Source organism: Collinsella sp. An271 (assembly GCF_002159695.1).
GTDB lineage: Bacteria > Actinomycetota > Coriobacteriia > Coriobacteriales > Coriobacteriaceae > Collinsella > Collinsella ihumii.
This window is the reverse complement of record NZ_NFJE01000003.1, coordinates 1-115,343: the sequence shown is the minus strand read 5'-3', so window position 1 is coordinate 115,343 and position 115,343 is coordinate 1. Positions and strand designations below refer to the sequence as shown.

The 115,343-nt window shown below is 64.5% G+C and carries 97 protein-coding genes, 1 tRNA gene and 1 pseudogene (1 of these 99 running past the window's edge); 44 read left to right on the top strand and 55 right to left on the bottom strand.

Features of this window, described 5'->3' with window-relative positions; genetic code table 11:
• The 5 genes from B5F74_RS03655 to B5F74_RS03635 all read right to left on the bottom strand — a co-directional run.
• Window positions 1–1,751, bottom strand: partial view of a PP2C family protein-serine/threonine phosphatase gene (locus tag B5F74_RS03655; protein ID WP_143753766.1) — the 5' portion only. The gene continues 157 nt to the left of window position 1, outside the view; only the first 1,751 of its 1,908 coding nucleotides appear in the window; it begins with the start codon at window positions 1,749–1,751; its stop codon lies off the left edge, out of view.
• Between the two features lie 406 nt (window positions 1,752–2,157).
• A complete protein-coding gene (gene recR, locus B5F74_RS03650; RefSeq protein WP_066828944.1) occupies window positions 2,158–2,754 on the bottom strand; it encodes a recombination mediator RecR in 597 nt (198 codons plus the stop codon).
• Between the two features lie 68 nt (window positions 2,755–2,822).
• On the bottom strand, window positions 2,823–3,143 hold the full coding sequence (locus tag B5F74_RS03645; protein WP_066828946.1) for a YbaB/EbfC family nucleoid-associated protein: 321 nt from the start codon (window positions 3,141–3,143) through the stop codon (window positions 2,823–2,825).
• A 338-nt stretch (window positions 3,144–3,481) separates the two neighbouring features.
• Window positions 3,482–6,001 carry a DNA polymerase III subunit gamma/tau gene (gene dnaX / locus B5F74_RS03640; protein ID WP_087200106.1) on the bottom strand — a complete coding sequence of 840 codons (2,520 nt, stop codon included), beginning with the start codon at window positions 5,999–6,001 and terminating at the stop codon, window positions 3,482–3,484.
• A gap of 410 nt (window positions 6,002–6,411) precedes the next feature.
• On the bottom strand, window positions 6,412–6,606 hold the full coding sequence (locus tag B5F74_RS03635) for a hypothetical protein (RefSeq protein ID WP_087200104.1): 195 nt from the start codon (window positions 6,604–6,606) through the stop codon (window positions 6,412–6,414).
• Between the two features lie 158 nt (window positions 6,607–6,764).
• Here B5F74_RS03635 and B5F74_RS03630 point away from each other — a divergent pair, with 158 nt between their 5' ends.
• The 6 genes from B5F74_RS03630 (at window position 6,765) to pknB (ending at window position 16,803) form a co-directional block, all read left to right on the top strand.
• Window positions 6,765–8,591, top strand: coding sequence for a serine/threonine-protein kinase (locus B5F74_RS03630; RefSeq protein WP_087200103.1), 1,827 nt, complete (start codon window positions 6,765–6,767; stop codon window positions 8,589–8,591).
• A 6-nt stretch (window positions 8,592–8,597) separates the two neighbouring features.
• A complete protein-coding gene (locus B5F74_RS03625; RefSeq protein WP_087200376.1) occupies window positions 8,598–9,572 on the top strand; it encodes a DUF3662 and FHA domain-containing protein in 975 nt (324 codons plus the stop codon).
• 6 nt (window positions 9,573–9,578) lie between these two features.
• Window positions 9,579–9,992, top strand: coding sequence for an FHA domain-containing protein (locus B5F74_RS03620; protein ID WP_066828962.1), 414 nt, complete (start codon window positions 9,579–9,581; stop codon window positions 9,990–9,992).
• Window positions 9,989–11,866: a Stp1/IreP family PP2C-type Ser/Thr phosphatase gene (locus B5F74_RS03615; protein ID WP_239283337.1), complete on the top strand. Its 1,878-nt coding sequence runs from the start codon at window positions 9,989–9,991 to the stop codon at window positions 11,864–11,866. Before B5F74_RS03620 ends, B5F74_RS03615 begins: the two co-directional genes overlap by 4 nt.
• Window positions 11,866–14,751 carry an FtsW/RodA/SpoVE family cell cycle protein gene (locus B5F74_RS03610; RefSeq protein WP_087200101.1) on the top strand — a complete coding sequence of 962 codons (2,886 nt, stop codon included), beginning with the start codon at window positions 11,866–11,868 and terminating at the stop codon, window positions 14,749–14,751. The genes B5F74_RS03615 and B5F74_RS03610 overlap by 1 nt, the downstream gene beginning before the upstream one ends.
• A gap of 66 nt (window positions 14,752–14,817) precedes the next feature.
• Window positions 14,818–16,803, top strand: a complete 1,986-nt coding sequence (gene pknB, locus B5F74_RS03605; RefSeq protein ID WP_087200099.1) for a Stk1 family PASTA domain-containing Ser/Thr kinase — start codon at window positions 14,818–14,820, stop codon at window positions 16,801–16,803.
• A 142-nt stretch (window positions 16,804–16,945) separates the two neighbouring features.
• On the opposite strand, the gene murB is transcribed toward pknB, so the two are convergent.
• Window positions 16,946–17,905: a UDP-N-acetylmuramate dehydrogenase gene (murB, locus tag B5F74_RS03600; protein ID WP_087200097.1), complete on the bottom strand. Its 960-nt coding sequence runs from the start codon at window positions 17,903–17,905 to the stop codon at window positions 16,946–16,948.
• 165 nt (window positions 17,906–18,070) lie between these two features.
• Between murB and B5F74_RS03595 the strand changes: the two genes are divergently transcribed.
• The 4 genes from B5F74_RS03595 to B5F74_RS03580 all read left to right on the top strand — a co-directional run bounded on the left by B5F74_RS03595 (window position 18,071) and on the right by B5F74_RS03580 (window position 22,856).
• Window positions 18,071–18,874 carry an energy-coupling factor transporter transmembrane component T gene (locus tag B5F74_RS03595; protein ID WP_087200372.1) on the top strand — a complete coding sequence of 268 codons (804 nt, stop codon included), beginning with the start codon at window positions 18,071–18,073 and terminating at the stop codon, window positions 18,872–18,874.
• Window positions 18,875–19,104: 230 nt separating this feature from the next.
• On the top strand, window positions 19,105–20,391 hold the full coding sequence (locus B5F74_RS03590) for a flagellar FliJ family protein (RefSeq protein ID WP_087200095.1): 1,287 nt from the start codon (window positions 19,105–19,107) through the stop codon (window positions 20,389–20,391).
• A 305-nt stretch (window positions 20,392–20,696) separates the two neighbouring features.
• Window positions 20,697–21,755 (top strand): UDP-glucose 4-epimerase GalE, encoded by a 1,059-nt coding sequence (galE, locus tag B5F74_RS03585; RefSeq protein WP_087200093.1) that lies wholly within the window; start codon window positions 20,697–20,699, stop codon window positions 21,753–21,755.
• An 87-nt stretch (window positions 21,756–21,842) separates the two neighbouring features.
• Window positions 21,843–22,856, top strand: a complete 1,014-nt coding sequence (locus tag B5F74_RS03580; RefSeq protein ID WP_087200091.1) for a polyprenyl synthetase family protein — start codon at window positions 21,843–21,845, stop codon at window positions 22,854–22,856.
• Between the two features lie 143 nt (window positions 22,857–22,999).
• Here B5F74_RS03580 and B5F74_RS12350 read toward each other — a convergent pair whose 3' ends face one another.
• The 3 genes from B5F74_RS12350 to B5F74_RS03570 all read right to left on the bottom strand — a co-directional run bounded on the left by B5F74_RS12350 (window position 23,000) and on the right by B5F74_RS03570 (window position 25,574).
• A complete protein-coding gene (locus B5F74_RS12350; RefSeq protein ID WP_158095686.1) occupies window positions 23,000–23,152 on the bottom strand; it encodes a hypothetical protein in 153 nt (50 codons plus the stop codon).
• A 92-nt stretch (window positions 23,153–23,244) separates the two neighbouring features.
• Window positions 23,245–24,849 carry a HAMP domain-containing sensor histidine kinase gene (locus B5F74_RS03575; RefSeq protein WP_087200089.1) on the bottom strand — a complete coding sequence of 535 codons (1,605 nt, stop codon included), beginning with the start codon at window positions 24,847–24,849 and terminating at the stop codon, window positions 23,245–23,247.
• The gene (locus tag B5F74_RS03570; RefSeq protein ID WP_087200087.1) at window positions 24,846–25,574 is read right to left on the bottom strand and encodes a response regulator transcription factor; all 729 of its coding nucleotides are present in this window, start codon (window positions 25,572–25,574) and stop codon (window positions 24,846–24,848) included. Before B5F74_RS03570 ends, B5F74_RS03575 begins: the two co-directional genes overlap by 4 nt.
• Before the next feature lie 423 nt (window positions 25,575–25,997).
• Here B5F74_RS03570 and B5F74_RS03565 point away from each other — a divergent pair, with 423 nt between their 5' ends.
• Window positions 25,998–26,903 (top strand): peptidoglycan-binding protein, encoded by a 906-nt coding sequence (locus tag B5F74_RS03565; RefSeq protein WP_204212426.1) that lies wholly within the window; start codon window positions 25,998–26,000, stop codon window positions 26,901–26,903.
• A gap of 51 nt (window positions 26,904–26,954) precedes the next feature.
• Window positions 26,955–27,028: transfer RNA gene (locus B5F74_RS03560), tRNA-Gln, on the top strand.
• A 322-nt stretch (window positions 27,029–27,350) separates the two neighbouring features.
• Here the strand turns inward: B5F74_RS03560 and B5F74_RS03555 are convergent.
• The 4 genes from B5F74_RS03555 to pyrE form a co-directional block, all read right to left on the bottom strand.
• Complete coding sequence (locus B5F74_RS03555; protein ID WP_143753765.1) at window positions 27,351–28,874, bottom strand: hypothetical protein; 1,524 nt, start codon at window positions 28,872–28,874, stop codon at window positions 27,351–27,353.
• A gap of 538 nt (window positions 28,875–29,412) precedes the next feature.
• Window positions 29,413–31,257 (bottom strand): carbon starvation CstA family protein, encoded by a 1,845-nt coding sequence (locus B5F74_RS03550; RefSeq protein ID WP_087200083.1) that lies wholly within the window; start codon window positions 31,255–31,257, stop codon window positions 29,413–29,415.
• Between the two features lie 588 nt (window positions 31,258–31,845).
• A complete protein-coding gene (locus tag B5F74_RS03545; RefSeq protein ID WP_143753764.1) occupies window positions 31,846–32,421 on the bottom strand; it encodes a hypothetical protein in 576 nt (191 codons plus the stop codon).
• A gap of 37 nt (window positions 32,422–32,458) precedes the next feature.
• Window positions 32,459–33,142, bottom strand: coding sequence for an orotate phosphoribosyltransferase (gene pyrE / locus B5F74_RS03540; RefSeq protein ID WP_087200367.1), 684 nt, complete (start codon window positions 33,140–33,142; stop codon window positions 32,459–32,461).
• 750 nt (window positions 33,143–33,892) lie between these two features.
• Between pyrE and ilvD the strand changes: the two genes are divergently transcribed.
• The gene (gene ilvD, locus B5F74_RS03535; protein WP_087200079.1) at window positions 33,893–35,536 is read left to right on the top strand and encodes a dihydroxy-acid dehydratase; all 1,644 of its coding nucleotides are present in this window, start codon (window positions 33,893–33,895) and stop codon (window positions 35,534–35,536) included.
• Between the two features lie 212 nt (window positions 35,537–35,748).
• Here ilvD and B5F74_RS03530 read toward each other — a convergent pair whose 3' ends face one another.
• The 12 genes from B5F74_RS03530 to B5F74_RS03475 all read right to left on the bottom strand — a co-directional run bounded on the left by B5F74_RS03530 (window position 35,749) and on the right by B5F74_RS03475 (window position 44,741).
• Window positions 35,749–36,021, bottom strand: a complete 273-nt coding sequence (locus B5F74_RS03530; RefSeq protein ID WP_066829014.1) for an HPr family phosphocarrier protein — start codon at window positions 36,019–36,021, stop codon at window positions 35,749–35,751.
• 109 nt (window positions 36,022–36,130) lie between these two features.
• Complete coding sequence (locus tag B5F74_RS03525; RefSeq protein ID WP_087200076.1) at window positions 36,131–37,219, bottom strand: iron-containing alcohol dehydrogenase family protein; 1,089 nt, start codon at window positions 37,217–37,219, stop codon at window positions 36,131–36,133.
• Window positions 37,220–37,310: 91 nt separating this feature from the next.
• The gene (gene eda / locus B5F74_RS03520; protein ID WP_187119098.1) at window positions 37,311–37,970 is read right to left on the bottom strand and encodes a bifunctional 4-hydroxy-2-oxoglutarate aldolase/2-dehydro-3-deoxy-phosphogluconate aldolase; all 660 of its coding nucleotides are present in this window, start codon (window positions 37,968–37,970) and stop codon (window positions 37,311–37,313) included.
• A gap of 72 nt (window positions 37,971–38,042) precedes the next feature.
• Window positions 38,043–39,212, bottom strand: a complete 1,170-nt coding sequence (locus tag B5F74_RS03515; protein ID WP_087200073.1) for a UxaA family hydrolase — start codon at window positions 39,210–39,212, stop codon at window positions 38,043–38,045.
• On the bottom strand, window positions 39,209–39,502 hold the full coding sequence (locus tag B5F74_RS03510) for a UxaA family hydrolase (RefSeq protein ID WP_087200071.1): 294 nt from the start codon (window positions 39,500–39,502) through the stop codon (window positions 39,209–39,211). The genes B5F74_RS03515 and B5F74_RS03510 overlap by 4 nt, the downstream gene beginning before the upstream one ends.
• 30 nt (window positions 39,503–39,532) lie before the next feature.
• Entirely contained in the window at window positions 39,533–40,108 is a 576-nt protein-coding gene (locus B5F74_RS03505) for a hypothetical protein (protein ID WP_087200069.1), read from the bottom strand.
• Window positions 40,109–40,135: 27 nt separating this feature from the next.
• Complete coding sequence (locus B5F74_RS03500; protein ID WP_087200067.1) at window positions 40,136–40,852, bottom strand: HAD family phosphatase; 717 nt, start codon at window positions 40,850–40,852, stop codon at window positions 40,136–40,138.
• Between the two features lie 105 nt (window positions 40,853–40,957).
• Window positions 40,958–41,950, bottom strand: coding sequence for an NAD(P)-dependent oxidoreductase (locus B5F74_RS03495; protein ID WP_087200066.1), 993 nt, complete (start codon window positions 41,948–41,950; stop codon window positions 40,958–40,960).
• Window positions 41,951–41,995: 45 nt separating this feature from the next.
• Window positions 41,996–42,490: a PTS sugar transporter subunit IIB gene (locus tag B5F74_RS03490; RefSeq protein ID WP_087200064.1), complete on the bottom strand. Its 495-nt coding sequence runs from the start codon at window positions 42,488–42,490 to the stop codon at window positions 41,996–41,998.
• A 78-nt stretch (window positions 42,491–42,568) separates the two neighbouring features.
• Window positions 42,569–42,976, bottom strand: coding sequence for a hypothetical protein (locus tag B5F74_RS03485; protein ID WP_087200062.1), 408 nt, complete (start codon window positions 42,974–42,976; stop codon window positions 42,569–42,571).
• 31 nt (window positions 42,977–43,007) lie between these two features.
• The gene (locus B5F74_RS03480) at window positions 43,008–43,934 is read right to left on the bottom strand and encodes a PTS system mannose/fructose/sorbose family transporter subunit IID (RefSeq protein WP_087200060.1); all 927 of its coding nucleotides are present in this window, start codon (window positions 43,932–43,934) and stop codon (window positions 43,008–43,010) included.
• Window positions 43,935–43,979: 45 nt separating this feature from the next.
• Entirely contained in the window at window positions 43,980–44,741 is a 762-nt protein-coding gene (locus B5F74_RS03475) for a PTS sugar transporter subunit IIC (RefSeq protein ID WP_087200058.1), read from the bottom strand.
• A gap of 547 nt (window positions 44,742–45,288) precedes the next feature.
• Between B5F74_RS03475 and B5F74_RS03470 the strand changes: the two genes are divergently transcribed.
• Complete coding sequence (locus B5F74_RS03470) at window positions 45,289–46,140, top strand: MurR/RpiR family transcriptional regulator (RefSeq protein ID WP_087200056.1); 852 nt, start codon at window positions 45,289–45,291, stop codon at window positions 46,138–46,140.
• A gap of 118 nt (window positions 46,141–46,258) precedes the next feature.
• On the opposite strand, the gene B5F74_RS03465 is transcribed toward B5F74_RS03470, so the two are convergent.
• The 9 genes from B5F74_RS03465 to B5F74_RS03425 all read right to left on the bottom strand — a co-directional run bounded on the left by B5F74_RS03465 (window position 46,259) and on the right by B5F74_RS03425 (window position 55,586).
• On the bottom strand, window positions 46,259–47,005 hold the full coding sequence (locus tag B5F74_RS03465; protein WP_066830240.1) for an amino acid ABC transporter ATP-binding protein: 747 nt from the start codon (window positions 47,003–47,005) through the stop codon (window positions 46,259–46,261).
• 106 nt (window positions 47,006–47,111) lie between these two features.
• The gene (locus tag B5F74_RS03460; RefSeq protein WP_087200054.1) at window positions 47,112–47,765 is read right to left on the bottom strand and encodes an amino acid ABC transporter permease; all 654 of its coding nucleotides are present in this window, start codon (window positions 47,763–47,765) and stop codon (window positions 47,112–47,114) included.
• Window positions 47,766–47,865: 100 nt separating this feature from the next.
• The gene (locus B5F74_RS03455; RefSeq protein ID WP_204212424.1) at window positions 47,866–48,723 is read right to left on the bottom strand and encodes a transporter substrate-binding domain-containing protein; all 858 of its coding nucleotides are present in this window, start codon (window positions 48,721–48,723) and stop codon (window positions 47,866–47,868) included.
• A gap of 137 nt (window positions 48,724–48,860) precedes the next feature.
• On the bottom strand, window positions 48,861–50,405 hold the full coding sequence (locus tag B5F74_RS03450; RefSeq protein ID WP_087200052.1) for an S-layer homology domain-containing protein: 1,545 nt from the start codon (window positions 50,403–50,405) through the stop codon (window positions 48,861–48,863).
• Window positions 50,406–50,554: 149 nt separating this feature from the next.
• Complete coding sequence (locus tag B5F74_RS03445; protein WP_204212422.1) at window positions 50,555–51,313, bottom strand: response regulator transcription factor; 759 nt, start codon at window positions 51,311–51,313, stop codon at window positions 50,555–50,557.
• Between the two features lie 59 nt (window positions 51,314–51,372).
• On the bottom strand, window positions 51,373–52,284 hold the full coding sequence (locus B5F74_RS03440) for a HAMP domain-containing sensor histidine kinase (protein ID WP_087200047.1): 912 nt from the start codon (window positions 52,282–52,284) through the stop codon (window positions 51,373–51,375).
• A 244-nt stretch (window positions 52,285–52,528) separates the two neighbouring features.
• Entirely contained in the window at window positions 52,529–53,338 is an 810-nt protein-coding gene (locus tag B5F74_RS03435) for an ABC transporter permease (RefSeq protein WP_087200045.1), read from the bottom strand.
• 58 nt (window positions 53,339–53,396) lie between these two features.
• Window positions 53,397–54,317: an ATP-binding cassette domain-containing protein gene (locus B5F74_RS03430; protein ID WP_087200043.1), complete on the bottom strand. Its 921-nt coding sequence runs from the start codon at window positions 54,315–54,317 to the stop codon at window positions 53,397–53,399.
• A 225-nt stretch (window positions 54,318–54,542) separates the two neighbouring features.
• The gene (locus B5F74_RS03425; protein WP_087200041.1) at window positions 54,543–55,586 is read right to left on the bottom strand and encodes a branched-chain amino acid aminotransferase; all 1,044 of its coding nucleotides are present in this window, start codon (window positions 55,584–55,586) and stop codon (window positions 54,543–54,545) included.
• Between the two features lie 544 nt (window positions 55,587–56,130).
• Here B5F74_RS03425 and cysE point away from each other — a divergent pair.
• The gene (cysE, locus tag B5F74_RS03420) at window positions 56,131–56,829 is read left to right on the top strand and encodes a serine O-acetyltransferase (RefSeq protein ID WP_087200039.1); all 699 of its coding nucleotides are present in this window, start codon (window positions 56,131–56,133) and stop codon (window positions 56,827–56,829) included.
• Between the two features lie 186 nt (window positions 56,830–57,015).
• Here the strand turns inward: cysE and B5F74_RS03415 are convergent, their stop codons facing one another.
• Window positions 57,016–57,603: a DedA family protein gene (locus tag B5F74_RS03415; RefSeq protein ID WP_239283336.1), complete on the bottom strand. Its 588-nt coding sequence runs from the start codon at window positions 57,601–57,603 to the stop codon at window positions 57,016–57,018.
• Between the two features lie 419 nt (window positions 57,604–58,022).
• Between B5F74_RS03415 and B5F74_RS03410 the strand changes: the two genes are divergently transcribed.
• From B5F74_RS03410 to B5F74_RS03395, 4 genes are all read left to right on the top strand, one after another.
• Window positions 58,023–58,970, top strand: coding sequence for a PHP domain-containing protein (locus B5F74_RS03410; protein ID WP_087200035.1), 948 nt, complete (start codon window positions 58,023–58,025; stop codon window positions 58,968–58,970).
• Between the two features lie 397 nt (window positions 58,971–59,367).
• Window positions 59,368–60,207, top strand: a complete 840-nt coding sequence (locus tag B5F74_RS03405) for an alpha/beta hydrolase-fold protein (protein WP_066829083.1) — start codon at window positions 59,368–59,370, stop codon at window positions 60,205–60,207.
• A gap of 91 nt (window positions 60,208–60,298) precedes the next feature.
• A complete protein-coding gene (locus B5F74_RS03400; protein WP_066829085.1) occupies window positions 60,299–61,186 on the top strand; it encodes an alpha/beta hydrolase-fold protein in 888 nt (295 codons plus the stop codon).
• A gap of 15 nt (window positions 61,187–61,201) precedes the next feature.
• The gene (locus tag B5F74_RS03395) at window positions 61,202–61,780 is read left to right on the top strand and encodes an NAD(P)H-dependent oxidoreductase (protein ID WP_087200033.1); all 579 of its coding nucleotides are present in this window, start codon (window positions 61,202–61,204) and stop codon (window positions 61,778–61,780) included.
• A gap of 82 nt (window positions 61,781–61,862) precedes the next feature.
• Here the strand turns inward: B5F74_RS03395 and B5F74_RS03390 are convergent, their stop codons facing one another.
• The 4 genes from B5F74_RS03390 to B5F74_RS03375 all read right to left on the bottom strand — a co-directional run bounded on the left by B5F74_RS03390 (window position 61,863) and on the right by B5F74_RS03375 (window position 66,464).
• Window positions 61,863–63,740 carry an ABC transporter ATP-binding protein gene (locus B5F74_RS03390; protein ID WP_087200031.1) on the bottom strand — a complete coding sequence of 626 codons (1,878 nt, stop codon included), beginning with the start codon at window positions 63,738–63,740 and terminating at the stop codon, window positions 61,863–61,865.
• Window positions 63,727–65,484 carry an ABC transporter ATP-binding protein gene (locus B5F74_RS03385; RefSeq protein ID WP_087200029.1) on the bottom strand — a complete coding sequence of 586 codons (1,758 nt, stop codon included), beginning with the start codon at window positions 65,482–65,484 and terminating at the stop codon, window positions 63,727–63,729. The genes B5F74_RS03390 and B5F74_RS03385 overlap by 14 nt, the downstream gene beginning before the upstream one ends.
• Complete coding sequence (locus B5F74_RS03380; protein WP_143753760.1) at window positions 65,481–65,981, bottom strand: MarR family winged helix-turn-helix transcriptional regulator; 501 nt, start codon at window positions 65,979–65,981, stop codon at window positions 65,481–65,483. Before B5F74_RS03380 ends, B5F74_RS03385 begins: the two co-directional genes overlap by 4 nt.
• A 177-nt stretch (window positions 65,982–66,158) precedes the next feature.
• The gene (locus tag B5F74_RS03375) at window positions 66,159–66,464 is read right to left on the bottom strand and encodes a CDP-alcohol phosphatidyltransferase (RefSeq protein WP_087200027.1); all 306 of its coding nucleotides are present in this window, start codon (window positions 66,462–66,464) and stop codon (window positions 66,159–66,161) included.
• Window positions 66,465–66,873: 409 nt separating this feature from the next.
• On the opposite strand from B5F74_RS03375, the gene B5F74_RS03370 reads away from it, so the two are divergent.
• The 4 genes from B5F74_RS03370 to B5F74_RS03355 are packed head-to-tail and all read left to right on the top strand — an operon-like array spanning window position 66,874 to window position 71,091.
• Window positions 66,874–68,598, top strand: a complete 1,725-nt coding sequence (locus B5F74_RS03370; protein WP_087200025.1) for an ABC transporter ATP-binding protein/permease — start codon at window positions 66,874–66,876, stop codon at window positions 68,596–68,598.
• A complete protein-coding gene (locus B5F74_RS03365) occupies window positions 68,595–70,244 on the top strand; it encodes an ABC transporter ATP-binding protein (RefSeq protein ID WP_239283335.1) in 1,650 nt (549 codons plus the stop codon). Before B5F74_RS03370 ends, B5F74_RS03365 begins: the two co-directional genes overlap by 4 nt.
• Before the next feature lie 55 nt (window positions 70,245–70,299).
• Window positions 70,300–70,713 (top strand): YbaN family protein, encoded by a 414-nt coding sequence (locus B5F74_RS03360; RefSeq protein ID WP_066829099.1) that lies wholly within the window; start codon window positions 70,300–70,302, stop codon window positions 70,711–70,713.
• A gap of 24 nt (window positions 70,714–70,737) precedes the next feature.
• Window positions 70,738–71,091, top strand: a complete 354-nt coding sequence (locus B5F74_RS03355; protein WP_066829101.1) for a nitrous oxide-stimulated promoter family protein — start codon at window positions 70,738–70,740, stop codon at window positions 71,089–71,091.
• A 43-nt stretch (window positions 71,092–71,134) separates the two neighbouring features.
• On the opposite strand, the gene B5F74_RS03350 is transcribed toward B5F74_RS03355, so the two are convergent.
• The gene (locus B5F74_RS03350) at window positions 71,135–72,163 is read right to left on the bottom strand and encodes a helix-turn-helix transcriptional regulator (RefSeq protein ID WP_087200023.1); all 1,029 of its coding nucleotides are present in this window, start codon (window positions 72,161–72,163) and stop codon (window positions 71,135–71,137) included.
• A gap of 470 nt (window positions 72,164–72,633) precedes the next feature.
• On the opposite strand from B5F74_RS03350, the gene B5F74_RS12505 reads away from it, so the two are divergent.
• Window positions 72,634–73,134 carry a type II toxin-antitoxin system RelB/DinJ family antitoxin gene (locus B5F74_RS12505; RefSeq protein WP_204212420.1) on the top strand — a complete coding sequence of 167 codons (501 nt, stop codon included), beginning with the start codon at window positions 72,634–72,636 and terminating at the stop codon, window positions 73,132–73,134.
• Window positions 73,121–73,555, top strand: coding sequence for a HepT-like ribonuclease domain-containing protein (locus tag B5F74_RS03335; protein ID WP_066829107.1), 435 nt, complete (start codon window positions 73,121–73,123; stop codon window positions 73,553–73,555). The genes B5F74_RS12505 and B5F74_RS03335 overlap by 14 nt, the downstream gene beginning before the upstream one ends.
• A 299-nt stretch (window positions 73,556–73,854) precedes the next feature.
• On the opposite strand, the gene B5F74_RS03330 is transcribed toward B5F74_RS03335, so the two are convergent.
• Complete coding sequence (locus B5F74_RS03330) at window positions 73,855–74,907, bottom strand: YeiH family protein (protein WP_087200021.1); 1,053 nt, start codon at window positions 74,905–74,907, stop codon at window positions 73,855–73,857.
• A 137-nt stretch (window positions 74,908–75,044) separates the two neighbouring features.
• On the opposite strand from B5F74_RS03330, the gene B5F74_RS03325 reads away from it, so the two are divergent.
• From B5F74_RS03325 to B5F74_RS03315, 3 genes are all read left to right on the top strand, one after another.
• Entirely contained in the window at window positions 75,045–75,938 is an 894-nt protein-coding gene (locus B5F74_RS03325) for a LysR family transcriptional regulator (RefSeq protein ID WP_087200019.1), read from the top strand.
• 97 nt (window positions 75,939–76,035) lie between these two features.
• Window positions 76,036–76,488, top strand: coding sequence for a C-GCAxxG-C-C family (seleno)protein (locus B5F74_RS03320; RefSeq protein WP_087200017.1), 453 nt, complete (start codon window positions 76,036–76,038; stop codon window positions 76,486–76,488).
• A gap of 119 nt (window positions 76,489–76,607) precedes the next feature.
• Window positions 76,608–78,086 (top strand): ATP-binding protein, encoded by a 1,479-nt coding sequence (locus tag B5F74_RS03315; protein ID WP_087200015.1) that lies wholly within the window; start codon window positions 76,608–76,610, stop codon window positions 78,084–78,086.
• Window positions 78,087–78,369: 283 nt separating this feature from the next.
• Here the strand turns inward: B5F74_RS03315 and B5F74_RS03310 are convergent, their stop codons facing one another.
• The 7 genes from B5F74_RS03310 to B5F74_RS03280 all read right to left on the bottom strand — a co-directional run bounded on the left by B5F74_RS03310 (window position 78,370) and on the right by B5F74_RS03280 (window position 87,259).
• Window positions 78,370–79,080 (bottom strand): L-ribulose-5-phosphate 4-epimerase, encoded by a 711-nt coding sequence (locus tag B5F74_RS03310; protein WP_066829120.1) that lies wholly within the window; start codon window positions 79,078–79,080, stop codon window positions 78,370–78,372.
• A gap of 114 nt (window positions 79,081–79,194) precedes the next feature.
• Window positions 79,195–80,802, bottom strand: a complete 1,608-nt coding sequence (locus B5F74_RS03305) for an FGGY-family carbohydrate kinase (protein ID WP_204212418.1) — start codon at window positions 80,800–80,802, stop codon at window positions 79,195–79,197.
• A gap of 93 nt (window positions 80,803–80,895) precedes the next feature.
• Window positions 80,896–82,392 (bottom strand): L-arabinose isomerase, encoded by a 1,497-nt coding sequence (gene araA, locus B5F74_RS03300; RefSeq protein ID WP_066829129.1) that lies wholly within the window; start codon window positions 82,390–82,392, stop codon window positions 80,896–80,898.
• Window positions 82,393–82,495: 103 nt separating this feature from the next.
• A complete protein-coding gene (locus B5F74_RS03295; RefSeq protein WP_087200013.1) occupies window positions 82,496–83,467 on the bottom strand; it encodes an ABC transporter permease in 972 nt (323 codons plus the stop codon).
• 13 nt (window positions 83,468–83,480) lie between these two features.
• Window positions 83,481–84,983 (bottom strand): sugar ABC transporter ATP-binding protein, encoded by a 1,503-nt coding sequence (locus tag B5F74_RS03290; RefSeq protein WP_087200012.1) that lies wholly within the window; start codon window positions 84,981–84,983, stop codon window positions 83,481–83,483.
• A gap of 16 nt (window positions 84,984–84,999) precedes the next feature.
• On the bottom strand, window positions 85,000–85,947 hold the full coding sequence (locus B5F74_RS03285; RefSeq protein ID WP_204212416.1) for an ABC transporter permease: 948 nt from the start codon (window positions 85,945–85,947) through the stop codon (window positions 85,000–85,002).
• Between the two features lie 100 nt (window positions 85,948–86,047).
• A complete protein-coding gene (locus B5F74_RS03280; RefSeq protein ID WP_087200010.1) occupies window positions 86,048–87,259 on the bottom strand; it encodes a substrate-binding domain-containing protein in 1,212 nt (403 codons plus the stop codon).
• Window positions 87,260–87,697: 438 nt separating this feature from the next.
• Here B5F74_RS03280 and B5F74_RS03275 point away from each other — a divergent pair, with 438 nt between their 5' ends.
• Window positions 87,698–88,714 carry a LacI family DNA-binding transcriptional regulator gene (locus B5F74_RS03275; protein WP_087200008.1) on the top strand — a complete coding sequence of 339 codons (1,017 nt, stop codon included), beginning with the start codon at window positions 87,698–87,700 and terminating at the stop codon, window positions 88,712–88,714.
• A 132-nt stretch (window positions 88,715–88,846) separates the two neighbouring features.
• On the opposite strand, the gene glmS is transcribed toward B5F74_RS03275, so the two are convergent.
• Window positions 88,847–90,694 (bottom strand): glutamine--fructose-6-phosphate transaminase (isomerizing), encoded by a 1,848-nt coding sequence (glmS, locus tag B5F74_RS03270; RefSeq protein ID WP_087200006.1) that lies wholly within the window; start codon window positions 90,692–90,694, stop codon window positions 88,847–88,849.
• A 269-nt stretch (window positions 90,695–90,963) separates the two neighbouring features.
• On the opposite strand from glmS, the gene B5F74_RS03265 reads away from it, so the two are divergent.
• Both B5F74_RS03265 and B5F74_RS03260 read left to right on the top strand, forming a co-directional pair.
• Entirely contained in the window at window positions 90,964–92,043 is a 1,080-nt protein-coding gene (locus B5F74_RS03265; protein ID WP_087200004.1) for a LacI family DNA-binding transcriptional regulator, read from the top strand.
• A 65-nt stretch (window positions 92,044–92,108) separates the two neighbouring features.
• A complete protein-coding gene (locus B5F74_RS03260) occupies window positions 92,109–92,909 on the top strand; it encodes an ATP-dependent sacrificial sulfur transferase LarE (RefSeq protein WP_087200002.1) in 801 nt (266 codons plus the stop codon).
• An 88-nt stretch (window positions 92,910–92,997) separates the two neighbouring features.
• On the opposite strand, the gene B5F74_RS03255 is transcribed toward B5F74_RS03260, so the two are convergent.
• Window positions 92,998–93,681: an ATP-binding protein gene (locus B5F74_RS03255; protein WP_158095685.1), complete on the bottom strand. Its 684-nt coding sequence runs from the start codon at window positions 93,679–93,681 to the stop codon at window positions 92,998–93,000.
• Between the two features lie 255 nt (window positions 93,682–93,936).
• Here B5F74_RS03255 and B5F74_RS03250 point away from each other — a divergent pair, with 255 nt between their 5' ends.
• From B5F74_RS03250 to B5F74_RS03235, 4 genes are all read left to right on the top strand, one after another.
• Window positions 93,937–94,854 carry a LytTR family DNA-binding domain-containing protein gene (locus B5F74_RS03250; protein ID WP_158095684.1) on the top strand — a complete coding sequence of 306 codons (918 nt, stop codon included), beginning with the start codon at window positions 93,937–93,939 and terminating at the stop codon, window positions 94,852–94,854.
• 371 nt (window positions 94,855–95,225) lie between these two features.
• The gene (locus B5F74_RS03245) at window positions 95,226–97,775 is read left to right on the top strand and encodes an S-layer homology domain-containing protein (RefSeq protein WP_158095683.1); all 2,550 of its coding nucleotides are present in this window, start codon (window positions 95,226–95,228) and stop codon (window positions 97,773–97,775) included.
• A 426-nt stretch (window positions 97,776–98,201) separates the two neighbouring features.
• Complete coding sequence (locus tag B5F74_RS03240; protein ID WP_087199996.1) at window positions 98,202–99,173, top strand: magnesium transporter CorA family protein; 972 nt, start codon at window positions 98,202–98,204, stop codon at window positions 99,171–99,173.
• Between the two features lie 127 nt (window positions 99,174–99,300).
• Window positions 99,301–100,374, top strand: coding sequence for an S-layer homology domain-containing protein (locus B5F74_RS03235; RefSeq protein WP_158095682.1), 1,074 nt, complete (start codon window positions 99,301–99,303; stop codon window positions 100,372–100,374).
• A gap of 24 nt (window positions 100,375–100,398) precedes the next feature.
• Here the strand turns inward: B5F74_RS03235 and B5F74_RS03230 are convergent, their stop codons facing one another.
• Window positions 100,399–101,475, bottom strand: a complete 1,077-nt coding sequence (locus B5F74_RS03230; protein ID WP_158095681.1) for a carbohydrate-binding domain-containing protein — start codon at window positions 101,473–101,475, stop codon at window positions 100,399–100,401.
• Window positions 101,476–101,523: 48 nt separating this feature from the next.
• Between B5F74_RS03230 and B5F74_RS03225 the strand changes: the two genes are divergently transcribed.
• The gene (locus tag B5F74_RS03225) at window positions 101,524–102,033 is read left to right on the top strand and encodes a gamma carbonic anhydrase family protein (protein ID WP_087199990.1); all 510 of its coding nucleotides are present in this window, start codon (window positions 101,524–101,526) and stop codon (window positions 102,031–102,033) included.
• A gap of 109 nt (window positions 102,034–102,142) precedes the next feature.
• On the opposite strand, the gene B5F74_RS03220 is transcribed toward B5F74_RS03225, so the two are convergent.
• Together B5F74_RS03220 and B5F74_RS03215 are read right to left on the bottom strand one after the other, a co-directional pair.
• The gene (locus tag B5F74_RS03220; RefSeq protein ID WP_204212414.1) at window positions 102,143–103,189 is read right to left on the bottom strand and encodes a DUF3089 domain-containing protein; all 1,047 of its coding nucleotides are present in this window, start codon (window positions 103,187–103,189) and stop codon (window positions 102,143–102,145) included.
• Between the two features lie 57 nt (window positions 103,190–103,246).
• Window positions 103,247–106,684: a DEAD/DEAH box helicase gene (locus B5F74_RS03215; protein WP_158095680.1), complete on the bottom strand. Its 3,438-nt coding sequence runs from the start codon at window positions 106,682–106,684 to the stop codon at window positions 103,247–103,249.
• Window positions 106,685–106,828: 144 nt separating this feature from the next.
• Here B5F74_RS03215 and B5F74_RS03210 point away from each other — a divergent pair, with 144 nt between their 5' ends.
• The 7 genes and pseudogenes from B5F74_RS03210 to B5F74_RS03180 all read left to right on the top strand — a co-directional run bounded on the left by B5F74_RS03210 (window position 106,829) and on the right by B5F74_RS03180 (window position 112,545).
• Entirely contained in the window at window positions 106,829–107,290 is a 462-nt protein-coding gene (locus B5F74_RS03210; protein ID WP_066830251.1) for an aminoacyl-tRNA hydrolase, read from the top strand.
• A 119-nt stretch (window positions 107,291–107,409) separates the two neighbouring features.
• Window positions 107,410–107,724: a DUF6442 family protein gene (locus B5F74_RS03205; RefSeq protein ID WP_087199986.1), complete on the top strand. Its 315-nt coding sequence runs from the start codon at window positions 107,410–107,412 to the stop codon at window positions 107,722–107,724.
• 7 nt (window positions 107,725–107,731) lie between these two features.
• Window positions 107,732–107,938 carry a helix-turn-helix transcriptional regulator gene (locus B5F74_RS03200; RefSeq protein WP_087199984.1) on the top strand — a complete coding sequence of 69 codons (207 nt, stop codon included), beginning with the start codon at window positions 107,732–107,734 and terminating at the stop codon, window positions 107,936–107,938.
• Window positions 107,939–108,249: 311 nt separating this feature from the next.
• Window positions 108,250–109,461, top strand: coding sequence for an ATP-binding protein (locus B5F74_RS03195; protein ID WP_087199982.1), 1,212 nt, complete (start codon window positions 108,250–108,252; stop codon window positions 109,459–109,461).
• A 585-nt stretch (window positions 109,462–110,046) separates the two neighbouring features.
• A complete protein-coding gene (locus B5F74_RS03190; protein WP_087199980.1) occupies window positions 110,047–110,883 on the top strand; it encodes a site-specific integrase in 837 nt (278 codons plus the stop codon).
• Window positions 110,874–111,062, top strand: a pseudogene (locus B5F74_RS12755) (tyrosine-type recombinase/integrase); the annotation flags it as partial. The gene B5F74_RS03190 and the pseudogene B5F74_RS12755, both read left to right, overlap by 10 nt.
• Window positions 111,063–111,723: 661 nt before the next feature.
• Window positions 111,724–112,545 (top strand): hypothetical protein, encoded by an 822-nt coding sequence (locus B5F74_RS03180; RefSeq protein WP_087199978.1) that lies wholly within the window; start codon window positions 111,724–111,726, stop codon window positions 112,543–112,545.
• A gap of 1,143 nt (window positions 112,546–113,688) precedes the next feature.
• Here B5F74_RS03180 and B5F74_RS03170 read toward each other — a convergent pair.
• Both B5F74_RS03170 and B5F74_RS03165 read right to left on the bottom strand, forming a co-directional pair.
• Window positions 113,689–113,949, bottom strand: a complete 261-nt coding sequence (locus B5F74_RS03170) for a hypothetical protein (protein ID WP_087199974.1) — start codon at window positions 113,947–113,949, stop codon at window positions 113,689–113,691.
• A gap of 45 nt (window positions 113,950–113,994) precedes the next feature.
• Window positions 113,995–114,174 carry a hypothetical protein gene (locus B5F74_RS03165; RefSeq protein WP_087199973.1) on the bottom strand — a complete coding sequence of 60 codons (180 nt, stop codon included), beginning with the start codon at window positions 114,172–114,174 and terminating at the stop codon, window positions 113,995–113,997.
• 178 nt (window positions 114,175–114,352) lie between these two features.
• Here B5F74_RS03165 and istA point away from each other — a divergent pair, with 178 nt between their 5' ends.
• Window positions 114,353–115,270, top strand: coding sequence for an IS21 family transposase (gene istA, locus B5F74_RS03160; protein ID WP_239283333.1), 918 nt, complete (start codon window positions 114,353–114,355; stop codon window positions 115,268–115,270).
• Window positions 115,271–115,343: the final 73 nt, after the last annotated feature.

The window sequence follows — 115,343 nt, the reverse complement described above, 5'->3', positions numbered from 1 at the left end:
TCCACAAGCTCGCAAGGCTGCTCGCGGCCGCAATCCGCAAGCAGGCGTTCCAGGCGCTCCTCGCCAAAGCAGGTGCCCTGCTCGTCCATGGCCTCGGTCACGCCGTCGGTGTAGAGCACCAACATGTCGCCCGGAGCCATGGTGCGCGAGAACTGGCGGTACGGCAGCCCGTCGAAGGCGCCGAGGACCATGCCCGAACGGTCGCGGATCCAGCAGACGCCGCCGTCCGCGGCGAGATACGCCGGCGGGTTGTGGCCGCCGCACGCGAAGGCGAGCTCGCGCGTGCCGAGGTCGAGCACGCACAGCCACACGGTGACGAACATGCCTTGCTCGTTGTCGTGGCACAAGTCCGCGTTCGCGCGGCTCATGGCCTCGGCGGGCTCCAGCCCCTCCATGAGGAGCTGCTTCAAGATCGCCTTGGCGCGCATCATGAACAGCGCGGCGGGCACGCCCTTGTCGGACACGTCGGCAATCACGACCGCCAGGTGCGCATCGTCGACCATGAAGAAATCGAAGAAGTCGCCGCCGACCTCCTTGGCAGGGCTCATGGACGCGGCGAGCGCGAATCCGCGACCTCCTGTGAACGGCGGAACGACCTCGGGCAGCGCGGAGGCCTGGATGCGCGAGGCGACCTCGAGCTCGGAGCGCACGCGCTCCCGCTCGCGCTCGAGGCCGGCGATGTTCTCGACATGCGCCTCGGTCTCATCGATCATCTCGGCGGTCCGGTCGGCAAGGATGCCCACCTCGTCGCGCGGCCAGGCCTCGGAGCGGATCGCCGTCGCGGTCGCCACGTCGTGGGTGAGCGCGTACTCGGTCATGAGCCGGGTCAGGCCGAGCAGCGGGTTCACGAGGGTGGAGCGGAACAGCACGAGCAGCGCCGCCAGGCAGACCACGTAGACCGCCACGGTGATGGCGAGCGTCGGCACCATCTGGGCCATGACCGCTTCGTTGAGGTCGCCCGCGGGGATGGATGCCACGCACAGCCACGACTTCGCGTGAACCGAGGAGATCGGTACATACATATAGTAGGTGGAGCCGTCCGGCGAGATATCGAGCGAGGTTATGGCCTTCCCGCTCTCGAATGCCTGCCAGAGCCCGGGATACTGGTCGCGCGGGCGCTCGAGGACATCGCCCAAAAACGGCTGGTCCCCCGCCTCGATGTTCTCGTCCCCCGATACGCCGGCCGCCACGCAGGTGACCGTCTGCCCGTCGTCGTTCGGCATGATGAAGGCGAAATCGGAAAGCTGGTAGGCTTCCTTCATGCGGCTCAGCATATCCTGCAGCGAGTAGAAATACTGCGCCACGAGATACCGGTTGTACTCGTCGAGCGCCGCGCTGGCCTGGGCATAGAGGCCCGCGGCCGCCTCCTCGCCCTGCGAGGCCCGCATCTGGTCGTACTGCTCGAACAGCCCGTTGTAGGTGCCCAGCACCTCGTCAAGTCGGGCGATGAACTCCTCGTAGTCCGTCTCGCGGTTGATGATGTCGCCCATCTCGACCCAGCTGTCGTAGTCCTCGCCGGCGTCATAGCCGTTCTGGGAGGCCGACGCGCCCGCGTAATCGGCGAGCTGGGCCAGGCGATTCGCCTGCGTGTCGAGGTAGGTCGTGCGGACACTCGTGTGGATGAAGATCGCCGACAGGGTCACGGCGATCAGGGCGAAGATGGCGAACGCGGCGATGAACCGGCGCGTCAGGCGTCCCGAGCGGGCGTCGCTTTTCTGGGTGCGGTCGAGCTCCTCGTCGCCTCGTGCCATGTCCTGCCACCCCTTCGAACCTGCGCCCGGCGGCGCACAGCATAACGACTGTATCTTAGCCGCCATCCGCTCAAAGAAGAACCGGTGAAGGGAGCGAGGGGAACGAATGCCCCCGTTTTGCGCATGGGTGTCCCGTGCGCATGCCGTTCGAGGGCGCCGGATGCCGAGTGGAGGCTGCACGGCGAAAAGTTGCCGAAAAATCGACGTTGTAGACGGCTCGATTCGGAACGCGCGGAACAACGCACCTGCGACGGAGCCGTTACCTGCGGAAACGCCGGCCCTGAAAGTGCCGTTTCATGCGGGTCCGGATTCCATCCACCTACAACGTCGATTTTTCGGCAAAACGCGCGCGTCGAGCCTCCACTGGGCCCCGCGCCCGGCGCGAAATGAATTGATCGGTGTTTCCCTAAAGAATGCGACGGGCCTCGATGGCGCGACCGAGGGTCAGCTCGTCGGCGTACTCGAGGTCGCCGCCCACGGGCAGGCCGCTCGCCAGACGGCTCACGGCGATATCCATCGGCTTGATGATGCGCGCCAGATAGCTCGCCGTCGTCTCGCCCTCGATGTTGGGGTTCGTGGCGATGATGACCTCCTGGATATCCTCGGACCCCAGGCGCGCGAGCAGCTCGCGGATATGCAGCTGCTCCGGACCGATCTTGTCGATAGGGCTGATCACGCCGCCCAGCACGTGGTACAGCCCACGGTAGCTGCCCGTCCGCTCGATCGCCGTGACATCGCGCGGCTCGGAGACCACGCAGATGCGGGTGCGGTCGCGCGATGAATCCTGGCAGATGGCGCACTCGTCGTCGGTCGCATAGTTGAAGCAGCGGCTGCAGAAATGAACCTGCGCCTTGACGGCAAGGATCGCGTCGGCAAGCCGACGCGCCTCCTCGGCGTCGGCCTCCAGAAGGTAATAGGCGATGCGCTGGGCAGACTTGGGACCGATGCCCGGAAGCCTTCCCAGCTCATCAAGGAGTATCTGCAAACTGCGATCAGCGCTCATGACCCACCCGATAGTCAATTCATACAAGCACGACGGAAACCCGAGTCCGTCGGCCCCGCATGCGATGCCTAGAACGGCATGCCCGGGATGTTGAGGCCGCCGGTGATGGCGCCCATCTGCTTGTTGGCGAGCTCCGTCACCTGACGGATGCCCTCGTTGACGGCCGCGACGATCATGTCCTGCAGCATCTCGACGTCCTCGGGATCGACCGCGTCGGGATCGATGGTGATGGACTCAAGCTGCATGCCGCCGTTCACCTTGACCTTGACCATACCGCCGCCCGCGCTGGCGTCGACGGTGGTCTGGGCGAGATTCTCCTGCGCGACGGCGAGCTGCTCCTGCATCTTGCGCGCCTGCTTCATCATCTGCTGCATGTTCATTCCGGCCATGTGAGCTCCTATCCTTACGTTATTGCGTGAGCGGCCCGATTGCCTCACGGCATCGTACCATGGCACGCGGTGCATGACAGCAAGACAGGGCAATCTTGGAGCTGAGGCAAAGGTATAAGCGTTGGCGGATGGAGCGGAAAATGGGGAAGGGGCTAGCGGCCACTAGCCCCCCAACCAAAAAAACTGCGCCGCCCGTAACCAGACTACGGGCTTTGCCGTTGAACGAAGCATACCCCATACGATCGCGGCCATGCCCCTTTTCTACAAGAAAATAAAGACCCCGCTCTCGTCTCACCATACGTCGTGACAATTGCCCCGTCTTGCCGTCGCGCGCCGCGTCACTTGTAGACGACGTTGCCGAAGATGCTGTTGAGCATGGCCTTGGCCTCTTCCTCCGACTGCGGGGTCTGGGCCTCCTCGGCACCTGCGGCGGGGGTGTTGGCACCCGTCCAGGGCAGGGCACCGGCAGGCGATGCAGGCGCAGGAGCGGCAGGGGCAGCCGGCGTGGGCGCCGATGGCGCGGCCGGAGCCGCCGCGGACACGGGCGGCATGTCGGCGGGCACGTCGAACGGCGGCACTTCTTCATCGTCATACGCCGCAATCATGGCGTCGTCGTAGGGCACCTGCTCCTCTTCCCACGCGCGACGATCGGCGTCGATATCCGGCTCGCGCACAATGGTGGGTCCGCTGACCTGATCGGGCTGCGGGGCGGGCGCCTCGGGCTGCGCGGCCTGGGGCCGTGGCGCGGCGGGGGCGGGCGAGGTGACGGGCGCGGCCTGGCGGGCCGCCGGCATCTCCGATACGGGCGCGGAACCGCCCTGCGGCTGCGGCTGCGGCTGCGGCTGCGGCTGCGACTGCGACTGCGACTGCGACTGCGACTGCGAGGGGGATGCTACCTCACGGGACTTTTCCTGGTGCGCAGCGGGTTGCGCCGCCGCGGGCTGCGCGGCGGGCTGAGCCGAGGCGCCCTCCATGACGTAGTCGACGGAACGTGCCCCGAAGACCTGCTGAACGATGGGCATGATCAAATCGTGCGAGTCGGCGCGGCCGAGCATCTTGATGGCAAAGCCCGACCCCTTGGGGAACCCGACAACCAAACGCGAACCGTCATCGGATTGGGCGCGCGCGGACTGAAGCAGCGCGCCGCGCGACGCCTGCGCCGCCGTGACACGTTTGACGACCTCGCTCCACTTGCGCTGCAGATCCCCCGGATCACCCGCAGCGACCGCGGGCGCGCTGGCGGAAACCGTCGGCTCACTGGGGGCAGCTTTGTCCGCCACCTCGCGCGTCGCGGGTGCGACGGCAGACGGCTTCTGGCCAGACGACGGCACCTCAGCCCGAGCGGCGGTCACCGCAGGCTCGGGACGCGAAGCCTCGGGCGCGTCGTGGGCGGGAGCCTCGTGCGCTGGGCGGGAAGCCGCCGGCGCAGGGGCGGGCGCCGATTGAGCCCGCGTCTCGCGAGCAGGAGCCGGCGGCTCCGCCTGGGCCCGCGGCGCCGGTGCGTCCCAGGGCACGTCGCCCGACGTCGACGGGATGGCGGCGCCGGGCGCGGCCTTGGGTCGCGGCGCCTGCGGGGCCCCAGCCCCGGCAGGCGCCGTCTGCTCCCGCTCCGCCGCGCGACGCTGCGCCGCCGATCCCGTCAGCGCCGCCACGCCCGCCGCCCCAACGGGCGCGCTCGGCACGCCGGCCGCAAGCTGGGCCTCGATGCGGTCGAGACGCTCCGCCAGCGCCTCGAGCGTCAGATCCGATTCGGGCCGCGCCAACCTGGTGCACGCGATCTCGAGCACCAGCCTCGCATCGGACGCGTTGCGCATCTCGATCGCCGCGTCGTCCAGCACGGTCAGCACGCGCGCCAGGCGGTCGGCGCTCTCAAAGAGGGAGGCCTCCTCCACCAGCGCGGCAACCTCGTCGGGCGTGCCGTCGAACAGCTCGGATCTGCCCCCGGCAACGCGCGCGGTATACACGTCGCGCATGTGCGCCACGGCGTCGCGGGTGAATTCGAGCAGGTCGTTGCCCTCGTCAACCTGGGCGCGAATCATGCCGAACAGCCCCACGACGTCACGGGCGGCGATACCGCGCGCGAACTGAGCGAGCACCGTGCCCGACACCTCGCCGAGCAGTGCGCGGGCATCGGCCACGCGCACCGCGCCGTCGCCGAACACCGAGAGCTGCTCGAGCGTCGACAGGGCGTCGCGCATGCCGCCGCGCGCGTGGCGCGCCACGATCTCGAGCGCCTCGTCGTCGGCGTCGAAGCCCTCCTGCTCGCAGATGTAGCGCAGGCGCCCGACGATATCCTCGTTTGAGATGCGGTGGAAATCGAAGCGCTGACAGCGCGACAGGATGGTTTCGAGAATCTTTTGCGGATCGGTCGTGCACAGGATGAAGACAACGTGGCTCGGGGGCTCCTCGAGCGTCTTGAGCAGCGCGTTGAACGCCGCCGCCGTGAGCATGTGGACCTCGTCGATGATGTAGACCTTGTACGCGCCGCGCACGGGCGCGAAGTTCACCGAGCTGATGATCTCCTCGCGCACGCTGTCCACGCCGGTGCGGGACGCCGCGTCGAGCTCGTAGACATCCGGATGGGTGCCCTCCGCGATCGCCTCGCATTCAGGGCACGTCCCGTCGGGCATGCACCCGCTCGCGCCCTCCGCGCGCGCCGCGTCCGCATGCTGGCACAGCAGCGCCTTGGCCAGGATGCGCGCCATGGTCGTCTTGCCCGTGCCGCGCGGCCCGCAGAACAGGTAGGCGTGCGACAGGCGCCCCTCGGTCACCGCGTGCTTCAGCGTGGACACGATATGTTGCTGTCCCACGACGCTTTCAAAGGTCAGCGGACGGTATTTTCTATAGAGCGACTCCATGGAACCTCTCTTTTCACGCGAAACGGTTGCACCCTATCATACCCGCTGGCGCGGACCGCCCGCCATCGCGCCGCCACGAATGCCCGACAATCGGCCCGCACCGACCGAATGGCCGCAAACCGTATATTTCCATCACGAAACTGCATAAAAAACCGTTTTGGGCAAAACCTACAGAGACGGTAGGCTGAGTTTGGTGCGATTTTTGAGGCCCATTTCCCCACCAGCGCTACACCCCTCAGCATTTCCGCAGGAAACAACTGGGCAAATGCCGAGGGGTGTAGCGCATGCGGGCAGAGGGCACCGAAAAATCGCACCAAACTCGATATACACGTTTTTTGGGGTGCTTGGGGACGGGTTGATTGGGGACGGGTTCATTTCAACCCATCGAGCTGCAACGCCGAAAAGACGACCTACAGCCCGCGCTCCTCAAGACGGCGCACGATGTCCTTGAGCGTGACGCGCGTCGCGAACAGCTGGCGATAGGTTGCGGTCTTCACCTTGCTCGCGCCCCGCAGCTCCTCCATTCGAGCCGACACGTCGGCGAGCTCGGAGCGGACATCGGCGGCAAAGGCGTCGTAGGCGTCCAGGCGCTCCGCATCGTTCATGGCAGGCCTCCCTCGGTATCGTGGCTTGCGATCTCTGTTTCCAACACAGCATCATTCCACAAGGCGCCCGGTGCGGAATGAATTAATCAGTGTTTCCCGAGGGGGCGTGGTACCATCTCCCCACAGGCACTAATCGCACCATAAACGCAGGACCGCACATGCCGCTTTTTCCTACACCGCGCGCAGCGCAACCGAACAGCATACCTGAGCCCGGAGCCACGGGCACCGGGCTTTTGCGCCGCTACCGTCCGCTCAGGACACGCGCGACCGGCGGCTTCGGCAGCGTGGAGATTTGCCTCGACACCCGCCTGCAGCGCCGCGTCGCCATCAAGCGCATCCCGCTGGCCTCGCAAGGCGTCCGTACGGCATCCGACAACGTCGCCGCCGCCCTCATGGAAGCGCGCACCGCGAGCATGCTGCCGCACCCCAACATCGTCTCGGTGATCGACTTCACGTACGACTCGGCATACGCCTACCTGGTCATGGAGTACGTCGACGGCATGAGCCTCGAGGAGTTCCTCGCCCAGGTCGACGGGCATTCCCTGACCTATGACGAGGCGGCCAACGTCGCCGACGCGCTGGTCCAGGCGCTCAGCTATGCCCACGAGAACCGCGTGCTCCATCTGGACATCAAGCCCGCCAACGTGCTGATCGACCGCAACGGCAATGTCAAGCTCGCCGATTTCGGCATGGCGACGCTCGCCACCGCCGCGGGGTTCGGCGGCGCGCGCGGCGGCACCATCGGCTACATGTCGCCCGAGCAGCTGCGCGGAGACGCCGTCGACGAGCGCACCGACATCTTCGCGCTCGCATCCGTGCTCTTCGAGGCCCTCTGCGGCTACGCGCCGTTTCGCGCCCAGACACCCGCCGAATCGGAGGAGCTGATCGACCAGGGCGTCACCCGTCCGAGCGAGCTTTTGCCCGACATTCCGCCCGCGTCGGAGGAGGCGCTGATGAGCGCCCTCTCCCCGGCGCCCCAGATGCGCATGGACAGCGTGGAGGAGTTCGGCGACCGCTTCTGCCGCGGGCTGGGGCACGCACGCGACGGGCGGCGCAGCTTCGCCGCCATCATCGCGCGGCTGACCTCCGACGAGCAGGACCCCGACGCCGAGTCCGACGAGCGCCCCGAGCGCACCTGGGAGCTCGATCCCAAAGAGGGCTACCTCGGAAGCCAGACCGCCCATGCGCGGCGCATCGCCGCGGGCGTGGTCGCCGGCGCGTCGGTGGCCGTCGTCAGCTGGAGCCTGCTTGGCACCGTGGGCCTGGTGGAAACGCTGCCGCGCCTGGCCTCGGCCGCGGCCATCGGCGTCGCGGCGGGCATCGCCCCGCAGCTGGGCTCGGCCCTCGTGTTCGCCGGATTCGTGGCGGCCGTTCTCGCCGGCACCCCGCTCGTGCCCGCCCTGCCCGTCGTCGCCATCGCCTGCGCGCTGGCCTGCGGCTGGTGGCTCGTATGGGGGCGCGAGAACCCCGGGCCGTCGGCGGCGCTCGTCTGCGGCGGGGCGCTCGTCTGCGCCACGGGAGACCCCCTGCTCGCCTGCCCTATCGCCATCGCCGCCTGCGGGTGCATGGCGTCAGGCGCCGCCGCGGCGTCGTCCGCGGCGCTCGGCATGGTGCTCGGCGCGCTCGTCGCCGCCCTTGGACAGGCCGGCGCGCTCGATATCGCGCAGGCGGCGAGCGCATGCGCGAATCCCCTGCTCATCGCCTCGACCGCGCTTGCGGCAGCCGGCTCTGCCATCATGGCGGCGCTCATGGGCCGCGCATGGTCACGCTACGACGAGGACGGCAGGAACGCCGGCTACATCGCCGCGTACGCCGTGCCCGCAGCTGTGTCGATTCTGCTGCTTTGTCTTGCAAACCGTATGGAAATTGGCGGCGCGACCGCGCTGGGCGCGGCAACCCTTGTGGGCGGCGGCGTCCTTTCCACTATAATCGCTTGCATCTATGTCTATCTATTCGGTTACCGCAAAGAACCGACCGGAGTGTGATTGTTCGTGAACTTCCTGAGCACCTTCGAGGACCATGTCGCCGGCATCTTCGGTGCCGCCCGCGCGCCGTTCTCCTTCAAGAAGCTCGCCCGCCAGGCGGCTCATGAGATGGAAGATCAGACGCTTGTGATCAACGGCGTCAACACGGCGCCCGCTCTTTATACCATCCTGATCGCCAACGAGGACGACCCCCTCATGGCTCCCTATTATCCGCAGCTCACCCGCGAGGTCAGCGACTTCGTCAAGGCGAGCGCCGAGAAAAAGGGCTATGCGTTCGTGGGCGAGCCGCTGGTCCGCTTCATGATCGACCCGTCGCTCAAAAGCGGCCGCTTCTCGGTGTTCGCCGAGAACGTCGACGCCCCCACCCTCGGCCGCCTCTATGAGGAGGAGCGCGCCTACCAGAAGGGCCTGTCGGGCCAGATGAACATCGTGAACCCGCGTCCGGCGCCCGCCCGCGAGTCGGCGCCGAGGCCGGCGGCCGTGCGCCCCGCGCAGGTGCCCTCGCCCTCCGGCATTCAGGACGTGGCGCCCGACCCGTTCGCCCCGAGCGTCCCCGATCCGGCTGCCGCCCCCATCCCCGTTCCCGCCACCATCTCGCGCGAGACCATGGCGAGCATGAACGCTGCCGCGGGCGGCGCGGCTGCGGTCGCGGCCTCCGGCATGGCGGGCGCCCGCGCGTCCCGTCCGCAGCCGGCGGCCCCCTTGGCCGAGCTCGTCGACGTGGTCACCGGCGAGGTCCTGCCCATCACCCGCCGCAGCTGCACCGTCGGCCGCGAGCGCGCCGCAGCCGACGTGGTCCTGCGCGACCCCAACGTGAGCCGCCGCCACGCCGAGCTGCTCTACACCGGATCCGACTGGTCCATCGAGGACCTCAACTCCACCAACGGCACCCTGGTCAACAACCGCCGCATCACCCGCTGCCCGCTGCGCAACGGCGACCTTTTGACCTTCGGCCTGACTACGTTCGAGTTCAGGGGCTGATGCACCATGATCGACATCATCCTGTTCGCAGGACGCATCGTTCTCGTCCTTCTTCTGTATATCTTCCTGTTCGCCGTCATGAAGACCGGCGTGGGCCTGGTGCGCGGCCAGCGCCGCGACTCCGCCATCTGGACCATCGACGTCGACAAGGGCCCGCGCGGCATCCGCGGCATCCACGTGGACATGCTGGGCCCCGTCATCGTCGGCCGCTCCCCCAGCTCGGATATCTGCATCAACGAGCCCTTCGTCTCCGCCTCCCATGCGCGCTTCTCGCTGCAGGGGCCGGCGCTGGTGATCGAGGACCTGAACTCCCTGAACGGCACGCTCGTGAACGGGCGCCCGCTCGCCGAGCCCGCCACGCTGCGCGAAGGCGACGAAGTGCAGATCGGTGACGTCGTCATGAAAGTGAACCGTCGATGACCGACGAGAAGCGCACCTTCTCACATACGCCCGACACCCCCTACAGCTCGGACGAGCCCTCCATATCGGCACTCGAGCCCCAGCCCGTCATGGACCTGGAGGCCGTCGAGACGCCGCTCGAGATCGTGGAGCCCGCCACACCCGCGCATGGCGGGGATGCCGGTGCCCCCGCCGCGCATTTTGCCGAGCCCGCCCACTTCGCCGAGCCCATGGCCGACGCGGCCGCGGACGCGTTCGAGCTGAGCGGAGCGCAGGCGGCCGACGAGGCCCCCGCGCATATCGGGGCGGCCCACTTCGCCGACGACGCCCCCGCCTCCAACGAGGTCGCTCCCGCCGCGGCGGACCCGCTGTTCAGCGACCTCACCGACCACGGGCCCGACATCGCACGCGAGGACTCCGCGATCGAGGTCGCGGGCGACTACCTGGGCGAGCAGGACACCGGGGAGCTTCCTCCCATCGACGCCATCGAGGCCGCCGTCGCCGCGGCCGAGCAGCGCTCGCCGGAAGACACCGCCGAGATCGACGTCGACGCGATCGAGGCGAAGCTCAAGGACCCGGGCACCACGCAGAGCTTCACGCCCCTTCCCGAGGAGCGCATCGCCACCGATTCCACCTACGACGCGGGCACGACCATGTCGCTTATGTGGGGCGCCCGCTCCGACGTGGGCTGCGTGCGCTCCCATAACGAGGATTCCTATCTCGTGGCCTCGCCGCTGTTCGCCGTATGCGACGGCATGGGCGGCCACGCGGCCGGCGAGGTGGCGAGCTCGCTTGCCGTCGAGACCATCGCCAACACCGCGCCCAAGACCGCCGACGCCGCGCAGCTCGCCGCCGCCGTCGAGGCCGCCAACGCGGCCATCATCCAGGCCGCCGCGAGCGGCATCGGCCGACCCGGCATGGGCTGCACCGCCACGGTCGCCTACATCGAGGGAAACACGATCGCCATCGCGCACGTGGGCGACTCGCGCGCCTACCTCGTGCACGACGGCGTGCTCACGCGCATCACGCGCGACCACTCCTATGTCGAGGAGCTCGTCGACGCCGGCGAGATCACCGCCGACGAGGCGCGCATCCATCCCAACCGCTCGGTCATCACCCGGGCGCTCGGCTCGGATCCGGCCATGTACGCCGACCACTTCCAGCTCAACATCGACGAAGGCGACCGCCTGATCCTGTGCTCCGACGGCCTGTCGAGCATGATCCCCGACAGCGAGATCGAAAACATCGCCGCCAAGTCCTCGACCGCGCAGATGTGCACCGACAACCTCGTCGACGCCGCGCTCGCCGCGGGCGGCGCGGACAACGTCTCGGTCGTCGTGGTCGACGTGGTGGACGACGGGCGCCTGAAGCAGGTCATCCGCACCCACCGCCGCAACGTGTTCATCGCCGTCGGCCTGCTCGTCACGGCGCTCGTGCTGTGCGCGGCCATCATGTTCTTCTCGATCTCCAATGCCATCTACCTCGGCGTCGACGGGGAGTACGTGGCGCTGTACCGCGGCATCCCCGCAAGCGTGCTGGGCATCGAGCTCAACCGCGTCGAGGAGAACACGACCATCAAGCTTTCCGACCTGCCCGAGGACACGCAGAACCGCCTGCGCGAGGGCATCTCCCAGCAGAGCTTCGACGAGGCGTGGGACACCCTGTCCGACTACCGTCGCCAAATCGAGGAGCAGCAGGCCCAGCAGCAGCAAAACGCCGAGGCCATCCGCGAGAGCGCGCAGGCCGCCGAAGCGGCGCAGGCGCAGCAGGACCAAACCGACGAAGCGGGCGAGGTACCGCAGCAAGACCAGCAGCAGCCCCAAGACGGCGGGCAGCTCGCTCCCCCCGCTGACGCCTTGACCCCCACCACCGAGAACCCAGAAGGAGGCGCATGATGGGCAGTCGCCGCAACACCGAGCTCTTCCTGCTCGTCGCTGCCGCATTCCCCGTGATCATGCTGTACGCGCTGTACGTGGTCACAACGGGCACCCAGCTCAGCTTCGAGACGCTTGCCGTACCGCTCGGCCTGTTCGCCGCCTTCGCGGCGGCGCATATCGCAACGCGCTTTTTGGCGCCGGGCGCCGACCCCGCTATCCTGCCGGTGGTCTTCGTGCTGTCGGGCATCGGCATCACGTTCGTCACGCGCCTGGCACCCGACCTGGCCATGAACCAGCTCATGATCCTGTTCGGCGCCATCGCGCTCATGGTGGTCACCCTGGCCGTGGTGCGCAACCTCGACATGGTCAAGCGCTACAAGTACACCTTCGGCATCATCGGCATCCTGCTGCTGATCCTGCCCATGTTCGTGGGCACCGAGGTCTACGGCTCCAAGCTGTGGGTCGACGTCCCCGGCATCGGCCGCTTCCAGCCCGGCGAGTTCGCCAAGATCTTCCTCGTGCTGTTCCTGGCGGGCTACCTGTCCGAGAACCGCGAGCTGCTCTCGATCTCCAACCACAGCTTTCTGGGCCTCAAGATCCCGCGCTTCCGCCTGCTGCTGCCGCTGTTCGTGGTCTGGGGCATCTGCCTGGCCATCGTCGCCTTCGAGACCGACTTGGGCAGCGCGCTTCTGTTCTACACCGTCTTCCTCATGATGCTGTACGTGGCCACCGGCCGCGTGTCGTACGTGATCATCGGCCTGCTGCTGCTCGCCGTGGGCGCGTTCGGCGCCTATCACGTGATGGCGCACGTCCAGACCCGTTTCCAGATCTGGATCGACCCGTTCGCCGACGCGCAGGGCGGCGGCTACCAGCTCGTGCAGTCGCTCTACTCGCTGGCCGACGGCGGTCTGACGGGCGTCGGCATCGGCCGCGGCATGGCCACGATCATCCCCGTCGTGGAGTCCGACTTCATCTTCTCCGCCATCGGCGAGGAGATGGGTCTGCTCGGAGGCTCCGCGGTCCTGCTGCTGTTCATGCTGTTCGCCGTGCGCGGCCTCACGGTCGCCGCGCGCGCGAAGTCCGATCTGGCCGCCTTCATCGCAAGCGGCCTGACCGCCTCCATCTCGTTCCAGGCGTTCCTCATCGTGGGCGGCGTCACCCGCCTGGTGCCGCTGACCGGCGTGACCCTGCCCTTCATGAGCCAGGGCGGCTCCTCGCTGCTCGCGAGCTTCATCATCGTCGCCATCCTCATGCGCGCCGGTGACGAGGCGACGGGTAGAAACGTCGAGCTCGCCGGCTCCGGCACGGGCGAGGGCGCCACCCCGGCCGCCGGCGCCGTCGGCGCGAGCCGTATCGGCACCCGCATCTTCGGCAGCACCGCGAACACCGCCGCGCCCGCCCATGCGCACCCCGGCTCCCGCGTGCGCCGCCGCGTGCTCGACACGCCCGAGTCCGGCGTGCTCGGCCGCGTCGCCCTCGCCAAGCGCCTGACCCGCGAGGTCGTGCTGTTCACGGGCCTGTTCGCCATCCTGATCGGCAACCTCACCTACATCCAGGTCTTCAAGGCCAAGGAATACCAGGACATGCCCGGCAACAACCACACCATCGCCAAGGGCGCCTACATCAAGCGCGGCTCGATCATCACGTCCGACGGCGTGACGCTCGCCGAGTCCCTGCAGCAGGAGGACGGCACCTACGCGCGCTCCTACCCCAATGGAAACATGGCCGCGCACACCGTGGGCTACTACTCCGACCAGTACGGCCTGACGGGCATCGAGGCCTCCCAGAACGAGACGCTCACCGGCTCGCAGGACTACTCGACATGGCAAAACGCCATCAACTCCCTCGCCGGCATCTCCCAGCCCGGCAACTCGGTGCAGCTGACCATCAACTCGCGCATCCAGGCAGCCGCCGAGCTCGCACTGGACGGCAAGACGGGCGCTATCGTGGTGCTCGACCCGCGCACCGGCGCCGTACTCGCCAAGGCGAGCGCCCCCACCTACGACAACGCCAACGTCGCCTCCATCCTCTCGGGCGAGACCGGCGACGACTCGTCCATGTTCGACCGCACCACCCAGGCGCTCTACACGCCCGGCTCCACCTTTAAGGTCATCACGCTGGCCGCCGCTCTCGACTCGGGCACCGCGACCCTGGACGACTACTACAACGCGCCGGCGACCATGCAGATCGGCAACGCCGACGTGGTCAACAACGGCAACTACGATCTGGGCACCATCAGCCTGGAGCGCGCGTTCGCCTACTCGTCCAACGTGGTCTTCGGCCAGGTCGCCAACGAGGTCGGTGCCGACCGCCTCGTGCAGTACGCACGGGCCTTCGGCTACGGCCAGTCGCTCGGCCAGGACTTCTCCACGGCCGAATCCATCATGCCCGACCCCTCTCAGATGACCGAGTGGGAGCTCGCATGGGCGGGCGCCGGCCAGCCGGTCGGCCAGGGCCACACCCCCGGCCCGCAGTCCACGGTCATGGAGAACGCCGTCATGGTCGCCGCCATCGCCAACAACGGCCTGGCCATGAACCCCTACGTGGTCGCGCAGACCCTGTCGCCCACGGGCACCGTGGTCAAGACCACGCAGCCCCGTTCGCTGGGCCAGGCCATCAGCGCCGAGACCGCCGCGCAGGTGAAGGAGGCCATGCTCGAGGTCGTCGACGAGGGCAGCGGCTCTGCCGCCGCGATCGCCGGCGTCCAGGTCGCGGGCAAGACCGGCACGGCCGAGGCGACGTCAGATCTGGTCAACACCGCGTTCGTGGGCTTCGCGCCCTACGACACGCCGACGGTTGCGATTTCGGTCATGATCGAGAACTACGACGGCGACACGAGCGAGTCCGCAGCCGCCATCGCAGGCCAGGTGCTTGCGGTCGCGCTCGCCGCCCAGGGCGCATAGCGATGCGCCATGTCAGATGTGGAATGCAGCAAACTATGATGCTTGACGTGTGTGAGGAGTAAAGAGATGGCGCAGCAACAGAACCTACTCGGAGGCAGATACCTCCTCAAGGACAAGGTGGGTGCCGGCGGCATGGCATCGGTCTACCGTGCGGTGGACCAGGTGCTCGACCGCACGGTGGCCGTCAAGATCATGCTGCCGCAGTACGCCAGCGACGCCACGTTCGCGGCGCGCTTCAAGCAGGAGGCGCAGGCGGCAGCGGGCCTTTCGAGCCCCTATATCGTAGGCGTCTACGACTGGGGCAAAGACGGCGACACCTATTACATCGTGATGGAGTACCTGCGCGGCACCGACCTCAAAAGCGGCATCCGCAGCCACGGCGCGCTCGACCCCAAGAAGGTCGCGCAGATCGGCAGCCAGATCTGCGGCGCGCTGTCCGTCGCCCACAAGCACGAGATCATCCACCGCGACATCAAGCCGCAAAACATCATGGTGCTGCCCGACGGCAACATCAAGGTGATGGATTTCGGCATCGCGCGCGCCAAGAACAGCCACCTCACGCAGGACAACAACGTGCTGGGCACCGCGCACTACGTCTCCCCCGAGCAGACGCGCGGCCAGGAGCTCGGCCCAACCTCCGACATCTATTCGCTCGGCGTGGTCATGTACGAATGCGCCACGGGCAAGGTCCCCTTCGACGGCGACGACGCCATCTCCGTCGCCCTTAAGCAGGTCAACGAGCTGCCCGTGCCGCCCTCGCAGGTCAACCCCAACGTCGACGGCGACCTTGAGCGCATCATCCTGCGCTGCATGGAGAAGGATCCCGCCAACCGTTTCCAGACCGCCGACGAGCTGCGCCGCGTGCTCAACAGCTACCTCGCCGGCCGCACGGTCGACGTGCCCGAGCCGACCCGCGTCATCGGCGCCGCCGGCGCCGGTGCCACCACGACCCGCGTGATGTCCGATTCGACGCAGGCCATGGCGCGCCCGGTCAACACCACGTCGCGCCCGGTGGGCGGCGCCGCCGCGGTCAACACGCAGGCGCGCCAGTTCGATACGAGCTCCTACAACACCAAGCCCGAGGGCTCGGGCAAGGGCAAGATCGTCGCCGCGGTCGTGGCCGTCGTCGCCGTGGTCGCCATCGCCATCTTCGCCGTCTCGGGCCTGTTCGCCCCGGCGGAGCAGGTCATCATCCCCGCAGTCGTGGGCATGGAGCAGGAGGTCGCCGAGGCGACGATCCGCCAGAACGGCTTCGAGGTGGGCGACGTGACGCCCGGCGCGAGCGACGAGTACCCCGAGGGCACCGTCATCGAGCAGCACCCCACCGCCGACGGCGTGCAGACGGCCGCCAAGGGCTCTGAGATTGACATCGTGGTCTCGAGCGGTCCCGAAAAGGCGGCGACCACGAAGGTGCCCGACCTGTCTAAGGCCGAGAACGAGGAGGATGCGCGCAACATGCTCATCGCCGCCGGCCTTGAGGCCGGCAACGTGACCCAGGAGGGCAGCGACACCGTGGACGAGGGCAAGGTCATCAGCCAGAGCCCCGATGCCAACGAGGAGGTGGAGGAGGGCTCCAAGGTTGACTTCGTAATCTCGCTCGGCCCCGACACCACGCCGGTTCCCGACCTGACGGGCATGACCGAAAGCGAGGCCCGTTCCGCGCTGACCGACGCCGGCTTCGGCATGAGCCGCGACGAGGCGTACAGCGACACCGTGGACAAGGGCTACGTGATCAGCTGGAACCCCAGCGGCAGCCAAGAGTCCGGCACCGAGATCACCGTCGTCATCTCGCTGGGTCCCGAGGAGTCCGAGCCCGAAACGCCCACGACGCCCAATACGCCCGACTCGCCAGAGACTCCGAGCACGGGCGAGGGCTCCAGCGACATCGACCTCACGGGCATGACCAAGGCGGAAGCGGAGCGGGCCATCGGCGCCGCCGGGCTCACGGCAAGCTTCTCCTATGCCGACGGCACGCAGGTGGGCGTCGATCCCGACCACGTGATCAGCTGGACGGTCAGCGGCAGCACGGTATCCGTGGTCGTCGCTTGGTAATCAAAGGCGCCGAGGCGAATCGCATCGCCTCGGCGCCTTTTCTTTATGAATGTGAAATTCCAGGGACTGTCCCTAAAATTTCATGCAGATGAAATTTTAGGGACAGTCCCTGGAATTTCACCGACCCCTCGAGGCAGGCAAACTAGAACTCGCCGACGCGCTTGACCTCGGGCTCGAGCTCCACGTTGAATTGGCGCTTGACCTCTTCTTGGATATATTCGATCAGGCCGCACACGTCGGACGCGGTGGCGTGGTCGGCGTTGACCACGAAGCCGCAGTGCTTCGACGACACCTCGGCACCGCCCACGCGCGCGCCCGCCAGACCGGCATCCATGATGAGCTTGCCGGCAAAATGGCCTTCGGGACGCTTGAACGTCGAGCCGGCGCTCGGCATCTCCAGCGGCTGCTTCTCCTCGCGACGCTTCTGGTAGCCGTCCATGTCGACACGAATCATGCGCTCGTTGCCCGGGGCGAGCGCGAACGTCGCGGACAGCACCACGAGCCCCTCGTCGTGGATGCGGCTCTTGCGATACCCCATGGCGAGATCGGCCACCGGATAGGTGCGCACCATGCCGCGGCCATGGGTGCCGTCGGCCAGCTGCGGTCCGGGCTCGTACACCTCGACCGACTCCAGGACGTCGGCGGTGCAGGCGTCGTAGGCGCCCGCGTTCATATGGCAGGCGCCGCCCACGGTCGCCGGGATGCCCCAGAGCGGCTCCAAGCCGGACAGCTCGGCGTCCGCGGCAGCAAGCGCCACATCGCGCAGGAGGGCGCCCGCCTCGGCGCGGACACGGGTGCCCTCGACCGAGATGGCCGCGTAGTTCTCGCGCAGCAGCACGACGGCACCGCGGATGCCCCGGTCGCCCACGAGCAGGTCGGACCCGTTGCCCACCACGGTGACCGGCACGCCCGCCAGCGCGCACGTGTCGAGCGCGCGCACGACGGCCTCGCGCGACGCGGGCGTCAGCAGCACGTCGGCGGGGCCGCCGATCTTGAAGGTGGTGTGCGCGCTCATGGGCTCGAACAGCACCACGTTGTCCTCGCCCACGGCCTCGCCGAGAACGCACAGGACCTCGTCGGTGATACGATCGTATTCATGCATAGTGAACCGCCTTGCTCTTGGTTTTGCTGAGATGACTATACCCGACCGATGCGCCGACACCGCCCGCGCACGGCAAAAGTACAAGCGCGACGCGAGCCTTTGCCACGGGTGCTGCCGCGTGTGACAATGGAGCGCGGAAGCGATCACGACAAGGGAGGCGAGCACGTGGCCCTCCATATAAGCCTTGGGCAGAGCACGCGCGACCGCACCGTCGTGCACGCGCTCGACCCGCGCCTGAAAGTCGTTGCAACCATTGGTTACATGGTAAGCTGCCTGTTCGTGTGCGATCTGCCCACGGCCCTCACGGCCACAGCGGCGCTCGGGCTTGCGGCCGCCGCCGCGCGCACGCCCCTCCGCCGTCTGGGCAGGCAGGCGCGCAACCTCGCCGTGTTCCTCGTCGTCACCTCGCTCATCAACCTGATCGCGACGCAGGCCGGGCCCGTGGTGCTCGAGGCGGGACCTCTGCAGATCCATCATGACGGCATCCGCCTTGCCGCGCTGTATGTCGTGCGCTTCCTGCTGTTGCTGCTCGGCGGGTCCCTGTTGCTCCAGACCACGACACCGCTTGCCATCACCGATGCGCTCGGGAGGCTGCTCTCCCCTCTGGCACGGCTCGGCGTGCCTGTCGACCATGCGATGGTCGTGCTCTCGGTGGCGCTGCAGTTCGTGCCCACGCTCTCCCGTGACGCCGAGACCATCGTCAAAGCGCAAAAGGCGCGCGGGGCCCAGCTGGAGAAAGCGGGCCTGTTGGGCTACGCGCGAGCCTGCATCCCCCTAGTCGTGCCGCTGTTCTCCGGGGCCCTTCGCCACGCCGAGTCGCTCGGCTGCGCCATGGACGCGCGCTGCTACACCGGATCCGGCCGCACGCACCTGCACGTCATGCGCCTGGACCCGCAAAAAGACGGCACCGCCTGCGCCCTCTGCCTGCTCTATGCCGCGGCCTTCCTGATCGCCCTCCTCATCCTCTAACCCCGCCGTGCAAATCGGGGACGTACCTTCCGCGTGCATGCTTGCACAAGCCTCCGTATCCACGGCGATCCAACAGAGACAAGGCGTCGGAATGGGTTGAAACGAACCCGTCCCCAAACAACCCATATTCGCGACGTCCCCAATTTGCACACAGATACCGGGCGGTCATGCGGTATCCTTGGACATACATTCGTTGCTCGACATATAAACACAGACTAACCGGAGCATGTATGTCACAACAGATCAGACGCAACCCTCAGCATCACGCTATCGATAGCCCGTTTTGCGATACCGCGGTCTCGCGCCGCGCCGCCATCCAGGCCGCTTTTGCAGCCGCCGGCGCCGCGGTCCTGTTCGGCCTGCCCCGCCTTGCCGGCGCAGAGCCCCAGGCGAGCCAGGAAACCACCGACAAGCTGAACAACGCGCAGGCCCAGCTCGAAGACGCGCAAGAGCAGCTCGATGAGATTTCGAGCCAGTTCGAGGACCTCTCCCGTCAGCTGGACGACACCCTCGGGCAGATCGAGACGCTCCAGGGGCAGATCGACACCACGCAGGCGAACATCGACCAGATCGAGCAGGATATCTCCGACACGCAGGACGATATCGACCTCAAGCAGGCGCAGCTCGATCGCAAGCAGGAGGTCCTCGCCACCCGCGTCACGTCGAGCTACAAGACCGGCAAGACGGGCATCCTGTCGCTGCTGCTGTCCTCCGACAGCTTTGACGAGCTCGTCTCCAAGCTGCACTACGTCGACAAGATCAACGCGAGCGATCAAGAGGCCATCGAGGAGATCCACGCCATCCAGGATGCGCTCGAGCAGCAGAAGGCCCTGCTTGAGCAGCAAAAGGAAGAGCTCGAGCAGCAGATGGCCGAGCTCGAGCAGCAGATGGCCGAGCTCGAGCAGCTGAAGTCGCAGCAGACCCAGCAGCTTGATGACATGAAGTCCAAAAAAGACGAGGTCCAGCAGCTGCTCGACAGCTTGAGCCAGGACGTCAAGGACCTGATCGCCCAGCGCGATGCCGAGATCCTCGCCGCCGCCCAGGCCGAAGAGGAGGCCCGCAGGGCTGCCGAGGAGGCGGCGAGGCAAGGCGCCACCTCCATCCCCGGCGACGGGCAGAGCGCCATCGCCGCCGGCACCGCCCAGCAGCGCGTGGTCGATTCCGCCTACAGCACGCCGAGTCCCGGCGCGGGCCTGTGCGCCGGCTGGGTGTCCATGGTGTTCGCTAACGCCGGTTTCGGCTCGGTTCCCGGCAACGCCGACGACCAATACGCCAACTGGTGCACGAGCTCCAGCAAGTCGAACCTCAAGGTGGGCATGATCATCGCCGTGCCCTCGCACCCCCACACCTCCGCGGGCCGCATCTACGGCCACGTGGGCGTCTACGTGGGAGACAACACCGTGCGCGACAACGTGGGCTACATCCGCAGCATCGATGTCGACCAGTGGATCTCTTATTACGGACCGACCTCCACGCCGCGCTGGGGCTGGGCGAACGGCATCAACCTCGAGGGGTAAGGGACAATCCCCACCGCAGTTTGTTGCCCGCCGGCCCGCGAGCCCTCTACCAGGGCACCCACCAACAGGGCCCAGATATCGTACCCAGAACTAAGGGTGAGACCCCGTTGAGAACGATCTCACCCGCACTTCTGGGTACCGTTGCCGGGTAATCCCCTCGGGCAGAATCGCGCACTCCCCCACCGGCACTTCCCACCAGCAAGACAGCTTTAGTTCGCGTACGGAAATACGGCGTCCAGGTCGCCTGCGCTATACTCAGGGCAGACACGTGCGCCCCAGCGCGGCGCGCCGAAAGGAGACATGCAATGTCGCAAACGCTCACCCCCCAAGATACCTGCGTGCTCGTGACCGGCGGTGCCGGCTTCATCGGCTCGCACACCGTCGTCGAGCTGCTTGAACGCGGCTACCAGGTCGTCGTGGTCGACGACCTTTCCAACTCGAGCCCGGTCGCCATCGACCGCATCAAGCAGATCGTGGGCGACGACGCAGCCGCCAACCTCACGTTCTACGAGGCCAATGTGCTCGACCGCGGCGCCCTCAACCGCATCTTCGACGCGCATCGCATCGACCGCGTCATCCACTTCGCCGGCTTCAAGGCTGTCGGCGAGTCGGTGCACAAGCCACTCGAGTACTATCACAACAACATCGGCAGCACGCTGACGCTGTGCGACGTCATGCGCGAGCACGGCTGCACGTCCATCATCTTCTCCAGCTCCTCGACCGTCTACGGCGACCCCGACAATCCGCCCGTGACCGAGAAGGACCCCAAGAAGCCCGCCACGAACCCGTACGGCTGGACCAAGTGGATGATCGAGCAGATGCTGATGGACCTGCACACGGCCGACCCTGCATGGAACGTCGTGCTGCTGCGCTACTTCAACCCCATCGGCGCGCATCCCAGCGGCCTGATCGGCGAGGATCCCAAGGGCATCCCCAACAACCTCGTGCCGTACGTGGCGCAGGTGGCCGTGGGCAAGCGCGAGTGCATCAACGTCTTCGGCGACGACTACCCCACCCCCGACGGCACCGGCGTGCGCGACTACATCCACGTGGTCGACCTCGCCCGCGGGCACGTGTCCGCGCTTGAGTGGATGAACGGCCGCTCCGAGGTCGGCATCTTCAACCTCGGCACCGGTACGGGCTCGAGCGTCCTCGACGTCATCCATGCGTTCGAGAAGGCGTGCGGCCACGAGCTGCCCTACAAGATCTGCCCGCGCCGCGATGGCGATATCGCCGCCAACTGGTGCGACGCCACGAAGGCCAAGGAGGAGATGGGCTGGGTCGCCGAGTACGATATCGACGACATGTGCCGCGATTCCTGGAACTGGCAGTCCCACAATCCCAACGGCTTTAACGCTGAGTAGCCGACCGAGCTGCCAGCACGCGTACAATGGACGGTGCCTCGCGAAAAGGCGGGGCGCCGTTTTTCTTGAGTACAGGGAGTGAGTGCGTTGCCGAGCCTCTTTACCGATTTTCTCAACCGTCACGTCGATGAGGTCAACGAGTACCTGCGAGCGTTTTTTGCCGACAAGACCGACAACGCCGACATCGAGGCGTATCTCTATGCGCCCCTGAGCGCGTTTTCGGATAACGCCGGCAAGCGGCATCGGCCGCTCATCTGCATGCTCGCCTGCGCCGCCGTCGGGGGAGATTTCCACCGGGCGCTGTCGGCGGCATCGGCCATCGAGCACTTCCAGTCCGCCGCGCTCATCCACGACGACATCGCCGACAACGGGCATCTGCGCCGCGGCAAGCCGTGCCTGCATATCACCGAGGGCGTCGGCATCGCCATCAACTGCGGCGACTACGCCCTCACCCTCGTCACCGATGCCATCCTGCGCGACGAGGGGCTCGATGACGCATGCAAGCTCGCCGTCCTGCGCGAGCTGATCGACATGATGCAGCGCACGGTGGAGGGACAGGCGCTCGACCTCGGCTGGGTGCGCGACGGGCGCTTTGACATCACGGTTGCAGACTACCTCGCCATGGCGACGCACAAGACCGCCTACTACAGCGGAGCGATTCCGCTGGCCTGTGGCGCGATCATCGGCGGCGGCACGACCGAGCAGATCGAGGCGCTGCGCTCGTTCGGCATGGACACGGGTCTGGCGTTTCAGATCCAAGACGACCTGCTCAACCTGATCGGCGAGAAGGAGTCCCGCAACAAGGATTTCCGCAGCGACATCACCGAGGGCAAGCGCACGCTCGTCGCCGTGCACGCGCTGCGCAGCTCCGGCCATCATGATGAGCTGGTCGACATCCTGACATCAGAAACCGAGAATCCCGCCCGCCTCGCGCGCGCCGTCGAGCTGTTTGAGGACGCGGGGTCCATCGACTATGCGCGCAACTACGCGCTTGAGCTCACCGCGCGCGCCAAGCGCACGCTCGAGGGCGTCGGACTCGATGCGCACGCCGCGGAGCTGCTCCTCGCCATGGCCGACTTCTTCGTCGAGCGCCTGAATTAGGAAGCGCATGCGCGCTGGGCGTTTCCGCTCCGTGTCGAGGCGGCGCCCAAGGCACGCAAGAACATCGAACATACAGGCAAACGAGCGGGCCCGATGCACAAACCGTGCATCGGGCCCGCTTGCAGCAAGGTATGGAAGTCACGTCAGCCGAACAGCACCGTATAGGCGATAAGCGCGCATGCGACGACAGTCGACAGAACGAGGGAGCCGAGTGCCCCGCGATCGTCTTTGAGCGGAACGATCGGCGCTTCGCTACCGTCCTCCAACACAAGAACCTCGCCGAGATGTTTCATCATGTGCACTCCCTCCTCTTTCCTTCTTCATCATACGAGCCAATTGAAAACGCCGTGTAAACGCTCGGATAAGTGTTTCTTGAAACCGCTTCGGATCATGCGGCCTTCCCCACGTCAAACGTCACGGTCACCACGCCGCCGCCCTCATCGGCGTTCGCGAGCTCGACCGTGCCGCCATGAAGCCGCGTGAGCGTCTGCACGATGTTCAGCCCAAGCCCGAAGTGCTCGGCATCCTTCGCCTCGCCGAAAAACGGCTCGCACCCGCGACGCAGGGCCTCGGGGCTGAACCCGTCGCCGTCGTCCGACACGCGCAGCGTGAGCAGGCCCCGCCCGTCATCGAGCCGCATGGTGAGCGCGACCCGGCCGCGCGCATGGACGCAGGCGTTGCTCAGCAGGTTGCCCAGCACCTCCTCGACCAGCGAACGGTCGACGCTGAGCTCTGCTTGCGGGGACACGCCCTGCATATCGACCCCGAATCCCAGCTCGGGGCGGGCGGCGGAAACGTAATCTTGGGCCTGCCGGCGCAATTCGGCGCCCCACGTGCCCGCCACGACCGGCGTGCGCTCCACGGTCCGGTCCTCGAGCTTCGCGATGCCGCTCATGGCCTGCGCATACGACTCCAGCCGCTCGACCTGTCCGCCCAGCGTCCGCAGTGTCTCCTCCTCGACGGCCTCCCCGCGCGCAGCCCTCATCTGCGCCATCTCGATCGTCCCCTTGAGGACGGTCACCGGCGTGCGCAGATCGTGCGCAAACGCGGCGTTGAGCCGCCGTCGCTCCTCGGCGGTGCGCCACAGCTCGCGCTGCGACTCCTCGAGCGAGACGCGCATCTTCTCGAACGCCGTACCCAGCTGCGAGAACTCGCGTCCCGGCACCTTTGGCGTCACAAAGTCCAGATCCTGATGGGCGACTCGACCGGCCACGTCGCAAAAGATCGCCAAGGGCACGCCGATCCTCCTGCGGTAGAACCGACGGAAGAACATGATGGAGAGCACGACGAGCATCACGAACGGCGTCAGCCCCGTGGCCACGCGCAACGCGAACATCAACGGCGTCTCGAGCATGGAGTCGTACTGGCTCACGTAGTATCCGACATTGGAGACGATAAAATCGGAGTTCGCCTGCTCCAAAGACAGGAACTCTCCGTCCACCGCCACGCGCTCCGCCCGCTCGCGCGCATCGTAATCGGCGAGATCGGCGGCGTCGATCGTGGTCGAGACGTATGGATGGCCGTTCGTCTCCAGATAGTCCTGCTCGGTATAGTTCCCGCCCCAGTCGAAGATCGTCAGCGACGGGTCGTCGCGCACCATCTCGAGCGTCGCGTACCCGATGGGCGCCCCGGTTTCGGCGTTGTACAGGCTCCCGCCGTAATAGTCGACCGGCTTCTGCTCGTAGGGCGTCTCACTTCGCAGCCCCAAGAACACGATGCGATCAGTCGTCGACAGGTCGATGGTGAATGCGGGCACAAGCTCGTCTTCCTGCGCGTCATATATATACGGGCCGCCTTCCACATCGACATGGCCCTCCCACGCTTTGCGCTGAAGCACATCATATGCCGACATAAACGTCGCCATCAGCAAGAGCGATGCCACGATGGATACCAGCACGCACGCTGCCGCATACAAAAAGAACGAACGCATGAGCGGCATGGTGTCCCACCATGCGCGCACCCGATCACCGAGCCCTGTGTGCCGCCTTCTCATTGCAGCCCCCAACGGTACCCGACGCCCCACACCGTCTCGATGGGGTCGTCCTCAAGCCCGGCCTCGGCGAATTTCTTGCGGATGCGACGGACATGCTCGCGCACGATCGACGCGTCGCCGTCCGCATTCCAACCCCAAACCTGCTCGTAGATGAAGGTGCGGTCATACACGCGACCGGGTTTCTTGCTGAGCAACGCCACGATGTCGAACTCGGTGCGCGTGAGGTCGAGGCGCTGCGCCTCCGCTCCGTCTCCGCGCGAAATCTGCACGCTGCGCTGAGCGTAATCGATCGACAGGTTTCCGCCGAACCACACGCGTGCCGACGGGTCCTCACGCCGCGATTCGCGCGCCAGATGGGCGCGCACGCGACTGCCGAGCACCTGCAGCGAGAACGGCTTGAGCACGTAATCATCGCCGCCCGCAGCGAACCCGTCAAGCTGGTCGGCGTCCTCCACGCGCGCCGTCAAGAAGATGATGGGACATGCGAGGCGCTCGCGGATGAGCTTGCATGTCGCAAACCCGTCCATGTCCGGCATGTTGACGTCCAGCAGGACGAGATCTATGGGAGACAGGGCTCCGCGAGCGGCGGCATCGACGGCAGACAGCGCGTCGCGCCCGTCCGAGGCGACGGTCGTTTTGTAGCCCTCCATGGAAAAATACTGGTCGAGCATCGCGGCGATCGCGCGTTCATCATCGACTATCAGCAGGTGCGCTCCCTCGGTCATGGCAACCTCCACTCATCGCGCCTGTTCTCTTCATCGTTCCCATCTCCATAATGGCAGGCCCCTGTCAAAAATATTCCTACATCGAAATGTGAATATCGAACCCGTCTGGGCAGCATAAAAGGAACGCAGGCAGACGCTCGCGACGCGCTCCGGGAGCACGCTGGCGGAGAAGACCACGTGTGGGCGCGGGCAAGGGGCACCATGGTGAGCCCTGTTCATCCCGAGTCGGTGCCCAGCGGAGGCTCACGTGTTGGAAAAATGGCCCCGTCCCAAAAGTACCAACTTTGTTGAGGGTGTCGCGGCCACAACGCCCTCTGCTGTATATGCCCGCATTACTTGTTAAACTGTTATACGCTACAGTCGATTGTTAACTCCCGCCGCGTCTACGCGGGCGGGACTCCCTATAGGTGGAAAGGGGTTCTCATGGAGCCGATTGTCAAAGGCATGCAGGGACCCGCAGTTGAGGATGTCCAGTCCAGGCTCGCCATCCTCGGTTTTGAGATTGACGCCAACGAGCGCGAGCAGAAGCTTTTCGGTGACAGCACTGCTCAGGCCGTCAGCACGTTCAGGAACGACAACGAGCTCACCTTGGGCGACGAGGTCGATATGGCATGCTGGTCGGCACTGGTCGACGCGTCGTATCGCCTTGGTGACCGCACGCTCTACCTGCGTCTTCCCAATTTCCATGGCGCCGACGTGCGCGCACTCCAGCAGGCTTTGAACGTCCTCGGCTTCGCCTGCGGCGTCGATGACGGCTATTTCGGCCCGCACACCGAAGCGGCCCTGCAGCAGTTCCAGGAAAACGTGGGGCTGTTCGCCGACGGCATGGCGTTCCAGGACACGTTCGCCTATATCGCGCGCCTGCGCCACGTATGGGAGGGCAAGCCGTCGGTCGTCGAGGCGGAGGAGCGCATCGGATTTGCCCGCGCCTCCGAGGTGCTCGAGCGCTACCACATCGCCGTTATCGGCGAGGACCCCATCGCCCGCGCCGTCGCTTCGCGCATGTGGAACATCGCTTCGGCGACCACCGAGACGAGCGGCATGGTCCTGTGCGACAGGTCCATTCCCGAGGGCATGGATCTGGTTCTCGAGCTTTCGAGCAGCGATCTTCCCGAAGATGCAGCGCCGCGCCCGACGATCGTGCTCGCGGAATGCTCGAACCTCACCCAGCGCCTGAGCACGGCGTTCGCCGCCGCAAAGAGCAAACCCGCGCTCATCCGCATCGAGCTGACGGGGATCACCGGATATGACGGCATGTTCACCTCGAGCGACGCCCAGACGCTTGCCGTCCGCCTCCTCGACGGCGTTTGCGCCGCGCTGAACGATTAGGTACACTAAGTGCTCTGAAGCCGATGCGGAACGCACCGCGCGGATTCGCATTGGGGCATCGTCCAGCGGCAGGACCCCGGTTTTTGGTGCCGGTTACGGGGGTTCGAATCCCTCTGCCCCAGCCATTGTATGTTAGCCCGGCCATCTCATGGTGGCCGGGCTTTTCCGTGCCCGTATCAGGGATTCGAGCCCGCAAGGGCACGAAGCTGAGCCAAAGCGCGCGAGCGCTTTGCCAGCGAAGCGCGCAAGGAGGCCGCCAGGCCTCCGCAGCGGAAGCGGGCGGAGGCAGCCGCACGCGGAATCCCTCCGCCCCAGCAAGAGAAAACAGCAGGTCAGACACGGTATGAGGTCTGGCCTGCTTTCTTTTGCACTCTCAGTCATGAAGCGGGTCATGAAATAGTCATGAAATCTTCTTGGATTTGGACCGATATGCAGGCCAGCTCTTTCTTAGCGGTCCAACAGCTTGTCGACGCCGCCGAGACTGCCGCGACGGAAGTCCTCGCTGGTGAGCACTTCTTGCGGGATGCGGATGTTGTCGCGCAACGCCCGCTTGAACGGAACGCGAAGAGACCAGGGAAGACCCTTCAAGATCTCAACCAGATTGCGCGGGATGTCCTGGTTTTTCGCCGCGCTCTCAGACGAGCTGCCACCCTGCACGTGCGCCTTGTGCGCTTCAAACATAGCTCGGTACACGCCGGCGTGCAGCCTGATCTCGATCACGTTCACCTCGCGGGCCTTCTCAACCAGGCGCGCACCCTCGCGGTCGACATCTCCCGCGTAGTACACGTAGTCAAAACCGTAGCCGATGTCGTGCAGGTAGTCGTCGAGCGCATGAGCCTGGCAGATATTGTGGCCGGCGCCGAAGATGACACCGCCGACCTTCTCCCCGAACAGCTTCGCGTTGCGCTTGGTCTTGAGCAGAGCCACGATCTCCTCATACGCATCGATGTTCTCGACCACGATGAACGGCTGGTTGGCGCCGATCGCGTAGAATCCCTGCAGCGGAGGCGTCTGGTTCGAAGAGATCCTCAGCGCACCGGGGTTGATGCCCTTGGCCGCCATGCGACGCATCAATCGGTCGCCGCGCTTGCCCTCGAGCGCCTTCTCGTCATCGAAGATCTGATAGGCGCGCTGGCGGCGCGTCACATACGGCAGCTGTTCCCCGTCGTGCTCGGCGATCCACGCGCGCAGCCGCTCGAAGTCGTCCTGCTGAGACGGCCGGCGGTCGCCGTTCTTACCCTGCTTCTCGACCGATTTCGGCGTCGCGGGAGCGCCTTGATCGCGACGCAGCAGCGAGGCCCCGATGGTGCGCCCGGCGCTCAGCAGACCGAGCACGCCGCGCTTCTCGGCAACAGGCTTCTCGCGCACTTCGACCGCGCGCGGCGCCTTCGGCCCCTCTTGCCTGCGCGCCTTCTTCTGCTTTTTCTTGCCCGCAGGGGCGGCGGCTTCCTTCTTCTTGGAATCGGATACCGTCGAGCCCTCCTGCGCGGCGCGGGCGCTCTTGGCCGGCTTCGCGCTCACCGTGCGCTCCTTCGCGGGCGTCGCGGCATCGGGGGCCTCGCTCTCGGACACGGCCACCGGCTCGACGGAGATAACCTCGACATCCGTCGTCTCCCCCGCCGCATCGGAAGGCCCTTCCGGCTCGCTATCGCGTGCCGCAGGCACCTCCATCTGCACCGGTTCCGGCAGCGTTATGCCCGCGACATCCAGGTCGATCGCATAGACCGTGGAGCCGTTTTGGCCCGAGATCTTGCGCAGAAGACCGCAGGTCACCAGGCTCTCGCGCACCTGTCCGAACTGGTCGCCCAGGTTAAGCGACTTCAGCAGCTGGTTGATAGCCCCGCGCTTGATCTTGAGCTCCTTGCGGCACAGCAGGGCATGCGCGAGCACCGCGCACGGGCGCGCCTCGAGCGGCACGGCACCCTCCAGCCACGACGCGAGCGCGTCGACGACTTCCGCATTGTCAGACATCAGCACGGGCTCCATAGACCGATTCCCTTCCTCACATGGCAACAGTCTTGTAGGCTAGCACAGCCATCGCGCCCCTGCCGCCCCTGCACCCAACAATCGCAAGCAGCCCAGATTCTGCTGGGCATCTCAAAAGCCCCTGCTAGGCCACCACGGATACGACGGCTGGTGCAAGCGCGCGCCGAAGGGGTGTCCCCTGTATGCAAGCATGCATGCGGAAGGTACGTCCCCGGCGTGCACTGCCGCGGACGCGCCCGGGCTGCTGCAGCGCCTTCCCGCAGAAAACGAAGTGACGGTTTCTGCGGGAACAACGATGACGTTTGCATAACGGCCAAAACGATATAGCCGTTTAACTCATGGTTCTGCATTACGCTCGAACCGATGCGCATATTTCGTCCGAACTTCCCGCAGAAACCGTCACTTTGTCAGACATGGGTTGAAATGAACCCGTCCCCAACCAACTCAAAAAAGCGCGCCCGCCGCATGATCGCAGCGGGCGCGCTTCGGTGCACCTCTATCCACATGGGCACGACGCGAGAACCTACGCCTGGGCGCGCGCTCCGTCGGCGGGCGCCTCCGTCGCCTCGGCGGCAACGTTGGCGCGGCCCATCTCGGTCCACTCGGGCTCCTCGTCAGGCAGCGAGCCGGCCTGCTTGCCGAACAGCTCCTTCAGGCAGTTGTACGCCACGATGACGCCGAGCACCATGAGCAGGATGGCGAACACCAGCTGCAGACCGGACGTCGCGATCACCGCGGTGCCGGAGGCGGCCAGTGCGTTGATGCAGCCGAGCGTGCTCTGCACCAGCGAGGTGAACGTGCAGACCAGCAGGAAGGCGACGGGCACATACAGCATCCAGCCGCGACGACCCGTGCACTTGCAGAAGACGGCGAGCGTGATCATCGTCATGCCGCCCAGCAGCTGGTTGGAGGCACCGAACAGCGGCCAGATGTTGGTGTAGCCGCCGAAGGCCAGCGCAAAGCCGAGCACGAGCGTGAGCACCGTGGCGACCCAGGTGTTGGTGACGACCTTGGCCGCACCGGTGAGCTCGGCCTGCTCGTCCTCGAGCGCATCGTTGCTCTTGGCGAAGAACTCCTGGAAGGAGAGGCGGCCGATGCGCGCGACGGCATCAACCGAGGTCAGCGCCAAGGCGGAGACGCACATGGTCATGAACACGGTCGCCAGCGTCTGGTCGACACCGAACGCGGTCATGCCGCGGGCGATGCCCTGCGAGAAGATGGAGAACGGGGTTGCCGCGACGCCGTTGTTGAGGGCGCCGGTGCCCGCGGTGTTCAGATCGGAGAACATGATGGCGGCAACGACGATGGCGAGCACGCCCACGAAGGACTCGACGACCATGGCGCCATAGCCGACCGGCAGCATGTCCTGCTCTTTCTCGATCTGCTTGGAAGAGGTGTTCGTGGAGACCAGGCTGTGGAAGCCGGACAGGGCGCCGCAGGCGACCGACACGAACAGCAGCGGGAAGATGAAGCTGCCCTTGTCAGCGAGCGCCGAGATGTCAGCGACCATCGGCGCGGTCATCGTGGCCTGGCCGTTCGCTCCGAGCACGAAGATGCCCACCACGGCACACACGATCATGACGATCATCATGATGCTCGTGAGGTAGTCGCGCGGCTGCTTGAGCGTCTGGATGGGCATGGCGGCCGCGAACAGCAGGTAGACGGCGATAACGGCGAACCAACCGAACTTGGACAGATAGACCGGGAACTGCATGCCGATCGCGAACATGGCGACGAACAGCACGACGGCCAGAGCGAGCTCGCGCACGCCGGAGAGCTGGAAGCGGCGGTTGAGCCAGCCGAACGCGATGGCGACGAAGGTGAACAGGATGGAGATCGTGCCCGCCGTGCCGCCGGCATACGACGCAGCGGTGTCGACGGCGCCGGAGGCGTCGAAGGTTGCCTGGAAGGTCCCGGCGACCATATCGACGAACGCGGCGATCACGATGATGGTGAACAGCCAGCTGAACAGCAGGAACAGGCGACGACCGGTCCGACCGATGTACTTCTCGATAAGCTGGGCGAGCGACTTGCCGTTGTTCTTGACGCTCGCGTAGAGGGCGCCGAAATCATGCACGGCGCCGAAGAAGATGCCACCGACCAAGACCCACAGCAGCACGGGAAGCCAGCCGAACATCATGGCCGCGATCGTGCCGGTCACCGGGCCCGCACCGCAGATCGAGCTGAACTGATGCGAGAACGCGGTGAAGCACGAGGCCGGCGAGAAGTTCTTGCCGTCCTCCATACGGCGAGCGGGCGTGATCGCGTCGCGATCGACACCCCATTTCGCCGCAAGCCACCTGCCGTATCCCAGGTAGCCCGCAGCCAGCACGACTGCTGCCACCACCACTACGACGATTCCGTTCATACCAAAGTCCTTTCCCCGAAGCCCATCGAAACCAAAAGGGGGCCGTCGAACCAGTCGACGGCCCCCTTGCCCCAAGACCGCCCGAATCACCGGGCCGGCCTGCAACGTACCAACCCGTATCAGATAATCTCGGAAATAATCGATAGCGTGGTGATGGTGCGCATATGTTCGATAGCCTTCTTACATCGTGTTGCAGACGGTTGCCGCCTGCATTCCCTAACGAAGCAAGGCCTAGTCTACGCTTTAGCAAACGAAAGTCAAATCACCTTGTTTGATGTTACGGCTTTGTTTCTCCTTGAGATCGGCCGCGCTCGGAAAGGCGCACGGCACTCGGAGTCGCCCCAAGTGGCTAAAAAGTTCTGTTCTGCTGTATCGAACGCCCGGGAAACGCGGCCGACGCCCTCCGCTGGCGTCAAAATCTCCCTTGCAGGGGTCGAATCGGGTTGCCCTGATCGTTAATCTGAGCAATGTAAACGGCCATAAAAGACAGAGCGGCCGAATCGGGCACCTTCACCCGATCCGGCCGACAGCAAAACAGAAAAATCTAGCCACATTCGCGAACATGGCCTGCAAAAGATCGAGAGCGCGCTATCCGAGCAGGGCGCCGGCCACCGCTGCGGTGACGCTGTCGTCTGCCGACCAGGTGCCCTCGTCGTCGGAGGAGCAATCCAGCTCGAGCTCCACGCTCTCGGGTGCATCCTCCCGCGCCGCCTGCATCAGGCACTCCCCCATCCAGGCAAGCGTCTCCTCGGGCGATATCGCGGTCTCTCCGGCATCGGCGGCGCGCTGGTTCAAAAGCTCCTGCGCGCGCGTCGCGACATCGGTCAGCGACTTGCAGGTCAGCTCGACCGTTGCCGTCGCGGTCTTGGCCTCGTCGTCGACCTCGACGGACGCGATCTCGTATTCCATTCCCTCGAGCAGCGCGTTCAGGAACCCCTGCGTATCGACGCCCAGGCCGGAAAGCGCGCCCGTCGACTCCAAGTTGGAGACCATGGTCTGGCGCGCCTGTGATTCCTCATCGAGCAGCATATCGAAATCGGACGCGAGCCCGTCACGCACGATCTGCTCGGGCGACGGACCGAACAGCCCACATCCTCCCAGCGCAAGCGCGCAGGCAAGCGCACCTATCCCCGCCGCGTGCGCGACGGGCCTGTTCATCCTCATGTGCATCCTCCGACGACCCCGTGTCACACCGTCTGCGCTACTCCTTGGCGCCGTACTGCTCGTAATAGGCGTCGATGGCCTGCTTGAGGGTATCGTCGATCACCACGCGGCCCGCGACCTCGCGGTTGTAGAGGTGCTCGACGACCTCGGCCATGGACACGATACTCGCCACGGGGAACCCGTACTTCTCCTGGATCTCGCGCTGCGCGGTGTGCACGCCGCCCTTGCCGACCTCCATGCGATTCAGGCTCACGATCAGGCCCTTGACCTCGACATCGGCCGCGGCCTTGAGCTTGGGATAGGTTTCGTCGATGGACTTGCCGGACGTGGTGACGTCCTCGACCATGATGACGCGGTCGCCATCCTTGAGCTCGTAGCCGAGCATGCCGCCCTTGTCCGCGCCGTGGTCCTTGACCTCCTTGCGGTCGGAGCAGTACTTGACCTCCTTGCCGTACAGCTCGTGCAGCGCGATCGAGGTGACTACCGACAGCGGGATGCCCTTGTAGGCCGGCCCGAAGACGACATCGAAATCGAGGCCGAAGTTGTCGTGGATGGCGCGCGCGTAGTACTCGCCGAGGCGCTTGAGCTGCTCACCGGTCACATAGGCGCCCGCGTTCATGAAAAACGGAGACTGGCGGCCGCTCTTCAACGTGAACTCACCGAACTTGAGCACGTCGGACTCCACCATAAACTCGATGAACTCTTGCTTGTAGGCCTCCATGGCAATCCTCCCGGACATCTGACGCCGCGCGACGGCGGACATGAACTTCATGCCCCATCATACCAGCGCCGCCGCAACCGTGCGCGATGTATGGGCTCCTCGCCTCGGGTACCGGCCCGCCGCTCTCGCGCTGCCGCGATGGGTTGAAACGAACCCGTCCCCAATCAACCCACAGGCAACCCATCTCCTGAAAAACGTGTATATCGAGTTTGGTGCGATTTTTCGGTGCCTTCTGCCCACATGCGCCGCACCCCTCGGCATTTGCCCAGTTGTTTCCTGTGGAAATGCTGAGGGGTGTAGCGGTGGTGGAGAGATGTGCCTCAAAAATCGCACCAAACTCAGCCTACTTTCTTTATAGGTTTTAACTAAAACGGATTTTTATGCAGTTTTGTGATGGGAATATACACTCTGCGCACTTCCAGGCGTGCCCATAGGCTTGTGCCCAACCGGCGGCGGCGGGCGTGTCGAACAAAGTTGCCCGCGTGCCCGAGCAGGAAAAAATTATTTCGCACCGCAGGGTGCCAACACGCTCCCGTAAGCGTCGTGTAAAGTCCAATCTCACCTGCCTTTAACAGCTGTTTTCCTTCTGGAAAAAAATTTTCTACGGCTAGCGAAAAATGCTTGCAAATCGCCGTGTTGTTACGCCACTATAGTGGTAGTACGCACCCCGTGGTGCGCATCCTTTTAACACATCGTCAGCAATGGCGGTACGGCTCCGAAGAGGGGAGCCACAAGGAAAGGAGAGATACCGTGACACGCGCAATCGACAAGCTCGAGCCCTTCCAGAGGGCGATCACCAAGGCGCATCTCGCCTCCACCGGTGTCGCCATCGATTCTCTGGAGAACCCCGACAAGCCGCTGATCGCGATCGCCAACAGCTGGAACGAGATGTGCCCCGGCCACGAGCCCCTGCGCCAGCTCGCATCCGAGGTCAAGAAGGGCATCCTCGAGGCGGGCGGCGAGCCCATCGAGTTCAACACCATCGCCATCTGCGACGGTATCGCCCAGGGCCACGCCGGTATGCACTACAGCCTTCCGCACCGCGAGATCATCGCTGACTCCTGCGAGGCCCAGATCCTCGGCCTGAACGTCTTCGACGGCGTCGTGTACATGGCCAGCTGCGACAAGATCGTCCCCGCCATGCTCATGGCCGCCGGCCGCATCAACCTGCCCGCAGCCCTCGTCTCCGCAGGCCCCTGCTGGGATGAGATCAAGCCGAGCGACTCCAAGGCCCTGCGCGCGTCCTTCCTGCGCGGCGAGGCCACCGAGCTCGACGTCATCGAGGGCACGCTCAAGTACTACACCGGCCCCGGCATCTGCCCGTTCCTGGGTACCGCCAACACCATGTGCTGCCTGGCCGAGGGCCTGGGCATGATGGTCCCGGGTGGCGCGCTGCAGCCCGCCCCCACCGCCATGCGCCGCTTCCTCGCCCGTCGCACCGGCGCCGCCGTCGTCGACCTGGTCCGCAAGGGCATCAAGCCGAGCGACATCATGACCGAGGCCGCGTTCCAGAACGCCGTGACCCTGCTCGCCTCCATCGGCGGCTCCCTGAACGCCCTGCTGCACCTACCCGCCATCGCCGCTGAGCTCGGCCTCGAGGTCACCTGGGCGCAGGTCGCCGAGACCACGAGCCGCGTGCCGCTGGTCACCAACATCACGCCCAACGGCGATCGCTCCTGCATCAACCTGTACAAGGCCGGCGGCATCCCCGCCGTCCTCAAGACGATCGAGAAGGATCTCGACCTGTCGGTCATGACCATCAACGGCAAGACCATGGGCGAGAACCTCGAAGGCGACATCGAGATCGACCGCTCCATCATCCGCACGCAGGACGACCCCGAGTCCGTCGCCAACGGCATCCAGGTGCTCTACGGCAACCTGGCCCCCGAGGGCACGCTCGTCAAGACCTCCGCGGTCCCCGACGACCAGCACACCTTCGACGGCCCGGCCATGTGCTTCAACAGCGAGGAGGAGTGCTTCGCCGCCTACAACGCGCACAAGATCCCCGCGGGCACCGCGGTCATCATCCGCTACGAGGGCCCCAAGGGCGGCCCGGGCATGAAGGAGCTGCACCGCGTCACCGAGATCATGAAGGGCATTCCGGGCTCCGCGGTCATCACCGACGGCCGCTTCTCCGGCGCGTCCGGCGGCCTGTCCGTCGGCTACCTGTGCCCCGAGGCCGCTGAGGGCGGTCCGATCGCCCTGGTCCAGGATGGCGACATGGTCCACATCAACCTTGCCGACAACGCGATCTCCTTCGACGTCTCCGACGAGGAGCTCGAGGAGCGCCGCAAGGACTGGACGCCCGTCGTCCACGACTTCAAGGGCAAGGTGCTCGCCCGCTATCTCAAGGAGGTCGGCCCCGCCAAGGACGGCGCCCTGCTCGGCGCGTAACGTCTGCCAATAATCGGCGACTCAAGCCCTGGTTGGCTCAGCCAACCAGGGCTTTTTTGGTTGTGCAAATCGGGGACGTACCTGTTGCGTGCATGCATGCACGCAACAGGTACGTCCCCGATTTGCATGGTGCCGCTTGCCCCGAGGCGCACCAAAAAGCCCCGACCGGCGAGGATGCCGATCGGGGCGCAACCATGCGATGGCGCGAAAGCCTACTCGCCGCAGCCGCTCTCGATGAGCTCGACGAGCGCCTTCACGGCCTCCTGCTCGTCCTCGCCGTCGGCGGTGATGACGATGGTGGTGCCGCAGGCGAGGCCCTGGGTCATGAGGGCCAGCATGCTCTTGGCGTTCACACCGTCGCCCTCGGCGCCGGCCTTCTTGACCGTGACGTTGGACTTGAAGCCGGAAGCGGTCTTGGTGAACATAGAAGCCGGACGAGCGTGCAGGCCGGTCGCGTTGACGATGGTGGTCTCCTCAGAGTACATGGGAATCTCTCCTTTTCTATATTGAGCGCAAGCTCATCTGCGCCGGACACCCCTGCGGCCCGGACTATAACCTACCCCTTACTCTACCACGTAACAGCAACGTCACGCGCTACACCATCTCACGAACGGCCTCATGCAGGCGCTGACGGTCAGCCGGGTCGTCGCTGTTGTAGTGACGGGAGTTCACGATGTACTCCTCGATGGTGTTGAGGTTCTCCTCGGTCGGCTCGATACCCAGCTCGCCCAGCGTCAGCGGCAGGTCCATCTTGCGCATGAACTCGCGCAGCTCCTCCTCTTTGTCCTTTAGGCCGTTGAAGTAGAGCTGGCAGAACAGGCCCACGGCGACGATCTCGCCGTGGATGGCGTCGGCCGCCTCATGGGTGAAGTGCGTGCGGACGCCGTCGTAGATGACGTGCGCGAGCTCGGACTGACGGAAGCTCTTGGTGGTGTTGGCGATGACGCCCGTGGTGATGACGTTCAAAAACGCCATGTCGGAGAGGTTCTTGGTGACCTTGCCGGCACGGTTGTCCTCGATGGCGTCGAGCGCGATCTTGTCGAGCACGTCGTACACGTAGGCAGCCATGTTGAAGGCGGTGAAGACGTCGATCGGCGTATCCTCGAGGTGCATCTCGGGCTTGCCGTTCAGCATCTCGATCTTCTTGGCCATCGCGTCCATGACGCCCGCGGCGTTATAACGGTGCGGGCAGGCGGCGATGACGTCGAGGTCCATGTAGACGGCATCGATCTCGTGGTCGAAGCGCCAAGAGCGCAGCTTGCCGCCCTCAGCGGTGTACATGACGCTCATGCAGGTGAACGGTGCGCAGGTGGAAGCAGAGGTCGGGACGTTGATGGCGCCCAGGTGTGCCACCTCGCCCACCGCCTTTGCCAGGTCGGTGATCTTGCCGCCGCCGACACCCACGATCTCGTCGCAGCCGGCCTCGTGGGCCTTGGCGGCGAGCTCCTCGGCGCCCTCGTAGCAGCACCAGCCCGTCCAGATCTCGAGCTGCCAGGCGACGCCGGCGGCCTCCATGCTGGGGACCAGGCGGTCCTTGACGGCGTCCCAGGAGCGCGGGCCGGCGACGATCAGCATCTTGTTGCCAAAGCGCTTGAACTCCTCGCCGAGCTGCTCGAGCAGACCCTGCTCGCAGCGAACGCGACCGGCGCCGAACTTGATTGCGGTATCCAATTCAACTGCCATGATGCTTCCTTTCCCCGAAGTTGGCAATTTCCATGCACACGGTGCGGGCGAAACCCCTGCACTTCGCCCGCACCGTAGGTGCCGACTCACATTAGCCGCGCAGCTCGCGCACGGCAGCGGCGGCCTCGGCGGCGATGGCCTCGACGCGGGAGAAGTCGCCGTCAGCGAACAGGTTGGGCTTGACCATCCAGGTGCCGCCGGCGGCGATGATGGCGTCGCAGCTCAAGAAGTCGCGCACGTTGTCGGTGTTCACGCCGCCCGTGGGCATGAAACGATGGCCGACGAACACGCTGGCCAGAGCCTTGATACCAGCCAGGCCGCCGTACAGATTCGCCGGGAAGAACTTCGTCACGTCAAGACCGCGGTTGATCATGGCCATGATCTCGGTCGGGGTGACGGCGGCCGGGATGATGTTCACCTCGTGCTCGATGCACCAATCGACGGTGGCCATGTCGTAGCCGGGGGACACGATGAATTTGGCGCCGGCGTCGACCGCGCGCTTGCACTGGTCGAGGTTCACCACGGTGCCGGCACCGACCAGGATGTCGGGGCACTTCTCGGCCATCTCGCGGATGCAATCGGCGGCAGCGGCGGTGCGGAAGGTGACCTCAGCGGCGGGAAGGCCGCCGGCGACCAGCGCGTTGGCCATGGGAACGGCGTCCTCGACCTTCTCAAGCACCACGACGGGCACGACACCCGTCTTCTCGACCTGCTCGTAGAATCCGTTCTGCTTCATGTACTCAGTCGACATCTTGCTTCCCTTCTCTTGTCGATCTGCCTGATTCATCTATGCAAACAGGAGCCGCATGCGGCACCGCGCGCCTCACGGCAGGCAGGTGCACCAGACCTCCTGGTTATGGAAGATCGAGAAATCGTTGAACCCGAAGCGCTCCGCTGCGGGCTGCTCGCCGTCGCAGACGCGCTCGAGCAGCTCGAGCAGCGAAGAGCCCAGCTCGTCGATCGTCGATGCGCCCTCCACGGCGCCCGACGCGTCGAAGTCGATGTTGTCCGCCATGCGCGCCGCGCACTCGACGTTGCCCGTCACCTTGATGACCGGTATAAGCGGGTTGCCGATCGGCGTGCCGCGCCCGGTGGTGAAGATCAGCGCCTGGGCGCCGCCCGCCGTCATGCCCGACACCGACTCGATGTCGTAGCCCGGCGTGTCCATGATCACCAGGCCACGCCTGCCGGGTCGCGCACCGTAAGGGACGACCTCTATGATCGGGGAGGTCCCGCCCTTGGAGATGCCGCCCAGCGCCTTCTCCTCGAGCGTCGAGAGCCCGCCGGCCATGTTTCCGGGAGAGGGGTTCGCGCCGCGCACGTCGACGCCCGCCTCGGCAAAGCTGCGCTCCAACCCGCAGACGATCCGGTAGATATCATCCGCCACGTCCGGGGTCGCGGCGCGCGCGGCGAGCAGGTCCTCGGTGCCGATGAGCTCGGTCGTCTCGCCGAGCATCACGGTGCCCCCGGCAGCGACGACCGCGTCGCTCACCACGCCCGCCACGGGATTCGCCGCGAGGCCGCTCGTGGCATCGGAGCCTCCGCAGTTGGTGCCGAGCACCAGGTCGCCCAGGCCCATCTCGCAGCGCTCGGCACCCGCCGCGCGCTCCGTAAGGCCGCGCGCCAACTCGACGCCGTGCTCGATCGCGGCAGCGGAGCCGCCGCAGTCCTGGATCGTCATGACCTCGAGCGGCTTATCCGAGCGCGAGCGCACGACCTCGGCAAGCTCGTAGGGCTTGGTCGACTCGCACCCCAGACCGACGATAAGCGTGCCGAACACGTTCGGGTTGAGCGCGAGGTTCACAAGGCAGCGGCGCATGATCTCGATGCCGCTGCCCACCTGACCGCAGCCCTTGGAGTTCTCGACCGCCACGGCCCCGGGCACCGCATCGGCGATGCGCCGCGCGACCATGTTGGCGCAGCCGCATGTCGAGAGCACCATCACATGGTTGCGGATGCCGATGCTGCCATCGGGTCTTCGGTACCCCCTCATGCGCCCACCCCCGTCTTGATGCTTTCGATGTTATGGATATGCACGTACGAGCCGCGACCGATCGGCGACGTCACGCGCCCGATGATCTGGCCGTACTTGGTGACCGTGTCGCCCGCGTCGCGCTCGATAAGGCAGATCTTGTGGAAGCGCGGGATGTCCTCGCGCGCGGTCAGCATGCAGGCGACCTCGCCGCTCTTGGTGCGCACGCAGACCTTCTCGCCCGCGCTCACCGCGTCGATAACCGTGGCGACGTCATCCGATGCCGCCATGCGCAGCGCGCGCTTATCCATAGATCACAGAGCTCCCGTTTTCCTATTGGCCTACTGGTCGGATTTCTTGCCAAGCTTGGACAGCGGATCCTCGAACCGCGAGAACGCGATGGCGGGATACGCCTCGGCCACATGGTCGCAGATCCATTCGTAGGCGCCCTTCATGCGCGACTGACGAACCCACAGGCCGGACAGCTGCAGCACGAAGTAGACGCGGTCGGAGTGGTTGGCCTCCATCTGCTGCTTCATCTCGGGCGTCACCGTCTCGAACTGATCGGCGGTCTTGTAGCCCATGACCTCGAGCATCAGGTCGTTGTTGCTCGCGGCCTTGAGGTTGACGTTGAGTACCTGCGACCACGGCAGGTAGATGATGTCGTCGGGCTTGGTCATGTCCGTCACGCCGTCGAGGGTGTACTCGAACAGCGGGTTGCGGTTGGTCATCTTGCGGACGTTGAACGCCACGCCGGCCAGAAAGCACGCCGCCACCAGCACCGAGACGATCGGCCACACGACGGCGCCGCTGCCCTGCGTGAACCCGAGCCACAGGATGCACGCGGCGATGACCACATACGACAGGCTGATGGCGAACAGCCTGCGCAGGTCGTTATATACAACGAGCTTGTCCATAGGGGTAACCTCGCTTTGTTTCCATACTTAGCGCAGGACTTCAAGGAATCCCACGACGTCGGCCAGGCTGTCGAACGAGAGCACCGCGTCGCGGCGGATGGTCTCGCGGTTGCCTTCGGGCTGATCGAGAATCGGGTAGCCCTCGGTGACCGAATCCATATTCGTCAAGTCATCGAAGACGAAGCCCGACGTGAAGCCGCCGGCGTTGGCGGCGAGCACGCCCGCATGGCTGTCCTCGAGCACGAGCGTGTGCGCAGGGTCGGCGTCGATGAGCGCGGCCGCCTTGAGGAAGATCTCGGGGTCGGGCTTGCCGTTTTCAACCTGCGTGCCGTCCATGATGTAGGGGAAGGCGTGCGTGAGGTACTCGGCCTTCATGTACTCGTCGATCAACGGGCGGACCGAAGAGCTTGCGAGCGCATAGGGGATCTGACGCTCCTGCAGGTAGCTCAACAGCTCCAGCAGGCCCTTCTTCTTTCCCACACGGCCGTTTTGCTCCATGCGCACGGCCGTCTTCTGCTTTTTGATATATTCGCGCCATGTGGCGACGTCCTTGTCCTCGCCGAAGGCGTGGCGCAGCCCGGCGACGACCTCATGCTCGATCCTGCCGCAAAGACTCATGTAGAGGGCGGGATTCATCTGGAAGCCGAAGGCGCGCGCCGCGCGCAGGTACGCCTTGTAGCACAAGCGCTCGCTATCGAAGATGAGACCGTCCATGTCGAAAAGTACTGCCTGAAACGGACCCACAGCCCCGGCTCCTTTGCATCGAAAGAGGTGAAATAGACAAAAAAGTAGGCCTGCACCCTCCTGCGGGTGCGCGGAGAGGTGCAGGCCTGGAATCGGACGCGAGCGTTAGGCTCGAATCTCGTTAACCGGTTCCTCGCCGGCGACGAAGCGCTCGACATCGCCGACGCACTTCTCGCCCATGCCGCGCAGGCACTCCTCCGTATACGCGGAGATGTGCGGGCATACGAGAACCTTGGGATGGTTGAAGTACGGATCGTCCTGACGAGGCGGCTCGTCGTGCATGACGTCCATCGCGAGGCCCTTGACCGTGCCGTCCTCGAGCGCGGCCAGCATGGCGGGCTGGTCGATGAGGTCGGCGCGGGCGTTGTCCACCACGTAGACGCCCTTCTTCATCTTGGAGAGGGCATCGGCGTCTAGGATGTGGAACGACGTGGGGTTGAGGTCGGCGTTGAGCGTCAGGATGTCGCAGTTGGAGACCACGGTATCCAGGTCGGTGTACTCGAAGTCGACGCCCTGGGCGCGCAGGCCGTCCGCCCACTCGTCGCGCTGAACCGGGTCGCAGGCCAGAACCTTGAGGTCATAGCCGCGGGCCAGGATCTCCACGACGCGGGTGCCGATGTTACCGCAGCCGATGATGCCGAGCGTCTTGCCGGACACGCCATTGCCCACAAAGGAGGCGCGCTCCGCCCAACGGCCCTCGTTGGCGGCCACATGAGAATCGCTCACATGACGCATGCAGTCGAGCAGCAGGGCGACGGCGCCCTCGGCCACGGCGTCGCGCTCGACGAGCGGCGGCACGGTGGTCAGGATGCAGCCCGTTGCGTTGCAGGCCGCCACATCGACGTTGTTGTAGCCGATGCCGTGGCGGGAAAGCAGCAGCAGGTCGGTCTTGTGCTCGAAGAATTCAGCGTCGAAAAACGGCGTCACCGAGGAGATGATGATGTTGAAGTCCTTGAGGGCCTCGGCGAGCTCCGCGCCGTGGGCATCGCCCGCAACGCGGACGCGCTCGACGGTGCCGATCTTCTCGAGGCGCTCCATCTGATCGGGGAAACGCCTGCCGAACGACGAGGAGTTAACGATTGCGATGCGATAATCCATCTAAGTCGCGCATCCTATCTAATCGCAGGTGTACAACGGGTGGGGCTACTTGCCGCACTTGGCGAGAGCGGAGGCAAGGGAGACGTTCTCAGAAGACGGGATCTTCTGGAAGTAGACCGTCACGCCCGCGTCGCCGATGGCCTTGGCGATGTCGGCGTCGGCATCGGTCAGGCCGACGGACTCGATGACCTTGGTGGAACCCGGCTTGATGGCGATGCCGCCGACGTTGAGCTCCTTGATGGGCACGCCGCCGTCGACAGCGACCTTGGCGTATGCGAGGGACTTGAAGATCAGGGCGACCTTGTCGTCACCGAACTGGTTGGCGTTCCACTGGTCAACAAGACCCTGGGCGGAGAACACCTTGATCTTGAGGCCGCCGGTGGACTGGGTTGACTCGTAGATCTCCTTCATGAACTCGTCGTTGGCGGTGGCGTCATCGATGACGTAGGCAGAGTTGGTTCCCTTGCCCTTGGTCCAGACCTGCATGACCTGGCCGTGAACCAGACGATCGTCGATGCGCGCGAGGGTAATCTCAGACATGGTGGTTTCTCCAATCCCTGGTGGATGAACAGGAGGGGTACACGCCCCATTACAAGGTATGTACCCCAATTGGGACGATTAGCCCTTGAGGTTGGAACGGTTGATGAGGCGAGCGCCCATCTTGCCGGCCTCCAGGGCGATGCCGGCGAGCTCGTGGCCGTCCTCGACCATATCGAGCTGCTGGATGGTCTCGATGAGCATCGGCATGTTCACGCCGAGGATGACGTCGCAATCGACCTTACCCACGCACGCCAGCGCCACGTTGGAGGGGCTGCCGCCCATGAGGTCGCACATGATGATGGTGTGCGCGCCTGCCTCGTCGTTCTTCTCGACGATCGCGAACGCCTGCTCGCGCAGGTCATCGACGGACTGGCCGGGAACGAGCCCCAGGGCGTCCACGTTCTCCTGCTCGCCCATGATCATCTCGGCGCTCTTCTTGAGCTCGATGCCAAACAGGCCGTGCGTGATGATGAGAACCTTGTTCATGCGCTTGCTCTCCTTACTGCTCTAAATCCGATTAGAGAATGCCGATGACCGCGAGGACGATCAGGATCGCGGTGAAGCCGAGCATGGCCTGCGTGACCTTCATGCCCTTCTTCTGGAAGAAGAAGAACAGGGCCATAACGGCGCACAGCGGCAGGATGCCGGGCAGGATGCCGTCGAGGGTGTCCTGAAGGACGAACGGCTTACCGGACAGGTCGGCCGCGATCGGGGTGGTCAGCTTGACGTAGCTTGCAGCCATGCAGCCCATCATGAACAGACCGAGCACGCCGAGCGCGTCGATGATGGACTTGATGCGGCCGCCCTTCATGACCTCGAGCGCGGCGCGACGGCCCATGGTGTAGCCCATGCGGGTGAACAGGTAGCCGTAGATGAACGTCGCGGTGGCGAAGCAGATGAACGGCAGCACGGCGCCCATCGGATTGCCCTCCTGGGCCAGACCCAGGAACAGGGAGATGAAGATGTACTGGACGGTACCGGAGTCGATGGAGTCGCCGACGCCAGCCAGCGGGCCCATCAGGCCGATCTTGGTATTCTGGATCATCGAGGCATCGAGGGCGTCCTCACCGGCGTTGAGCGCCTTGGCGCGCTCCTCCTCAAGCGACATGGTGATACCGGAGATGATGCCGCCGCCCCAGACAGCCTGGGTGTTGAAGAACTGCAGGTGACGCTGGTAGGCCTCGCCCAGAAACACCGGGTTCTTGTAGAGCTTCTTCAAAACGGGCATGAGGCCGAAGCACAGCGAAGGGGCAATCATGCGGTCGAAGGTGTGGGGCACCTCGTTGCACCACCACCAGCGGAACCAAACCTTCATGACATCGCCCTTGGTGATCTCATCGGGCTTGTTGGCCTCGCCGAGCATCAAACGGGGATCGGCATGGATCATGCCGTCCTCATCGAGGTAATCGTGATAATCCTGGGAAAGCTTCTCGACTTCGCTCATGAGTATGTTCCCTTCCTTTCTGATATCTATAGGGCGCGAACGGATTTACGCTTCGGCCTTCGCGGTGAACATGTTGTAGCAGAAGGCGATGATGACGCCGAAGATGGCCCAGGTGATCATGGTGATGCTCAGGCCGGCCTGGGTGGTGATGACAACCAGGAAGTACGCCAGGAAGAAGAACACGAGCAGCTTGCGGCTGCCGATGACATGCATGGTGATGGCGATACCGAGGGCGGCGAGACCGCCGGAGACGACGTCGAGCGCGTGCAGCACGGGGCCGTTGCTGATGGCGTTCATGACGTCAGAGATGACCGGGGCGCCCAGGTACAGAGCGATGGTGATCGTCGGGACGAACAGCAGGAAGGAGAAGATGGTCGGCACGACGGCGATCCAGATGGCAAGGCCACGGGAATCGGCGCGCACGGCGCACTGGTCCATCTTGTTCACGGCGATGGTGTTCAGGAAGAAGCGGAGCTGGTACAGGTAGCTGCCCATGAGGCCGACAGGCACGGCGATGGCGACGGCTGCCTCGGCGTTCAGGTCACCGATGACGGCGACCGAAACCGCGATTGCGGACGCCACGGCCGGCTCGGAGGGCATGGCACCGCCGGGGGCGACGACGCCCATGTAGATGAGCTGGATCGTAGCGGTGACGATCATGGCCTGGGTCATGTCGCCCAGGATCAGACCGACCCAGAAGCCCGCCATCAACGGCGAGAAACGCATGGTGAGGGTAGCATAACCAAGCGCGCGAGATTCGATTGCCGCCACGAAGAGGGCAATCAGCAATGCTTGCACAATTGTCATAATGCCTTTCCTTTCTCTCCTCTTTTCCGGAAGATGGTGGAGTGCGTCTTCTCCATCCCTCCCCGTTGCCCCAACGAGGCCCCTCGTTAAGACAAACCTTGGGCTTTTCGCCCCTTGACCAAAAGTCTATGTGTTTTTCTGTTGTACTTGAAGAAATTATTTTTCTTTCTGGCGAACGGTCTTTGCCTTATCGCCTGCCGAATTTAGACGTTTTTACGAAGTGTTTTGTGCTACCCGCTCATTGCGCGGGGTCTTTTCTTACTTGTGACTTAAATTTAGCAGGTATTAGGCCATTTTTTAATTGCTAGACCCGTTATGTCATTTGCCTGTTGATGTGATGCTCTTGTGACGTTTCCAAAACGGACAAAGTGATTTTTGCCGTATACAGACCGTTTACCACCGTTCAGCCGGTTGACCTTTTGTCATGTAGGCTGAAAAATAATTTTTTTCTTCGAGAGCCCTCTGGGCGCACGAATATTTGAGTACACTTGTGGCATAAGCTCATATTGATATAGCAATATGAACCGCTGACCAGTCTGGACCATCAATGGCACGCAACACTGTTCTCCTCAAGATCAAGTCCCTCATGCCCTCGCTCTCGACCAAGGAGCAGAGCATCGCGAACTTCGTGCTCGAGGACCCCCGATTCGCCTCCCGCATGACCATCAACGAGATGGCGGCACAGCTCGGCGTGGCCGACTCCACGGTGTTCAAGTTCACCAAAAAGCTCGGCTATCGGGGCTTTCGCGATTTCCGCACCGATCTGCTCGCCGAGGAGTTCGATCCGCAGATCTCCATCCACGAGAACGTGACGCCCGAGGACGCCCCGATCGTCGTGGCGCAGAAGATCTTCCATTCCAGCGCGAAATCCCTTCACGACACCTTGTCGCTGCTCAACGAGCACGACCTGGAGCAAGCGATCGATTTTATGCTGGGCGCCTCGCGCATCTCCCTGTACGGCTGCGGCGAATCGGGCATCATCGCGCTCGACGCCTACCAGAAGTTCCTGCGCTCGCCCATCCCCTGCCATTTCGTCACCGACACGCACATGCAGCTCATGCAGGCCGCGCAGCTGACGCCCGACGACTGCGCCATCGTCATCTCGCACACGGGCGCCACGCGCGAGATGATCGAGATCGCCCGCATCGCCCACGAGGCCCGCGCGCGCGTCATCCTCATCACGAGCTACCCCTCGCAGCACATCTCCGAATATGCCGACGTCACCTTCGTCTCGACCTCGGACGAAACGGGATACCGCCCCGAGTCGCTTTCGTGCCGTTTTGCGCAGCTCGCCATCATCGACACGCTCTACACGGCGCTCATGTTCCGCGTGCAGGGAACGGCCGAATCGCTGCGCAAGATACGCGAGGCCATCAACCTGACCAAAGTGGACGATTAGCGAAGCGCGCCGATGGGTTGGTTGGGGACGGGTTCGTTCCAACCCATTTTCGTTTGCACGCCGTGATCATAGATGGGTTGGAACGAACCCGTCCCCAAACGACCCCTAGGCGTGCTTGCTAGCCGCTGTAGCGGGCCAAGAATGCGCGCGTGCGCTCCTGCCGGGGGTTGCCGAACACCTCTGCGGGGGCTCCCTCCTCGACGATCATGCCACCATCCATGAAGACGACGCGGTCGGCCACATCGCGCGCGAACGCCATCTCGTGCGTCACGATGATCATGGTGATGTCCTCCGCCGCGAGCTGCCTGATGACCTTGAGCACCTCTCCGGTGAGCTCGGGATCGAGCGCGCTGGTCGGCTCGTCGAAAAACAGGATGTCGGGGTTGAGCGCCAGGGCGCGCGCGATGCTCGCGCGCTGCTGCTGGCCGCCCGAGAGCTGGCAGGGGACCTTATCCTCGCAGCCGGTGAGGCCCATCTTGGCGATCAGGGAGCGCGCCTGCTGCTCCACCTCGGAGCGGTCGCGCTTTTGCACCACGATCGGCGCGTCCATGATATTGCGCAGCACCGTCATGTGTGGAAACAGGTTATAGCTCTGGAAGACCAGTCCGAAGCGGCTCTTGGCGCGACGCATCGTGTCGCCGCGCACGTAGCTCACCTGCCCGTCCGCGTCGGTCGACGCCACGACGAGGTCGCCATAGGACAGCGTGCCCGCGTCGATCTGCTCAAGCGTCGTCGCGCAGCGCAGCATCGTCGACTTGCCGCCGCCCGACGGGCCGATGATCGCCACAACCTCGCCCGGCTCGACCGCCAGCGAGATGTCGCGCAACACGACGTTGTCGCCGAACGCCTTGCTCACATGCTCCATCGAGAACACCGCATCAGCCACGGTACGCTCCTTTCCCTACTATCGGCTCGCGCCGCCCTGCCATGCACACCCGTCTTCCATGGCCAAGCGGAGCGGAACGGATTTCCTAGTCGTGGTAGTAGTTCAGCTTCTTCTCGACGAACCCGATCACGATCTCGACGAGGAAGTTGAACACCCAGTAGAACGCAGCAGAGATGGCGAAGGGAACCATGCTCACCTGCGAGGCCACCAGCGCCTTGGCCGTGGAGAACATCTCCGCCACGCCGATCGCGAACGCAAGCGACGTGTCCTTCACGAGCGTGATGATCTCGTTGCCCATGGCGGGAAGGATGCGCTTGACGACCTGCGGCAGCACGATGCGCACGAACGTCTGCATCCGCGAATACCCCAGCACCTCGGCCGCCTCGTACTGGCCGCGCGGGATGGATTGGATGCCGCTGCGGTAGATCTCGGCGAAATAGGCCGCGTAGTTGACGATGAACGCCACGATGCACGCCTGCCATTTGGAATCGGTGGTCAGCTCGATGCCGAACACGTAATACGGGGCGAAGTAGATGGCGAACATCTGCAGCATGAGCGGCGTGCCGCGCAGCACGGAGATGTAGACGCGCGCCAGCGCCCGCAGCGGAGCGAAGCGGCTCATGCGCGCCAGCGCGATGGGTACCGCCAGCGGAATAGACCCCACCAAGGTGAGCACGAAGATCTGGATGGTCGTGCCGAAACCCTCCAGCAGCATCCCGACCATGGTTGCAATATCCATCTGCATCCCTTCAAGCAAAATGGTGGGAAAACGAGGAAGCCCCGTTTTCCCACCGCATTCGAAATTTTAGGGACAGCCCCTAAAATTTCACGGTCCTGCGCTACTCGAGCACCCAGTTATCGTAGCTGATGCCGTACTCGGCGTACTTGTTGCACAGCTCCTCGATGGTACCGTCCTCGTCCATCTCGCGCAGGGTCTCGGTCACCTTGTCGGCGAGCTGCTGGTTACCCTTCTTGAAGCCGACGGCGTAGTGCTCCTCGGACAGCATGTCGGGCAGCTGCGCGTAGGCGTCGGGGTTGGCGGCCATCTGGTACTCGGCGATGGACAGGTCGCACGCCACCGCGTCGACGGCGCCGGACTCGAGCTGCATGAAGGCCGTGTTGTACTCGCCGATCTGCTCGAGCGAGGCGAACGTCGCGGCAAGGTCGGCCTGGTCGCCCTCGAGCACGTCGAGCGCGGCGGAGTCGACCTGGGTGATGACCGTCTTGCCCGCGAGGTCATCGAAGCTCTCGATGCCGCTGTCGGCCTTCACGACCACAACCTGGCCGTTGAGCATGTAGGGCTCGGAGAAGGTGTAGTCGTCCTCGCGGCCCTCCATGGTGAAGCCGTTCCAGATGCAGGAGATGGCGCCGGAATCAAGCAGCGTGTCCTTGGCGTCCCAGTCGATGGGCTCGTAGGTGACCTCCCAGCCGCAGCGCTGGGCGACCTCGGCAGCAAGGTCGAGGTCGAAGCCGGTGAACTCGCCGTCATCGCCCACGAAGCCGTAGGGCGGATAGGCCTGGTCGAAGCCGACGATGAGCTCGGTGATGTCGGCGGAGTTGTCGGCGCCCGATGCCGCAGCCGAACCGGAGTCGGCCGGCTCGTCGGAAGCAGGGCTGCCGCCGCACGCGGCGAGCGCGAACGCGCACACGAGCGCCGCGGTCGCGGCAAGCATGGTGAACAGACGGGATCTCTTCATGGTGCAACCTTCCCTTAAATATCTCGCAACGCTGTTCACTTTACTATGGTGGAGTATTCTCGGCAAGGATTATTTTCCCGTGTGTCAGATTTATTTCCGCCGACTCGGCGGCGACAGGCTTCGACACCTGCCGCGCGCTACGATGCCGTCGGAATAATGCCCTTCTCGATGCAGCGCCTCACGATGGCGGCCATCTCGGCGCGCGTCGTATTGTTGTGCGGCGCCACGTAACGGCCCTCGACAAGCGACACGCCGTCGATGACGCCCTTGTTGAGCGCCCAGATCACGTTTTCCGTCGCCCACGGGCTCGTCGTCGCCCAATCGAGCATGCTGTGGTACTTGCTCGCATCCAGCGAATCGCCCGTCTTGCGCGCGATGTTCGCGGCAACGCTTGCAAGCTGCTCGCGCGGCAGGGGCTCGTTCACGCCGAAGCGCACGTACGTGCCGGTCGCAGGGTCCCCGATGCCGTTCATGTAGCCGTGGTACACCGCCCAGTTGATGGCGTCGGCATAGTACTTGCTCTGATCGACATCGGCAAAACTGCAGGCAGGGGCCTTTTCCCCGTTCCCGAAGATGTTGTAGAGCACGCACGCCACGTCCTGGCGCACGATGGCCTCGTTGGGAGCGAAGCGCAGCACGGGGTCCGCAAGGCCGCTCATGTACCCGTTCTTATATACATAGACGATGTCGTCGTAGTACCAGGCGCGGTCGACGTCGAAAAACGGCAGCTCGTCGGATTCGTCGGAGCCCGTATCGCCCGACAGGGCCTCGTCCTCGGCGATGTATTCCAGGCAGGTCGCCCGCTCGCGCTCGTAGCGCGCCTTGTAGCTCGCGCCGTACGCGTAGTCGTCCACGTTGTTGACCACGGCGTCGCACAGGGCGTTCACGAACTCCCGGTCGGTCATGTCGTCCGAAAGGTTGGCGAGCCTGAAGAAGCGCTGGCAGCCGCCCGAGCCGAACAGGTTGCACAGGCCCCAGGCCAGGCCTTTGACGCAATCCGCGCGCCCCGAGATGTCGACGCCGAAGTTGTTCTTAAGAATCCGCTGCACCGGCAGGTAGTACTCCTGGTAGGCATAGGCGTCCTGCAGCGCGGAGAACTCGGTCGAATCCGCACGGTACGCAGCGTGCCAGGCGTTCTCGGCAAGCTGGCCGATCTCGGTGAGCTGCTTGGTCTCACGGTCGTAGATGGCCCCGCCCGTCAGCTCGTCGCCCCGCTCGATCACCGGCGCGAACATCGCGTATTTCGTCGGGTTGTACTCGTAGCACGCTTTGATGAACGGAAGCAGCGAGTAGCGGCGGTCAAATTGGTAGAACCCCATGGCGTTATAGCCGTCGCCATAGCTGAATCCCTGATCGTAGTTGCTGCCGCTCTCGTTTTCGGCAAAATACTTCATCTCGCTAGAAAGCGTCAGCGGGGTCAGGCGCGCAAGGCCCTCCTCGGTCGACAGCAGCGAGACCGAGCCGCTTTCCTGGGGATCCTCTTCGTAATCGAGTGCGCGATCGTAATCGCCCGGCTCGGGCAGCGGACCGGCCTTTCCCGTGTCGCCACCGGAAGACGAGGCGGTCTCGGAAGCGCCCTGCGGGATCGTCGTGTCCGCAAATGCGCTGGCAGGCATGGTCCAGGCGCCCAGCGCAAGCGTGAGCGTCAGGCCGGCAGCAACGGCGCGGTGCCGTGACTCCATGGTTCCTCCTTGCTTGTGCGCTCCCGGCGGGGAGAGCGTGATTAGGGTACGTTTGCGTCAGAGCGCAACAGAGGCACCTTTATTATTCCCGGGAACAATCCCCACATCAACGGGGTCAATGAAATAATGCAGCCAGGCCCATCATTTCATCATGGCCGGCGCAGCTTGAAACCGATACCCCATACCGTTTCGAGGTACCCGTCGGTTCCGCTCGATTTGAGCTTGGCGCGCAGGTTGCCCATGTGGGTGGCGACGGTCTTCTCATCGGAGGAGCTCACGCGCGCGGAGCCCGCGGCGATGTCGTCGAGCAGCCGCTCGTCGTGGCAGGTGGCGAGGTACAGATCGCGCTTGGTGAACACGCGGTCGGGATGCGCCATCAGCAGGGCGAGCAGGTCGAACTCGGTCCGCGTGAGGCGCACAGGCGTATCCGCCGCATAGAAGCGGCGCGTCGCGGGATCGAGGCGCCAGGCCCCGAACGTGAGCACCGTCTCCCCGACCTCGCGTGCGGCGGGCGCACCCGGCGATCCGGCGACAGCGATCCCCCGCACGCGGAACTGCGCATCGATGCGGGCGAGCAGCTCGTCGAGATCGAACGGCTTGACGAGATAGTCATCGGCCCCGCACCGCAGAAGCGCGATGCGGTCGTCCACAGCGCTTTTTGCCGAGATGACGATCACCGGCACGTTGCCCAAGCGCTGCCGAACGAGCGGCACCAGATCCTCGCCCGGGCACCCCGGAAGCATGAGGTCGGTGATGACCAGGTCGAACGTCTGGCACGACGGCCCTTCGAGCAGCATGCGCGCCTCGCTGCCTGAGAACGCGGGCACGCAGGTGTGGCCCGCGCCGGCAAGACACGTGCAGACGATCTCGTTGAGCGCGGCGTCGTCCTCGATGACCAGGGCTTTCATCTCATCCTCCACGACTGCTCCGGCGCATGCGGACGCGTGCGCCCAGGATGCCTCGGCGATCAGGCGCGAGGCAGGCTGATGCGCACGGTCAGGCTTCCGTCCGCGACCTCGCCGTGCGCCTCGCCGCTCATAGCATCCAGCAAGCGCGCGACGATGGCAAGTCCAAGCCCGCTCCCCTCGCCCGTCCGCGCGGCATCGCTTTTGTAGAACCGGTCGAACAGACGCCCGGCATCGATCGCATCCGGTTGTTCCACGGGGTTGGAGATGCTCAGGCTCACCCGTCCTCCCATCGACGCGATCTCGATCGAGGGCGCGTCCGATCCGTAGCGCAGCGCATTGTTGACAAGGTTCGTCAGCACGCGCGTCAACGACGACGTCTCCGCGAGCACCTGGACGTCCTCGTCTTCGCAGACGATCGACGGCTCCCATCCGCGCGCGGTGAACTGCGGGTAGAACGAGACGAGGACATCGGACAGGACCGGCAGAAGCGCCACGGGCTCCACGTTCAGCGCCAACGCGGGATCTGCCGCCTTCGCGTACTCGAACAGCCCGTCTACCAGCGTGCGCATGGAAGACAGGCGCTCGATCGCGGCTTCGGTGTAGCGCTCGCGCTCGGCCTGCTCCGCCGTGCGCTGCGCCAGCTGCAGGTAGCCTTGCGCCCCCGCCAGCGGCGTGCGGATATCGTGCGACAGCGAGGCGAGGTCCTGCTGAAACGACGCTTGCGCGGCGCGGTCGGCGATGCGACGGTCCCTCTCGCGGTCGAGCTCCCTGTTGAGAGCGCGCGCGAGCCCCTCGAGCCCCGCGCTGCGCACCTCGAGCGCGATGCGCGCATTGCTGTCCGGCGCCCGCAGGTCAAGCTCCTCCGCGATGCGCACAAGCTCGCGATCCCGGCGGACCATCACCACGAGGGCGATGAGCAGAGCCGCGACGAGCACGGCGATCAGCGCCAGCGATCCCACATCGGCTGTCATGAGCCCACCTCCTTACAACGACGATCGATTCGTTCCCCGCTCCCCGCACCCGTGCTCCCACCTCGCCCGTCTTGCCGTCTCGTTCTGTCGCTTCGTTCATGAATGAAGAGGTGGGTTAGATATAAAAATCCTGCGCAAACGCCGTAAACGGTCTCCTTCGTTCATGAATGAAGGACCCCGGGGATACCGCCGGCCTCCTCGGCACCGAGTCCGCAAGCGGGTGAACAGACGGGCACCGCCGTCCCTAGAACGAGCGGCGCCGCAGGCGCGCGTAGGCGACCAGCGCGGCGATCACCGACCAGAGCAGCGGGTAGAACACGACCCTGAGCATGGCGCCCGGGTAGGAGAAGTACCCGAGGCCCTCGCCCAGCACGTACGCGTGCGTCGAGGGCAGCATCGAGCTCATCTCCAGCGCTGCAGAAATGCCGCCACCCATCGTGAAGAGCGCGAGCGGAAGCATCAGCAATTTCCCGACGATACCGTAGCAGATGGCGAACGCGAGCACCCAGGCGATGCGCGAGCTTCGCGCGAACATGCAGGCGCACAGCGTGATCGAGCAGAAGCAGAAGCCCGTCAGCGCGGCAAGCGCCGCCCATGCTGCCACGGACGCAGCGTCCACCGGAGGCGTCTCGACGCCCCATGCGCCGGGTAGCCAAGCGCACACGACGAGCAGCAGCACGGTCGACACGACGCAGCTTGCCAGCATGGTGAGCAGCTGCGCGCCAAGGTAGTGGAGCCGCGCGCGCGGCCTGACGACCACGTTTTTCATCGCGGCGCCCGACGGCAGACCCGCGATGTCGTCCGTGAAAAGCTGCACGCACCAGATGCCGGCCATGCAGGGCAAAAGCGGCGCGCTTCCGAATGCGACCCGACCCGCGAGCCCCAAAAACGTGGGGTCGTAGGTCTCGCCCGACGCCCATCTGCCGTTCCAAAAGCCCATCTCGAGCTCCGCGGCGCCAAAGATGGCGAACACCGCGACCGCGGCAAGCGGCGCCGCTATCAGCGCCCCGCTTTTCCGAAGACGAAACAGGATCGCGCGTAGCATGTTGAGCATCCCGATCACCCCTTTTTCGCGTGAAACCACATGGATAAAGCGGCATCGCGCCGCGTCGTCATTCGGACGCCGGGCCGTCGTGCCCGCCCATGAGACCGACGAAGAACGCCTCGCGGTCGCCCTCGGAGCGCCGCAGCTCGCGGATCGCGATGCCCTCCTCCGCAAGCGCGCGACCGACCTCCTCCGCATCGATGTCCCCGTCGATGCGGAGCTCATCGTCCGGCAACGCGACCAGATGGGCCCGGGGGAAGCGCTCGGTGAGCGCCGCCAGGGCGCGAGGGGCCTCGCCCGTGCGCACGATCAGACAGCGTGCGCACGCCTGATCGACCTCGTCCGCCGTCAATTCGGCCGCAAGGCCGCCGTCACGCAGCACGCCGTAGACCGTGCAGATCCGCTCGAGCTGATCGAGCGCGTGCGAGCTGATGAACACCGTGACGCCGCGCTCGCGGTTCATGCGGACGATGAGGCTGCGGATGTCGCGCGCGATCTCGGGATCGAGGCCGTTGAGCGGCTCGTCGAGCAGCAGCACGTCGGGACTTCCCAGCAAGGCGAGCGCGATGCCCAGACGCTGCCTCATGCCGAGCGAAAACCGCTTGGTCTTCTCGTTGCCCGCATCGGCAAGCCCCACGACCTCGAGAAGCTCCTCACATGTGCGGCGCGCGTCGACAAGACCGAGCACGAGCGCCTTGGCCATGAGGTTGTCGAGCGCCGAAAGGTTGGCGTACATGCCGGGCTGCTCGATGAGCGCGCCGACGCGGGGATGGGGCTCGCAGGGGACAAGCAGGTCTCCCAGCACGCGAATCTCGCCGGCATCTGCCGGCATGAGCCCGGCGATCAGCTTCATGGTCGTCGACTTGCCCGCGCCGTTTTTGCCGATGAACCCGTAAATCTCCCCTTGGCCGACGTGCACGTTAAGGCCGTCGAGCACCCGTTTGTGCCGAAAGCTCTTACCAAGACCGGCTGTCTCGATGGCAAACATGGCGCTCCCTTCATCGTGCTCCCATCTTGACATACACGATACGAAGCAGCCTCCAAGATTCCCCCGGGCAAGCGACAAGAAAGTTGCAAGGTTTTCCACCCTGCCGCCGGGGCGCGCCGCAGGAGAAAAAGACCCGCCCGCGCGTTTGCGCAGGCGGGTCCTCAATCGACCAGACACACCGGACGCCCCTCGCAGGCAACACGGAATGCATCAATCGGTGTTTCCCTAGCAGATCTCCACGACCCAGCCCTCGGGGCCCTCGATCTCGCCGTCCTGGATGCTGGTCAGCGTCTCGCGCAGCTTCTTCATCACGGGACCGACCTCCTCCACGCCGCTCGCGAACACGATCTCCTCGTCACCGTTGACGACCTTGCCCACCGGGCTGATGACGGCCGCGGTGCCGCACATGCCGCACTCGACAAACGCGCCGGCCTGGACCTCGGCGAACTCGACCGGACGCTCGACGACCTTCATGCCCAGCATGTTCTCGGCCACATAGACCAGCGAGCGGCGGGTGATCGACGGCAGGATGGAGTTCGTCGCGGACTGGGGCACCACCAGCGTGCCGTCCTTGTCCACGAACAGGAAGTTGGCGCCACCGGACTCCTCGACGTAGGTGTGGGTCTGAGGATCGAGGAACATGTTGTCGGCGAATCCCTCGGCGTGCGCCTGGACGCTCGGATACAGGGACATGGCGTAGTTCAGGCCCGCCTTGATGGCGCCGGTGCCGTGCGGTGCGGCGCGGTCGTACTCGGGGACCTTGACCGCCACGGGCTTCACGCCGCCCGAATAGTACGGGCCGACCGGGGTCACGAGGATGCGGAACTGGTACTCGTCGGCCGGCTTCACGCCGATGACCTCGCCGGTCGCCACCATGAACGGACGGATGTAGAGGGTCGCGCCCGAGCCGAACGGCGGTACCCAGGCCTCGTTGGCCTTGACGACCATCTTGACGGCCTCGATGAACTTGTCCTCGGGGAACGGCGGCATCACGATGCGGCGCGCGGAGTCCGCCATGCGCGAGGCGTTGAGGTCGGGGCGGAAGCAGACGATCTTCCCGTCCTTGGTGGTGTAGGCCTTCAGGCCCTCAAAGACCTCCTGGCAGTAATGGAAAATGCCCGCGCACTCGGAGAGCGTCAGGCTGTGGTCGGTCGTGAGGCCGCCCTCCTCCCAGGCGCCGTCCTTGTAGTTGCAGACATAGCTGTAATCCGTGGGACGATAGGCGAAACCGAGGTTGCCCCAATCGATATCCTTCTTCTCCACTGCCATGGCGGTCTCCTTTACTGGTTTTCTATTTGCACGCAGTGCGCGAAATGTATTTGCACGATTCTACTCCCCTGCGGTGGAGTGTGGCGTAAAGTTTCCAAGCTGTAAACGTCGCTGCCGAAGATTCGCGCGCAAAGCGGCCTTTGGCAGGCTCAGGCTGCGGAAAACCGCATGTGCGCGGGTGTTATGCCGGAAATCTCGGCATTATAGGCCATATTTTATACATTACTAGTATCTCTACATCTTTTATATGTTCCCAAAAACAAAGTAGGGACTTTTGGGTACATGAAACCCGACTGCCCGAGTAGCTTCACAGAAATACGTTACTTTAGTTGTAATTCTATATATTTTATTTTGCTATCTAGAGGCTCTACTCAGCGACCCGGGACTTTTGTACCCAAAGGTCCCTTTTCCGTTTTGACGGCCGCGCCCAAACGCCGATTCCGCGACAGCTCGCAGCCCGCGCGCCATGAAATCCGCTCAGCTTGGCAGTTTATTCCTAGCGATTCGCTATACTTAACCCATTCGCCAACAGAGGGGAGCCACCGTGGGCTTCATCACGACCATCAAAGAGGATATCGCGAGCGTCAAGAACAACGATCCCGCCGCGCAAAACGGGCTGGTCATCTTCCTGTCGTATCCCGGCTTGCACGCCAAGTGGATGCATACGCCTGAGCACTGGCTGTGGACCCACGGCCTGCGCAGCGTCGCGCGCATCCTGTCGCAGATCACGCGCTTCTTCACGGGCGTGGAGATTCATCCCGCAGCGCAGCTGGGGCGGCGCCTGTTCATCGACCACGCCATGGGCGTCGTGATCGGCGAGACGACCATCGTGGGCGACGACTGCACGCTCTACCAGGGGGTCACGCTCGGCGGCACCGGCAATGAGAACGGCAAGCGCCATCCCACCCTCGGCAACAACGTCACCGTGGGCAGCGGCGCGAAGGTGCTCGGCAACATCACCATCGGAGACAACGTGCGCATCGGGGGGAACTCCGTCGTCGTCAAGGACGTGCCCTCCGACTCGACGGTGGTCGGCGTGCCCGGCCGCGTGGTGCGGCGCAACGGCTGCCGCGTCATGGCGGAGAACTTCGATGCCAAGAAGCATCGCGAAAGCCTTCCCGACCCGGTTCAGGAGGCGTCGATCATGAACCGCGAGGGCATCGCGGAAAACGCGCGTCGCATCTGCGAGCTCGAGCAGCAGGTAGCCGAGCTCACCGATCTGGTCCGCAAGCTCACTACCTAGGGAAGCGCTGATCGGCTCGTCTGCCCGGAGAGAGGGGCGCGGTTCAAAGGGGCCCCCACCCCGCTCATTCATGAAAAAGTAGGAACGTCAAACAGCGAATCCTGGGCAAATGCTGAAAAGACCCCCGCTCATTCATGAATAAGCAGGGTCCAAGGGGCGCCGGGCGCACAGAACGGAGCATCCGCCCTACTGGTTCTTGTTCTCGCGCAGGTTCGGGATGACGCGCTTGACGATCCAGAACGCCACCACGACAACGATGATGACGATCAACACGACCTTGACGATGTCGGAGAAGCCCTCGACCTGGGCGGTCACGGTCTCCCATGCGCCACCGGCAGCGTAGCCCAAGCTGCACAGAACGGTGTTCCACACGGCGGAGCCCAGCAGCGTGTACAGTGAGAAGCGCACCATGTTCATCTTGGCGGTGCCCGCCGGAATCGAGATCAGGCTGCGCACCACGGGGATGCAGCGGCACAGCAACACCGTGATCTGCCCGCGCCGGTCGAACCAGCCGATCGCCTTGGACACGTCATCGGACTTGAAGCCGAGCAGGCGCATGGGCCGGGTGTCGAAGAACGATTCGAGGCGGTCCTGAGACAGCAGGCGCCCGATACCGTAAAGCACGAATGCGCCCACCACCGAGCCGATCGTCGCCGAGACGATCACCAGCGGGAGCTCCATGCTCGTCTGGATGACCAGAAAACCCGACAGCGGAAGAATCAGCTCACTCGGAATAGGCGGGAAGATGTTCTCCAAGAAGATGAGTCCGAACACTGCAAGGTATCCGAAGCTGCTGATAAAAGAAAAAAACGCCTCTTGCATGGGGCCTCTCTCGTTATGCTGTGCCGCGGGAGCCCGGTTGCACCGGCCCGGCTGGATATTCATCGACCGCGGCTGATGGTACTCAAAGCGCCCATGGAGCGCAGGCCCATCCGCCGAAAAGCAAATACCGCCGACATAAACTACAGGAAACCGCGACGTATGCGCACTCTGGATGGGCGCGCTTGGGGCGATGACAGGGTTGAGGCCGCACAACATGACCCTGTCAGACAAACGTCTTGGAAGGTAAGAAAACGTATACGTTTCGGTTACCCGTCTGGGGCCTAGGCCCCGCGTTTTCGCCGAACGCCATACAATGGTGCCGTCCACCACATGCGCTCGGGCATCCCGTCGCGGAAAGGAGTCACAGCACTATGTCGCGTATCCCGATCGTCGATTGCCACACGCACACCCACTTCTCCGACGGGGAGTCGACGTTCACGGAGGTGATGACCGCCGCCGCGGCGAACGACTGCCGCGTGCTCGCCTTCACCGACCACCTCACCCTTCCCGCATCCATGGACCCGGAGGGCGACGCCATGGTGAGCGAGGCCGACCTGCCCGCACGCCGCCGCGCCTTTGAGGAGACGCGCGAGCTCGCCGCGCAGATCGCCCCGAACATGGAGCTGGTCTACGGCTTCGAATGCGATTGGTACCGCGGCTGTGAGGACAACGTGCGGCGCTGGAGCGAAGGGGCGGTGATCCGCCTGGGCAGCGTGCACTGGATCGGAGACCCCGGCGACATCGGCGCGGGATCGACCGGCATGGTGCCCGAGGGCAGCGTCGAGCCGGCGGGAACCCCCGGCACCGGCTGCGGCTGGATCGACAACAAAGACGATCTCCACCTGTGGGATGAGCTCGGACCCGACGAGGTGTGGCGCCGCTACGTGGACGACTGGTGCCACGCGTGCGAAAGCCCGCTCGAGTTCGACGTCATGGCCCATCCCGACCTTGCCATGCGCTTCGCCAACGAGGGCTACGCGCCTACGATAGACCTGACCCCGCTGTGGGACCGCATGGTCGAGTGCGCCCACGACACCGGCCGGCGCATCGAGGTCTCCACGGGCGGCAAGCGCAAGCGCGTGCTCGACTACTACCCCACCCGCAGGCTGCTCGAGAAGTTCTGCCGCGCCGAGGTGCCCATCACCTTCGGATCCGATGCGCACCGCCAGAGCCATGTGTGCTGGGGCATCCTCGAGGCCCAGGCGTTTGCGCACGAGTGCGGCTACCGCACGTTCGACGTCCCGCGCGCCGACGGCAGCTGGCACAAGGTCCCGCTGGGACAGAACTGGCAGCTGGCATCCCCGGTCTCCGCGCGCTGAAATCGACAGGACGGGAGCAACGTGTATATTCCCGTGCCGAAACTGCATAAAAATCCGTTTCGGGCAAAACCTACAGTAGCAGTAGGCTGAGTTTGGTGCGATTTTTGAGTCCCAATTCCCCACCATCGCTACACCCCTCAGCATTTCCGCAGGAAACAACTGGGCAAATGCTGAGGGGTGTAGCGCATGTGGGCAGAGGGCACCGAAAAATCGCACCAAACTCGATATACACGTTTTTTGGGTGCTCGGGGATGGGTTGATTGGGGACGGGTTCATTTCAACCCACCAGCGCCCGCGCCGAGGGGCCGCTCGCCACGGGCGACCGGCGCGTTGGCGTATACTTCGCAGAGGTATCATGCAATCTCCGTCGGCCCGCCCGACGCGCAAAGGAGGCCCCATGGCGAGCATCAGTGTCGATTACTATTCCTCTTCGCTCATGCGCACGACCACGCTGAACGTGATCTTGCCGTTTGATAACCCAAACGACGCGTGGGCGGTCGACGCCAGCCTGCGCCGCGACCCGCACAACTGGGACGCCGCTCCCTACCCGCCGCACAAGGCGCCGTTCCGCACGCTCATCCTGCTGCACGGCATCAATGGAAACCATACCGACATCATCTCGGAGACCCGCATCACCAAGTGGGCGGCCGACCACCAGCTCGCCGTCGTCATGCCCTCGGGCTACAACGCGTTCTACGTCGACAACCCCGAGACGCACAACTACTTCGGGCGCTTCGTGGGCCTCGAGCTGCCGCACGTCGTCCGCCGCATGTTCCCGCTGTCCGAGCGCCGCGAGGACATGTTCATCGGCGGCATCTCCATGGGCGCGTACGGCGCGCTGCGCAACGGCTTCAAGTACGCCGAGAACTTCGGCGCCATCATCGCCCTGTCCAGCGCCATGATCATCGACAACTTCGACGCGCTCATCCGCGACGAGCCGTTCTTCCTGTCCCGCCCCTTCCTCGAGTCGACGTTCGGCGACCTCAACCGCGTCATCGACTCCGACAAGGATCCCGCGCGCCTCGCCGCCGACGTGGTCTACTGCGATCGCCCGCGCCCGCGCGTCTTCATGGCCTGGGGATCCTCCGATCCGCTCGCGCAGCCCAACCGCGTGCTGGCGGCCCGCCTGCGCGGCACGGGCATCGAGGTCGAGCAGCGCGAGTTCGCCGGCGGCCACGACTGGGACTTCTGGAACCAGGCACTTCCCCAGGCGCTCGATTGGCTGCCGAGGGACTAGTTTTACCGAATCGACGCGCCCTGCAAAAGGCGCGTCGGGTATAACAGAATAAGTTCGGCTCCACGAGCTGCACGTGAAGGAGAGATCTGCAATGGCATTGCTCAAAGTCGATTTTTATTCCAACTACCTTCAGCGCAACGTCATCCTGACCGCCGTCATACCCGTCGACAAGATGGACGGCCCCAAGCTCGCCAAACGCCGCCAGGGCCCGTACCGCACGGTCTATCTGCTGCACGGCCTGTTCGGTCGCGATTACGACTGGATCGACAAGACGCATGTCGTCGAGACCGCCGAGGCCCGCGACGTAGTCGTCATCATGCCGTCGGGCGAAGACGGTCTGTACCTGAACAAACCCGAGATCAACGAATGGCACGGCAAGTTCATCAGCGAGGAGCTCGTCGATGTGACCCGCCGCCTGTTCCCGCTGTCGCGCAAGCGCGAGGACACCGCACTCGCCGGCATCTCCATCGGCGCCTACACCGCCCTGATTAACGGCCTGCAGCGACCCGATCGCTTCGGCAGCATCATCGCCCTGTCCGGCGCCTTCATGCGCGACCGCATCATCGAGGCGGTCGAATCCCACTCGCCGCGCAAGCGCAGGTACTACGAGCGCTGGTTCGGCGACCTCGACACGGTCATCGGCAGCGAGAAGGACTACGTCGCCATGATCGACCGCTTCAAGAACGACCCCGACCTGCCCAAGCCCAAGTTCTACGGCGCATGCGGCGAGCACGACAACCTGTGCGAGAACAACCGCGAGGTCGTGGAGCTTCTGCAGGACGCCGACTTCGACGTCACGTACTGGGAGCCCGAGATCGGCAGCCACGAGTGGCCGTTCTGGAACGCGTGGATCGACTGCGCGCTCGACTGGTTCGCTCCCGGCGAGATGAAACCGTCGTCGGCCAACGTCGACTACTCCGGCATCACCAACCTGCGCCCGCCCGATGAGGGCAAGTTCGTGCTCAAGGACAACGACTAGCCCGAAGGAGCCGCCATGGCCGCACCCATACTCGTCATCGTCGCGCACCCCGATCTCGCGGGGGCAAGCCGCGTGCACAAGCGCTGGGTCGAAGAGCTCGCACGACACGCGGACGAATTCGAGGTGCGCGACCTGTACGCGCTCTACCCGGGCGGCACCCTGGACGAGGTTGCCGTCGCCACCGAGCGGGCCGCCCTGGAGGAACATGGCACCGTCGTGTTCCAGTTCCCCGTGTACTGGTACAGCGCGCCGGCCCTTCTGCGCACCTGGACCGATGAGGTCTACGGCTTCGGCTGGGCATATGGCGGCGAGACCGCGGCGCCGGGCGAGCCGGGACGCGCCTTGGCCGGCAAGCATTTCGCCGTCGCCATGTCCGCAGGCGACATCGAGGCCAACTACTGCGCCGAGGGCACCGTCGGCTTCACGCCCTCAGAGGTCATCGTCCCCTTCCGCGCCACCGCGAACTATGTGGGCGCCACGTGCGAGCCCGAGCCGTTTGCCCTGTTCGGCACCGAGAACGGTCTGACCGACGAGGAGCTTGAGAGGAGTGCCGCGGCCTACGTGTCGTGGTTGCGCGGGCTCCCGCGCGGGTAGGCAGGCCCGCGCCCCCACATGATCCCATCCAAAAAGAGCACCACCCAAAAGGGTGGTGCTCTTTTGCTTCGGTTCTTCCGCCCTACATGAACTGGGAGTTGTACAGCGCCGCGTAGGCGCCGTCCGCCGCCAGCAGTTCGGCGTGCGTCCCCTGCTCGATGATGGTTCCGTGCTCCATGACCAAGATGAGGTCCGCGTCCACGATGGTGGACAGGCGGTGCGCGATCACAAAGCTCGTGCGCCCGTGCATGAGCGCCTCCATGGCGTGAACGATCGCGTGCTCGGTGCGCGTGTCCACACTCGATGTCGCCTCGTCCAGGATGAGGATCTTCGGATCCGCCAGGATCGCGCGGGCGATGGTGAGCAGCTGCCGCTGCCCCTGGCTGATGTTCTCGGCGTCGTTGGCGACGCGCGTCTCGTAGCCGCGCGGCATCGTACGCACAAAGAAGTCCACGTGCGCCATGCGCGCCGCCGCCACGACCTCCTCATGGGTGGCGCCGGGCTTGCCGTAGGCGATGTTCTCCTCGATGGTCCCGTCGAACAGCCACGCGTCCTGCAGCACCATGCCGAAGTTCTGACGCAGCTCCTCGCGCGTCATGGCGTGCGTGTCGACGCCGTCGAGCGTGATGCGCCCGCCATCGACCTCGTAGAACCGCATGAGCAGGTTGATGAGGGTCGTCTTGCCCGCGCCCGTCGCGCCCACGATGGCGATCTTCTGGCCCGGCTTGACCGAGAACGACACGTCGCGCATGAGCGGGCGCTCGGGATCGTAGCCGAAGCGCACGTGCTCGAAGGCCACGCGGCCGCACACGGGCTGCTCGACGTGGGCCGCGAGCTCCGGCGTCGGGTCGGGCTCGACCTCCTGCTCATCCAGGATGTCGAACACGCGCTCCACGCTCGCCAGCGCGCTCTGCAGCGTGTTGACGGTCATGGACATCTGCGTGAGCGGCTCGGATGCCTGCATGATGTACTGGAAAAACGCCTGGAACGTGCCGAGCGTGAGCCTTCCTGCCACGAGCATGCTGCAGCCGAGCACCGCGATGACCACCTGCGACACGCGCCCCACGAAGCGGATGGCGGGCGCCGCCGCATTGGTGAGGAAGTCGGCCCGGCGGCTCGCGTCGGCGAGCTTCTGCGTCAGCGCGCGCATGTCGGCAGAGCTCGCACCCTCGCGGTTGAACGCGCGGATGATGACGCGGCCGCTGTAGGCCTCCTCGACCGCCGCGGTGAGATGCCCCACCCACTTCTGGCGCTCGGCGGCAAGAAGCAGCGTGCGGCGCGCCGCGAGGCGGGTCAGCACGATGGACAGCGCCGAGAACACCAGAAACACGCAGGCGAGCATCGGGCTGTAGACGAACATCATGGTCACGGCGCCGACCACGCTGCCGATCGCCATCAGCAGGCGCAACAGACCGGTCTGCAGGACCTCGGACATCTTGTCCAGGTCGTTGGTGGCGCGGCTCACGACCTCGCCGGGCTTGCGGCTGTCATAGAACGAGAGCGGCAGACGGTTCAGCTTGCGCGCGATACGGTTGCGCAGCATCAGGTTCAGGCGCTCGGCAAAGCCGGCCATGGTGAACGTCTGGATCGAGTAGACCACGAACGCGATGGTCCATACGCCCAGGTAGACGGCAATCTGCCGGCCACCGCGGTCCCAGGTCACCACGAAGTCGCGACCCTGGGCGAACGACGCCTGGATCTCGGTCCACAGCGTGTCGATGACATCGGCCGAAAACGCGGGCGCGGCGACGCTGAACACCGTGTAGAGCACGACGCACACGATCACGATCGCAAAGCGCCACTGCTGCCCGCGCGACTCGCTCCACAGGCGGCGGATGGTGCCCCAGGTGTCGCGCGGCGCCTGCGGCTCGTCGTCGGCGCCGTCGAGGGCGCGTTCCTCGAGCTCGACGTCGCGCTCCGTACGCTCGCGTTCGTCATCCCTATGCTTAGCGCTGGTCATCGCCCGCACCTCCCTTCATCTGAGAATCCGCGATCGCCCGGTACACCGCGCAATCGCGCATGAGCTCCTCATGGGTCCCAAGGCCCACGACAACGCCGTCTTTGAGTACGACGATCTGGTCGGCGTGCAGGATGGTCGAGATGCGCTGCGCGATGATAAGCACCGCCGCATCGCGCGTCTCGTCGACGAGCGCCCGGCGCAGCGCCGCGTCGGTCTTGAAGTCGAGCGCCGAGAAGCTGTCGTCGAAAATGTACAGGTCGGCGTGCTTCATGAGCGCACGCGCGATCGAAAGGCGCTGGCGCTGGCCTCCCGAGAAGTTCGTGCCGCCCTGCGCCACGCGCGCTTGGAGCCCGTCGGGCAGCTCGTCCACGAAGCCCGCCTGGGCGACCTCGAGCGCATGGCGCATCTCGTCCTCGGTGGCGCCCTCGTTGCCAAACCGCAGGTTGCTCGCCACGGTTCCCGAGAACAGCCACGCCTTTTGCGGTACGTACGCGATGCGGTCGCGCAAGGACTCCTGCGTCATGGCGCGCACGTCGGCATCGCAGAAGCTCACCGAGCCGTCCGTCACGTCATGGAAGCGCAGCAGCAGCTTGGCCACCGTCGACTTTCCCGAGCCGGTCGAACCGATGATCGCCGTGGTCTGCCCGCGGCGGCACGTGAAGTTAAGGTCGTGCAGCGTGTCCTCGTCGGCATCCGAGAACTTGAACGTCGCGTGGTCGAACGCCGCCACCGCCTCGTTTCCGCGCGCGTCCGCGGCAGCGCCCTTGGCGGCGCACGCGGCGTCCGCGCCGTCCCGGATCTCCGGCACGAGGTCGACGACCTCCGAGGCGCGATCCAGGCACGCCTTGGCGCGCGGCAGCGTAAGGGCCACCATCTGCGCCGCCATGATGTAGAACAGGATGAGCATGGCGTACTCGAGCACCGCCGAGATGCTCGCGATCTCCATCGCATGCGCGCCCACGCGGTTACCGCCCAGCCACAGCACGGCGACCTCGGCGATGTTCATCAGAAAGAAGCTCGCCGCGTCCACGCCCGCGAACATCATGTTCACCTTGATGGCCGAGCTCGCGTAGTCGGAGAACACCTCGTCTAGGCGGCGCTCCTCGTGGCGCTCCTTGGTGAAGGCGCGGATGACGCGCACACCGATGATGCTCTCGCGCAGCACCACGTTCATCCGATCGATCAGCTTCTGCAGGCGCATGAAGATCGGCGCCGCGTTCACGATGGTCACCACGGCAATGACCATGACGACAGCCGTCACGGCGGCGAGCAGCATGCCCATCTGCCAGTCGATCAGGCACGCCATGAAGATGCCGACGATGCACAAAAACGGCAACGGGAGCACCATCTGGATCGTGGCGATGATCGACTGCTGGACCACATTCATGTCGTTCAACGAGCGCGTGATCATGGAACCGGTGCCGAAGCGCTCGAAGTCGCTGTTCGAAAACGCAAGCGAGCGCTCGTAGATGGCGTCCCTGATATCGCGGGCGACGTTTGACGCCAGGCGCGCCGCAAGATACGTGCCGGTGATCGCGCCGCCGCTCGCCAGCATCGACGCGCCGAGCATGAGCGCACCGCCCTGCACGATGTGGTTGAAATCGCCAGTCGCGATGCCCGTGTTCACCATATTCGCCAGCATGGTGGGAACGAGCAGCGTGCCCGTGTTGTCGAGCAGCACGACCAGCAGCGTGATCGCCACGAGCTTCTTGTGCGGTCGTAAGAACCTGAGCAGCAGCCTCATGCATCCTCTCCCTTCCCGTTGCGCTCAGCGGCCGTGGCCCTGATACGGTTCATCTCTGCTACCAATGCGTTCGTGTAGGCGCGCGCATGATCGAGCAGCGCCCGGCGCTCCTGCGGCGTGAGCGAGCAGAACGCACGGCGCTCCGCCTGCTGGGCGGGCCGGATATACCGGTCCGCGAACGCCTCGCCCGCCTCGGTCAGCGAGACGGTCTTGTTGCGCCGGCTTCCCTCGACGAAGCCCAGCTCGATCAGGCCCTTCGCCTCCATGGCCTTAATCGCGGAGTTGATGGTCTGCTTGCTGTAGGCCCAGGAGTCGGACAGCACGCGCATCTCGACCGTGCCGCCCGCGCGCTCCACGTCGTACAGCATCCAGTACGCGCATGTCGACAGGCCGCAGTCCCGGGCGAACAGATAGTAGACGCGGTCCGCCTCCTTGTACATGCAATCGAGTTCGCGCGGGTCGTTCGGCTCCTCCGCGCATGGACGATCCTGTTCCACGTCATCCCTCCGTCCTCAAATCGGCAAGCCATACTAGTCCGATTTCGGATAAACGTCAACAGGAGAAGCTCTGGACATTTCTTGCAGACCCATCTGGACCAGCCGCCGGACAGCCATAAAAAACACCCGCTTGCGCGCAGGCGCAGGCGGGTGTTCGGGGAAAGGCTTCGAGGGGCTCTACTGTTCCCAGCCCTCTTGAATCGACTCGTGGAACGTCGCGGAATCGCACAGGTCGTGCAGGCTCTTGCCATCGTGCCACGGAAGCTCGGCGAGCTCGGAAAGCGTTGTGACCAGCTCAGAGCAATCGGTGAAGCGGCCCTTGTCGTTCAGCTGCGAGCAGTCCTGCACGCGCCAATAGCCGTCGGTGTGCGTGATGTAGTACTGTCCGTCGTCAACGTCCATAAACACGCGAGTCTTCGAACGCAGGTAGCCGAGGAGCTCCTCGAAGCTCAGGGATATCGTCTCGTCAGCTTTCAGTCCCATCATGGCCTCCTAGCTGTCGGGCGCCTCATGCGGCGCGATTTGCCTTACTGGTACCTAGTAAACCCGTAGTTGTCCATATCTATGCGATGAAATAGGTAGGCGGTGCATAACTTTGGAGCAGCGGCCGTTTTGGGCGCTTCGCCGGCACCCCGCGCAAGGCGAAACGGGACGACCCCCTGCCGCGATGGCGGCGGCACGCTCACGCAGGCGACCCCGGTCACCTGCCGGCCCGGACTCAGCCGGCAGATCGCATCCGGACACCCCGTCCACGCCGACCACTCGTTTCCCCTGGAGTCCAGCCCCAAACCCTGGCGCGCGGACCGCCAGAGTCACAAATGAACTCACAAAAGATAACTGAGGCTATGTTATTCTTAGCTAACTTGACTCACGAACACCGGAAGGGACTGCCATGGTCAACGGCCGCCTCGTTCGGCTCGGCAACCGTGCGATGCGCTATATGCTCGCGCAGGTTGCATTCCAATGGATCGCCCTCGTGGCGAACATCGCGCTCATCGGCGGCATCGCCTACCTCTTTCACCTCGTCATCGCGAAGAGCCTCGCCGCTCACCATATGGCCATCGGCGCATGCGCTGCGCTCGTATGTCTCACCATCCGATTCGCTGCCACGCGCGCCGCGGCCCATATGAGCCACCTGTCCGCACGCAGCGTGAAGGACACGTTGCGCCGCGCGCTGTTCGACAAGATGCTCGCGCTCGGTCCCGCATACGCGCAGCAGACGTCCACCTCCGAGGTCGTGCAGGTGGCGGGCGAGGGCGTCGAGCAGATTGAAACCTACTTCGGCCTCTACCTGCCGCAGTTGCTGTATGCGCTGCTTGCACCGCTTACGCTGTTCGCCGTTATCGCACCCATCTCGCTTCCGGTCGCCGTGGGCCTCATCGCCTGCGTCCCGCTCATCCCGCTCGCCATCGCGGCGGTCCAGACCATCGCCAAGCGCCTGCTCGCCTCGTACTGGGACCAGTATGCCGAGCTGGGCGACAGCTTTTTGGAAAATCTCCAGGGCCTCACCACCCTCAAGGTCTACGAGGCCGACGCGCACAAGGTCGAGCAGATGGATGCGGAGGCCGAGACGTTTCGCCGCGTGACCATGCGCGTGCTCACCATGCAGCTCAACTCGATCATCGTCATGGACCTCGTCGCATACGGCGGTGCAGCCCTCGGCATCGCGCTCGCCGTCTCGGCGCTCGCCGACGGACGCATCGGCCTGCCCGCCTGCCTTGCCATCATCATCCTGTCGAGCGAGTTCTTCATCCCCATGCGCACGCTCGGCAGCTACTTCCACACCGCCATGAACGGCTCGGCGGCAGCGGACCGCATCTTCGCGATCCTCGACGCGCCCGAACCGTCCCCGGGCGCGCGCGAGCTCCCCGAACGGCGCAACCGCATCGAGATCCAAGGGCTCAGCTTCGCCTACACGCCAGAGCGCGAGGTCCTCCACGACGTCGCGCTCGCCATCGAACCCGGCTCGCTGGTGGGCGTCGCCGGCACCTCGGGATCGGGTAAGTCAACGCTCGCCTCCATCATTTCCGGCAGGCTCACCGGCTATACGGGCACCGCAAGGATCGGCGGGGTCGACGTGCGCGATCTCGAGCGTGAGAGCCTGGCACGCCACGTGGTCGTGGTCCCCACCTCCGGCTACCTGTTTAGCGGCACCCTGCGCGAAAACCTCCTTATGGGCAACCCGCATGCCACCGACGAGCAGCTCGAGCGCGCACTCGCCCAGGCGCGCATCGACGCGTTCGTGCGCGAAAACGGCGGGCTCGACATGCCGATCACCGAGGGCGCGCGCAACCTCTCCGGCGGACAGCGCCAGCGGCTGTGCATTGCCCGCGCGCTGCTGACGAGCGCCGAGACCCTCATCTTCGACGAGGCGAGCTCCAATATCGACGCGGACTCCGAAGCGGCCATCGCCGAGGTCATACGCGGGATCGCAGGGGAGCGCACCGTCGTGGTGGTCAGCCATCGTCTGGCGAACCTCGTTCACGCCGACATGATCTATCTGCTCGACGGCGGGAGCGTGGCCGAACAGGGCACACACTCGGAGCTCGTGGCCACGCATGGCGCCTACGCCGCGTTCTGGCGCGCCCAGCATGAGCTGGAAAGGAGCGTCGCATGAGCCGTCTGACCGTTATGAGACGCCTGATCGGCCTGGTCGGCCCCCTTTGGGGCATCATGGCGCTTGCCGTCGGAGCGGGCGTTGCCGGGCACCTCGCCGCTATCGCCGTTCCCACCCTCGGCACGACCGCCGCCCTGTCCGCGGCGGGTTTGGACGGCCTTCCGAACGCAGCGCAGCTGCTCGGGGTCCTTGTCGTCTGCGCCGTCGCACGCGGCATCCTGCATTACCTGGAGCAGATGGCGAACCATTACATCGCCTTCAAGCTGCTCGCACGCATCCACCACCGCGTGTTCGCCGCGCTGCGCCGTCTGGCGCCCGCGAAGCTCTCGGGCCGCAACCGGGGCGACCTCATCTCCCTTATCACGGGCGACATCGAGCTGCTCGAGGTCTTCTACGCGCACACCATCTCGCCGATCGCCATCGCGCTGGGCGTGAGCTGCGCCGTCGTGGCGGTCGAGGCCGCCATCCATCCCCTGTTCGGCCTGCTCGCGGCCGTCGCCTTCGCCTTCGTGGGCATCGCGGTGCCCCTGGCGGCCAACCGAGCATCCGGGCAAGCCGGGCACGCGTTTCGCCACGAGCTGGGCGACCTTGACGCCTATCTGCTCGACACCCTGCGCGGCCTGGGCGAAGCCATGCAGTACCGCGTCGCCCGGGCGCGAGGCGAGGAGTTCTTCCGCCGCAGCAGCTCGCTTGCCGACCACGAGTCCCGCCTCAAGGATCGCGCCGGCGCCAACCAGGCGGTCATGGCCATCATCGTGTGGGCTTTCGACCTCGCCCTGGTCGGCGCGGGCGTATACCTGCACCAGATGGGCCAGATTACTCTCGACCAACTGATGATCGGCGTCGTGCTCCTCATGAGCTCATTCGGCCCGGTGCTGGCGCTCGCGAGCCTGGGCACCGGGCTCCAGCAGACCTTCGCCGCCGGCGAACGCGTGCTGGAGCTTCTGGACGAGCAGCCGGTCGTCGAGGCAATCGCACACGGCGCGGCGCCCTCCGACGCAAGCGCCGAGATCGACCGGGTGTCGTTCGCCTACGCTGGCGACCCGGTGCTCGCCGACGTCTCCCTTGCCGTCGAACCCGGCTCCATCGTGGGCATTTCCGGAAAAAGCGGCTCGGGCAAATCGACCCTGCTCTCCCTCATGATGCGTTTTTACGACGTCGATACGGGCGCCGTCAAAATCGGCGGCGTCGACGTGCGCGACGCCTCGACGCATGCGCTGCGCGAAACCGAGGCCCTTGTGGAGCAGCAGACCCATCTGTTCAACGAGAGCCTGGCCGACAACAACCGCATCGGACGGCTCGACGCGACCGACGAGGAGGTCATGGCGGCCGCGCGTGCCGCATGCATCCACGACACCATCGCCCAGCTGCCCGAGGGCTACGCCACACGCGCCGGCGAGCTGGGCGACCGACTGTCCGCAGGCGAGAGGCAGCGCATCGGTCTTGCCCGCGCGCTGCTACGGCGCGCACCGATCCTGCTGCTCGATGAGCCGACCTCCAATCTTGACAGCCTGAATGAGGCCGCCATCCTGCGCGTCCTTCGCGAGCAGCACGGCGAGCGCACCGTCGTTGTCGTCAGCCATCGAGAAAGCACCATGGCGATCACCGATAGCGTCGTGTCGCTCGAGCGCGGCCGTGTGAGCTGATACACGGGCACATCCCGACACCCCGTCTGACCCCAACCGTAAAGATTGGACTCCCATGATCAACAAGATTCTGTTCTGCCTCGCCTGGCTGGTCCTCGGCCTCGGCGCCATCGGCGTCGCGATTCCTCTGCTGCCCACCACGCCGCTCGTGCTGCTCGCCTCGGCGCTGTTCGCCAAAAGCAGTCCGCGCTTCGAGGCGTGGCTGCGCACCACGCGCCTCTACCGCAGCTACGTGGTCCCGTTTCGCGAGTCCGGCGGGATGACGGCACGCAAGAAGGTGTCGATGTTTGCCGTCACGTCCGCGACCTGCCTGATCAGCTTCGCGCTGGTGGACGCCCTGCCCGCCCGCCTCGTTCTCATCTGCGTGGTGTGCGGCATGGGCATCGCGCTTCTCACCAAGATCCGCACCATCTCGCCCGAGGAGGACGCGCTGCTGCGCGCCCAGTGGGACGAGACCGCGCAAGCATAGCACCCGACCGCATGAGGAGCCCGCATGCCCAAAGCACCTGATAGCCCCGCCGTCGCGCGCCGCCGCGAGCGAGAGAAGCGCGTCGTTTCGCAGATGATCGCCCTTTCCTGCCGTGCACACCACCAAGACGCCGCGCGCACCGAGACCGCATACTGCGGCGAGCCGGTCTGCCCCGCCTGCGCAAAGCTCGACGCCTTCGCCGCGCGCCGTACCGAGCTGTGCCCCCACATGGCAACCAAGACTTCGTGCAACCGGTGCGCCACGCACTGCTACCCGCCCGCCATGCGCGAGCAGATCCGCGCGGTGATGCGCTTCGCAGGCCCACGCATGCTGCTGCACCATCCCATCGCCGCGGTTCGCCACCTTTTGGGAACGTAGGGGCGACGGCGCGAGCGACCCCGATCACCCGCCTACCCGAACCCTACTCGTCCTTCCCGAACGCGCGCATGAGCAGGGTGACGATGCCGCAGATCATGCCGCCGACGGGCCAGGTGACCCAAAACCACGCAGCCGAGGTGCCCAGCGGCTCGAATTCGTCCGGATTCGCCGACGTGAGCACCGGTGCGAACAGCAGGCCCAGGCCGACGATGGTGGCCACGATCATGATGGCACCGCAGATCGCACCGATCTTGCGGTCGGCGCGCTTGGTGGCAAGCAACGCCTCGCGGCGCGCATCGTCGAGCTCAACGGCGACGATCTCCTCGACCTCGAGCTCTTCGCCCACGGACCGGTTGTACTCCGCCACGTCGATGCGGCCGAGCAGCATGCCGTAGTGCGTGATGTTCCAGACGCCCAGGGCGATAAAGAACATGAGGAAGAACAGCGCGATGTTCTCCGCCGTCTTCTCGAGCATGATGAGGCAGCCGATGCCCGCAAAGATGAAGGCGATACCCGCAATCAGACCGCCCGAGAACGCCTTCCGAGCAGCCAAACGGTCGTCTTCGGTATAGAAGTCCTCCACGTACGGGTGCGCGCGCTGGAATGCGGCGTGCTCCATACCGGCGGGAATAAGGAACGCGAGGCCTGCCAGGACGCCGGCGAGCACGATGATGACGAACAGCCCGTCGCGTGCCCCGACCGAAGCCAGCTCGACCGCGCCTTCGAAGAACAGCCCGATCGCGATGCCCAGAAGGATCGCCGCGATACCCGTAGGGACCTTCCAGGCCATCATGCGCTGATGCTCGTCGTAGCCGCACACGTCGGTCGGCGGACCGGCGGGCACGGTCACCTCGGGCTCGGGAGCGCGCGAAGTGAGGTCTCCTTGCACCAGATCGTCGAGCGTGCAGTCAAAGATCTGGCACATCTTGAGAAGCTTGTCCATCTCGGGATAGCTTTTCTCGGCTTCCCACTTGGTGACCGACTGGCGGGACACCCCGAGCAGCATGGCGAGCTGCTCTTGGGTCATGTTGCGCGAGGCGCGCAGGTGCTGGAGGTTGTCGCGAAAGCTCATGGCGGGGCCTTTCTGGTTGATGCCGTTATGTCTTGCCGGCACCTCTAGTATGCGGGCGCCATCGGCCCCATTCTACCAACCGGAGGGCTGCATTTTGGCCTCCAGCATGGCAACCATAAGGCGCCCTGCGGTTGCCATGCCCAGCTCAGAGGGCATGTTCGGGAATCTTCGGCCACCATGGAACACGATTGCGCCCGCGCGGCAGCGACGCGGCCCGCCTGTCATCCGCCCGAGGGAATCCCGGGCCGCGGGCGCTACCTGAGAGCCTCCTCGAGCATCCCCCTCACGGTGGCTATCTCCCGTTCGCATGCGGCATTCGACGTGCAGAGCCTGATGGCGGAGCCCAACGCGGACCCGCCCTCCTCATGTGCAACCGCACCCTTTGCGCTGACCCCACCCAATGCATCGTTTCGGATTGATCATCGTATATGTATTCGATTTGCTATACAATGTCATACAGAGGTGATCATATGTCGCAATCAGTTCTCAGTGTACGCATGGACAGCGATACCAAAGCCGCCTTTGCAGCATTTTGCGAAGAGGTTGGCATGAGCGTCTCCACCGCCATCAATCTGTTCGCTAGGCAAACCCTTCGTGAGCAGCGCATCCCGTTCGAAATCAGCACCGATCCCCTGCGCACCCGCGTGGCGGCGCAACCCGCACAGCGCGTTCTCTCGCGCGACGAGATAGCCGTCGCTGTCGCCCAAGCCGCCATGCGCGTGCCAGGCATTTCCGACGTTGTGCTTTTTGGCTCGTATGCGCGCGGGGAAGCGCGACCCGACAGCGACATCGACCTGCGCATTGCTTACGACGAAGGAGCGCTGACGCTATTCGACCTTTCCGAATTCCTCCAAGACGTACAAGAGGCCACAGGGAAATCTGTTGACATCGTTTCTCGACACGACCTGGGAAACGATGACTTTGCCCACGCAATCGAACGAGACGGGGTGACAATCTATGAGCGCACGTAACACGGATGACGGCCGTGTTGCTGAGCTTTGGCGCGTCCTAAACGAAACGGAGGAACGTGTCGCTGCACTCAAACTCACCAAAGAGCGCTTCGTATCAGATGAATCGCTACAAGGGCGCATCAATGTCGACGCGATCTTCATGTGCGTATTCCGCGCCACTGAGGAGGCTGGCAACATGTCTGACGAAACGAGGCGCGAGCACCCGACTATTCCATGGCGTGCCATTCACGGCATGCGTAATATCTTCGCCCACGACTATGGCAAGCTCGATCGCGCAGCCATCTGGAACACGGTGGTTGCCGACTTCCCTGTGCTCAAAAGCTTTTGCCTAGATTATGCCGCACTCCACGGCATAGAGCTTTCTGGAGACACTGACCGATCCGTGCCGCGCCCTCTCGATACCTCTCCCGACGTCTTGTGAGGAGGCGGTATCGTCACCCGGTGCCGTCGAGCCGTCCGCACCCGCTCCCGCCCCGCCGCCCCTCATCGAAAAGGCGCCCTTAATTCATGAAAAACCTCGTGGTCGAACAGCTCTTTCCTGGGGAAACGCCAAACCGAACCTTCACTTATTCATGAAAAAGTGCGGGGTTGACCGGAGACTCAGAGCACCGGCCGGGCTGAACTCGGTTCACACAAGGAAACGGGGGCGGCCCTGAGACCACCCCCGCGCAAAATAGGCTTTGTTGTCGTGCGGGACATGCGCCCCTGCGAGCTCTTCAGCTACCAGATGCCCAAAACGTGCTGCATGCCGAGCGACACGCACGCGATGGCAATCCAGCAGACAAGACCCATCAGAATCGGTTTCCCGCCCGTACGCACGAGCTTGACGATGTTCGTGTTGAAGCCAATCGCCGCCATCGCCATGATGATGAAGAACTTCGAGAGCTCCTTGATGGGCGCGGTCACCGTCGCAGGCAATGCGAACACCGTGGTGATAACGCTCGCCAGCACGAAGAAGACGATGAAGAACGGGAAGATCTTCTTGAGGTCGAACGTGCCCGCGGCCTGGCCGTCTCCCTCGCCTGCGGCAGCAGCGCGCTTGGCGCGGCGCACCTGCCAGAACGCGAGCGCCAGCGTGATGGGGATGATGGCCAGCGTACGGGTCAGCTTGACGATCGTCGCCGCGTCGAGTGTGTTGGCGCCGGGGTGCATGCCGTCCCATGCGGCAGCAGCCGCCGTCACAGACGAGGTGTCGTTGACCGCCGTTCCCGCGAACAGGCCGAAGCCCTCGTTGGAGAGGCCGAGCATCCCGCCGAGCGTGGGAAACACCAGCGCTGCGATGACGTTGAACAGGAAAATGACGCTGATGGCCTGGGCGATCTCCTCGTCATCGGCATCGATGACCGGCGCGGTGGCGGCGATGGCCGACCCTCCGCAGATAGACGAGCCTACGCCGACCAGCGTGGAGATCTTGCCGGGGATGTTCAGCGCACGGCAGAGCACGAAAGACACGATGAGCGACGTGGCGATCGTGGAGACGATGATCGGCAGCGACGTGGCGCCCACCTGCGCGATCTGTGCGAGGTTCAGGCCGAAACCGAGCAGGATGACCGCATACTGGAGCACCTTTTTCGACGTGAACTTGACGCCTTTCTGCAGCGGCTCTCCGGCACGCGCAGGCACCACGAGCGCCAGCACCATGCCGATCAGGATGGCGAACACCGGGCCGCCGATCACCTCGAACTGCTTACCGAGCAGCCACGCGGGCAGCGCGATCGCCAAGCAGAACAGCACGCCCTTCCACATCCCCTTAAGGTCTTTCACCAGCTCCATGCCACATCCTTTCATCTGCATCACTGCTTCGATGACATGCTACTCCCTGGAGTTATAATTATTTCTAGCTGGTTACTTATCTATCTATTTGATTTTCTGATGAGTTGAGAACCCGATGGAGCGAACCGGAGGCCTCGATGCTCGACTACCGCGCCTACACGTTTTTGGAAGTCTGCCGGCAGCGCAGCTACACACGCGCCGCCGAGGAACTGCATATCTCGCAGCCCGCCGTGTCCCAGCACATCCGCCAGCTCGAACAGCAATACGGCTGTGCGCTCTTTGTAAAAGCCGGGCGAGGCATCGAGCCGACGCCTGCCGGCGACGAGCTGTTCTGTGCGCTTGGCGCCATGGCCAACGACGAGGAGCGGCTGCAGCGCGAACTCAGCTCGCTCAACGAAAACGCCGCCGTGCGCGCACCCTTGCGCTTCGGGTGCACGCGCACCGTCGCAGACTACGTGGCGCCGCGCATCCTGGCAAAACATCTGGCCTGTCGCCCCGACGACCAGATACTCATGCAGGTGGAGAACACCGCGGAGCTGCTGAACCAGATCGAAGCCGGAGCTATCGACTTCGCGCTGGTGGAAGGCTCGTTCGATCGCGCGCGCTTTGATCATGTCGTCTTTTCATGCGAGCCCTATGTCGCAATCGCCCGGCACGCACTCGATGCCACGCGCCTTGAGGACCTGCTGGGGCAACGGATCATCCTGCGTGAGCCCGGATCGGGCACGCGCGAGATCCTCGAGCGGTATCTCGCCGTGCGCAACCTGTCCGTGCGCGACTTTGCCGGCATCATCGAGCTGGCGAGCATCCCCGCCATCAAGGCGTGCGTGCGAGCCGGAGCGGGTGTCTCGTTTTTGTACCGCGCCGCCGTGGAGAGCGAGCTTGCTCATCGCGAGCTTGCCGACGTCACGCCTGCCGACGTGTCTATCGAGCACCACTTCGAGCTCATCTGGCAGCGCGGCAGCCTGTTCGCGGATCGCTACCGCGCCTTGGCCCGCACCTGGCAGGCCTATGCTTCGACGACAGCTTGAGCACCACCCCGCCGCGTGACAGGTCCCCGGCGGCAGAAGGAGTATTGTTGTGGCAGCATTGTCACTGCCCTGGCATCCATCGAGATAGGAGAACCCCATGCGCGACTGCGTGAGCATCAGCGCCGTCGAGTCGGCGGCGAAGGCAAACAATCGTCCCGGACCGGACCACATGAACTGCGGAGAATCGGTCATCGCCGCGCTGTGGGATGTCTTTGAGCCGGACTTCCCGCGTTCCGTGGTCTCCATGGGCGCCGGCATGGGCAAAGGCGTCGGAGGCTCCGGCTGCATCTGCGGTGCGCTGGCCGGCGGTGTGGCGTTTCTGGGCCTCATGCTGGAAACCAAGGAGCGCACCAAACCGGTTGCCGCCGAGCTGCACGACGCGTTTTGCGCAGGAACCGGCAAGCATACGCCCTGCTGCCGCATCCTCACGCGCGGCCTGGAGTGGACGAGCCCGGAGCGCATCGCCCAATGCCAAGCGCACTGCGCCCTCGCGGCGGCCGAGACCGCCCGCATCCTCTGCCGCGAGCTTGGCGTCCGACTTGAAGCGTAGCGAACAGCACAAGCAGGCTTCCATAGGAGTCCGGACGCGTCCGGACGCGTCCGGACGCGTCCGGACTCCCCACATGCTATACTGCCAAATGCCTCCCATTTTGCCGAACGGAGCATTTCATGGCAGAGCTATCCGACTTCACGCATCTTCGCGAAAACGCCCGCCTCGAAGCCAAGCGAGCGCAAGGCGGGCTACCAAAAAGCATCTGGGAAACGTATTCCGCCTTCGCGAATTCCGATGGCGGCACCATACTGCTCGGAATCGATGAGGGGCCAGACGGATCACTGAATCCCATAGGAGTCGCTCATCCCGATCGTCTCGAGCGGGATTTCTGGAATACCGTCAACAACCCAACCCGCGTAAGCATCAACATCCTCACCTCATACGATGTCCGAATCGACTCGCTCGAGGGCCCCGAAGGGCCTGTCGACATTCTCGTCATTTCCGTTCCAAGAGCCCCACGAGAGCTCCGCCCCGTATTCGTTGGGGGAAACCCGCTGAGCGGAACCTATCGTCGAAACGGTGAGGGTGACTACCGCTGCAGCCCCGAAAGCTATCAAGCCATGGTTCGCGATGCAAGCCCGTCCCCTCTCGACACCCTCCCGCTCGATGAAATCACAACCGAATCGGTCAGTCCCGATACGCTCGCCTCGTATCGCAACATGTTGTCGTCCTTGCGCCCCAATCATCCTTGGAATGAACTGCCCGACGAGGGCTTCCTCATCAAGATTGGTGCCGCAGGATTGCCCGTAGGCTCCAGCGGGCCCCGACTCACACGCGCCGGCTTATTGATGTTCGGCTACGAGCACGAAATCGTTCGCGCATTTCCGTCGTTCTTTCTTGACTATAGGGAGGTATACGAAGAAGGCGCCGCGCGGTGGAGTGATCGCCTCGTAAGCAACAGCGGAGATTGGAGCGGAAACGTCTTCGAGTTTTGGCTCAAGGTTTCGAACCGCCTCACGGCGGACCTCAAAAAGCCATTCGGACTCGATAGCAACCAGCTTCGCATCGAGAGCACGCCCATGCACGACGCCCTGCGCGAGGGGCTCCTCAATACGCTCATTCACGCTGACTACCTGGGTCGAAGGCCAGTCGTTGTCCAGAAGTACCGTAACCGCGTGGAATTCTCCAACCCGGGCGACATGCGCGTGCCCGTCGAAGTCGCCCTGCAGGGAGGCATCTCCGACACGCGCAACCCGACGCTCATGAAGATGTTCAGCCTTCTGGCAGCATGCGAGCGCGCAGGCAGCGGCCTTGATGCCATACAGCGCGCCTGCCGCCAAGCGCAGGCGGAACCGCCGACCATGCGCGTCTCGTACGACCCTGACTGCACGAAGCTGGTCGTGCCGCTTGGGACCGCATCCGCCTTTGCCGATTCGGCCACAGCGAGCGGCCCCGCTACCCTTGCAACCCCTTCAGGAGAGCGTCAGCGGGTGCTGCGCTACATCGAAATGCACGGCCCATCCAAGCGTATCGAGATACAGGAGGCTCTCGGGGTCGGCAGCACGAAGGCGAAGCGTCTGCTGAGCGCGATGGTCGCCGAGGGCTTGATCCACACCGAGGGGGCAAGCAACCAAACGGTCTACCTCTTGGCGTGAAGTGCAGCAGGAAACCCGGCACGCCCGCGAACTGCGGTATCTTGCCGGTCTACCCAGACCGGAGGCGATGGAGATGCGTGCGACCCGGCGAAGCGCATGAGCAGACCCCGATGACACAGAGCGGACCGTTTGGCACGCAAACTGGTTTTATGAACCCCCTTTAGCGTGTCAAACGGTCCGCCCTGTGTCATCGGCGCGCAGGCGTCGTGGAGAGCGCCCCGCGAGCCCCACCCCACCGACATGCCGAGGGCCCCGTGCGGGGCCCTCGTGCCTGGCGTATATGTTAGTGAGCGCCGCCCTGGCCGTAGTAGGCGTTGGGGCCGTGCTTGCGCAGGTAGTGCTTGTCCTGCAGATACTGCGGGGCGGGAGCCACGCCGTCCTGCAGCATCTCGGTGCGGGCGGCCATCTTGGCGACCTCGTCGAGCACGACCGCGTGGTACACGGCTGCATCGGCGTCCTTGCCCCAGGTGAAGGGGCCGTGGTTGCGCACGAGCACCGCGGGCACGGCGACCGGGTCGATATCGCGCTCGGCGAAGCCCTCGACGATCACCTTGCCGGTGTTGAGCTCGTAGGCCTCCTCGATCTCCTCCTCGGTCAGACCGCGCATGCAGGGGATGGGACCGTAGAAGTAGTCGGCGTGGGTCGTGCCGTACGCCGGGATGTCACGGCCGGCCTGCGCCCACGACACCGCCCACGCGGAATGCGTGTGCACCACGCCGCCGATCTTGTCGCCCCACTCGCGGTACAGGTACGCGTGGGTGGGCGTGTCAGAAGACGGGTTGAGGTCGCCCTCGACGACCTTGCCGTCCAGATCGCACACGACCATGGACTCGGGCGAAAGCTTGTCGTAGTCAACGCCGGAGGGCTTGATCACGAACAGGCCGCTCTCGCGGTCGAACTCGGAGGCGTTGCCCCAGGTGAAGACAACCAGACCATGCTTGGGAAGGTCCATGTTGGCCTCATAGACCTTCTCGCGAAGCTCCTTGAGCATCATGAGCGAATATCCTTTCTCGCAAAGGATGCGGATCGCTCCGCATCCCGGAAGGACGGTCGCCGGGCGCTCGGTGCGTCCCGCCCGGCGACCGCTAGAAGGGGTGGCGAAAAACGGTTACGCGAAGGCGCGCTCAGCAGCCTTCTCGGCCTCGTTGGCCTTCTTGAAGGTGGCGAGGAACGCGCGGTAGCCCTCGACGTCGGCAGGATCAGGCTCGATGGTCGTGCCCTCCATGTCGGCGAAGACCTTGTTGTTGAGGTAGTCGGCAAGGCTCTCGCCGTCCTCGTGCCACGCCATGTAGGCGGCGGCGACGGCCTGGCCCCACGCGCCGCCCTCGCCGGCGGTGGCCATGACGGTCACCGGGGCCTCGAGCGCCGCGGCAAGCAGGCTCTGGGCGACCTTCGGGGTCTTGAAGATGCCGCCATGGCCGTAGAGCTTGTCGATCTTGACGTCCTCAGCGCGCAGCGCCTCGTTGCCAGCGGCCAGCGCGCCGAAGGCTGCCATGATGTTCATGCGCATGAAGTTGGCGATGCTGAACTTGGAGTTCTGACCGCGCAGGACCAAAGGATAGCCGGTCTGAACGCCCATGACGGTCTCGCCGGAGATGAACGGGATGGACACGAGGCCGCCGGCGTCCTTATCGCCGTCGAGCGCGGCGTTGAAGAGCTTCACGAAGGCGTCGCCCTTGTCCACGTCGGCACCCATGAGCGAGGCGAAGTCGCACAGCAGGTTGACCCAGCCGTTGATGTCGGAGGTGCAGTTGTTGCAGTGCACCATGGCGACGGGATCGCCGACCGGCGTGGTCACGAGGTCGATCTCGGGCATCGCGGCGTCCTTCAGCGCGTGCTCGAGCACGATCATGGAGAACACGGAGGTGCCGGCGGACACGTTGCCGGTGCGGGGAGCGATGGAGTTCGTGGCGATCATGCCGGTGCCGGCATCGCCCTCGGGCGGGCAGACGGGGCAGCCGGGCTCCAGGTCGCCGTCCGGATCGAGCAGACGCGCGCCCTCGGCGGTCAGATGGCCGGCGCACTCGCCCGCGACCATGATCTTGGGCAGCAGGTCCTCGACCTTCCAGGCAACGCCCTTGGAAGCCACGAGCTCGTCGAACTTGGCGAGCATGGCGGCGTCGTAGTTGTGCGTCTCGGAGTCGATGGGGAACATGCCGGAGGCGTCGCCGATGGAGAGCACCTTCTCGCCGGTGAGGCGCCAGTGGGCGAAACCGGCAAGCGTGGTGAAGAAGTCGATCTTGTCCACGTGCTCCTCGCCGCCCAGGATCGCCTGGTAGATGTGGGAGACGCTCCAGCGCTCAGGGGTGTGGAACGCAAAGAGCTCGGACAGCTCGTGGGCGGCCTCGGTCGTGGTGGTGTTGCGCCAGGTGCGGAACGGCACCAAGAGGTTGCCCTCGGCGTCGAACGGCAGGTAGCCGTGCATCATGGCGGAGATGCCCAGCGCGCCGACCTTCTTGAGCGTCACGCCGTACTTCTCGGCAACATCGGCCTTGCACGCGGCGTAGGCGGCGGCCAGACCCGCGAAGATCTCGTCCTCGCTATAGGTCCAATAGCCGTCGACCAGGGAATTCTCCCAGTCGAAGGCTCCGATGGCGATCGGCTCGTTGTCGGACGCCACAAGCACCGCCTTGATGCGGGTCGAGCCGTACTCGATGCCCAACGCAGTCGCACCGGACTCGATATCGGCAACAATCTGTTCGTTCGTCATGGCCATATAGCCTCTCCTTAAAAACGGAAGGCCGCGCCCCGACGGGGCGGGACGCGGCCGATACGTAGCGAGAACGCGAGGGAGGGCCCCTCTATCCCCTTAGCGGTAGTACACCTCGCCGAGCTTGAGGTCGCGCTTGAAGTCGCGGATGTTGGTGTTGGCGTCGATGACGACGGCCTCGATGCCCATGGCGTCGGCCCAGTCGACCATCTGGTCGGCGGTGAGGTCATAGGAGAACGCGGTGTGATGCGCGCCGCCGGCGTAGATCCAGGCCTCGGTGCCAACCTTGAGGTTGGGGCGCGGAGTCCAGAACACGGTGCCGGTGGGCAGCATCGGCATGGGCTTCTCGACCTTCTTGCAGTCGACGTCCTGGATGATCAGGCGGAAGCGGTTGCCCAGGTCGATGAGGGAGGTGGCGATGGCGGGGCCGGTCTTGGCGGTGAAGATCAGGCGAGCCGGATCCTCACGGTCGCCCATGGACAGCGGCGTGGCGCGGATCGCGATCTTGCCCTCGGCCACGGACGGGTCGACCTCGGACATGTGGGACTCGAGGATGCCCTCCTTGCCCGGGACCAGGTTGTAGGTGTAGTCCTCCATGAGGGCGGAGCCCTTGGCGTTGGGGTCGCCGGCGGTCATGACCTTCATGAGGCGAACCATAGCCGGGGTCTTCCAGTCGCCCTCGGGGCCGAAGCCGTAGCCCTTCTGCATGAGGCGCTGGATGGCGAGCGACGGGAGCTGCTTCAGGCCGCCCAGGTCACCGAAGTGATCGGAGAAGGCGTTGTAGTTGTGGTCGACCAGGAAGCGCTCGATACCGATCTCCTGCTGGGCCTGGACCTCGACGTGACGACGGAACTCCTCCGGGTCACGGCCGTCGAGCACCAGCTCGTAGGTGTCGTAGTACTCGTCGGTCAGAGCCTTGATTTCCTCGGGCGTGACGGCGTCGACGTACGGGGTGAGGTCGTTGATGGGCCACGCGTCGACAGTCCAGCCGAAGACCTGCTGGGCCTCGATCTTGTCGCCGTCGGTCACCGCGACGTTGCGCATGGTGTCGGCGAAGCGGCACACGCGGATGTTGCGGCTCTCGTTGATGCCGACCGCGACGCGCTGCCACTGGCCCAGCTCGGCCAGGGCGGCCTCGTCCTGCCAGTACCCGAAGATGACCTTGTGGTTCCAGCGCATACGGGCAAAGATATGGCCGAACTCACGCTCGCCATGGGCGGCCTGGTTCTCGTTCATGAAGTCCATATCGATGGTGTCGTACGGGATCTCCTCGTTGTACTGCGTCGCGAACTGGCACAGCGGCTTGCGGAGATCGCGCAGGCCGGCGATGTAGTTCTTGGAGGGCGAGAAGGTGTGGGCCCAGGTGATGATGCCGGCGCACTCGGGATCCATGTTGGCCTCGTTGAAGGTGGCCTGGATGACGTCGGCGGTCAGCAGATTGGGCTTGAGCACGACCTCGAAGGGAACCTTGTCGGAAGCGTTGAGCGCAGCCACGACCTCAGCGGAGTGCTCGGCGACATGCTGGAGCACCTCGTCGCCGTACAGGTCCTGGGTGCACGGGCAGAAATAGAACTTGTACTTCTTGATCTCGAGCATAGCGTTTTTCTCCTTGCTCTAGAACCTTATAGACAAAACGGGATGATGCCAGGTGCATCCAACGCGGTAAGCGGGGACCGGTACGCCCGGCCCCCGCGAGTCGCTATTTGATGACCTGGTTAGCCGCACGCTCGGAGAAGACGGCGACCATGATGACGAACACGATACCGAGGATCAGCTGCTGGATCTCGGTGGTGAAGCCAAGCATCACGAGGCCGCGCTGGAGCACGAGGTAGGACAGGACGCCGGTGACCACGCTGGAGAAGCGGGAGCGGGCGCCGCCGTTGATGGGCATGCCGCCCAGAACCAGAGCGATGAGGATCTGGGTCTCGAGCATGTTGCCGGCCTGCGAGGTGACCGAACCGATGCGGATGGCGTTGATGAGCGCGGCAAAGCCGGTGATGGCGCCAGCGACGACGTAGATGATGATCTTGGTGCGCTGGACGTTGATGCCGGCGAAGCGGGCACCGGTCTCGGAAGCACCGATGGCCTTGAGGTTGGAGCCCAGGGCGGTGAAATGCAGCACCAGGTAGGCGATGACGAGCACCGCGACGACGATGCCGATGAGCAGCGGCGTGTTGGTGGCGAGCGCCGTCAGGTAGCTGGCAGCGTACACCGGGCTCGCGGTGGTGATGTAGGCGATGACGCCGCGAAGCAGGAACATCATGCACATCGTGACCACGAACGACTGGACCTGGCCCTTAACGTGGAAGATCGCGTTGATGAGGCCGATCAGGGCGCCGGTGGCCATGCCGCCGACGATGGCGAGGATCGGATTGTACTGCGACAGGAAGCAGACCACGGCGCAGGACAGACCCATCATGGAACCCTGGGAGAAGTCCAGGCAGCCCATGGACATGATCATGTACACGCCCACGGTGGCGATCATGAGGGTGAAGCCGCCGGAGATGATCAGCGTGATGTTGCGCGGGGTGATCAGCGCGCCACGGGTCAGAATGGCGAAGATCGCCACAATCGCAACGAAACTGATGATAGGCAGGAGGCTCTTGATCTGATGCCAGTCGAACTTCTTCTCCTGGGTCTCGGCAACAGCCTTGGTATTGGTAGAAGCCATCTGTTTCGCCTCCTTAAATCATCTTCGCGATGATGTCTTGCTCGGTAAGCTCGGGGCTGCGGAAGAGCTGCCCGTTGATCTTGCCGTCCTTCATGACCAGAATGCGGTCGCACATACCGATGAGCTCCATGATCTCCTCGGAGATGATGAGGATCGCCTTGTCCTGGTTGCGCATCTCGGCCAACAGCTGGTAGATGTCGGCCTTGACGCCGATGTCGATACCACGGGTCGGGGAGTCGAGCAGCAGGATGTCGGACTGCTTGCCCAGCCAGCGGGCCAGAACGACCTTCTGCTTGTTACCGCCGGACAGCGCCGAGACGTACTGGTCGACGCCGACCATCTTGGTGGACATGATGTCCGCGTACTTCTTGGCGAACGCCTTGAGGTCCTTCTGCTTCAGGATGAAGCCCATGTCGCGCATCGAGGGCAGCGTGATGTTGTCCTGGATGGTGTCGTTGATGAGCAGCGACTCGTTGTCGCGGTCCTTGGAGGCGTAGGCGATGGAGTTGCTGATGGCGGTGTTGATGCTGTCGATCGGCGTGCCGTCGCCCAGCTGAACCGTGCCGGTGCGGTCGTAGGACGCGCCGAACATGGCCTTGCCGACCTCGTGCATACCGCACTCGGACAGGCCGCCGATGCCCAGGATCTCGCCCTTGTGGAGCTCGAGCGACACGTCGTTCAGCGAACCGGGGACGGAGACGTTCTGCATCATGATGGCGATCTCGCCCTGCGGCTCGGTCGCGTAGTTGGGGTAGTCGGTACGATAGTAGTTATCGCCCATCTCACGGCCGACCATGAGGGTCTTCAGCTTGTCCTCGTCGACATCGCTGGCGTTGATGGTGGTGATGAAGTCACCGTCGCGCAGGATGGAGATGCGGTCGGACATGCTCAGGACCTCAGCCATGTCGTGGCTGATGAAGATCACGCAGTGACCCTTGGCGCGCACGTCACGCATGACCTCGAAGAGCTTGTCGCGGCCGTCCTGCGAAAGGGCGGTCGTGGTCTCGTCGACGACCAGGATCTTGGGGTCGAACCACGTGGACTTCAGGATCTCGATGATCTTGCGCTCCTCGAAGTTGTAGTTCTCGATGGGCGCGGTGGCGCGGACCTTGGACAGGCCGAAGCCGTCGAGCAGCTCCTGGGCCTTCTTGTTCATGGCGGCGGTGTTCTTGATGCCGTGCTTCATGAAGCGGCCCTCGTCGCCGAGGAAGAGGTTCTCGGCCACGGTTAGGCCGTTCAGGGTGCCGAGCTCCTGGACGATGACGGCCACGCCGTGGTGGTTGCCGTCGACCTGGTTCTTCGGGGCGATCTGCTCGCCGTCGAGGGTGAAGGTACCGCTGCCGATGGGCAGGATGCCCGTGAGCATGTTGGTGAACGTGGACTTGCCGGAGCCGTTCTCGCCGATCAGGGCGTGAATCTCACCAGCGTAGAAGTCGAGGGACACCTCTTTGACAGCGTGCGTGGGGCCGAACTTCTTGTCGATCTTCTCAGCGTGAAGCAACAGTTTGTCTGACATGGTGCGTATCCCTCCTTTACTTTACGACAGCGCCCTTGACGCGCTTGACGGTCAGGGTAACGACGATCAGCAGCGTGGCGCCGGTGACGACGTTGTTGATGGTCGTGGGCATGCCGAGCGCCACGAAGCCGGCGAACATCATGGAGATGATGAGCTCGCCGATGACGATGGCGACGACGGGATGACCGTACTTCTTGAAGGCCAGGCCGAAGAACGCGCCCATGAGCGGGGTGAAGTTCAGGGACTGGGAAAGCATGTTGGTCATCGGGGTCTGAGCGGTGCCGTAGCCGATGTAGAGGACGGCCATGACGCCCACGAAGCCCGAGCACAGGACGAACGCGATGAACTTGTACTTGTCGACGTCCACGCCCATGTTCTTAGCGGTGAGCTCGTTGGTGCCGATAGCGTTGATGTAGGTACCGACCTTGGTGTACTTCAGGATGAAGCCGCACAGCAGGAACGCGATGAGCGCGAGGATCACGTTGTACGGATAGGAGCCGAACATGTTGTAGTCGGCGTCCAGACGGGTGCCGGCCCAGTTGGAGGCGAACACGCTGAAGCTCTCATAGATGAGCGACAGGCCCGTGGTGACGATCAGCGACGGAATGCGCAGGACCGTGTAGGCGAGGCCGTTGAAGAAGCCCAGCAGAATACCGCAGATGATCGGGGCGACGACGAGGCCCACGAGGCCGAACATCTGGCTGAAGCCAATCGAAAGCAGGCAGGAAAGCACGAGCACGGAGCCGATGGAGAAGTCCCACAGGCCCTGCGTGACGATGAAGTACATGCCGCAGCCGCCGACGGCGTAGATGAGCGCGCTCTGAAGATACGTCATGATCTGGGTAGGCGAGCCAAACGTCTCGGGGCGCAGCACCTTGAAGATCGCCCAGCAAATGACCGTGAGGATGACGAGGAAGCCCACGCCAAACCACTGGCTTTGCTGAAGCTTTTTGATTGCGTCCATACACCTCTCCTTCCAATGGTGATGGCTAGCGTGAAAGCGGAGGGCAAGCTCCGGTAAGGGAACTTACCCCCCTGCTTCAGGAAGATGGCACGGTGTGCTATTAGCCGTGACGCTCCATAACGTCCTCGATGGACAGCGAAGTGGCGGCGGCGTTGAGGTCGTCGTAGCTCATGTCAGCGAGCTCCTTGATCTCATCGTCGTTGTACGGATCGTCGTCGACGAAGTACTTCTCGTAGTTCTCGTACTCGGCCACGGAGGACACGAAGACGTACGGGAACTGGATGTCCTTGCCGAACTCGCCCTGGACAGGGACGTAGTCCTCCTTGCCGCGGATGGCGTTGTAGACGAGCAGCAGCGCGTACAGCGGGTCGCAGAAGTGACCGCCGGACTCGCAGTACATACCACCGGTCTCGAGCTGCTCCTTGAGGTCCTCGAGGAAGTCGGTGGAGGCAACGCGGATGGTGCCGGTGAGGCCCATGTTGGCGAGCTGGCCGATGGAGCCGACCAGCGGGTCGCCGCCGCCGCCGGCGACGATCAGGGCGTCCATGTCGGGGTTGTTGTTCACGAACTGCTGCGTGACCTTAGCGCCCTCGGAGGAGGAGGTGTTGGCGTAAACCGGCTCGGTCATGGTCACCGGATCGTCAGCGTGCTCCTTGTTCCACTTGTCGACGCCGTTCTGGTAGCCGATCCAGCGCTGCTGGAAGGTGGCGTCGCCGACGGTCCAAGCCTCGAGGCAGATGTTGCGAGCGCCCTTCTGGATGCCCTCGAAGGCATCGGGGTTGTCCATGGTGAGGAGCTCGATGAGCTTCTCGCCGTTGCCGACCTCGTCCTCGTGGACGGCGCCGACGTAGTACTGGGAGTTCTGAGCGGTGGCGTAGACCTCGGGGCTGTTCTCCTCGCTGATGATGCGATAGAACTGAGCCAGATAGACCATGTTCTGGTCGCAGGTGGAGATAGCGGCCTGCATCTCGGAGTCAGCGGAGTTGCAGACGACGATGCCCTGGCAGCCAGCGGCGCAGAGGGTCTCGATGGAAGCGGTAACCTGCTCGGAGACGTGACCCTGGTCGACGTAGGACAGCTCGATGCCGAGGATGCCGGCGGCCTTGTCCAGAATGTTCTTGGACAGGGAGCCCAGAGCGTCCGTGGAGCTCCAGATGGAGACGCCGATCTTAATCTTCTCGCCGGAGCCGCCGCCGGAACCGGAACCGCCGGCAGCGCCGTCATCGCAGCCCGCAAGCGCGCCAGCGGTCAGACCGAGACCGGCCGTAGCTGCGCTCAACTTGACGAAGTCGCGCCTCGAAACCTCTTTCATGGAATACCCCTTCCATACACCCCAGCGCGCTCTCCCGCACGCCGGAAAACTATAGGCCTTGCAGCCTGTATGCCTAATGGGCGTCTCCGCCCGATCGGTGAGGATGTTTGCTGAACGAACGCTTAATAAACTTTGCCAAACAGTTCACCAAACATCGACAAAACATTTATATGACGATGACCGTATATTGTGGTGGTCCAAACTGTGAACGGTAGCAATCCGTTGGCGAACGGCATTTGAAATTTGCCACTTTAAGGAGGTCATTTGTTGAACACCTCCGAAAGCATCAGCGATGGATTGCACCGCTCGCGCCATCCGATTACCGGCAAAACTGTTTACCTACCGTTCACAGGAAGCTAAACGGCTTTCGAACTGTTTGGCTTGATTTGGGAGTACACTGCCAAGTGTTTAGTAAATGTTTTGTTCTCGGGAGGCCCCATGCCGTCCTCGAAGATAAGCGTTCGCGAGATCAGCCGCCGGACGGGTTACTCCCCCGCCACCGTCTCCAACGCCCTGAACAACAAGCGCGGCGTGAGCGACCAGACCGCCTCGGAGATCAGGCGCGTGGCGGCCGACCTCGGGTACCGCCGCACCACGAAGCTCCGCCAGGTCCAGTTCGTCATGGGCCGCAACTCCGGACGCATGCTCGACGAGGGCTCGTTTCGCGTCGCCGTGGTCAACGGCGTCGAGGAGGAGGCGCGCAACCACGGCCTGACCGTCTCCTACACCACCGTCGAGCTCGCCGACTGCGCGGCGCGCGAGCACGAGCTCGCCAAGATCATGGGCGACCCGACCTCCGGCATCATCCTGCTCGGCACCGAGATGACGCAAAACGACTACGACCTGTTCGCCCACTGCCCCGTGCCGCTTGTGCTCGTCGACGGCCAGAGCGACAACCATTTCATCGAGTCGATCCTGTTCTCCAACGAGGGGTCGGCCTACCGCGCCGTGCGCTACCTCGTGCGCATGGGGCACCGCCAGATCGGCTATCTCGCCGGCAAGCTGCGCATCCGCAACTTCCCGCTGCGCGAGCGCGGCTACGAGCGCGCGCTCGCCGAGGTCGGCGCGGTGCCGCAGGACAAGTTCCGCGTGTCGCTCGGCACCGACAAGATGGAAAGCGCCTACCACGACATGCTCGCCTGGCTCAAGACGGATCCCGAGCTGCCCACGGCGTTTTTCGCCGAGAACGACGCGCTGGCCGTCGGCGCCATGAAGGCGCTTGCCGAATGCGGCTATGACATCCCCGGCGACATCTCCATGGTCGGCTTCGACGACGTCGAGTTCGCCAGCATCGTGCACCCGGGGCTGACCTCGGTGCACATCCCCCGCACCGACCTCGGCCGCATCGCGGTGCGCAAGCTCATCGAGCAGGTCGAGCACCCCAAGGCCTACACCTGCGTCACCCACATGAGCACGACCTTCATCGAGCGCGAGAGCGTCCGCTCCCTGCTATAAGGCCGCGACCCCACTCCGTGCAAATCGGGGACGTACCTTCCGCGTGCACTTTTGCAAATCGGGGACGTACCTGCGGCGTGCATGTATGCACGCGGAAGGTACGTCCCCGATTTGCACTGCCTGCTGGCCGCGTTACTCCACGGTGACGCTCTTGGCGAGGTTGCGCGGTTGATCGACGTTGCAGCCGCGCATGAGGGCGACCTCGCGGGCGAGCAGCTGCAGCGGCACGCTCGCCGTGATCGCCGAGAACGCGTCGCGGACGGGCGGGATGTAGATCACATGGTCGGCGATCCGCTTGATGTCCTCATCACCCTCGGTCGCCAGCGCGATGATGCGTGCGCCGCGGGCCTCGCACTCCTTCAGGTTGGAGACGACCTTGTCGTACGTCGGGCTCTTGGTCGTCACCGCGATCACCGGGAAGCCCGGCTCGATCAGGGCGATCGGCCCGTGCTTCATCTCGCCCGCCGCATAGGCCTCGGCGTGCAGGTAGCTCACCTCTTTGAGCTTGAGCGCGCCCTCGTAGCTGATGGCCGCGCCCATGCCGCGCCCGACGAACAGCGCGGACTGAGCGCCCTGGCATGCGCACGCCGCATCGTGGATGGCGTCGAGCTGCGTGTCGAAGATGCGCTGGATCTGCGCAGAGGTGTCGCCCAGCTCGTGGAACAGCATGCGGACCTGCCCGGTCGTCAGGCGGCCCTTCGCCTGCCCGAGCAGCAGCGCCAGCAGCGTCAGGCTCACGATCTGGCCGATGAAGCTCTTGGTCGAGGCGACCGCGATCTCCTTGTTGGCCTTGGTGTAGATGACGCCGTCGGATTCGCGCGCCACCGGGCTGCCGATCACGTTCGTGATGCCGAACACCTTGGCGCCCTTGATGCGCGCGTCGCGGATGGCGGCGAGCGTGTCGGCCGTCTCGCCCGACTGCGAGACCGCGACCACGAGTGTCGACGGCGTGATGATGGGGTCTCGGTAGCGGAACTCGCTCGCCGCCTCGACCTCGCACGGGATGCGCGCCCAGCTCTCGATCAGGTTCTTGGCGATGAGGCCCGCATGGTAGCTCGTGCCGCACGCGATCACGTAGATGCGGTCGATCACGTTGAGCTCCTCGAACGACAGGCCCAGCTCGTCGATATCCAGCTCGCCGTTGGGTGCGAGGCGGCCCACCAGGGTGTCGCGCACCACGCGCGGCTGCTCGTAGATCTCCTTGAGCATGAAGTCGGGATACCCGCCCTTTTCGGCCATATCGATATCCCAGTCGATATGGGTGACCGCAGGCTCGATGCGCCGCCCCTCGGCGTCGGTGTACTCGATGCCCTCGGGCGCAAGCCGCGCGAACTGGCCGTCCTCGAGCACCACCACGTCGCGCGTCGCGTCGATGAGCGCGATGACATCGGACGCCACGTAGCTGCCCCGCTCCCCGCGCCCGACCACGATGGGGCTGTCCTTTCGCGCCACCATGATGACGCCGGGCTCATCGGCGCACACCGTCGCCAGGCCGTAGGCGCCCACCACGTGCGTGCACGCCGCCCGCACCGCCGCGGCGAGGTCGTGCGTCGTTGCGTAGGCCTCCTCGATCAGGTGCGCGAACACCTCCGTGTCGGTCTGGCTCGAGAACACGTGCCCGCGCGCCTCGAGGTCGGCTCGCAGCTCGGCGAAATTCTCGATGATGCCGTTGTGCACCACCGCGATGCGCCCGTCGCAGCTCGCGTGGGGATGCGCGTTGGCGACCGACGGGACGCCGTGCGTGGCCCACCGTGTGTGGCCGATACCGCAGGTAGATGCGTCATCCCTCTGCGCGAGCTCCGACTCGAGACCCGCGACCTTGCCCACGCGCCGCACGATGTCCACCACGCAGCCGTCGCCCTCCGCGCGCTCGAGCGCCACGCCCGCCGAATCGTAGCCGCGGTACTCCAATCGCTTCAGGCCGGTGATGAGAACGTCTTTCGCCGTATCGAGACCGGTGTAGCCGACAATTCCGCACATAGCCGAATCCTTTCGATTCATCCCGAGGGGGTTTATCACGCCTGACAGCTCATTGTATGGGACGCGCGCCCCTCTCTCGCCAACTGGTACCTTATGTAACATACCAGTAACGTAATGGGTTGTTTGGGGACGGGTTCGTTCCAACCCATCGGCCGCTTACGCGGCTGCCGATGGGTTGGAACGAACCCGTCCCCAAACAACCCATTAAAACGCTTCAATACCGGTCGTGATACACTGCTCTCGGCACTATGAAACGAAAAGAGGCTCAGATGGCAAAGGTGACGATCGGCGATGTGGCCCGCGAGGCGGGCGTCGCGCTCGGCACGGTATCCAACGCCCTCAACCATCCCGAAAAGGTACGGCCCGAAACGCTCAAAGCGGTCAACGACGCCATCAGGCGCCTGGGCTACGCCCCCAACCAGAGCGCGCGCCTGCTTGCAGGCGGCAGAAACCCCACGTTCGGGCTGGTGCTGCCGCGCCTCAGCCACGGCCTGAGCCTGCAGATCGCGAGCGGCGCGAGCGTCGAGGCGAACCGGCAGGGCTACGGCCTGCTTATCGCCAACGCTGACAACGACGAGGCGCTCGAGTCGCGCTACACGCGCTACTTCATGGGCACGCAGATGTCCGGCGTGCTCGTGCAGGCGCCCTCCTCGGATGCAGCCCTTCCCGCCGTCCAACCGGGGCGAATCCCCGTGGTCTTCCTCGACGCCATCAGCGATGAGCCCGGCTTCTTCGTCGCCGCCGACCATCGCGAACAGGGAGCCCTGCTCGCCGATCACGCCATCGGCCTGGGCGCGCAGCGCGTCGCCGTGCTCGGCCGCGCGGAGTCGCCGCAGGACCGGCGCCGCCTCAACGGCATCTGCTCCATCATGGAGCGCTATCCCGACGTCGCCCTCACCGTACTCGACAGCGGCAACGTCGATCTTGCGCTCGATGGCTACGAGCTGGGGCAGAAGCTCGCCGCGCTGCCGGCCGCCGAGCGCCCCGATTTCATCATCGGCCTGTCCGACGTGCTCGCCTGCGGCGCCATCGAGGGTATCGAGGCGGCGGGGCTCGCGGTGCCCGAAGACATCGCGGTGGCCGGCTGCGACGGCAACCCTCTGGCATGGAGTGGCAGCGTCCCGCTCACCACCTGCGCGCCCACCGGCTACGAGCTGGGACGTCGCGGCGTGCATTTCCTGATCGAGCAGATCCAGGCGGCGAAATCGGGCGAGGCCTACGCCGAGCTGATGGCCGAAAACCATCAGGCCCTGGTGAAGCCCTTCATGCTGACGCGCGCGAGCACCGTCGGGGCGACGCCGTTCCAGGTGTCAGACGCCATCGGCCTGAACCTCGGCACCTTCCTGTAGCACGGCGCGCATGGGCCGGCATGAAGACGGGTATGACATGCCGCGGACAACGACGAGGAGGACCCGTGGAATCTCAACTTGACCAGCTTGTCGCCCTGCTCGACTCCTACGGCCGCGTTGCCGTGGGCTACTCGGGCGGCGTCGACAGCGCGTTTCTCGCCGCCGTCTGCGCGCGGCACCTGCCCGATCGCGCCGCGCTCATCCATCTGGTGAACCCCTTCATGGGCACACCCGAGCGCGCGGCCTACGAGCGCGACGCCCGGCGATTCGGCCTGCCCGTCTTTGAGATCGCCATCGACCCGCTGTCCGTCCCCGAGGTCGCCGCCAACCCCAAGGACCGCTGCTATCACTGCAAGCTCGCCGGCTTCCGGGAGATTGTCGCCACGGCGCGCGAGGGTGGCTTTGATGTCGTCGTCGACGGCAGCAATGCCGACGATGCGGGTGACTTCCGCCCCGGCATGCGCGCGCTGGCAGAGCTCGACGTGCGCTCGCCGCTCATGGAGACCGGCTGGCACAAAGCCGAGGAGCGCGAGATGCTCAAACGCTGGGGATTCGAGGTGTGGAACATGCCGGCGGGCGCCTGCCTGGCGACGCGCATCCCCTGCGGGGAGCCGCTCGATGCGGGCAAGCTCGAGCTGGTCCGCGCATGCGAGGACGCGCTGCACGCCCACGGCTTGAAGCAGGTCCGCGTCCGCCTCGTGGCGGGCACGGTGCGCGTCGAGGCGTCTGACGAGGACCTCGCCGAAGCATGCGCGGCAGAAGGCGCCTCGCTGCCCCGAGGCATCCTCGATTCGCTGCGCGACGCGGGCGCCGTCAGCATCGACCCCGTCTGGCATCACTACGCCCGCGGCAGCATGAACGCCTGATACTTTTATGAGACGGGTCATTTGCCCGCTCGCGCGAGCGTGAATAAGCCGCGCGAAGCAAGCCGCAAGGCCGCTTCGATCCGCCCCGCTACAGCCAGCTGTGAGGCTCCATCATGACCATGCCGCCCGCGATGGCCGTCAGATCGTCATCGTCGAGTTCACCCTGGATCTTGTCCAGGTCGTCGATCCCCGAACCGCTCCATGCGGGCGCAGCAGGCACCCTCTCGGGCTCGGGCGCCGCCCAGTGCTTCACGATACGCACCTCGTTCGCGCCATCGACGCGCCGGTAGAAGCACTCGTCCATAAGGCCCTTCACCATCACGATGCCAAGGCCTCCGATCGGCGCCTCCTCGACGCTGTACGCCTTCAAGGGCCGCGCCGCCGCATAGCTGAACGGGTCGAACGGGACGCCCCAGTCGGTGAGCGTCACCGTGACCGCGCGCGCATCGCCGTCGACAGTCACGGACAGCTCGATATCGCCGACCGACGCGTACGCATAGGAGGCGACGTTGACGAACAGCTCCTCCACGGCGATGCGGATGTCGTTTTTGACCTTGAGCGGGACACCGTCCACGCGATCGAGCACGGCGACCAGCACATCCTGCGCGATCTCCTCGTTGGCCATCACCGCTTTCAGGCGGCAGCGATCGTGCGCAAGGCACGTGTCGGCAGGAGCGTCCGCGGCGGCATGCGTTGCGTCGTGCGACAACGAGCTTGCATCCATGGCGGTCCCTCCTGCATAGGGCGCGCGGGCGCCCGATATGTATCCCATGTCCTCCTTCACAAGGATACGTAAAAAAGCTCCGGCACATCCGACAAAAAGAGCAGAAGGCGCGATTTTGGGAATAAATATCCCGTCCGAAAGGGACCCTACGCGGCCTTTCTCTCGCCGTGAGGCGCATTCACTCTCCCATCGCGAGCTTTCACTCCGCTTAACCATGTGGGAACACGGCGCGCGTATAATATGGCAATCGGCTCGGGTATACCCTGATGCCGCATGGAGCCAGACGACCGTCGGGGGTATCTCATGGCAGCACATACGTCGTCATATGACGCGTCGCATCGCACGCCTGGCGACGCTGCGCCCGTAAGCAGCACAGGCGCGCTCCAGCGTGAGCCCCTCGAGCAGCTCCCCGCAATCGTCGAGCGCGTCATCGCGTCCTATTACGCCAAGGACTACCAGCCCCTGCTCGACCGTGCGACGAGCGACTGCATCTTCATCGGCGCGGGCAACATGGTCTTCAACGGCCGAGACGACATGCTCCGCCAGCTGCCCGAGGTCGAGACCGCGCCCTCGATCTTCCTGCGCAACGCGCGCTTCGGCTTCGTCGGCCGTCCCAGCGCCGACGCGACGGACGCCACGGTATACGGCACGTACCGCCTGTTCACCGGGGCGCGCGAGCCCATTCTGCTCGCGGCCAAACAGCGCATCACCGTCTGCTGCTCGCTAGTCGACGGCATCTGGAAGGCATACCACGTCCACTCCTCCAACGAATGGAACGAGCTGGTGGGTGAAGACGTGTTCCCGCTGCAGGTCAGCATGGAGACCTACGCGTACGTGCGCGGCATCCTGCAGGCGGGCCAGCGCGCGGGCAACCTGCCCACCCGCGTCGCGCTCGGAACGAGCAAGGCGACCCGCTATGTGGACCCGACGCAGGTCCTCTATATCGAAGCCGACGGCAAACGCAGCACGCTGCACCTTGCCGACGGCGACACGATCACGCTGAACGTCCTGTTAAACGACATCCAACCCCAACTCCCGGGTACGTTCTTCCGCGTCCACCGCAGCTTCGTCGTCAACGCCGCCCAGGTAAGCGGCATCCGCAAGTTCACGCTCGAGCTCTCGGACGGCACGCAGATCCCTATCCCCGAGCGCCGTTACAGCATCGTGCGCCGCGAGATGGCGCTGCGCGTCACGGGCGGCCTCGACCCCCAGAAGGACTGACGACGCGGCGCAGCCCCGCCTGGCAAGCGCACCGAAACCTGATCGGTCGACGCGCCCTAGATCCACGCCTCGTTCATTCATGAATGAACGAGGGCCGTTTCGGCATTTCCGCAGGATTCGATTGTTTGACACCTCTCTTCATTCATGAATGAACGGGACGCGCTCGGCGAGGTGAGACGCCCCGCCGCCCGGCCGGCTGCGGCATCACGCCCATCCGACTATGTCCGATGCAATCCGAAGAGGCAGCGCCCCTTTCATTCCCAAAATCCGCCCGTCTGTTTCCACACGCACGGCGGCACGCCCCGGCATCCTTCATACTTGCTTCTGAACAACCAATCGCACCGCACCACCCAATCGAGGAAGGATGTTCCATGAAGCGTCCCAAAGGGTTCTGGAAGCAGCGCTGCGCCTCGCTCATTCGCCGCAGCGCCGTCGCACTCTCGCTCGCCGTCGGCTTCTCGCTCGCCGCGGCGCCCGTCGCAAGCGCCCTCGAGGCGAGCCCGCTGGACAGCCACAACAGCGCGCTCAACTTCGCGTCCGATACCACCGGCGTCGACCTGCTCGCCGCAGACGAGCTGCCCGCCTCGTTCGACCTGCGCGGTCGCGGCGTCGTGACGCCCGTCAAGAACCAGGGCGTCTGGAGCACGTGCTGGGGATTCGCCGCCGTCGCGGCCGCCGAGACCAGTCTGCTCTCCGATCTCAACACCACGTACGAGCGAACCGGCCTCGACCTATCGGAACGGCAGCTCGCATATTTCTCGACCACGGCCCTGCCCGACGGCGAGGAAGGCGACCGCCTCTACAACGACCAGGGCGGCGAGGGCATGCACAACGTGCTGCTCGAAGATGACGATCTTCCCGACGACGAGACCATGGAGGACATCCTCGGCTGCCAGCCGCAAAGCGCTCCCCTCCTCTATGGCGGCCTCAGCGCATATGCCACCTCGCTCTATTCGTCAGGCATCGGCCCTATCTCCGAGTCGCTCGCTCCCTATCAAAACGACGAGGGCATCTTGCATCCATCGGGGACGATGTACGCCGCCTCCGGCACCTGGGCGCTCGACGAGAGCCTTCGCCTGCAGACCGGTGCGCAGCTCGAGGAGTCCCTCATGCTCCCGTGCCCCGCCACCTTTGACGAAGACGGAACCTATTCGTACGACGAGCGCGCCACCCGCGCCATCAAAGAGCAGCTTACGGAAGGCCGCGCGGTCTCGATCGCCCTCTGCGCCGACCAGTCGCACGCCAGCGACGAGCTTGCCGCCGACGGCTTCATGAATGCCGCGACCTGGGCCAACTACGGCTACGAATATGCGCCGGCGAACCATGCGGTCACCATCGTGGGCTGGGATGACACCTATGCGGCCGAGAACTTCGGCACCCCCGACCCCGAGACCGGCGAGGTCGACCCGTCGCATCGCCCGCCTGCCGACGGCGCATGGGTCGTCAAGAACAGCTGGGGCGCCGAGAGCAGCGAGTTTCCGAACCAAGCCAGCTGGGGCGATGACGGCTATTTCTACCTCTCCTATTACGATCAGACGCTCACCATGCCCGAGGCGTTCGTTCTCGACGCCGAGCACCTGGGCACCGACGGGCTCGAACCGTTCTACACCAACCAGTACGACTACCTCCCGACATGCAGGCAGAGCGCATACAGCGCCACCGAAAGGCTCAGCGGCGCGAACATCTTTACCGCTGAAGGCCCTCAGGTCATCGACCGGCTGTCCTGCGAGACCGTCAAGCCCAACACCACGGTCACCTACCAGCTGTATCGCCTGAACGAGGGGGCGACCGGCCCCACCGACGGCGAGCTGCTGGTCACGTTGAGCGATACCTATGAGTACGGCGGCTACCACCTCATCGAGATCCCCGAGTCGGACCACGACAAGACACGCATGGCGACCGGCGAGCGCTTCTCGGTCGTCGTGACCGAGTACTGCAACGACGACGCGACCTACTACGTCCCCCTGCAGGCTCAAGTCGGCAAGCAGCAGCACGACGCACAAGTCGCCAGCCTCTACGCCCAGGAAAACGAGACGCATGCGCTCGCGAGCAAGGCCGCCGAGAACATCTCCGAGCGCTATTTCGACGAGCATGAGGGCGCGACGGATGAGGACTATCAAGCCTGGGCGCAGGAAAACGCACAGGCCATCCAGGACGAGATCGACGACTACGTCACCGTGCAGATCGAGGCGATGGCGCCCGTCTATGGGCAAAGCGTCATCAACCGGGGGGAGAGCTTCGTTTTTGACAGCGAGGAGGTGCTCGACTGGAACGATGCGATCGCCGATTTCCTCACCGAGGAGGAGCTCGCGCTGTGGGCCTTCGACAATCCGCCGTACAAGGCCTATGGCACCGCAGTCGAGCCGCCGTTTGCCGACATCCCCGCCGACGCATGGTACTTCGAGGCGGTCGAGTACGCCAAGGAGCACGGCTACATGCACGGCTATGACGATACGGGCCTGTTCGATCCCGAAGCCACCGTCACGCGCGAGCAGGCGGCGTGCGTCATGTACAACTGGCTCGGCAACGGTGCCAAGGTCGAAGCCGCCGACCTGGATGACGTCGTGCAGGGCACGTACTACAGCGACGCCGTCAACTGGGCCGTCAAGAACAAGATCATGAACGGCTACGGCAACGGCACCTTCGGCGTGGGCGACTCGCTCACCCGCGAGCAGTTCGCCTGCATTCTGGCCAACGCGCTCTCCGCCGAGCCCGGGGATGTGGGGGCGATCGAGGGCATGCTCGGGGCCGACCGGGTTTCCGACTGGGCGGAAAGCGGCGTCGCCTGGGCGGTCGAGCACGGCGTCATGAACGGCGTCGAGACCGAGGACGGCCAGCGCGACCTGCAGCCGCAGGCGAGCGTGAGCCGCGCGCAGATCGCCGCGTTCGTCATGAACTTCCTGGAAAGCGGCGTCGCGTAGCGCGTATGAGCGGGCGGCCCCACAGGGCCGCCCCGGTGCAAATTGGGGACGTGCCTTCCGCATGCACTCTTGCACGCCAAAGCGTGCAAGAGTGCATGCGGAAGGCACGTCCCCAATTTGCACCGGGGCGGGTGCGTCGGCAGTTGTCTTCTCGGCGTGAAGAAAACGTAAGGCCTTCCTGATACTTTGACTTCCGCCGCGATTTGGCAGAGCCCTTGCGGTATCGTGAGCGCGGCCAAAACGTGGCCGGGAAACGCTGACCAATTTCTTTCGCGCCCGGCGGCGCCGTGATGAGACGGATACGGACAACGATGCGGCAAGGCTGCGCCCGTGCAGCCCGAACGCGCAAGCGCTCGCACAAGAGCGGCTGGCACGAAAGAGATTGCTCAACATTTCCTCAAGTTACCGCAACGGAAGGGGGCATCCATGGTCGAGTGCTTCATGACCGGACTTGATGGCATCACAACGAAAATCGATTCCCCGGAACCCGGGTGCTGGGTCAACGTCGTCAACCCCTCGCCCGACGAGGCTTCATGGCTCGAGAGCACCGTCGGCATCGTGCCGGAATTCGTGCGCTCCGCCCTCGACGAGGAGGAGACCTCGCACATCGACTACGACGAGGACGTCAACCAGACCCTCGTCATCGTCGACTACCCGAGCGCCGAAGACGTCGAGGACATGCAGGATCCCTCGATGCTGCAGTACACCACGCTGCCCATCTCGATCATCTTTCTGCGCAACCAGAACATCATCGTGACGGTCAGCCTGCAGGAAAGCCCGATCGTGCAGGATATGGCCTCCGGTCGCGTCCGTCAGGTCAACACCCGCATGCGCACGCGCTTTTTGCTGCAGATGCTGCTGCGCATCTCGCAGAGCTACCTGGTGTGCCTGCGCCGCATCGACCGCCTGTCGACCAAAACCGAGCAGCACCTCTACGGCTCCATGCGCAACGAGGAGCTGCTGCAGATGCTGTCGCTCGAAAAGTCGCTCGTCTACTTCTCCACATCGCTCAAATCCGCCGAGGTCACGCTCAACAAGATCATGCACGGCCACATGATCACCCTCTATGAGGAGGATCAGGACCTCATGGAGGACGTCATGATCGAGGTCCATCAGGCCCAGGAGATGTGCAACATCTACAGCAACATCCTGTCGGGCACCATGGACGCCTACGCGAGCGTGATCTCCAACAACCTGAACATCGTCATGAAGGTGCTGACGGTCATCACCATCGTGATGGCCATCCCCAACATCGTCTTCGGCTTCTACGGCATGAACGTGGGCCTGCCGTTCGAGGGCCTTCCCTTTGTGGACTCGTGGCTGTTCCCGACGCTGCTGGCCGTTGCGGCCTGCCTGGTCGCGGCCTACATCTTCAAGCGCAAGGGGCTTTGGCGCTAGGCCGCTGCCTTCGCGGCGGCCGGCGCGGACGGCGCGGGCAAGCCTCACCCATCCATGGAATCGGCTCGGAGATGCTGCGGCGTTTGTACGTCCGTGGTAGAGTTGCTTCCAAATGAAAGGAGCACTTGTGACATCTCTGTGCCAGCGCGCAGGTGCCGTCGCGGCATCTGCGGCTTTTGCCCTCGCTCTCAGCGGCGCCTTCGCCCAGCCCGCGTGGGCCAGTTCGTTTATCGACGTTCCCGCAGGCCATTGGGCCGAAATCTCCGGTGTGATCGACGATGCCGTCGAGCAGGGCATCATCAAGGGAGACAACGGGTACCTGCGCCCTGACGACCAGGTCACGCGCGCCGAGGTCGCCACGATGCTCATGCGCATCGCCGGCGTGTCCGCAGGCGAGTTCCCCGATACCAACGAGACCCCGTTCGTCGACCTTGCCGACGGACGGTGGTACACCGCTTCCATCAACTGGGCCTACGAGGCCGGCGTCATCAGCGGAACCCGAGGCTACGTGCGCCCCGAGGCCGCCGTCTCCCGCGAGGAGCTCGCGTGCATGCTCGGCAACTTCATGACCAGCGTCACCGGGACCTCCCTCAGCGGCGACGCATCCTGCCTGAATGCGTATTCCGACCGCGGCTCGATCAACAGCTGGGCGCTCCAGAGCATGGTGTGGGCCGTCGACTCCGGCATCCTGGGCGGCAGCGCGCAGCTGATGCCGACGGCGAGCGCGAGCCGCGCCGAAGCCGCCAAGATGCTCGTCGTGTTCAACGGGATTCTGGACGATTTCGAGAACGCGCCCGCGGATGATGACATCATCGACGGCTCCGTCGGAGACGATACCAGCGCGGTCGGCACCGCCGCGGTCGAGCTCGCGCTGCAGTACGAGGGCTTCCCGTACGCATACGGCGGCGACTCGCCCGAGGAGGGTTTCGACTGCTCCGGCCTGGTCTATTACGTCTACAGCCGTCTGGGCTACACCCTGCCGCACGGCTCGAACAGCCAGCTCGACTACTTCAGGGAGCATGCCACCCGCTTTGTGACCGACGAGGACGACCTGCACTACGGCGACGTCGTCTTCTTCCCCGGTCACGTGGCGTTTTACGTGGGCGACGGCATCTGCTTCGGCGCCCGTCGTCCCGGCGTGCCCGCAAGCGACTGCCCCATGTACGCCTTCGGCGAGTTCTTGGGCGGCGGGCAGCTGTAAAGCGGCCGCCCGCGCCGCCTTCGCTCAGCCGCGCGCCACGAGCGGGGCATCCGTCTCGCCTGCACATCCATCGGTATCGATATCCCCGCCCTCGAGCAGCAGGGCGATATCGGCATGGAAGGCCAAGCCCTCCGAGGAGAGCTCCAGCTCCCCTCCGGTCACGGCGATCGACGCATTGGTGTGCAGCGCGTCGCGCTCGGCATCGACGGCGAGCGCACCGCCCGTCACCAGCAGATTCGATTCGGTGCTGATGCCGTCGTCGCCCGCAGAGAGCGCCACCGACCCGCCGGAGAGGTAGGCGAACCCGGTCTCGGAATCGTCCTCGTCCTTCACATGGATGCCGTCCTTGCCGGAAGATACCGCCAGCTCGGTCCCCTCGCCCACGCGCACGCTCTTGCGCGCCTTCACGCCATGCCGGGATGCGGTCACCGCGAAGCTGCCGCCGCAGAAGGCGAGGTCGCGGTTGCATACGATGCCGTGCCCCGCGGGCGAGCTCACCGTGAGCGCACCCGACCCGTTGAACGTGAGGTCGCGGCGCGAGAAGACCGCACCGTCCACGTTCACGTCGTCGACGGCCTGGAAGGCGCCCTCGCTCACAAGCATGTTCTCGCTGCCCTGCTCGAGCGTGACGTACACCTTGTCAGCCTCAAGCACGAGCAGAGCGGCCGAGTTCGAACTTGTCACCCGTGCGCCGTCGAGCACAAGGTGCACCTTGGCGTCCTCGGGCGCGTCGACGACGATCGAGCCGTCCTGCAGCATCCCGGAAACACGATAGGTCCCCGCCTCCCGAATCGTGACGACCGATCCGGACACGTCGACCGACCCGTCCGGGCACGTCGCCCCCGCGCCGTCCAGCACGATATCGACGACCTCGTCTGCCGCAAAGGATGCATCCCGGTCGCGTCCTGAGAACATCTTGTCGTCGGTGGCGTCGCGAACCTCTGAGCGAAGAGCCTCGAGCACCTCCTTCTCGGCAGCAGAGCTCTGCTGTTCGATGGCGGGCGCATCGGTTGCTGCAGACCCGGCGACATCATTGCCGGAGCAGCCGGTCAGCAGCGCAAGCGACGCCAACGTAATCGCAATCGCACGCGTCCCCTTCATGCGCGCTCCCCTCCTGCCATGAGGTACCATATCCGTCAAGGAGGAACCATGACCGATCTCGCCAAACCCCCTGTTATCCATCCTAGCGCATTCGTCGCCGAGGGAGCTGTCATCAGCGGCGACGTGACGCTGGAGCGCGATGTGAGCATCTGGCACAACGCCGTGCTGCGCGCCGACTGCGACCGCATCGTCGTCGGTGCGGGCAGCAACATCCAGGACGGATGCGTCGTCCACGAAGATCGCGGCAAGCCCGTGGTCATCGGGCGCGACGTAACCGTCGGACACGGGGCGATCATCCACGGCTGCACCATCGGTGACGGCACGCTCGTCGGCATGGGTGCCATCGTGCTCAACGGCGCGCAGGTCGGGGCGGGATGCACCATCGGAGCGGGCGCGCTCGTCACGCAGGACACCGTCATCCCCGACGGCTTCCTGGCGTTCGGAAGCCCGGCGCGCGTCGTCCGCAAGCTCACCGAACAGGAGCAGGAAGCCAATATCCGCGGCGCCCGCCGCTATGCCGAGGAGGCGCGCCTCCTGCGGGATGACGAAGGGCGCTGATCCGCCCGCCGCAGTGCATATCGGGGGACGTACCTTCCGCATGCAAGGGGCGCGCCGAAAGCGCGCCCCTTGCATGCGGAAGGTACGTCCCCCGATATGCACCGGTCCCCTAATCGGCCTCGGCCTGCTCCTCCAGATAGGCGTCGAGGCGGTCCTCAACGTTTTCCTGCAGGTTGCGGTAGAAGAACTGGTAGTCGTACAGGTGGTAGACACCGTCCTCGAAAATCGAGAGGCCGGCAGGATAGTCGTCCTCGGACACATCGGGAACCTTGAGGGCACCGCGCTCCTCGTCGATATAGGCGCCGGTCAGCTGATCGATCTCGCTTTTGATCTCCCCGCTGTAGTCGGTGAAGCACGCGCCCTCGTTCAAGCTCCTGTCGGCAGGCGTGCCGTCCGTTTTCCAGTTCAACGGGTTGATGGCAAACGTCTTGGTCCCCTCGGGAATCAGCAGCGAACCGTCCGTCTCCGGGGATTCGCTGTTGAACGATACGATCACGCCGGTATCGTCCTCGCCCTGCGCCATCTCGAGCTGCGGGTACTCATCCACCTCATCGGCCGTGACGCGCCAGCCGATGGCGTAGCAGGCAACAAGCTGGTCTTGCAGCCCCTCCTCGTCAAAGCGGTCCTTCATAAGGCGGATGCACATGTCGGCACCCTGCGAGAAGCCCGCCAAGATGATGGGCCTGCCGTCGTTGTAGTGCTCGAGATAATATTCGAACGCCGCCTCGACGTCCCGGTAGGCGATCTCCAGATAGGGCTCGCGCTCTTCCTCGGGCAATTCGTAGACGTTGAGCCCGATTTGCCGATAGTACGGCGCAAAGAACCGGTTGTCTTCTTCGGTGCCATCCTGGTCGTAGATGCCCTTTTCCATGTTGATGGCGCCGACGAAGCTCTCCTTGGTCTCCTCGTCGTCAAGCGGCATGTTGTTCGCGCCTTCTTCGCCCGCATAGACCGACGGGCAGACGAAGAAGACGTCCGCATCCCTTCCCGCAACATCGGTCTCCAAATACGCCCAGTTGCCGCTCTCCGCGTAGTCGGTCACGACGGGCGCGGACGTGCCGCAGCCGGCCGCGAACAGGCACGCGCCCACCAGCGCCATGGACACCGCAGGAAGCTTCAAGCGAAGGCTCGATGATCGCCTGCTAATCCCCTTCATGGACCGCCCCCTCATGCCGGAATGAACAAAGATGACCCCGTCCCGAACCGTTTCATGTTATCCGTTCAGCAGCGTCAGGATATCGTCGCGGTTGAGCGATGTCGAGCGCACGCCCTCGCCCGAAAGCAGGCCTTCGGCAAGCTCGCGCTTGGACTCCTGCATGGCGACGATGCGCTCCTCGATCGTGTCCGCGCAGATAAGCTTGTAGACCGACACGTTGCGCTCCTGGCCGATGCGATACGCGCGGTCGGTCGCCTGGTTTTGCGCCGCCAGGTTCCACCACGGGTCGTAGTGGATCACGACGTCCGCAGCCGTGAGGTTCAAGCCGACGCCGCCCGCGCGCAGCGAGATGAGAAAGACCGGCGCCTCGCCCGCTTGGAACCGCGCGACCAGACGGCGGCGTTCCTCCTTGCTGGTCGACCCCGTCAGGACAAAGCAGGGGACCTTCGCCCGCGCCAACCGGGTGGCGATGATGTCGAGCATCGAGGTGAACTGGGAGAACAGCAGTACCCGATGCCCGCCGTCGATGGCGCTCGACACCAGCTCGAGGCACATGTCCAGCTTGGCGCTGCCGTCCGCGTAGTCCTCGTAGGCAAGCGACGGGTCGCAGCAGATCTGGCGCAGGCGCGTGAGCTCGGAGAGCACCTGCAGCTTCTTTCTCCCGAACTCCGCCGGCAGCTCATGGTAGATCTGCCGCGCCAGACGGTCTTGGTTCGCCTGGTAGAGCTTGAGCTGTTCACCGGCCATGCGCGCGACCAGGATGTTTTCGGTCTTTTGCGGAAGGTCACGCAGCACGTCGGTCTTGAGGCGACGCAGGATGAACGGAGTGACCAGGCAGCGCAGGCGCTCCGTCGCGCGCTCGTCCCCGCCTTCGACCGGCCCCTCGTACGCCTTGGAAAACGCATCGCGCGAGCCGAGCACGCCGGGCATGAGGAAATCGAAGATGCTCCAGAGCTCGGCCGTTCGGTTCTCGATCGGCGTGCCCGTCAGCGCAAAGCGCACACGGGACGGCAGGCGCTTGGCGGCACGAGCGACCTGCGTCGCCGGATTCTTGATGTATTGGGCCTCATCGAGGATGACGCGGGCGAACGCCTCCTGCTCGTACAGGTCGACATCGCGCCGCATCAGGTCGTACGAGGTCACCAACACATCGTGATCGCGCGCCGCGGCGATAAACTTGCGGCGCGCCGCCTTGGAGCCCAGCACCGCGATGACGTCGAGCGCCGGCGCGAACCGCTCGAGCTCGCTGGTCCAGTTGTACACCAGCGATGCGGGGCACACCACGAGCGTCGTGGCGCTATCGGCCTTATCCGCCGGAACATCCGCCTTCTCCCCCGCCTCCTTGCGCGCAAGGATATGGGCGATGACCTGCAGCGTCTTGCCGAGTCCCATGTCGTCGGCGAGAATCCCTCCGAAGCCGAAGCGCTCGAGCATCTCGAGCCAGCGGAAACCGTCCTGCTGATAGGGGCGCAGCACGCCGGAAAGGCTCGCCGGCACCTCGAAATCGGCGTCGGCGAACGTGTCGAAGTCGCGAATCAGGGCGCGGAACTCGTCGTTGCGCGACAGGCGCAGGCCCGGCGCGTGCCTGAGCAGGCCGTCGACAAACAGCGCTCGGTTGACGGGCAGGTCGCTCACGCCCGCCGCGAGGTCGGTTGCGTCCACTCCCAGCCCGTCGGCAAGCTCGCCCACGGCCGCCACGCCTTCGCCCAGGCGCATGATGTCGCCGTTTTTGAGGCGCACGAACTTCTGCTTTCGCTTGTACGAGGCGAGATAGGCCACAAGATCGGGAGCCGACAGGCCGCTCGTGTTGACGGCGACGTCGAGCAGCCCGCTTGTCACCGTGGCGCGCACCGTCAGATTCGGGCTGTCCTGCACGTGGATGGACCGCAGGCGTTCCGAAAGAAGCACCTCGCCCAACTCGTCGAGCTCATGCAGCCCTTCCGTCAGCAGGTTATAGAGCAGCTCGTCATCGTCCTCATCGAACCCGGGCAGGTCGCCGGCCTCGATGATGCCGCCCGGGAAGATCGCCTCGACCGCATCCATGACGCGGTATTCGGCGGCGCGGTCGCGAACGGGCTCGGCCGCGCGCACGGTCGATGCCGGCGGCACCCAGCGGATATGCGCGGCCTGACGCTGGGCCTCGCCATACAGCGACGCCTCCCAGGCACCATAGGCGACGGTTGCATCGCAGGTGACACGGCCGTCATCCAGGCCCACCTTGAACGTGAAGATGGGCTCCGGGGGAACGAGCGCATCCAGCTCGGCCGGCGCCTCCAGATCCGTCGCCGAACGCAGGGCGGGCAGGATGTCGCGGCAAAATGCCGGCAGATCGTGCTGGGCGACATGGAGCTCGATCTGACACGGCAGGATCTGCGTAAGAAACGCTCCCGCACGCTCCGCGTACTCTGGCGAACAGCGCCACGCATGCTCCTCGTCCAGCAGGTACATCCTGTCGCCCACCGCGAACGGAAAGACCGATTTGGGCGCCTTCAAGCTGCATCCGCCATCGGACGCAAGCTCCAAACGCGTGTGGATCATCGGATCGCCCGGCTGCACACGAAGCGTGCGCGATGCTCCGCGTGACCCGTACGGGCCATCGTTCGGCTCAAACGCGACCGTTGCGCCGTCGAGCAGGTCGAGCATCTCGATCAGGTCGGCTGCGGCCATCGGCAGCTCCTTGATCTCGGTGCCGCTCCCCGCCTCTTGGTACTTCCAGCGCGAAAGGAACAGCGCCCGCTGGCTCGCGGCGACACGCGATACGAGCTTCAGCAGCTCCCGGGCGCGCTCCGTGAACGCCTCGGGCGTATGCGCGAACGACAGGTTCTTGCCATAGGTCACCGTGGAGCCGCTGCGCCATGCATCCACGAGCGCGGAGATGTTCATGACGACATACGTGACGCTTCCGCTGCGCACGCGCAGCTTGATGCACCAGGTCTGCTCGCTCGACGAATAGATGCTGTCACGGGCAGGCAGGATGGTGGGCAGCAGCTCGACGGGAGCGGTTGCGCTGCGCGGCGCGCGCCCGAATTCCGATCGAGCACGCCGTGTCCCGGACATGAGGCGAGTCGACTGCTCGTTCAGCAGACGGACGATCTGAGGACTCGTCGGCACCTGCCGCGCACGACGGGATGCGGGAGCGGAGGCTTTGCGCCCAAGGCGCGCCGCGTAGGCGGGACCGACCCCGTTGCGGGCAAGATAATCGAGCACGAGGGCGATCTCATGCTTGCACATGCCGTCATAGTTCTCAGCCGCCGGACAGGTGCAGGAGTAGTCGAGCATATCCCCCGAGTCCGCATCGAGCTGGACATCGGTGCGGTAGCGCTCCCCATGGGAGCCCTCGACACGGCCGGTTAGCGAAACCGTCGACCCAAGCGATCCGGCCACCAGCTCGAACTTGCCCACCGCACCGCCTTTTGCCAGCTGCAGCCCCCTGCCGTACGTCGACGACAGCGCAGCCTCCGCACGCAGACCCTCGATAATGCGATCGGCATCCATGACACGCCCCCTTCCGGTTCGATCCCCACAAACTATACCCGACCGCGCGGACATGCACCTGGGCAAGGCCGCACCGCGGCACAGGTACAATAGGGCAATCGAACAATTGCAACGAACGGAGGCGCCGTGTACAAGGCAAAGCAGATGATCGTGATGCGCCGCGACCTGAAGATGCGCAAGGGCAAGATAGCGGCGCAGGCGGGCCACGCCTGCGTAGAGGCCGTGCTGCTGGCCCTCGTGCGCGATGAGCGCCTTGACGATATCCGCGTGTCGGGGGATGACTGGATCACACTCACGCCGACACCCATCGCCCTGGAAGACGCCACGTTCGATGTCGAAACCGGCGAGATCAGCGCCGATGCCGCCCTATCTCCCCTCGAGGCATGGTTCTCCGAGGGAGTCGCCAAGGTCTGCGTGTACGTCGATTCGGAGGAAGAGCTTCTCGACCTGCATCGCCGCGCGCAAGAGGCCGGCTTCATCTCGGCGCTCGTGCGCGATGCCGGCTACACGGAGTTCCACGGGGAACCGACCTATACGTGCCTCGCGCTCGAACCGCTCTATCCGGAGCAGGTCGATCCGCTCACCGGGGAGCTGCCGCTGTACTGAGCGGGGCCGTGTGCGGGATGGGCGAAACCGGCACCGTTCCGAAACATCTCATTGCCAAGTTTTCTTGTCAATGCTAGGCTGAGTTCTGACAAGAAAACTTGGCATTTTTGGGAGGCAGCATGGACCGGAAAGAGATCCTGTCCCGCAGCCGCAAGGACAACCTGCTCTTCGACGAGCGCGACCGCCGCATCGCGGACCAGGCAAGCGTCTGGGGGGCGATCGGTATGGGAACCGTCCTTGTCGCAGTCTTCTTCATCCGAACCGCCATCACAGGCGGAAACTCCTATGACCTGATCGCGATAGGCTTCGGCTATCTCGCAGCGGCGAATGCATACAGATGGAGCGTCAGCAGGACGGGAAGAACCTTGCTCGTGGCAATCCTGTACGCCGCCACCTCCCTGGGATGGCTGTGGTTCTACGCGACCGGAAACTGATGCGCCCATGGAAGAGTCTTTGGTTCTGAAGAACCGCCTCAAGGAGGCGCGTGCCGAACGGGGGTTCTCGCAGGCACAGCTCGCCGAGATGGTTGGTGTATCCCGCAACACGATCAGCTCCATAGAGACGGGTCAGTTCAGCCCGACGGCAAAACTCGCCCTGGTCATCTGCATCGCTTTGGACAAGAAGTTCGAGGACCTGTTCTACTTCTGATTGTTGCGGCCGGAGCGTCCTTGGAGGACACGTTGGACCGTTATGGCTGCGCTATCGTTCATTGCAACACCGCCGGGACCAGATCGAGCAGATCCACCGGCCAGCTCAGCAAGCTCCGCGCTGCTCCCCTGGAAGCATGTCAGAGCAATGCACGCAGGCGATGTGCGATGTGCCGCAGGGCTGATTCCACGCCTCAATACATCCAGCTTATTGGATAGATTTACCAATAAACAGATATTCATCTAGTTAAATGGATACAATTGAGGTATCTCCTTGGTTTATCTATTTGGTTGGACAGATTGGACTCACCCATGACAAACCAGCCGGTCATCGTCCCGCGCCCCCAGGCAACCGAATGGCTCCTCCGCTGGAAGGACCGTGACGTCATCAAAGTGGTGACCGGCCTGAGGCGCTGCGGTAAGTCAACCGCGCTCAAGCTGGCCCAGCAAGCCCTTGTCGAGTCCGGCGTGAACGAGGGGTCGATCGTCTCGATCGATCTTGAGCGCATGGGCTTTGCCGCCCCCACCACGCCACAGGAGCTCTATGATTACGCCGTCGCCCGCATCAGCTCCCCAAGCTGCTACGTGTTTATCGACGAGCCCCAGCGCATCAAGGGCTTCGAGCGAGCAATCGACGCGCTGTACGCACGCGAAGACTGCGACGTTTACATCACCGGCTCGAACTCCGATCTGCTCTCGAGCGAGCTTGCCACGCTGCTTACCGGCCGCTATGTTGAGTTCCGACTCCTTCCGCTCTCGTTCGCGGAGTATCGTGACGCCCGTGCAGCCCTTGCGGACGGCGCGGACGATACCGAGCTGCTCAACCGCTATCTCTCGCTGGGGGGCATGCCGTACGCCTCCCTCCTGCCCACCGAGGACGTGTCTGAATACCTTGACGGCGTGCTCAACACCATCCTCGTCAAAGACGTGGCAACGCGGCACCCCCGCATCAGCATGCCGGTCCTGCGCGCGCTTATCGCCTTTCTCGCCGATAACGTGGGAAATCGCTTCTCGTTCAAAACGATTGCGGACACGCTGACGGCCAACGGCTCAAAAGTCTCCCCAACCACCGTCGGCGAGTACCTCGACGCGCTCATGGAGTGCTACCTCGTCTTCAAGGCCGACCCCTATGATGCCAAGGGTCGGCGCCTGCTGCAGCAGGGGGGCAAATACTACCTCGGCGACCTGGGCTTCAGGCATCTGCTACTCGGACGCGACGGCAGCGACCTCGGACACCGTGTGGAAAACGTCGTGTACCTAGAGCTGCTGCGGCGCTACCGCACGGCGCGCGTGGGGCGCGTGGGAGATTTGGAGATCGACTTCGTTGCCGAGCGCGAGGGCAAGCCGCATTACTATCAAGTCGCGTTGTCCGTACTGGACGAGGCGACGCTGCGTCGCGAACTGCGTCCACTCGAGCTGCTGGGGGACGCCTACCCCAAGACACTGCTCACCCTGGACCGCATCGGTGCGACGGACCATAACGGCATCGAGCAACGCAACCTCGTTGATTGGCTGCTGGAATAGGCTGGGACGGCGCTCCTCGGCAGCGGCGCCGCAGCGTTCGCACGAGACGTGCAAGCGCAGACTCGTGAAACTTGAGACGTGAGCGAAGTTGAATGCACGGTCGGACTGCACGCGGCAGGCATCTGCACCCGAGGAGAGCCGTTGTTCTTGGTCGCGGGGCAGGATTTGAACCTACGACCTCCGGGTTATGAGATTCCCTTTCTGGAAGGCGAGCCAAGGAACAATGAGAACCCATGATGAACGACGAGCATCCCTATCAGGCAAATCAGGGAATGAATGGGAGAGGTAAGCGGCACGCCTCTTTGAGCAACTAGCGTTGACAGTACCCACACAGTACCCAACGCAGTACCCAAGGAGGAGGCATTCCATGGACAGACAGTACTCGAAAGGCTTCGTGACAAAACATCACGGATATTGGCGCGCCGTCATGAGCTGGCAGGATGGGCCCGGATCTCAAACGAAGATCACAAAAAGCACGGGGGTAAAGTGCCACCCCGACAAAATCGACCCCAAGAGCGGGAAAAGATTCCGGACAACCGCGGCAAGGCATCTGCAGAAACTTTTCTCAGACGCTGGCGCGATGAAATGGTCGAGGCGGAAAAGGCCAAGGAGATTCTGGAGGATAGTGCCAGACCGAAGACCTTCGCCGAGTACACGGAAGACTATATCGTCACCAAGGAACTCTCTCGTGCGATACGCCCGGTCACCGCCAGCGGGTACCGCTCATATCTGAAGAAAGTCATCGGCACGCCACTTGGCAGCAAACGAATCTGCGAAATCTCCGCTCGAGACATCCTGGCATGGGAAAAGGGCTTGGTCGCCGATGGCCTCAGCAGGACTAGCCTCTCGCACATTCACGTATTCGCCAAGCAGGTGTGTACGCATGCTCGTAAGATGGGCGATCTGCAGTCGAACCCCTTCGACTGCGTCGACGCACCAGCAAGTGGGTCGAAACCGGTGAACTCCCTCACGACCGCAGAAGTCGCCAAGATGAACCGGGCACTCGAGCACTTCGGCCAGTCTGCTCTCGCCGTCGGAGCCAAGCTCGCTCTCATGACAGGCATGAGGCAAGCTGAGATTTGTGCACTACGATGGCAAGATGTCGATTATGAGCGCCGCGTGGTGCACGTCACTCACTCGCTCTCGCGCTCCTCGGGGCGCTATGTCCTGGACCGCCCGAAAACAAGCGGCTCCATCCGCGACATACCTTTCGGGGACAGGTTGGCCGCCATACTCTCGTCAAGAAAGCGGTACATGGCCGAAGAGAGGGAAGGAATCGGGCTCGCATGGGACGACGCCCTCTATGTGATCGGTTCCCCTGTCACGGGCAAGCCCTATAGCCCACAGACGAATGGCATGCCTTCGCACGGACCGCCTCCCTCACAGGCACGCAGGGCGTACCGCCTCGATTCCACGACCTGAGGCACACCTTTGCCACACTCGCGATTTCGTCAGCAGACGGCGGCCTCGACGTCAAAACGGTAAGCGCCATCCTCGGCCACAGCAACGCCGCCATGACCCTGAATGTATACGCCGATGCGCTCGCGGACAGCAAGCGCGCCGGCATGGCACAGATAGATGGACACGCTGCTGTCCGGTAAGTAGCCCGGTCGCGGGAGCCAGAACCCACCCGCCTCCAGCCTGGGCCCCTGGTAGCTTATCGGACGGTCGGCTTCAAATGCGCGAGGCATCCCGACGCGCGGGGACCTCCACCTCCGGCTTAACGCGCATCGGCCACGGAGAGCCTCATGGAGGCACAGGGCGGCACCCCCAACAAGGCCCGCTCGTGAACAAGCCCGGGCATCCTGCAAAGTCGGCCCATAGCGGGGCGACCCTCATTGTCCCCGAAAAGGATGGCAATTCGACCACAACAATCCTGCGCGGCCCGCGAAGGTACGGATGCACGCATCCCACACCCCGACGGCAGCCACAGGCTCCACATCGTCGCATTCTCGAGGGGCGACGATATCGGCTCCACCGGAGGGTGCGGCGCCACCGCCGCGTATCGTCTTGCCGAGCAGCAGCGGACGCACCACGAGCCATGGTCTCCGAGCGAGCAAAGCCCTCGTACCGGCGCTTGTGGCCGATTGCCATCTTGAACACGGCGCACGGGTTGAGGGCGAAATCCTTGAACAGGCTGCCAAAAATCCTTTCTGCCGCAACTTTGCCGCAACTCCACGTCGCACCCCTTGAAGGAGGGCATGCGGAGGGATGATGGAGCCGGAAGGGAAAAGCGAATCCTGCAAGGGGAAAGGAAGAACCATGGCAAGGACGATTCACCTGAACGAAGGCTTCTTCGGGCGCAGCATCGGCACCATCGATGACAGCGGGGCCATCAAGCTGCCGGACGGCATCTGGGGAGAGCGCATCATCGGACACATCAGGAAAGACGGGGTCTACATCCCGGACGGAATCTACGGTGAGAGGAAGGTCATCGACATCTCGCCGCTCGGCCACATGTACCTGACGGAGGACGCCGGACTCTTCTGCCACGGCACGTGGCTGGGCTCCATCGATGCGGACAGCAGGGTTTTCGACACCGACCGCAGGGCTGTCGCGGAACTCAGGAAGGGGATCGGTGACAGTGGCGACGTCATCGATGAAATCACGGGCGTGAGCGGCGGCGGCGAAACTGGTGGCAAACCCCGTCCTGCTGGCCCCGGAATCCCCGTGCCGCTCCTTGCTGTCGGCGGAGCCGTCCTCGCGCTGGGGGCGATGTGGGCGATCGTCTCCCACACGCCGGCGCTGTTTACGAGCGCATCGATCGGCTGGCTCTCTAAACTAGGCGTTGCGGTCACGCTTTTGCTCACCGCCATCGCAGTCTTCGTTGTCTCGGCGGCGTCCGAGCAAGGCCTTCTCTCCACGCTCGCGGACTGCCTGGGGGCGGGAACGTTCGTCGCGATCCTTGCTTTCGGGGCGTACACCCTTATTTTTGACCCTCCAACTGGGCCTGAGAACTGGATTCTGGTCGTACTGTTCCTGCCAATCATATGCGCCTGCTGGGCCGTAGCCGCATCCGTTATCGTCGGGCTTCCGGTCTATGTGATAAAGGCCGTCCGCAGAATAGCGAGGGGCGAGAGCTAGGCCAAGACGGACCTCGCAGGTACGCGAAGATTCACGTTGGCGGAACATCCGATGGGATTCGTTCGAAAAGGCAGCGAAAGAAGAGGGACGCTCAATTGATCAGACCAGATGAAGGGCGCCGTGGCTTCGAGCACACGGGACGGAAAGGCGGCAGCGCCCATGGGTTCACCCTCGCAATGCTCGCAAGCGCCCTTGGCCTCCGCGGCCAGTCGCAAGGCGAAGCGGATGGAGGCGCCCCATGCCGGGCGTCCGTGCCGCCGGCGGCCAGCGTAGCGCAGATGAAAGGAGACCGCAGGATGGAAGACGATTCCACAGACTGCACGAGGATCATTCAGGTCGTCACGGCCTCGTACTTCATCAGCTATTGGGTTCTCGTCTTTGCTGACTCTACGGGTGCCATCGATCTCTTCGTCCGGATCCCCCTGCCCCCTGTGGACCTCGTTCTCACATCTGCTTCGGTATCGCTCACGCTCCCGGCGGCGATTCACCTCGCATGGAGGTCAGGGGCTGCGGGCGGCGCCCTCACGGGCCTTTTCGGCGCGTTCGGCGGCATCGGGATCCTCTCCATGCCCAGGACGCTCGTGGCCTTCGGACCCGGCTGGCAGCTCCCCTCCTCGCCTTCGATGCGGCAGCGGTGGGGCTCATCGTGCGCTCCTTCCAGAATGAGCGGCGGTACGGACGCCCCCTGCCGGCGACCGAGCTCGCCCTCCTCGCCCTGCTCGCGTTCCCGGCGTTCTGGGCCATCCTCGGCGCTTAGCGCGGTCAGTCAGCACGGCTGATGGACGCGCTCGTAAAGCCGTCTCGCACCGGGCGCTCCCAGCTTCACAGGATGGGTCGCTCTCGTCCTTTTACACCTTTGTCGTTAGATGCTCAGCATCATAAGCGCTCAGGCGCCTAAGCGCTTCGAGTTATCCATGCTTGGATTCCCGACCCTATCGGTGGGGCGAACGGATTTCAGAAGGTTATCCTAGGGATAGAGATATGAAGCACCCACCGGATGCAGGAGGTCTCATGTGAAGCGGAAGAAGATGAGTGAGGCCAACGAGCAGGCCTTCTCGGGGACGCGGGACGAGGCCATAGCGCAGGGGTACAGCCCGCGCGGGCGCTGCAACCCATAATCCCTAAAGATCCAGGAGCCCGGCCTCAGAAACCGGGCTCCTCTTCTCTCCTTATGGGCACCAGGACGACATGGGGCTCGTATCCGAACGCGCGGACGAACTTGATGAGGTTGCTCGATTTCCAGACGGAGTCCCCGGAGAGAAGGCCGTACACGAACGGCAGCGAGACGTCCGCCGAGGCGGCCATCTGGGTGATGGAAGGGTTCCCAACCCGCGCCCGCATCTCGAGCAGAGCATCCGACAGGTCTTCCATGTGGGCATCGATCTCATCTTCGCGCGCCTTCAAACAGCTTCCTCCGATCTAGGCAGAACAGGCCGATTCAGTGCGGGGCTACCGCTTCTTGCGCTCCACGAAGAAGCGGTCGTGCTCGCACCAGACCGTCTTGATCCGCCCATTTATCTTGACGTCCCACCGCTCGACGAGGGTGCCGAGGAACGACCGGCCGTAGCTCCGGTAGGTGACGACGGCGTCGACGCGCCACGAGCGCCCGTCCGGCCATATGACGGGCATCGGGGACAGATGCGTCCCCTTCTTCTCGTCATCGGGCTCGCTGTTAGCGTCGGGAGATTTTAGCCACAAATAGTCAGGACAATCCGGCCAATCCCGGTCGTCGAAAAACGGCCATCGCGCCCGTCGCCGCCTCCTATGCTGGTGTTGCTGATGCGCCGGCGTTAGGAGGACTATTGAAGTGAACGACAGGCACGATGACCTGCAACAGATTATAGACAGAGCGCTCGCCGACATGGCCGCCGAGGCGGGCGACGCGTTCGACCCGGCGGCCTGCAACCTCGCGGAGTTCTGCCGCAGGACCGGCCTCAGCAGGTCGAGGGCCAGGACGATCAAGGGACACGGCTTCAAGGTGCTGCCCCACGGCAACAGCGGGAGGCGGGCGGCGACGACCGTCCTGATGGGCCACACCGGGCTCGTGGACGACCTGCTGCGCAAGGGCGTGACCAACTCGCAGGTGATATTCGACCGCCTGCGCGCCCAGGGCTTCGGCGGCGGCCTCACCGCCGTGAAGGCCTACGTCGCCGCGCACCGCGACCTGGTCCCGGCCAAGAGGAGGCAGGTGCCGCCCCAGGGGAACCGCGGGCGGCGCTACGAGACCGCCCCGGGCGAGGCCTTCCAGATGGACTGGGGCTTCGCGGGGATCGAGTGCCTCGACGGGACCGAGCTCAAGATCGCCTGCTTCGCGATGGTGTGCCACCACTGCGGCGCCTCCTACGTCGAGTTCTTCCCGAACGCGAGACAGGAGAACCTCATCATCGGGATGCCGCGCGCCTTCATGGCGCTCGGGGTCCCAGAGTGGGTCCTGACCGACAACATGAAGAGCGTCGTGACCCGCCGCGACCTCGACGGGAGGCCGGTGTGGCAGCCCGACTACGCCTCCTTCATGGAGTGCGTGGGCTTCCGCACCAGGCTCTGCAAGCCCCGCCACCCCTTCACGAAGGGGAAGGTCGAGCGCCTGATACGCTTCGTGAAGGAGAACTTCCTCGCGGGCAGGGACTTCACCGACATCACCGCGCTCAACGAGGAGGCCCTGCTCTGGTGCGCCGGGCAGGCGGGGAGGCGGCTGTATTTGATAGCGTCTTGTTTACGGGTTTGAGCGCGGGGACCTTTCGGGAATGAGCACGAAAAACTTTCGGGTTTGAGCATGCGCGCGCCGACCACCCCCGTTC

Excerpts from the sequence above, each read along its gene's own strand:
- B5F74_RS03285 (WP_204212416.1), bottom strand. The coding sequence starts at position 85,947 with ATGGACGCAATCAAAAAGCTTCAGCAAAGCCAGTGGTTTGGCGTGGGC.
- pknB (WP_087200099.1), top strand. The coding sequence starts at position 14,818 with ATGGCGCAGCAACAGAACCTACTCGGAGGCAGATACCTCCTCAAGGAC.
- B5F74_RS03205 (WP_087199986.1), top strand. The coding sequence starts at position 107,410 with ATGGACCGGAAAGAGATCCTGTCCCGCAGCCGCAAGGACAACCTGCTC.
- B5F74_RS03245 (WP_158095683.1), top strand. The coding sequence starts at position 95,226 with ATGAAGCGTCCCAAAGGGTTCTGGAAGCAGCGCTGCGCCTCGCTCATT.
- B5F74_RS03350 (WP_087200023.1), bottom strand. The coding sequence starts at position 72,163 with ATGAGCTTTCGCGACAACCTCCAGCACCTGCGCGCCTCGCGCAACATG.
- B5F74_RS03630 (WP_087200103.1), top strand. The coding sequence starts at position 6,765 with ATGCCGCTTTTTCCTACACCGCGCGCAGCGCAACCGAACAGCATACCT.
- B5F74_RS03320 (WP_087200017.1), top strand. The coding sequence starts at position 76,036 with ATGCGCGACTGCGTGAGCATCAGCGCCGTCGAGTCGGCGGCGAAGGCA.
- B5F74_RS03590 (WP_087200095.1), top strand. The coding sequence starts at position 19,105 with ATGTCACAACAGATCAGACGCAACCCTCAGCATCACGCTATCGATAGC.
- B5F74_RS03225 (WP_087199990.1), top strand. The coding sequence starts at position 101,524 with ATGACCGATCTCGCCAAACCCCCTGTTATCCATCCTAGCGCATTCGTC.
- B5F74_RS03325 (WP_087200019.1), top strand. The coding sequence starts at position 75,045 with ATGCTCGACTACCGCGCCTACACGTTTTTGGAAGTCTGCCGGCAGCGC.
- eda (WP_187119098.1), bottom strand. The coding sequence starts at position 37,970 with ATGTCGACTGAGTACATGAAGCAGAACGGATTCTACGAGCAGGTCGAG.
- pyrE (WP_087200367.1), bottom strand. The coding sequence starts at position 33,142 with ATGGAGGCCTACAAGCAAGAGTTCATCGAGTTTATGGTGGAGTCCGAC.
- B5F74_RS03555 (WP_143753765.1), bottom strand. The coding sequence starts at position 28,874 with ATGTCTGACAATGCGGAAGTCGTCGACGCGCTCGCGTCGTGGCTGGAG.
- B5F74_RS12505 (WP_204212420.1), top strand. The coding sequence starts at position 72,634 with ATGTCGCAATCAGTTCTCAGTGTACGCATGGACAGCGATACCAAAGCC.
- B5F74_RS03190 (WP_087199980.1), top strand. The coding sequence starts at position 110,047 with ATGGTCGAGGCGGAAAAGGCCAAGGAGATTCTGGAGGATAGTGCCAGA.
- B5F74_RS03440 (WP_087200047.1), bottom strand. The coding sequence starts at position 52,284 with ATGACAGCCGATGTGGGATCGCTGGCGCTGATCGCCGTGCTCGTCGCG.
- B5F74_RS03435 (WP_087200045.1), bottom strand. The coding sequence starts at position 53,338 with ATGCTCAACATGCTACGCGCGATCCTGTTTCGTCTTCGGAAAAGCGGG.
- B5F74_RS03315 (WP_087200015.1), top strand. The coding sequence starts at position 76,608 with ATGGCAGAGCTATCCGACTTCACGCATCTTCGCGAAAACGCCCGCCTC.
- B5F74_RS03610 (WP_087200101.1), top strand. The coding sequence starts at position 11,866 with ATGGGCAGTCGCCGCAACACCGAGCTCTTCCTGCTCGTCGCTGCCGCA.
- B5F74_RS03485 (WP_087200062.1), bottom strand. The coding sequence starts at position 42,976 with ATGAACAAGGTTCTCATCATCACGCACGGCCTGTTTGGCATCGAGCTC.
- B5F74_RS03525 (WP_087200076.1), bottom strand. The coding sequence starts at position 37,219 with ATGGCAGTTGAATTGGATACCGCAATCAAGTTCGGCGCCGGTCGCGTT.
- B5F74_RS03505 (WP_087200069.1), bottom strand. The coding sequence starts at position 40,108 with ATGGACAAGCTCGTTGTATATAACGACCTGCGCAGGCTGTTCGCCATC.
- B5F74_RS03355 (WP_066829101.1), top strand. The coding sequence starts at position 70,738 with ATGCCCAAAGCACCTGATAGCCCCGCCGTCGCGCGCCGCCGCGAGCGA.
- B5F74_RS03390 (WP_087200031.1), bottom strand. The coding sequence starts at position 63,740 with ATGACCAGCGCTAAGCATAGGGATGACGAACGCGAGCGTACGGAGCGC.
- B5F74_RS03195 (WP_087199982.1), top strand. The coding sequence starts at position 108,250 with ATGACAAACCAGCCGGTCATCGTCCCGCGCCCCCAGGCAACCGAATGG.
- murB (WP_087200097.1), bottom strand. The coding sequence starts at position 17,905 with ATGCATGAATACGATCGTATCACCGACGAGGTCCTGTGCGTTCTCGGC.
- B5F74_RS03210 (WP_066830251.1), top strand. The coding sequence starts at position 106,829 with ATGATCGTGATGCGCCGCGACCTGAAGATGCGCAAGGGCAAGATAGCG.
- B5F74_RS03280 (WP_087200010.1), bottom strand. The coding sequence starts at position 87,259 with ATGAAAGAGGTTTCGAGGCGCGACTTCGTCAAGTTGAGCGCAGCTACG.
- B5F74_RS03635 (WP_087200104.1), bottom strand. The coding sequence starts at position 6,606 with ATGAACGATGCGGAGCGCCTGGACGCCTACGACGCCTTTGCCGCCGAT.
- B5F74_RS03490 (WP_087200064.1), bottom strand. The coding sequence starts at position 42,490 with ATGTCTGAGATTACCCTCGCGCGCATCGACGATCGTCTGGTTCACGGC.
- B5F74_RS03335 (WP_066829107.1), top strand. The coding sequence starts at position 73,121 with ATGAGCGCACGTAACACGGATGACGGCCGTGTTGCTGAGCTTTGGCGC.
- B5F74_RS03470 (WP_087200056.1), top strand. The coding sequence starts at position 45,289 with ATGGCACGCAACACTGTTCTCCTCAAGATCAAGTCCCTCATGCCCTCG.
- B5F74_RS03230 (WP_158095681.1), bottom strand. The coding sequence starts at position 101,475 with ATGAAGGGGACGCGTGCGATTGCGATTACGTTGGCGTCGCTTGCGCTG.
- B5F74_RS03330 (WP_087200021.1), bottom strand. The coding sequence starts at position 74,907 with ATGGAGCTGGTGAAAGACCTTAAGGGGATGTGGAAGGGCGTGCTGTTC.
- galE (WP_087200093.1), top strand. The coding sequence starts at position 20,697 with ATGTCGCAAACGCTCACCCCCCAAGATACCTGCGTGCTCGTGACCGGC.
- B5F74_RS03215 (WP_158095680.1), bottom strand. The coding sequence starts at position 106,684 with ATGGATGCCGATCGCATTATCGAGGGTCTGCGTGCGGAGGCTGCGCTG.
- B5F74_RS03290 (WP_087200012.1), bottom strand. The coding sequence starts at position 84,983 with ATGTCAGACAAACTGTTGCTTCACGCTGAGAAGATCGACAAGAAGTTC.
- araA (WP_066829129.1), bottom strand. The coding sequence starts at position 82,392 with ATGCTCGAGATCAAGAAGTACAAGTTCTATTTCTGCCCGTGCACCCAG.
- B5F74_RS03365 (WP_239283335.1), top strand. The coding sequence starts at position 68,595 with ATGAGCCGTCTGACCGTTATGAGACGCCTGATCGGCCTGGTCGGCCCC.
- B5F74_RS03450 (WP_087200052.1), bottom strand. The coding sequence starts at position 50,405 with ATGGAGTCACGGCACCGCGCCGTTGCTGCCGGCCTGACGCTCACGCTT.
- B5F74_RS03395 (WP_087200033.1), top strand. The coding sequence starts at position 61,202 with ATGGCCGCACCCATACTCGTCATCGTCGCGCACCCCGATCTCGCGGGG.
- B5F74_RS03240 (WP_087199996.1), top strand. The coding sequence starts at position 98,202 with ATGGTCGAGTGCTTCATGACCGGACTTGATGGCATCACAACGAAAATC.
- glmS (WP_087200006.1), bottom strand. The coding sequence starts at position 90,694 with ATGTGCGGAATTGTCGGCTACACCGGTCTCGATACGGCGAAAGACGTT.
- B5F74_RS03275 (WP_087200008.1), top strand. The coding sequence starts at position 87,698 with ATGCCGTCCTCGAAGATAAGCGTTCGCGAGATCAGCCGCCGGACGGGT.
- B5F74_RS03550 (WP_087200083.1), bottom strand. The coding sequence starts at position 31,257 with ATGAACGGAATCGTCGTAGTGGTGGTGGCAGCAGTCGTGCTGGCTGCG.
- B5F74_RS03265 (WP_087200004.1), top strand. The coding sequence starts at position 90,964 with ATGGCAAAGGTGACGATCGGCGATGTGGCCCGCGAGGCGGGCGTCGCG.
- B5F74_RS03375 (WP_087200027.1), bottom strand. The coding sequence starts at position 66,464 with ATGGGACTGAAAGCTGACGAGACGATATCCCTGAGCTTCGAGGAGCTC.
- B5F74_RS03530 (WP_066829014.1), bottom strand. The coding sequence starts at position 36,021 with ATGTACTCTGAGGAGACCACCATCGTCAACGCGACCGGCCTGCACGCT.
- B5F74_RS03255 (WP_158095685.1), bottom strand. The coding sequence starts at position 93,681 with ATGGGATACATATCGGGCGCCCGCGCGCCCTATGCAGGAGGGACCGCC.
- B5F74_RS03305 (WP_204212418.1), bottom strand. The coding sequence starts at position 80,802 with ATGGCCATGACGAACGAACAGATTGTTGCCGATATCGAGTCCGGTGCG.
- B5F74_RS03425 (WP_087200041.1), bottom strand. The coding sequence starts at position 55,586 with ATGGCAGTGGAGAAGAAGGATATCGATTGGGGCAACCTCGGTTTCGCC.
- B5F74_RS03480 (WP_087200060.1), bottom strand. The coding sequence starts at position 43,934 with ATGAGCGAAGTCGAGAAGCTTTCCCAGGATTATCACGATTACCTCGAT.
- B5F74_RS03645 (WP_066828946.1), bottom strand. The coding sequence starts at position 3,143 with ATGGCCGGAATGAACATGCAGCAGATGATGAAGCAGGCGCGCAAGATG.
- B5F74_RS03250 (WP_158095684.1), top strand. The coding sequence starts at position 93,937 with ATGGCAGCACATACGTCGTCATATGACGCGTCGCATCGCACGCCTGGC.
- B5F74_RS03220 (WP_204212414.1), bottom strand. The coding sequence starts at position 103,189 with ATGAAGGGGATTAGCAGGCGATCATCGAGCCTTCGCTTGAAGCTTCCT.
- B5F74_RS03465 (WP_066830240.1), bottom strand. The coding sequence starts at position 47,005 with ATGGAGCATGTGAGCAAGGCGTTCGGCGACAACGTCGTGTTGCGCGAC.
- B5F74_RS03475 (WP_087200058.1), bottom strand. The coding sequence starts at position 44,741 with ATGACAATTGTGCAAGCATTGCTGATTGCCCTCTTCGTGGCGGCAATC.
- B5F74_RS03295 (WP_087200013.1), bottom strand. The coding sequence starts at position 83,467 with ATGGCTTCTACCAATACCAAGGCTGTTGCCGAGACCCAGGAGAAGAAG.
- B5F74_RS03385 (WP_087200029.1), bottom strand. The coding sequence starts at position 65,484 with ATGAGGCTGCTGCTCAGGTTCTTACGACCGCACAAGAAGCTCGTGGCG.
- B5F74_RS03310 (WP_066829120.1), bottom strand. The coding sequence starts at position 79,080 with ATGATGCTCAAGGAGCTTCGCGAGAAGGTCTATGAGGCCAACATGGAC.
- B5F74_RS03370 (WP_087200025.1), top strand. The coding sequence starts at position 66,874 with ATGGTCAACGGCCGCCTCGTTCGGCTCGGCAACCGTGCGATGCGCTAT.
- recR (WP_066828944.1), bottom strand. The coding sequence starts at position 2,754 with ATGAGCGCTGATCGCAGTTTGCAGATACTCCTTGATGAGCTGGGAAGG.
- B5F74_RS03165 (WP_087199973.1), bottom strand. The coding sequence starts at position 114,174 with ATGCCCGTCATATGGCCGGACGGGCGCTCGTGGCGCGTCGACGCCGTC.
- B5F74_RS03455 (WP_204212424.1), bottom strand. The coding sequence starts at position 48,723 with ATGAAGAGATCCCGTCTGTTCACCATGCTTGCCGCGACCGCGGCGCTC.
- B5F74_RS03570 (WP_087200087.1), bottom strand. The coding sequence starts at position 25,574 with ATGACCGAGGGAGCGCACCTGCTGATAGTCGATGATGAACGCGCGATC.
- B5F74_RS03405 (WP_066829083.1), top strand. The coding sequence starts at position 59,368 with ATGGCGAGCATCAGTGTCGATTACTATTCCTCTTCGCTCATGCGCACG.
- B5F74_RS03180 (WP_087199978.1), top strand. The coding sequence starts at position 111,724 with ATGGCAAGGACGATTCACCTGAACGAAGGCTTCTTCGGGCGCAGCATC.
- B5F74_RS03495 (WP_087200066.1), bottom strand. The coding sequence starts at position 41,950 with ATGGATTATCGCATCGCAATCGTTAACTCCTCGTCGTTCGGCAGGCGT.
- B5F74_RS03400 (WP_066829085.1), top strand. The coding sequence starts at position 60,299 with ATGGCATTGCTCAAAGTCGATTTTTATTCCAACTACCTTCAGCGCAAC.
- B5F74_RS03200 (WP_087199984.1), top strand. The coding sequence starts at position 107,732 with ATGGAAGAGTCTTTGGTTCTGAAGAACCGCCTCAAGGAGGCGCGTGCC.
- B5F74_RS03545 (WP_143753764.1), bottom strand. The coding sequence starts at position 32,421 with ATGAGGATGAACAGGCCCGTCGCGCACGCGGCGGGGATAGGTGCGCTT.
- B5F74_RS03360 (WP_066829099.1), top strand. The coding sequence starts at position 70,300 with ATGATCAACAAGATTCTGTTCTGCCTCGCCTGGCTGGTCCTCGGCCTC.
- B5F74_RS03460 (WP_087200054.1), bottom strand. The coding sequence starts at position 47,765 with ATGGATATTGCAACCATGGTCGGGATGCTGCTGGAGGGTTTCGGCACG.
- B5F74_RS12350 (WP_158095686.1), bottom strand. The coding sequence starts at position 23,152 with ATGATGAAACATCTCGGCGAGGTTCTTGTGTTGGAGGACGGTAGCGAA.
- dnaX (WP_087200106.1), bottom strand. The coding sequence starts at position 6,001 with ATGGAGTCGCTCTATAGAAAATACCGTCCGCTGACCTTTGAAAGCGTC.
- B5F74_RS03410 (WP_087200035.1), top strand. The coding sequence starts at position 58,023 with ATGTCGCGTATCCCGATCGTCGATTGCCACACGCACACCCACTTCTCC.
- B5F74_RS03615 (WP_239283337.1), top strand. The coding sequence starts at position 9,989 with ATGACCGACGAGAAGCGCACCTTCTCACATACGCCCGACACCCCCTAC.
- B5F74_RS03510 (WP_087200071.1), bottom strand. The coding sequence starts at position 39,502 with ATGGATAAGCGCGCGCTGCGCATGGCGGCATCGGATGACGTCGCCACG.
- B5F74_RS03515 (WP_087200073.1), bottom strand. The coding sequence starts at position 39,212 with ATGAGGGGGTACCGAAGACCCGATGGCAGCATCGGCATCCGCAACCAT.
- B5F74_RS03565 (WP_204212426.1), top strand. The coding sequence starts at position 25,998 with ATGGAGCCGATTGTCAAAGGCATGCAGGGACCCGCAGTTGAGGATGTC.
- B5F74_RS03620 (WP_066828962.1), top strand. The coding sequence starts at position 9,579 with ATGATCGACATCATCCTGTTCGCAGGACGCATCGTTCTCGTCCTTCTT.
- B5F74_RS03575 (WP_087200089.1), bottom strand. The coding sequence starts at position 24,849 with ATGAGAAGGCGGCACACAGGGCTCGGTGATCGGGTGCGCGCATGGTGG.
- B5F74_RS03445 (WP_204212422.1), bottom strand. The coding sequence starts at position 51,313 with ATGAAAGCCCTGGTCATCGAGGACGACGCCGCGCTCAACGAGATCGTC.
- B5F74_RS03430 (WP_087200043.1), bottom strand. The coding sequence starts at position 54,317 with ATGTTTGCCATCGAGACAGCCGGTCTTGGTAAGAGCTTTCGGCACAAA.